The sequence below is a fragment of the Streptomyces sp. NPDC030838 genome, from assembly GCF_055572035.1.
Map to the genome: position 1 here is coordinate 367,586 of NZ_JBVIED010000004.1, position 110,464 is coordinate 478,049.

The following is a 110,464-nucleotide window of genomic DNA, read 5'->3' on the forward strand; positions in this document are numbered from 1 at the left end:
CGCAGGTCACCGGCGGATAACAGCCCCACGACGGTCTCAGGACCCCCCATGGGCCCCGCCTGCCCCGTCCCGCAGGATGGGGCCGTGACCCCGACTGCTCCCGAGGATTCCAAGATGCGTACGTCGAAGCGTGCGGCCGTAGCCTTCGGCGTCGTGTGCGCGCTGGTGGCGGCCTGGCTGCTGCTCGTCCCCATGCGGGGCGCGCTCGACGACGAACGCGCCTTCCGCGCGGCGGTCGCCTGCGCCGGCCGGGGCGATGACGACTGCCTGCGCACGGTCCCGGCGCGGATCGAGCGCACGCACGACGTGCGGGGCCGTAAGTCGCGGTCGTACTGGCTGGAACTCCGCGAGGCGGACGGCACGTCCAGCCGGACCCGCCTGCGGGGCAGCGCCGGCGAGAACCCGGCCGCCCGCGCGGGACAACGCGTCGAGGTCACCTACTGGCGGGGCCAGATCCGGTACGTCGACTTCCCGGCCGAGCGCCGCCACACGACCGCCGATCCGCGTGGCGACTACCGGACGTCCCTCGCCTGGGGACTCGGCGTCGGCCTGTACGGACTGGGCATCGCGGCGGTCATGACCTGGTGGTCCCGGCGCTACCACCGCACGCTTCGGGCGGCCTCCTGGCAACTCGGCTCGCCCATGCTCGGCGCCTGCGCCCTCGCCGGGGTCGGCGCGGTCGCGGCCCTGGTGACGGACGGCCCCGGAGAGGCCTTTCTGGCCGTGGCGGCGGCCACGCCCGTGGTCGTGGCCGCCTCCTGGGCGGGCGTCCGGATCGCCGCGCGGCGGGAGCGCGGGGACGGCGAGGTCGACGTGACACCGTCCGTGCCCACCGAGGAGCGGGTCCTCCTGGGCGTGATCCTGGGCGAGGTGCCGTACGCCCGCGGCGGCGGACACCTCGTCGCCGGCCCCGGCGTCCTGGCGTCGACGCCCGACCCGACCGGCAGCTTCCGCCGCCGCGAGGCCCCGCCCACCCTCACCCCGCTCCGCGTCCGCCCGCCGTACCGCACCGACCCGGCCCACCCCGGCTTCGGCGGCCGGGCCCTGGTCCTGGAGTGCGAGGACGACGGCGTGCCCGTCCTGGTCGTCACCCACCGCAAGGACATGCGGTGGGTGCTGGGCGCCCTGGACGGGCGGCGCGCTACGGCGTGACCTGGTTGCCGCCGAACGTCACCACCAGACGGCCGTCGGAGGCGTACGACCACCCCAGGGCGCCGGAGTAGGAGGCGCAGCGGGAGCCGTTGGTGCCGGACCAGAACTGGTTGGTGGAGTCGGCGTTGCCGATGATGCGGTCGTTCGTGCCGCTGCTGCTGCGGCAGGAGGTGTTGTTGCGGAACACCGACGTGCCGGCGTCGAAGTTGAAGTTGCGTTCGGTGTTGTCGACGCTGACGTTGTCCGAGATCGTCATCGTGCCCGGGTTGCTGTTGTAGGTGAACCCGTGCTTGCCGTTGTCGACGGCGAAGCTGCGCCGGACGACGTGGTTGACCGGCACGTTCTCGCCGCCGAGCTTGTAGCCGTTGCGGTCGCCGTTGCCGGCCTGCGAGCCGTCGCTGAGGGTGCCGTTCTCGTAGGAGAGGGAGTCCTCGATGGTCACCGGGCCGATGGGGTCGTAGTCGGAGTAGGTGTAGAGGTCCCAGCCGTCGTCGATGTTGTTGTGCGCGACGGTGTGGCGGAAGACGTTCCCGGGGCCGGTGGTGAGCTTCGCGGCGAAGCCGTCGGCGTCCTCGCCGTCGGAGTCGGCGTTGTCGTGCGACTCGGCGCTCAGGATGAGGTTGTTGGACGGCCACTGGCTGGTCGGCGTGGTGGAGGAGATCCGCCCGAGCTGCAGCCCCGTGTCGCGGTTGAAGCGCGTGACGGTGCGCTCGATGACGTTGTTGCTGCCGCCGACGAAGATGCCGTTGTCGCCCGCTCGTTCGACGGTGATGCCGTAGACATGCCAGTAGTTGGCCATCACCTGCAGCCCGCGGTTCGACGAACTCTCGCTCTGCGCCGAGAAGTTGAGCACCGGCCGCTCGCCCGGGTAGGCGGTCAGCTTCGTACGGGCGGTGGCGGTGCCGTTGTTGCCCACCGGGATGGTGACCGTCGAGGAGTGGTTGTACGTCCCTCCGCGCAGGTAGATCGTGCCGCCGGAGGCGATCCGGCTGATCGCGGAGGTGAGTGTCGTGGGCGCCGTCTCCGTGCCGGCCGCGCCGTCGGTGCCGTTCGGGGCGACGTACAGCGTCGGGCCCGTCGGTGCGGGGGTGCTGCCGCTGGTCTCGACGTCCAGGTAGTCGACGTTGGGCAGACCGGCCGAGGTCGTCGGGTTGAAGCGGATGGTGTTGCTGCCCGCGTTCAGGGAGACGGTCACGGTCTTCGTCACCCAGGTCGACCAGGCGCCCGTGCCCTCGAAGGACGGTGTTTGCACGGTGGTCCCGTTGACGATCAGGGAGGCCGGGCGCGCGGTGGTGGTGCCGTTGGCGAAGCGGATGTTCAGGGTCGCGGTGCCCGCCGCGGGGGCGTTCACGGTGAACTGGGAGTATGCGCCCGTCGCGTTGGTGCCGTTGCAGAACCCGGCGCCGGAGTAGCCCGTCCAGTCGGAGTCGATGGTGCCGGTGCAGACCGCCGGGGAGGTCTCCGCCTCGTAGCGCGCGGTCGCCGCCTGTGCCGTGGTGCCGGAGAGTGCGAGGAGGGCGCCGGCCAGGAGGCCTGCGGACGCCGCGGACGCGATGACTGGTCTCAGGTACATCGGTTCGTCTCCAGTGGGGTTGTGTGGCAACCTACGGCGGAGCGGTTCGAGTGTGTGAACGTGTCGTGCGTGCGGGTGCCGCCGCGGAGGCCTGAAGATGGCTTTCGACGGGACGGTAAGGGCTTGCTATGGACGCGTCAATAGTGTGTGTATGTGATCAGTGTTCAGCTGCTTGAACCTCCTGGGGTGTCCTGCGGCTGAAAAAGGCGCCCGGGGCGGTCCCCGTCGAAGGGATGCCCCGGGCGCCGCCGGCTTTCCGGTGACCTACTTGGTGAGGTGCTCCTCGAGGTCCGCCAGGACCTCGTCCGCCGCCGTCACGCCGAGGCCCAGGTACCAGGTCTCGTCCGGCACGTCGTAGGCGTGACCGGCCTTCACCGCGTCCAGGTTCTTCCACAGCGGGTTGCCCTGGGCCTTGGACTTGTCGGTGGCCTTCGGGTCGCCGTAGACGCCGGTGAAGATGTAGTCGGCGTCGGCCTGGTCGATGTTCTCGGCGCTGATCTCGGCGGCGAGGTCGTTGATCTGCTGGTTCTTCGGCCGGGGGATGCCGACGTCCTCGAGGATCGTGCCGATGAACGAGGCCTTGGCGTACAGGCGGATGACGCCGTCGGGGAGGTAACGGACCATCGAGACGGTCGGCTTCTTGTCGCCCAGCTTGTCACCGAGCGCCTTCGCCTTCTTCTCGTACGCGTCGAGCTTGGCCTTCGCCTCGGCCGTCTTGTCGAGCGCGGCCGCGTTGAGGAGGTAGTTCTCCTTCCACGTGAAGCCGGGGCGCAGGGAGAAGACGGTCGGCGCGATCTGCGACAGCTCGTCGTACTTGTCGGCGGCGCGCAGCTGGCTGCCCAGGATCAGGTCGGGCTTGAGTGCGGCGATCGCCTCGAGGTTGAGGTTGTTGATCGTGCCGACGTTCTTCGGGGCGCCCGCGTCCTTCTTCAGGTACGACGGCAGCTCGGGGGAGCCCTCGGTGGGGGCGAGGCCGACCGGCTTGATGCCGAGCGACACCACGTTGTCCAGCTCGCCGACGTCGAGTACGACCACGCGCTTGGGCTGGGACTTGAGCTCGGTCTCGCCCATGGCGTGCTCGATGGTCCGCGGCCACTCGCCGGGCTTGGCGTCCGTGCCCATCTCGGCGGTCTTCTTCGCCGCCTCCGCGAAGTCCTCGCCGCCCTGGGCGACCGAGTTCTTGCCGCCGGCGCCGGCCCCGGCGGACGGCTTGGTCTCCGTGCCCTCCGCGCCGTCGGACGAACCGCCGCCGCAGGCGGTCAGGGACAGCGCGGCGGCGAGAGCGAGGGCGGCGGCTGCGGTGCCGCGGCGGCTGACAGGCATGGGGAGACTCCCGTCGTACAAGGTGATTTCGAGCGGATTTAGGTGAGGCTTACCTTATGGGATAGCTGTGAATCGGCCACATCGGGAAGGTGTGGTTCCGGTCACTTTCCATTACCTCGCGGTCACTTACGGCCGTCTCCGGTCTGTCGCGGCGTCACTTGCCGTCGTCCCCGGTCTGCCGAGCCGTCACTTTCCGTCGCCTCCGGCCTGTCGCGGCGGCCCGGGGACGACCATCGGACCACCCGTCACCGGGTCCGGCACGACGACCGACGCGAGCCCGAACACCTCCTGGACCAGCTCCGCGGTGACGACGTCCGCGGGCGCGCCCTGTGCCACGATCCGGCCGCCCCGCATCGCGATGAGGTGGTCCGCGTACCGCGCCGCCTGGTTCAGGTCGTGCAGCACCGCCACCACCGTCCGGCCCCGCTCCTGGTTCAACTGGCGGACCAGGTCCAGGACTTCCACCTGGTGGGCGATGTCCAGATACGTCGTCGGCTCGTCCAGCAGCAGCAGATCCGTCTCCTGCGCCAGCGCCATCGCGATCCACACCCGCTGCCGCTGACCGCCCGACAGCTCGTCCACCTGGCGCTGCGCCAGCTCGGCGGTCGAGGTGCGGTCCATCGCCTCCGTGACCGACCGCTCGTCCTCCTCCGACCACTGCTGCCACCACTTCTGGTGCGGCTGCCGGCCCCGGGAGACCAGGTCCGCCACCGTGATGCCCTCCGGCGGCGTCGGGGTCTGCGGCAGCAGCCCGATGACCTGGGCGATCCGCCGGGTCGGCAGCTTGGCCAGTTCGGTGCCGTCGAGCAGCACCGCACCGCGCCGGGGCTTCAGCAGCCGGCCGAGGGCGCGCAACAGGGTCGACTTGCCGCAGGCGTTGGGGCCGACGATGACGGTGACCTTGCCGTCCGGTATCTCCAGGTCCAGGTCCTCGACGACCACGCGGTCGTCGTAGGCGAGGCCCAGGCCCCGCGCGGTGAGCCGGTTGCCGGTCACGGCGGCGGTCTCTGCGACGGGGGCGTCGGCGGTGGGGCGGGTGCCGGTCACGCGGTTCCTCCGGAACGGCTGCTACGGGTACGGACGATCAGCCACATCAGATACGGGGCGCCCACCAGCGCGGTGAACACGCCGACCGGCAGCTCCAGCGGGGAGAGCAGCCGGCGGGCCAGCAGATCGGCGACGACCACGATCAGCGCGCCCGTCAACGCCGAGCACAGCAGCGGGATGTGCGGGGTGCGGGCGAGCCGCCGGGCGATCTGCGGGGCGAGCAGCGCCACGAAGTCGACGGGACCTGCGGCACCGGTCGCCACGGAGGCGAGGACCACACCGAGGACGCTGAGGCCGAGCCGGTCGCGGCCCAGCCGCACGCCGAGCGCGGTCGCGGTGTCGTCGTCGAGGGCGGAGCCGCGCTGCGCCCGCGCCGCCCACAGCACGAACGGCAGGCACACCAGCAGGACCGTCGCGAGCGGAGCGGCCTGGTCGTAGCCGCGGCCGTTGAGCGAGCCGGTGAGCCAGGTCTTGGCCTGCTGGGCGACGAGATAGTCGCCCTTGGTCACCAGCAGCCGGGTCAGCGAGCCGAGGGCGACGGAGATGCCGATGCCGATGAGCACGAACCGGGAGGCGGACAGGCCGCCTCGCCAGGCGAGCACATAGACGAGCAGCGCGGCGAGCAGTCCGCCCACGACCGAGACGTACGGCAGGAGGGTGTACGAGGTGAGGCCGAAGGTCATCGCCGCGACCGTCGCCGCGCCCGCGCCGTGCGTGACACCGATGACGTCGGGGCTGGCGAGCGGATTGCGGGCCACGGTCTGGATCAGCGCGCCGGAGACACCGAAGGCGAGCCCGACCAGCAGGCCGGTGACCAGCCGCGGCAACCGCAGCGTGCCGACGACGAGTTCGTCGGGGCTCGGCAGACCCAGCACCACGCGGACGACCTCGCCCGGCGGGACGAACGACTCGCCCACGCACAGGGACGCCACCACGGCCGCCGCCAGCAGCACCGCGAGGAGCGCGGCCACCAGCAGGCTGCGCCGGTGCACGAGGAAGCTGCCGCCGCGCCCGGCGCGCAGGAGGGAGTGCCCGGCGGGCCGTACGGACGCCTTGGTCACGGGGGAGGCGGTCATGCCGCGGCCACCGCCTTCCGCCGCACCAGGAAGACCAGGAACGGCACTCCGGCCAGCGCGGTCATCACGGCCACGGGTACCTCCGAGGGGCGGACGACGATCCGGCCGAGGACGTCCGCGAGCAGCAGCATCACCGGGCCGAGCACCGCTGCCATGGGCAGCAGCCAGCGGTGGCCGGGGCCGACGAGCGCGCGGGCGATGTGCGGGACGGCGAGGCCGGTGAAGGCGATGGGGCCGGCGGCGGCGACCGCGGCCCCGGTCAGCACGGTCGCGCCGAGCGCCCCGGTCGCGCGCAGCAGGGCGACGTTGCGGCCGAGGCCGCGCGCGAGGTCGTCGCCGAGGGCGAGGGCGTCCAGGCCGCGGGCCATGGCCAGGACGAGCAGCAGCCCGGCGAGCAGGAACGGCCAGACCTGCCCGGCGATCGTGAGGTCCCGGCCGCTGATCGAGCCGACGTCCCAGAACCGGAACTCGTCCAGGGCGTGCGCGTCGGTGGTGAGGACGGCGGAGATGACGGAGGCGAGGAACGCGTTCATCGCGGCGCCGGCGAGGGCGAGTTTCACCGGGGAGGCGCCGCCGCGTCCGCCGCTGGCGACGGCGTAGATGGCGACCGCGGCGAGTCCGGCGCCGGCGAAGGCGTACCAGACGTAGCCGGTGAGGGTGTGCACGCCGAAGAAGGCGATGGCGCAGACGACGCCGAGGGAGGCGCCCTGGCTGATGCCGAGGATGCCGGGCTCGGCGATGGGGTTGCGGGTGATCCCCTGAAGAACCGTTCCGGCCACGGCGAGCGCGGCGCCGACCAGCAACCCGATCACCGTCCGCGGCACCCGCAGCGCCCGTACCACCTGGGCGTCGTCACTGGTGCCGCCGTGCAGCAGGGCGTCCCAGACCGCCGAGGGGGCGATGGAACGGCTGCCGACCGCGAGGCTCAGCGTCACGGCCAGCAGCAACAGGAGAAGGGCGACGGCCATCCATCCGGCGCGGCGGCTTGCGGCTCCTGACATTCACCCTCTCCGAACACTCTTAGCTAAGGCTGGCCTAAGAGTACGTGGTGCGGGAAACGATCCTTCCCGGCCGTGGGGTGGTCCTTCCCGGCCGTGGGGCGATGGGATCCGGTCAGCGCCGGGCCGGCAGCCAACCCTGCTGGACCGCGCGCACGCCCGCCTCGAAACGGCTGCGGGCGCCGAGCCGGTCCATCAGCTCGGAGGCGATCCGCCGGGCCGTGCGGTGCGAGACGCCGAGCCGCTTGGCGATCGCCTCGTCGGTGTGGCCCTCGGCCAGCAGCCGCAGCGCGGTGGTCTGCTGGGCGGTGAGCCCGTGCCGGTCGACGGGGACGACCTCGCCGAGCGGCTGGGCGGACTCCCACGTCGTCTCGAAGAGCGCGTGCAGCAGGGTGAGCGTGCCCTGGCCGGTCAGCAGGACCGCGCCCGCCGCGGTGTCGTCGCTGTTCACCGAGATCATCGCGATCCGCCGGTCCATGAGGATCATCCGGGTCGGCAGGGACGGCACCGTGCGCACCTGACCGCCCAGCCCGGCCAGCCAGGTGGCGTGCTCGACGGTCGGGCGGTGGCTGCGGACGCTGTCGAGGTAGAGGGTGCGCATCCGCACGCCGCGGCCGAGCAGGTCCTGGTTGAGCGGCCGGGAGGCCGCCATGTTCTCCGCGGTCTGCGGCCCGCCCGGCGCGAACGCCAGGAACTCCTCGGTGACCTCACGGGTGAGCATGGTCAGCCGGTCGCGGATCTGGTCCAGCCCGACCAGCTGCTCCACCCCGGGGTGGCTGGTCGCCGGGCGCAGTTCGGCGTACTCCGAGATGAGCTGCGCCGCGGCGGCCCGCGAGGCCTCCAGGCGCTGCTGCTGGGCCGCGAGCCGGGCCTGCTGGCGGGCCATCAGGATCTCCATGCCGATGTCGGGGGAGACGGCGCGCAGCCGGCCCGCGTCCCCGGCGGCCGGGCGCACCAGCGCCAGCTCGCTCAGGGTGTCGAGGGCGTCGCGTACGTCCTCCTCGGACGTCCCCACGGCGGCGGCGAGGTCGGCGACGCCCGCCGCCGGGTGTCTCAGCATGGCGCGGTACACGGTCTCCGCGGCGGAGTCGAGGCCGAGTGCGGTCAGCATGTGTGGTCCCCCCTGGATCCTGCACAGAACATCCCCTGGTTCGCGATGATCTTGGCAGAGAGGTGAAGGATCGTCACCGGCTGAGGACGGAAAGGGCCTCGGCCCCAACCGTCCAGTCGCAAACCCGCCGGAGCGGCGAGTGCCGTTGAGACGCTGGAGTGCATGTATCTCGTGCACGCCCATCTTGAACTGCCGCCCGGCCATGAACTCCCGTATGACATCCGGTCGGTGGTCCGCTCGGCGATCGTCCCCGGCGACCGGGTCGAGCATGTCGCCGTGCACCCGCGCTCCCTGTCCCGGCTCACGCTGGGCTTCTATCTGCTGGCCGCCACGCTGGAGGAGGCCGAGGCGCGGGCCGTACGCGTCTGCGAGCGGCTGCTGCGGGAGGTGCCCCCACTGGGTGCGGCACGGCTGACCGGGGCGGGCGTACCGCTGATGCCGCTGGCGTTCGCACAGCAGCCGGTGGACTGAACCGGCCTGCGGGGGTGGCGGGACCGGGCTGTCCGGACGCGGACCGGCTGTCTCGGGCGCCGAACCGGCTGGCCACGGCCGCTGAACGGGCTGGCGTGGACGCCGAACCGGCTTGCGCGGGCAGCGAACCGACTGGCCACGGCTGCTGAACCGGCTGGCTTGGGCGGCGAGCCGGCTGGCCACGGCCGCTGAACCGGCTTGCCTCGGACACTGAACCGTCTGGCGTGGACGCCGAACTAGCCGGCTCAGACGCCGAACCGGCTGGCGCGGATGCCGAACGGGTCGGCCCGGACGCCGAACCGGCTGGCCCGGACGCCGAATCGGCTGGCCCGGACACGGAATCGGCTGGCCCGGACGCCGAGACCAGCCCGCCATGTACACCGGACCGGCCGGTCGCCGTGGACGCATCGGTCCAAGGCCCTTTCCGTCCATTCGACAGCTCTTCCAACCCGTCTGAGCTGCGGGGAATCTAGTGATCACCGGCCGGACCGAAGCGCCACCGCGGGGCGCGAGAACAGGCCGGATTCCCACAGCCCTTACGGAAGGACGGATTCGCCATGCTCCGCACCCGCATCGCCCAGGCCGCCGCGGTCGCCTCTCTCGCCCTCGCCGCGGTGCTCGCCGGCCAGCTCGACGACGCGGACACGGCTGCTCCGTCCTCCTCCTACTCCGCCCTCAAGGACGCCGGCTGGCAGGTCGCCCCGGCGGACGCCGGCTGGCAGTAGACCGCGCCGCTCCCTTTCCAGCCTCGCCCTTTCCCAGCCTCTCCGCTCACCACCGCCCCAGGGGGACCGAAAAGTGAAGAACATCCGTAGAACCGGCCGCGGCATCGCGGGACTGCTCACCGCCGGCGCACTCGGCGCCGGACTGCTCACGGTGACCACGGGCACCGCCGAGGCGGCCACCACCTGCACGGGCGGGGTGAACATCTACGGCGTACTCGACGACGGCAGGCTGACGTTCAGCGCCATCAACCCGGCCACCGGCGACCTCGCCAAGGTGCTCGTCGGTCCCGACCTCGGCTTCGAGCCGAAGGCGATGGCGACCCTCAACTTCAACACCGTGCTGGTCACGTCGACCACCGGCGCCCTCTACCGCGTCGACGTGAAGACCAACAACACGAGCCTCGCCCTCATGACCGCGCCGGTGAGGATCGCCGACAGCGGCTGGACCCACGACAAGCTCACCTACGACGGGCACGGCCACCTCTACGGCACCACGGCCGCCGGCCTGCTGCTGCGCTACAACGTCACCGAGGACAAGCCGGCCGGCTCCCAGCACATCGGCGCGCGCACCGAGATCGACACCGGGTTCGTCCTGAAGACCCTCACCGCCACCGGCGACGACCGGCTGAGCGCCACCACCTCCGACGGACGCCTCCTCGACTACACCATCTCCGGTGCGAACGCCTGGAAGTCCAACACCCTGAAGGCGGACGGCTGGTCCGGCTTCGACCAGCTCGTCTCACCCGGCGGCGGCCTGTACTACGGCCGGCTCGGCACCGGCGCCATGTACTGGTACAAGGACGCCAACCCCACCGACGGCTCCGGCGCGGACATCACGTACCACCTCGACGACCCGGTCAACACCAGCGGCTGGACGCAGAAGCTGCTGTCCGCGCAGCCCGGCACCTACACCTGCACCACCTCCGTGACCACGGTCGACCGGAACAACATCACCGAGGTCAAGGCCGCGGGCCGGCAGCTGATGAACGAGAAGGACGCCGCCTGGGCCAACACCACCCAGTGGTCCTGCCTGGAGACGCTGTGGGAGCACGAGTCCAACTGGCGCTGGAACGCGACCAACCCGTCCTCCGGCGCGTACGGCATCCCGCAGTCGTTGCCCGCTTCCAAGATGGACAGCGCGGGTGACGACTGGAAGGACAACCCGCTCACCCAGATCCGCTGGGGCCTGAGCTACATCGACGGCCGCTACGGCTCCCCGTGCAACGCGTGGAACTTCTGGCAGGCCAACCACTGGTACTAGACCGCACACCGAACAAGGGTGACGCCCCCTCTCCGGAGGGGGCGTCACCCTTTTTGTGTTGTACGACGCCGGGCTCCCGGGAGAGTGCCGGCATGCGACGGCAAGTGGCGCGGACGCGGGCTGCAAGGCGGGTTGTGACGCGGGCTCTGACGGCCGTGACGACGCCGGTGGCGGCCGAGGAGCGTGGTCTACGACCACCAGTACGTCCCCTGCCTGGCCGCCCGCTGGAAGGGCACCGGCGGGCGGCCAGGCAGGGGATGGGCGGTCACCGTCGGCGTCGCTGGGCCCGACGGTGACCGCCCTCCGGGTTCCGCCCCGTCCCTCCAGGCCCCCGGGCCAGGCCCTGGAACGCCGAAAAGGCCCCGCCGGGTGGCGGGGCCTTGCGAGTCGGGGAGGTCCGGGCAGGTCAGTCGACCGGCGAGATGAACCCGGAGATGTCACCGGCGTTGACCGGGTTGTTGTTGGTCTTCCAGTTGAAGGTGGTCCGCTTGACCATGTCGCTCTCGTTGCCGCCGACGGTGGTGATGTAGTCGCCGTCGACGGCAACGACGAGGTTGACGTGGTTGGCGTTGCCCCCGCCCGAGTAGCCGTAGACGACCGCGTCGCCGACCTTGGGGGCGGTGGTGTGCAGGGTGCCGTTGTTCTGGCCGTAGGTGTAGAAGCTGCCCGAGGCGGCGGTCAGGCCGGTGGTCTTGGCGCCGGCGTTCCACCACACGTACTCGCCGAACTCGGCGCACCACTGCCCCGGGTGGTTGAAGTCGAAGTCGTAGAAGTCCTTGCCGACCTGCGCGTTGGCGAACTTGGCGATCTTCTCGCCGGTGGTGGCCACGGGCGCCGGAGGAACGTACGCGCAGTTGTTGCCGTACGCGGACAGCAGCGTCTGGGTCCATCCGCTCGCGTCCACCGGGTCGTTCGGGTGGTAGGCGATGTCCGAGCCGTCGCCGTCGGTGGGGTCGACGTCGTGGTACCAGTACATGCCGCCGTTGGTGCGGCCGTAGTAGAGGCCGCCGCCGGGGGAGACCAGCGAGTCCACGGCGGACCAGCCGTCGCTCTTCAGCGTGGAGCGCTTCCAGTTGCCCACCCCGGCGATCTTGTAGCTGTACAGCTGGCCGCCCTCGGTGGAGGCGAGGATCTGGTCGTCGCCCGCCGCGGCCAGCGTCTTGAGCACGAAGCCGGTGTCGATCACGACGTGCTGGCCGATGTGCGCGGAGCCGGACGGCTTGTCCTGGGAGACCACGTACTGGTGGAGCTGCCCGGCGACCGTGCCGTAGAGGTGGCCGTAGCCGTCGTAGACCATCTTGTCGAAGGTCCAGCCGCCGTCCCAGATCTTCACCGGCGCGCTCGCCAGGGCGAGGCTGGTGTTGTTGGTCTGGACGTCGACCCGGTAGAGGTCGCCGGCGGTCGAGGTGACCAGGACCGTGTTGAAGTTGAGGGTCGCCATCGCCTTGGGCGTGAAGCCGAGGTTGGGGCCGATCAGGGTCTTCACGCGGTCGCCGGTGTTCGGCTCGATCTGCGTGTACGTCAGCCGTCCGTCGGACAGCGTGCCGTAGATCGACACGTCCCCGGTGCACTGCGCGGCGGCCTGGGCGGCCCCTCCGGTGACGGTGACGAGCCCGAGGGACATGGCCCCGACGGCGAGGGCGGCGGACGTACGGCGGACGGCGTTGCTCAGCTTCACGAGTTCTCTCCTGCGGCATGGGAAGTCGAGCGGGCGAAGGCACGTCCCTGGCCCGGACAGCTGCCCTGCAGGTGCAGCTGTGAGGGTTGAGGCGGGTGTGTCGCCCGGTGGCGAGGACTACTTTCGCCGCAGCTCAGGGCGGTGAGAAGAGAGATCGAATGGACGCAAGGGGCCCAGGCCCAATGCGTCCGATATACGGGTGGGGGGTATCTGTCGCCAAACGCTTGCCAGGTACCCCCTGGGGGTATACGTTGAGAGTCGTGGGGCCGAGAAGGAACTCAGTAACGCCCCTGCCGGACGGGAATGGGGAGAACGTCATGGACCACACCGCTCATCACGCCGCGCACGAGCACCAGGGCGCCCACCACGCGGAACACGGACACGCCGGGCACGCGCAGGCGCACGGTCCGGCCTCCTGGAGCATGGCCGTCAAGGCCACCCTGCACTGCCTCACCGGCTGTGCCATCGGCGAGATCCTGGGCATGGTGATCGGCACCGCGCTGATGTGGGGCAACGCGCCGACCATGGCCCTGGCGATCGGGCTGGCGTTCCTCTTCGGCTACTCGTTCACCCTGTTCGCGGTCCTGCGGGCCGGACTGGACTTCAAGAGCGCGGTGAAGGTGGCGCTCGCCGCCGACACCGTCTCGATCGCGGTGATGGAGCTGGTCGACAACGCGATCATCGCCCTCACCCCGGGCGCGATGGACGCCCACCTGACCGAGGGCCTGTTCTGGTACGCCCTGCTGGGCGGCTTCGTCGTCGCCTTCCTCCTCACCACCCCGGTCAACAAGTGGATGATCGGCCGCGGCAAGGGCCACGCGGTGGTGCACGCGTATCACTGACCGATGTCCACCGACTCGCCCCCGGACCGTCCTCCCCGCGACGGACCCGGGGGCCTTCGCGTACTGCGATCTCAGTAGCGGGGATTGTCGGCAGGCGCACGACGACACGGTGGCCCGGTGCCGGAGAGCCTGGGGGCAGAGTCGGCACCCAGATGCGGAGACCTCCTGTCGTGGCAACTTTCCTGTACCGAACAGGCCGTCTGGCCTTCCGGCGACGCTGGTACGTCGCCCTGATCTGGGCGGCGGTCCTGGCCGCCGTCGGGCTGGGCGCCATGAAGTCCCCGGGCGCCTCCGAGGAGGAGTTCGCCATGCCGGGGATCGAGTCCCAGCAGGCGTTCGACCTGATGGAGGAGCGCTTCCCCGGCGCCACCGCGGACGGGGCGACCGCCAGGGTCGTCTTCGTCGCGCCCGGTGGGGAGAAGGTCACCGCCGAGGAGAACCGCGAGGCCGTCCAGCGGGCCGTGGCCGAGTTGGGGGACGGCTCCCAGGTCGCCGGCGCCGTCGATCCGTTCACGGCGAAGGCCGTCAGCCGGGACGGTACGACGGCGTATACGACCGTCACGTACCGGGTGGGCGTCAACGACCTCACCGACGCCGGCCGGACCCACCTGGAACGCGCCCTGGACGACGCCCGGGACTCCGGGCTCACCGTCGAGGCCGGCGGCACCGCGCTGGCCGCGGAGGGCAAGTCCAACGCCGAGATCGCCGAGGACCTCGTCCTCAGCCCGCTCACCGTCCGCACCCACATCCACCGCGCCATGACCAAGCTCGGCGCCCGCGACCGTGCCCAACTCGTCGTCATCGCCTACCAGTCGGGCCTGGTCCAGCCGACCCCGCCCGCGCCTTGACGCCGGGGGCCGCTGCTGGTCCGCTCGTCTCCTGCACGGCGAGGAGGAGCCATGACACTGGTCCGTAAGGGAGCACGACACATCGTCGTCGGCGGTACGGCCTACCGCTGGCGGCTGCGCCGCCGGCCGACGTACAGCCAGGCGCTGTGCTGGTCGCCGTGCGTCTTCGCCGTCGAGGACGCGGAACACCCGGGGACGACCCTGGTGGTCACCACCGACCGACCCCACACCGGTAACTGGTTCGGCCGCCCCACCGAGCCGGTGTTGCCGTCCCATGTCGCCCGCGCCATCGAGAGCGCCCTGCGCGAGGGCTGGCAGCCCAGGGCGAGCGGCGTGCCGTTCCACCTCGACTGGTCGGCGGGGTACACCTCCTCACCCTGAGCCCTGCGGGGACGGCCACTGCGGGCCGTCCTCCGGCGGCAGGAGGAAGAACCAGCCCGGGGTGACGTGGTAGGAGGCCTCGCAGCCGGTGAGGTCCGCGCCGTCGCGGACCGCCGTGCGATGGGCGATGCCGCTGCCCGCCCAGTCCAGGGCGTCCGCCGTGACGACGAGCCCCAGGCAGACGGCCAGGTGGACCAGCGGGCGGGCCGCCCGGCGCCGGAGCGCGCGCACCGCTCCGCGCACGGCCGCCACCACCGCGGCGACCAGGCACAGCAACGCGCCCAGGGACAGCACCCGCAAGGAGCCCGGGTAGTCGCACAGCACATAGAACTGCGGCGACGGCACCGCCGCCGGCGACCGCTCGTACACCGCGAGCCAGACCGCCCCGAGCCCCGCGGCGGGGACGCAGCACCACAGCCGGGACAGGCGCGTGCGAGGTCCGGCGGTCGGTGCGTCCGGCATACGTCTGCTCCCTGGGCCGGGGCGGTGATCAGGCGGTCAGCGTACGGCTCCTGTCTCCGGGCACCCCGTCTCGGGGACCCGGAGCGCCCGCCGCCTGCGGTTCCGCCGTACGGAGAGCAGCGCCGCGCAGGTCACCAGCAGCGGCCAGAGCAGATAGGCGCCGGAGAGGGCCAGCAGAAGCAGGACGGCGGCCAGGGCCGCCCAGGCGGCGGTCCGGCCGGCGCTGCCGCGGGGGAGGAGGCGGATCGCGGCGGCCACGCCGATCGCGTAGACCACGACGAAGGACCCCGAGGAGAGCATCACGGCGGGCAGCGCGCCCGTGCCCGTCACGGTCACGGCGAGCAGGGCGAGCCCGGCGAGACAGGAGACGAAGCCGAGGCTGCGGCGCGGGGTCTCGCCCGCCGTGCTGCCCTGCGCGAACCAGGCGGGCAGGACGCCGTCGCGGCCCAGGGCGGCCCCGAGCTTGGCGGCGCCCGCGTAGTAGGCGTTCATGGTGCCGAGGGTCAGCAGTACGGCGGCCAGCGCGGCGAGCGGCCGGGCGCCGCCGCCGAGGCCGACCGCCATCAGATCGCCGAGCGGGGCGTCCGAATCGGCGGCGGCCGGGCCGAGGACCGCGACCACGGCGAAGGCCACCGCCAGGTACAGCACTCCCACGATCACCACGGCCGCCCCGGTCGCGCGCGGCAGATCGCGGGCGGGCCGGCGGAACTCGCCCGCGAGATGGGTGACCGCCTCCCACCCGGCGAAACTGAACACCAGCAGCGCCGCCGCCGGCCCGACCGCCGTCCAGCCGTGCGGGGCGAACGGCCGCAGAAACTCCGCGCGGGCGTGCGGCAGGGAGAGCAGGACCGCCGTCGTCAGCAGCCCGAGCAGCAGCAGGAACAGCAGGAACTGGGCGCGCCCGGTCATCCGCAGCCCGACCGCGTTGACCAGCGTCACCGTCACCATGAGCCCGGCCGCGGTGACCGCGGTGGTGGTGTCGCCGCCGCCGAGCGCGGACGAGACGTACGAGCCGCCGAACAGCGCGGCGGCCACCGCGCCCGGCGGGATCGCGAAGTAGAAGCACCAGCCGGCCACCGCGGCGGCCCGCTCGCCGAACGCGAGCCGGGCGTACGTCGACACACCCCCGGCGTCCGGATGGCGCGCCCCCAGCGCGGCGAAGGCCGCGGCGAGCGGCGCGGACAGCACGGCGAGCCCGAGCCAGGCCAGCAGCGAGGCCGGTCCGGCGACCTCGGCGGCGAGCGCGGGCAGGGCGATGACTCCGGTGCCGAGCACGGCACCGACGTACAGGGCGGTGCCGTGGGCGGCGGTGAGCCGCCCCTCGGCGGGGTTTTCCTCAGGCATGCTGGTCAGCCTCGCGGGCGGACCATGGCACCGGCCAGTGGCAGAAACGACCGGGTGCGCTAAATTCCCGCCATGAGGACTCCCGGCGCGGACACGGACCGGCACGTCGTGGCAGTCGCGGTGACCGACGGCGCCCCCACCTTCGAACTCGCGGTGCCCTGCGAGGTGTTCGGCCTCGACCGCAGCGACATCAGCGACCCCTGGTACGAGCTGCGGCTGTGCGCCGCCGAACCGGGCGTCCTGCGCACCACCGCCGGTCTGACCCTGCACACCCCGTACGGCCTGGACGACCTGGCGGAGGCGGACACGGTGGTCGTGGCCGCCTGCGAGCGCCGGGTGCAGACGGACCCGCCGCGGCCGCTGCTCGACGCGCTGCGCACCGCCCACGCCCGGGGGCGCCGGATCGTCTCCCTGTGCAGCGGGGCGTACGTCCTCGCCGCCGCGGGCCTGCTGAACGGCCGCCGGGCCACCACCCACTGGATGAACGCCGCCGACTTCGCCCACCGCTTCCCCGAGGTCACCTACGAACCGACCGCCCTCTACGTCCAGGACGGCCCCGTCCTCACCTCGGCCGGCACCGGCGCCGTCATCGACCTCTGTCTCCACCTGGTCCGCCACGACCACGGCTCCGCCGTCGCCAACGAGGTGGCCCGGCGCATGGTCGTCCCCCCGCACCGGGAGGGCGGCCAGAGCCAGTACGCCAAACCCCTCGCGCGCGAGCCCCGCGACCGCCGTGACACCAGCCTCGCCCCGGTCCTGCAGTGGGCCCGCGAGCGGCTGCACGAGCCGCTGACCGTCACCGCGCTGGCCCGCGAGGCCCACCTGAGCGAACGCACCTTCGCCCGCCGGTTCCGCGACTCGCTCGGAACCACCCCGCTCCAGTGGATCCTCCAGGAGCGGGTCCGGCTGGCCCAGGAACTCCTGGAGACCACCGACGACCCCGTGGAGTCCATCGCCCGCCGCACCGGCTTCGGCACGGCGGCCAACCTCCGCCACCACTTCGCCCGCCTGACCACCGTCTCGCCGCAGTCGTACCGACAGGTCTTCCGCTCAAGCAAATAGTGCACAGAGATGTCTGCTGCGCCGCACTGGTGATCTTCGTGGCGGGAGGAGTGCTGCTGTCGCCTCGGCCTGCGCGGCAAGCGTTTGGATGGGCCGCGGGGACGCAGCCTGGCGCTGCCTCGAAGTCCGTTTGCAGTCGTGAGGAGCCGTGCATGTTGCAGATCACCGACCCGACCCCGGCCGGGGTGTCCGGACGGGCTGGCTGGGTCGAGGCGCTGGTGACCCCCGCACTCCGGGCGGCCGTGGCCTCGCTTCCCGCGGCCGAGGAGCGGGTGGCGGGCTACCACCGCGGCTGGTGCGAGGCGGACGGCACCCCGAGCGCGTCGGCGCACGGCGGCGGGAAGTCCGTACGGCCGATGCTGGCGATGCTCTCGGCGGTGGCGGTCGGCGGCACTCCCGGCGTCGCGGTCCCGGGCGCGGTCGCCGTGGAACTCGTCCACGACTTCACGCTGCTGCACGACGACGTCATCGACGGCGACGCGCTGCGCCGCCACCGCCCGGCCGTCTGGTCGGCGTTCGGCACCCCCGCCGCCGTGCTGACCGGCGACGCGCTGCTGGTGACGGCGATGCGGGTGGTGGCCGACGTGCCCGTGCGGGGCGCGGTCGCGGTCAAGGAGCTGGTCGCCGCCCTGCTCGACCTCGTCGAGGGGCAGAGCGGCGACGTGGCGTTCGAGAGCGCGCCGGAGGTGTCGGTGGCGCAGTACCTGGCGATGGCCGAGGGCAAGACCGGCGCCCTGATGGGCTGCGCGTGCGCGCTGGGCGGGGTGCTCGCCGACGCGGACGCGGAACAGGTGCGGGGACTGCGGGAGTTCGGGCGGCGGCTGGGCGTGGCGTTCCAGTGCGCGGACGACGTGCTGGGCATCTGGGGCCGCACCGCGCGCAGCGGCAAGCCGGTCGGCGCGGACCTCGCGGCACGCAAGAAGTCCCTGCCGGTGGTGGCCGCGCTGGCGGACGGGGGAGCGGCCTCACGTCGGCTGCGCGCCCTGTACGGCTCCCCGCGGCCCTTCGGCGAGGCGGACATCGCGCTCGCCTGCCGGCTGGTGGAGGAGGCCGGCGGACGGCAGGCGGCCGAGGAGGAGGCGCGCCGTCAAGTGGCCGCCGCACTGCGGGCGTTGTCGTGTGCGCAGCCGACCGCCGAGGCCTATCAGCAGCTGCGGGACATCGCCTGGGCCATGACCGGGCGGGAGTCCTGAACCGCGGGGCCGGGAGCGCGGCGTGACTTCGGCCGAGTTGAGCCGTTTGTCTGCGTAGTGGCGATATTTCGTGATGCGTGATTCGTGACTCGCGATGCGTGGTGCCGAGAAGACACAGGGGAGTCGTGCAGCAGACCGAACCCAGCGCGGCGGTTCCGGGTGATCTGCCGGCCGTGGCCGCTTACGGACTCCAGGTGGTCCGCGGCGGCAACGAGGTCCTGCGCAGCCTCACCTTCACCGTGCCGCGCGGCTGCATCGTCGGCGTGCTCGGTCCCAGCGGCTGCGGCAAGACCACGCTGCTGCGCTCCGTGGTCGGCGTCCAGCGGCCCACCGCGGGCCACGTCCAGGTCCTGGGCCACCCGGCGGGCGCACCGCAGCTGCGGACCCGCGTCGGCTACGTCACCCAGGCCCCGTCGGTGTACGGCGACCTGACCGTGCTGGAGAACCTGCGCTACTTCGCCGCCGCCCTCGGTATGCGCGGCTGGCGGCGGGAGGACGCCGTGGTCCGCGTGGTCAAGGAGGTCGACCTCGCGTCGTACGCCGACAAGCTGGTCACCCGGCTCTCCGGCGGCCAGTACTCCCGGGTCTCGCTGGCCGTCGCGCTGCTCAACAAGCCCCATCTGCTGGTGATGGACGAACCCACGGTGGGCCTGGACCCGATGGTGCGCCGCGAGCTGTGGCTGGTGTTCCAGCGCCTCGCCGAGGAGGGCACCACGCTGCTCGTCTCCAGCCACGTCATGGACGAGGCCGACCGCTGCGACCGGCTGCTGCTGATGCGGTCGGGCCGGCTGCTGGCCAGCGCGGACCGCGACACCCTGCTCGGGCACACCGGGTGCGACGACGTGGAAGAGGCGTTCATGCACCTGGTGGAGGCCGCGGCCCGGGCCGAGACCCTCGCCCGGCAGCGGGCCGCGGGACAGGCGCTGGTGCCCGTGCTGCCCGGCCTGCTCGACCAGCCCACCGCGCCCGCCGTGGAGCGGTCCTTCTTCACCACGGACGTCGCCCCGTGAGCGGCGCCGCCCTGGCCGAGCGGCTGCCGTTCTCGCCGGTCATCACCGGCGCGACCGCGGTCCGCGTCCTTCAGCAGATCTCCCGCGACCGGGGCAGCACCGCGCTGCTGCTGGGCATCCCCTGCATGCTGATGGTGCTGCTGAAGCTGATGTTCCACGCCTCGGAGCCGACCTTCGAGCGGGTCGGGCCCCAGGTCTTCGGGATCTTCCCGGTCATCGTCATGTACCTGGTGGCCTCGGTCTCCACCCTGAGGGAACGCACCACCGGCACCGCCGAGCGGCTGCTGACGATGCCCGTCCGCCGCCTCGACATCGTCCTCGGCTACAGCCTCGCCTTCGCCTTCCTCGCCCTGCTCCAGGCCGTGCTGTCCACCCTGCTGGCCGTGGGGCCCCTCGGGCTGGACATCAAGGGCCCCGCCTATCTGCTGATGGTCATCGCCATGCTCGGCGCCCTGCTCGGCCTCGCCCTCGGGCTGCTGGTGAGCGCCTTCGCCCGCAACGAGTTCCAGGCCGTGCAGTTCCTGCCGGCCGGTGTGCTGCCCCAGTTCCTGGTGTGCGGGCTGTTCGTGCCGCGGGAGGACATGCACGGCGCCCTGTCCGGGATCGCCAAGGCCATGCCGATGACGTACGCCGTCCAGGCGGCCGGTGAGGCGGCCGCGCACACCGGGGTCACCGGGCTGTTCGTCCGGGACGCGCTGCTGATCCTCGGGTGCGTGATCCTCGTGCTCGTCGCGAGCGCGGCCACCCTCAAACGCTGAGCGGGCGCCGGACATGGGTGAGGGCCGCCCCGGGGCGGCCCTCACCCAAGCGCGGTCCGGCTAGCGGGCGCCCCACGAGAAGCCGCCGGAGATGGTGCCGTGCCGGGGGAACTCGAACGGGCCGAAGTGCAGCGGACGGTCGTGGCCGCGACCGTTGCCGTTACCGCCGAAGTCCTCCGGACCCGGACCGACCACGGTCGTCGCCTCCTGCGGGGTGGCGGCGACCGCGCCCGTCGCACCCACACCCGTCGTCAGCGCCAGCGCGGCGAGCGACACCACGGCGGTACGGCGAAGCAGCGAAGACATGAAAAACCTCCTGGGAAAGTGCGCGGAATTCCGGGAAAGTGCACCGGAGTCAGCCTATCCATTCCGTCCGCCCACGAGAAAACGGGAAATGCCGGGTTCCCCCGAACGAAGCGGTGGGGTACACGAACGTAAAAACGCATGAATAAGGGCGCGCTACTGTATGGGTCGCATGCGAAATAAAGGGACGCCGGAAAAAGGAGAAATCGCATGACCGGACCGCGGCTGCCCGGCCGTGCCCTGCTCGCCCCCGTCCTGCTCGCCTCCGCCGTACTCGCCCTCCCGTTCCCGGCGTGGGCCGGCCCCTACCCCGTACCGCCCCCGCCGCCTCCGTACCAGGCGCCCGCGTGGCCGGCCCCGGCCCCCGGCCACTGGCAGCCACCGCCCGCGCCCGGCCCCCAGCCCTGGGGCGCGCAGTCCGGCGGCTCGCGCCCCGCCGACACCGTGCGGCGCCTGGTCGCCGTCCTCAACCGGTACCGCGCGGACGCGGGATGCGGATCCGTCCGCCCGCACCCGGCGCTCAACCGGGCCGCCCAGGCCCACAGCGCGCACATGGCCCGCCACCGGCGCCTCAGCCACACCGGGGCGGGCGCCAGCACCCCCGCCGAGCGGATGCGGGCCGCCGGTTACCGCCCCCGCCACACCGCCGAGGCCATCATCGCCGGCACCGCCACCCCGGAGGCGGCCGTGGACGCCTGGCTGGACAGCCCGCCGCACCGCGCGATCCTCCTCACCTGCCGCTACCGCCACGCCGGCGTGGGCTCGGCGGCGGGCGGCGGCGGCCGGTGGTGGACGCTGGACCTGGCGACGAACCGCTAGACAGGCCCCAGCGCCGTCTACAGCCCGTCGTCCCACCACCAGGCGATGGCGGGCGCGCCCTCGATCGGGCCCGTCCGGGTGTCGGACGGTTCGGAGGCGTACGTCAGCGCCCCGTACTCCATGTCGTCCGGCCAGTGCCCCAGGCTCAGATACCGGGGCACGCGCAGCCCCCACTCGTTGTTGCCGCGGATGCCGTACCGCAGCCCTTGCAGATACGTCCGCAGATCGGCACTGGCGGTGGGCCGCACCCGGTCGTACAGCCGCAGGAACCGCTGCAGCACCCGGTCCCGCAGTCCGTTCGCCGCGATCACGGCCTCCTGGAGGGGCAGCGACCGCTCCGCCATGAGCACCGTGTACAGGTTCTGGTCGGTGTGATCCCGGGAGAGTTCCTTCACCAGGGAGTGCCGGTCGTTGTCGAGGGCGGCGACCATGATCGCCATCTCCGTCAGCGCCCGCACCGCCGGGCGGTGCATCTCCCGGTCCGGCACCTCCGCCCCGGTCGCCAGCTCCAGCAGCGCGAAGGTGGGCTCGCCGCCGGAGGAGAGCAGCCGCATCGCCAGGAAGTCGTCCAGCCCCGGCATCCGGCCGGCCGCCTGGTTCCCGACCTGCCAGGCGACCCCGGACAGCCAGGCCCGGTGCGCGACCGCGAACCGGCGCACCTGGGTGGGCGGCGCGAACGACCGGAACCGCCGCACGATGTCCTGCAGGGCCCCGATGTACGGATCCGCCCCCACCGCCGACACCGCCTCACAGGCCCGCTGCACCTGCCCGGCCAGCGCGTTGAACTGCGCGGGCCGACCGCTCAGCGGCCCCGTGTCACAGCGCGCGTCGTCGAAGGCGAACCCCCAGTACACCCACAGCGCCGCCGCCAGCAGCCGGTCGTCGTCCTCGGCGTCCGGGGCGAACCGGGCGAAGAAGTCCCCGCTGTGCGTGGCGATGACCCAGGCCTTTTCCCGCTCGGTGGCGCACATATCACTTTCCTGAATCCACCGCACGGCCCGCTGCTCGATCTGCCGGATACGCGGATGGACGGCGGATTCCAGCGGACAGAAGAGCGGCGGCAATTCCACTTCGCCTACGAGGTGACCCATGCCATGAACAACCTTCCGGAAAAGGGAGTGGTCGGCAGGGTCTCGATCATGGACAAATTCGCGGACCGATCTCGACGAGCCATGCCTCTCGCCCGACGCGGTCACGCAAAAGAGTCATCCCGCCTCTCGGGGTTGACGCCGGTCCGTTACGGAACGCCGAGTTCGAACAGGGCGTACCCCGCGTATGAGCCGGAGGCCAGTGCGGCGAGGCCGAGGAGGGTGAGCTGCAGGGGCAGGCTGAGCCGGCGCAGGGCGGCGGCGAGGGGGAGGAACAGGGGGAACGCGGGGAGCAGATAGCGGGAGACGTTGGCGAAGATCTGCTGGCTGCCGAGGACGAGGGCGAGCGTGAGGAGCGTGTAGACGACCAGGACGGCGGGCGGGCGTCTGCGGATCAGCAGCGGGAGAAGGGCGAGGGCGAGCAGGACGACGCCGACGCCGATGAGGTCCGCGAAGGGATACGCGAAGAGGTAGTCGAAGTGGCCCACCGGGACGGAGGTCAGCACGTCCAGGGTGTGCGCGCCGTAGTCGAAGCTGTGGGCCCAGGCGCCGTCCTGGAGCGCGAAGTAGCCGCCGTAGTCGCCCATTTCGTGGCCCACCCAGGCGAGATAGCCGATCAGACCGAGCGGGGAGATCGCCAGCGCGGCCAGGGGGCGCAGCACCCCGTCCTCCCTCCGGCGCAGCGCGAGCAGCGCGGCCACGGCGAGGGCGGCGATCAGGGCGCCGGCGGTGGGCCGGTTGAGCCCGGCGGCGCAGGTCAGCAGACCGGCGGTGAGCCAGCGGCGGTTCATGACGGTGTGGCAGGCCCAGGCGGCGAGGGCGACGAAGAGGGAGTCGGAGTAGACCGCCCACTCCACGCCGGATCCGGGCCACACCGCCCAGAGCCCGGCGGCGGCCAATCCGGCCCGGTATCCGGCCAGTTGGGTGATGACCGCGTGGATGCCGAACGCCGCGACGAAGGACGCGACGACCGACACCAGCAGCCCGGACCCGAACAGTCCGAGCCCGGTCAGCTCGGAGACCAGCCGCATCGCCGCCGGATAGAGCGGGAAGAACGCCGCCGAGTTCCCCTCCAGGGTGATCAGACCGGTGGCCCCCGGGACCGGGACGAGTGCGGGGTCGTAGCCGTGTGCCGCGATCTGCTGGTACCACCAGCCGTCCCAGGTGGCCAGGACGTCCCAGGGGCGGGCGCCGCCGCCGAAGCGCGGATGCTTGCCGCGGTAGTCGCCCGCGACGTGCAGGAGGGAGAGGAAGACGGCGAAACCCACGAGCTTCAGGCCGCCGTACACGGCCAGGACGGGGCCGTACCGGTCGAGCGCGCGGCGCAGCGGGCGCCGGGGCGGGGCCGTGGCAGCGGGGGCCGGGAGGTCGGTCATGGTGGCCGTGTTCACGAGCCGGTCCCTCCCGCCGTACGACGGGACGCCCGGGCGCCGAAGACCCAGGTCCGCAGCAGCAGGAACCGCAGCAGCGTCGCGGTCAGGTTGGCGGCGACCAGGACGGCGAGTTCGGTGCCGGGCGCGGCCCCGGGCGCCGCGTGGTGCAGGGCGGCGAGCGAGCCCGCGGTGAGCGCGAGGCCCAGCAGGAAGACCACCAGCCCCTTGGCCTGGTGGCGCAGCGCCCCGCCCCGGCCGCGCAGCCCGAAGGTGAGCCGTCGGTTCGCCGCCGTGTTGGCGACCGCGCAGACCAGCAGCGCCAGCGCGTTGGCGGTCTGCGCGCCGATGGCCGGGCGCAGCGCCGCGTACAGCAGCAGATGGCCCAGGGTGCTGACGGCTCCCACGGCGGCGAAGCGCCACAGCTGGGCGGTGAGACCGGCCGGGGGCCGGCGCAGCTCCACCGGCGGGAGGGTGCCGCGGGTCAGCGAGCGGCCGAGCCGGGCGATACCGCGCAGGTCGGCCAGCGCGGTGGCGACGAGATCCACCCGGCTGTCGGGATCGTCCACCCAGTCCACCGGCACCTCGTGGATCCGCAGCCCGGCCCGCTCGGCGATCACCAGCAGCTCGGTGTCGAAGAACCAGGCCGAGTCCTGCACCAGCGGCAGCAGTTGCTCGGCGACCTCGCGCCGTACCGCCTTGAAACCGCACTGCGCGTCGGAGAAACCGACGGCGAGCGTGGAGCGCAGCAGGGCGTTGTAGCAGCGCGAGACGATCTCCCGCCGGGGGCCGCGCACCACGCGCGCGCCCGGGGCCAGGCGGGTGCCGATGGCGATGTCGGAGTGCCCGGAGAGCAGCGGGGCCACGAGGGGGAGCAGGGCCGCGAGTTCGGTGGACAGGTCCACGTCCATGTACGCCAGTACGGGGGCCGACGACCGCGACCAGGCGGCGCGCAGCGCCCGGCCCCGCCCCTTCTCCGCCAGCCGCAGCCACTCCACCTCGGGCAGGTCGGCGGCCAGCCGGGCGGCTATTCGCGGGGTCCGGTCGGTGCTGGCGTTGTCGGCGACAGTGATCCGGAACGGGTACGGGAAGGTCGCCCGCAGGTGCGCGTGGAGCCGCCGGACGCTCGGCTCCAGCTCCGCCTCCTCGTTCAGCACGGGGACCACCACGTCCAGGACGGGCTCCGGGTGGTGGGCCGGAACGGGTGCGCGGCGCGGGAGCCCGACGGGGACCTGGACGGGGGCGGAGCAGTGTTTTCGCATGGTTGGTCCTTGTCTGTTCCCTACGAAAGGGCAGGGCGAGGGCGTGTCGGGCGCGTGTCGGGCGCCGGGGGAGGGGGTCAGCCGGCCGGGTCCTCCGACGACGAGGCACCGGATGCCTCGGACGACGGCTCGTCCCCGGCGACCGCCGACTCCGTGGCGGAGTCCGGCGGGGGCTCCGACACCGGGGACGTCCGGGTCGGGTCGCCGCCCGCGGGCGGGGTCTCGGTGACCTTGACCGACGGTTTGTCGGTGGGGCCCGGATCCGACGCGGTGGGCGTGGTGCCGGGCGTGGCCGAGGTCGTGGCCGTCGTGGGGGGCGCGGTCGTGGCGGGGGAGGACGCGGGCGGGCTGCTCGGGGTCGGGTCGGGGGACGGCGTCGCCTCCGGCGCGGAGGATGTCGGGCCCGGGCTCGACATGGGCTGCGGGTGCGGGGCGCTGGGCTCGTTCCTGGTCGGAGCGTCGGGAAGCAGGAACAGGCCGAGGCCCAGTCCGGCGACCGCGAGCACGGAGCCGACGGCCTTCCGCGCCGCCCGCGCCCGGCGGCGGGCCCGTACGCCCTCGCGCAGACGGTCCCGGTGCCACGGCTCGAAGGGGGTGTGCTCCTCGGCGCCGTGCATCATCCGCGCCAGCTGCCGTTCGAAGTGGTCCATGGCTTCTCCTTCACCCCACCGGCTCGACGACATCGGCCAACAGCTGCCGCAGCCGGGCCACTCCGCGCGCGGTATGGGACCGAGCCGTGCCCAGCGGGCACCCCAGCGCTTCCGCCACCTGGCGCTCGGGAAGGTCCTGGTAGTAGCGCAGCACCACCGCGGCCCGCTGCTTCGCCGACAGGTGCCCCAGCGCGGCCTCCAGGCGCGAGCGCTCCGCCACGGATGCGGACACGTCACCCGCCGCCGCCGTCTCGGGCAGCTGCTCGACCGGGCGCTCGCCCCACCACCGCCGTCTGGCCGAACGCGCCGCGGCCCGCACCATCACCGTGCGGACATACGCCTCCGGCGCCTCGTCGCCGACCTTCGGCCAGACGAACCAGAGCTTGACCAGGGACTCCTGCACCAGGTCCTCGGCCCGATGCCGATCGCCACCGGTGAGCAGCCGGGCGAGATGGAGCAACGCCGACCAGCGGGCCGCCACGAACTCGTCGAACTCACCGGCCCGAGCCTGCTCCATGCGCACTGTCCCCGCTCCTGCCAGTTGCCTACGTCAGGGGGTAAGACGGTGGCGCTCGCGTTGCTATGCACTCGGGGCCTGTGATCCCGGTCACCTGCCAGTTCGCGGCCGTGGACGCCGTTTCGTCGGCCTTGATGCCGAAGTCGATCCGCTGCGACTCAGCTCGGCTCCTGCTCCTGTGCGCCCTCCGTGCCGTACAGCCGTGCCGAGGCGTCGACGTGGGCCAGGCGGCGCAGGGAGCTGAAGACCGCCTCGCCGAGGACGGTGCCGATGACCACGGCCTCGACCATGTCCTCGACGCCCACGCGCCGGTCCACGTATCCGAGGTCGGCGCGGGCCACCTGTTCGGCGGCGTCGGCGTAGGTGTCGAGGACGTCGACGAAGGCTCCGTGGCCCAACCGGGCCATGGCGGCGAGGGCCTTCGAGAGGTCGGCGGCGGCGGGGTTCGACTCGTGGGTGCGCCAGCCGCGCCGGGAGATGAGGTCGGCGACGGCGGCCCGGGCGGCCGCCGCCTCGGTGTCGTCGCGTTCGGGGTGCGCGCCGCCGATCCGGTCCGCGGCGGCGCCGAGCACCTTGTGCAGCGGGCGCCCCGGGTCGTCGAGGGCCGCGAGGACGTCCGCGACCTCGGCCACCTTCATGCCACCCACGTCGAGCAGGGCGCGGATGAGGTGGAGCCGGCGCTCGTGTGCCTCGCCGTAGGTCGCCTGGTTACGGCTCGTCAGCTCACCGGAAGGCAGCAGGCCTTCACGGACGTAGTACTTGATCGTCGGCACCGGCACCCCGGTCTTGCGGCTCAACTCTCCGATGCGCACTGCCGATTCGCTCCTCGTCCTCGCCCCGACCATTCGCCGAGTCGGCCTTGTCGGCCTGCCGCCCATGATAGATAGTGGAGCTACCGGATAGTGGGAAGTGCCAGTATCTATTCTTGGGGGAGTTGTGGTTTCCTTACGCATGTGGCACCGGCCGCTCGTGCTGTTCTCGGCGTTGATGGCGGTGATGGCCGTCGTGTCCGCGGTGGGACTCGTGGTCGACGACCGGGTCCTGGTGGGGGCGCCGATCTGGTTCAAGCCGTTCAAGTTCGCGGTCTCGTTCGTGGCGTACTGCCTCTCCCTCGCCTGGATGCTGTCGCTCCTGCCCAAGGGTCGCCGCGTGGGCTGGTGGGCGGGGACCGTCGTCGCGCTGGCGAGCCTCGTCGAGATGGTGATCATCACCGGGCAGGTCGTACGCGGGAAGCGCAGCCACTTCAACCACGAAACACCGTTCGACGAGGCGCTGTTCAACGCGATGGCTGTCACGGTCGTCATCCTGTGGCTCGGCACGCTCGTCATCGCCGTGCTGCTGCTCCGCGCCCGGATCGCCGACCGGGCCGCCGCCTGGGCGATGCGCTCCGGCATCGTCCTGGCGCTGGCCGGGGCCGCCGTCGGCTTCCTGATGACCCAGCCGGCGCCGGGGCAGCGGCGCGGCGCCTCCGATGTGGTCGGCGCGCACAGCGTGGGTGTACCGGACGGCGGTCCCTCGATGCCGCTGACCGGCTGGTCCACGACCGGCGGCGACCTGCGCATCCCGCACTTCGTCGGCATGCACGCGCTGCAACTCCTGCCGCTGGTGGTCATGCTGCTGACCGCGCTGGCCCCGCGCTTCACCCGGCTCGCCGACGACCGGCTCCGGCTGCGCCTGGTGCTGCTCGCCTCGGGGGCGTACGCCGCCGTCTTCGCGCTGGTCCTCTGGCAGGCGTTGCGCGGCCAGTCGCTGATCCACCCAGACGGAGCGACGCTCGGGGCGGCCGGCCTGATCCTGCTCGCCGTCCTTCTCGGGACGTACGGCTCCCTGCGGGCAGCCCGAACGCGTCCCGCCCCCCGGCCGACGACACCGGCCGACGCCGAAGAAGCCGCCACCCCGAAGGGCCTCGTCTCATGACCGGATTCCTCTTCGAACTCTCCTTCTGGCTGGCCGCACCCGTCTGGCTGCTCATGATCTTCGCGCCGGCCTGGGGCCCGACCGCCCGCATCGCCGGTTCACCGTTGACCGTCGTACCCGTCCTGCTCGTCTACGTCGCGCTCGCGCTCCCGGTGTTTCCCGAGCTGTGGACCGCGGTCCGCAGCCCCGACCTCGACACCTTCCGCGACCTGACGGCCCTCGCGGACGGCGCGGGAGCCGTCTGGGCGCAGGTCATCGCCTGGGATCTGCTGATCGGCCAGTGGATGTACCGGGAGAGCAGGCGGCTGCGGATCTCTCCCCTGCTGATGGGCCCGCTGCTGGTCTTCACGATCCTGCTGTCGCCGTTCGGACTGCTGCTGTTCCTGGGGGTACGGGCTCGCGCTCGCCGTAAGACCCCGTTCAGGAAGCCGGCGCAGCGGGCGTAGTGCGCGGGCGGGGCTCGGAAGGTGGCGCAATCCAGCGGTTGCGCCCCTTCCCCAGGAGGCTCAACTTGTTCAATGTGGGAGCGCTCCCGCAGCTCTCGCACTCCCCGTACCCCCACATTGGAAAGAGGGAGACTGTGTTACCCGGCAAAGTTTGTCATGATCGCGACATCAACCGTCTACGCCTCCGCCCAGCCCTCCTCCTGAGCGTCCTCGCCGCGCTGCTGATCAGCCTGATCCCGGGAGGCGGCACCGCCGCCGCCCACGGCTCGGTCGTCGACCCGGCGTCCCGCAACTACGGCTGCTGGCTGCGCTGGGGCAGCGACTTCCAGAATCCGGACATGGCGCAGGAAGACCCCATGTGCTGGCAGGCGTGGCAGGACAACCCCAACGCCATGTGGAACTGGAACGGCCTGTACCGCAACGGCTCCGCGGGCAACTTCCAGGCGGTCGTCCCCGACGGCCAGCTGTGCAGCGGCGGGCGGACCGAGGGCGGCCGCTACAACTCCCTGGACGCGGTGGGACCGTGGAAGACGACGGATGTGTCGGCCAACTTCACCGTCCGGCTGTACGACCAGGCCAGCCACGGCGCGGACTACTTCCTGGTCTACGTCACCCGCCAGGGCTTCGACCCCACCACCCAGCCGCTGCGCTGGAGCGACCTGCAACTCGTCGCCCGCACCGGGCGGTACGCCCCCAGCCAGAACTACTCGATCGACGTGAGCACGTCGGGCCTGAGCGGCAGGCACGTCGTCTACACGATCTGGCAGGCGTCCCACATGGACCAGACGTACTTCCTGTGCAGTGACGTGAACTTCCGCTGAGCCGCCCGTCCCACCGGGCGCGGGGCGTCCCCACGCGTCGCGTCCGGTGGGAATGTGCGGAGGGTTGTGTGCGGGAAGGCGGAGGAAAGCCGTTCGGCGGCGCGTGGGTCGTTAGCGTGCCTGTTGTGAGGAAGAAGACCCTGATAGCAGGCCTGCTGCTGGCCGTCGTGGGCGCGGGAGCCGGTGCCTCCGCGTACGCCGCCTTCGCCGAGGACCCGTCCGTCTCCGTGCACACGGAACCGGCGAGGAGCCGTGCGGACTACATCGAGATGTGGGAGGCGGACCTGGCGAAGTCCGGCAAGGAACTGCCCGCCGACGTCGACTCGATGACCACGCAGGAGATCCTCGACGCGTGGGGCGCGGAGCTGGGGAAGCACGCTCAGCCGGGGTGATCCCGGGGCCGGGAACGGCGGAGGGGCCCGCGCCGAGCGCGGGCCCCTCAGTGCATCTTGTGCCGGCGGTTCAGCTGATGGCGCTCGCCGTGCTGATCGTGTTCGCGGCCTTCGAGTCGTGCTCGGAGGAGAACAGGTCGTCCGAGTCGCGGTTGCCCGCGTCGTCGGTCATGTGGTGGCTGATCGCGCCGATGATCCGCGGGTCGCTGGAGTTCTTGCCCTCGATCATCGGGCCGCCGGAGGCACCCTTCCCCATGTCGCAGTCCATCGACATGCGGTCGTCGAGCGGGTTCCAGGAGAAGGCGTCCACCGTGTTGCCGTAGCAGTACATCATCCGCTGGGCGTCGAGGTCGGTGCGGTTGTAGCCCTGGCCGGGGTAGCCCGCGGCGTAGACGTCGGAGTGGTCGGTGAGGTTCTCGGTGAAGGTGTAGCCGAACGCGCCCACGTTGTCCTGGAGCTTGCCCCAGACGGGGTGGTCGTCGAGGACCACGGCGGCGTAGTCGGCGTCCTCGAAGTCGCTGGAGCTCATCCACTCGTTGTTGACGACCTTGGACTTGATGGTCCAGGACCCGAGGGGGCCGCTGCCGTCGCGGTAGCCGGGGATGAACTCCAGCATGTTGTTCCAGCCCGCCGCGCCGGAGCCGTCGCCCATGTGGACACAGTGCCCGGCGGTCCACAGCGTGTTCCGGTTGGCGGAGACGATGACCGCGGCCGAACAGGAGTGGTCCGAGCCGTCGGGCTGCTTGTAGAAGAGGCGGCCCACGAGGGAGTACTGCGGTGCCGTGCTGTACGGGACCTCCTGCGAGACGGATATCTCGGCGGTCGCGGCGGTGGCGGCGTACGTGCTGTTCACCGGCTTGACCGAGGGGGCCGAGGCCGGGGCGGCGGCCGGAGCCACGGCGGGTGCGGAGTGCTCGTCCGCCGCCGGTGCGGTGCCCTCGGCCGCGGCGTCGGCGGAGGCCACGGGGCGCTTCTTCAGGGCCGGCATGTCCGCCGGGTTGGCCGCGGCGGCCCGCAGACGGTCCTTGGTCCAGTAGGCGCGGACCTCCCGGTCGGTCTTCTTCTCGGCGGCCACGGTGATGCCCGCCGCCGGAACGTCCTGCTCGGCCCGGGGCGCGGCCTGGGCCGTGAGGGGGGTGAGGGAGAGCGCTGCCGTGGCGGCGACGAGAGGGACGACGGTGTGGCGAAGACGCACGGGTGCCTCGTTTCGGAAAGACCGATGATCTCGAGGCAGGTATGCAACCACTCCGACATGGTCATGACATGCGCGCGCTGTGAACACCCTGTGGTGAGCGGGCAGAGGAGCGTTCACCACCGTGACCGGCGTTCTGACCGCCCAGGAGTTCCGCCGCCTGATGGTGGGTGCGTTCCGCCGCCTGCTGGGCGTCCGCGACGGCGTCGCCGCGTTCGCGCACCAGGTCCTCGTAGATCGGCAGTTGGACGTCGTGGCTGGGACTGTGGGTCGTCACAGTCGATCCTTCCGCTGTCGAACGGGCGGTGACCGGTGTCCCGTCAGGCTCGGTTGAGCCGTGCGGCGATTCCGTGACCGATCAGCAAATAAATGAGGGCCGGAAGACCGTGATTGAGGACGACGCGTAGTCCTTCTGTGTCCATGGTGAAAATATCCTGCGACCACCAGGCGAGCCAGTCCGCGGTTCCCCGCACGAAATCGACGAATACGTTCGCCTGGTTCGCGTCGAGCAGGAACAGCACGATCCACAGACCCAGAAAACCTGCCGCGACATCGGCGATCGTGCAGATGGTCAGGGCCGTCCGACGTGCGGCGACCTGGTCGCGCGCGGTGCGGTCCGGGCCGGGGGCGGGCGGCTGGTCGTGGATCTGGTGGTGTCCGGAGAACCGGTCGTGGTTGCTCACATCGAATCCGATCGGTGCGGTGTCGTATTGACGTGCTTCTTTCTGTTTCTGCGTTCGGTGAGTGCTGCCGTGTTACACCGCATCCGTGATGACCCGAATATGGCTGCCTATTCAGGCACTTCCCTTCACTTCCCCAAATGACGGTGCATCGGGGGCCGTTCCACGCCGGTGGTTTGTGGGTCTTCGCCGCCAGGAAACATGTGGGTGAGGCCGGCTGTGTTCGGGGAAGGAGGAGCCATTCCCCCGTCCGACGACGAGCGACTGGTCGCTCTGGAAGTCCGACTCCTGCGTGAGGATCCCCGCTTCGCCCGTGCGCTGGGCGCGGGCCGCCCCACCCGGCCCCGCGAGTACCGGCGCACCGGCACCTGGTGGATGCTCGCGGCCGCCCTGGCCGTACTGGTCACCGGCATGGTCCTGGCCGAGGGCCTGCTCATCGCCGCCGGTCTGGTCGGCACCGGCATCGTCGTGCAGTTGCTGGACCCGCATCGCGTACGGCGCGGGCGCTGATCACGTCTCCCCGCGTGCCTGACTCATGCCGATACGACAATTACCGTATGATTATCGGCATTTGAGGTGCGCTAGGATCCTTTACCGAGCCCTTACGCTCCGTTGAGCGAGGGCTCGCTCGGTCGTTGGGGTGGGGTCGCCGATTTCGCGACCGACGTGAGGGGGCCTGGCATGGACCGCGTCGTCCGCATGCGCGTCGACGTCCCCGTGCGCGTCGAGAACGCCGCCCGCGACGGCGTTCCCGATACCGATGGCGCCACCGACTTGAGCGGCCTCTCCGCGCGCTGAGGGGCGTACCGCCCGACGTCGCCGAGCGGTCACCGCCACGGCCGGCCACACGTCACCCCGCGGCCCGGCCCGCCCGCCCCGCTTCCCACCGAGCCGAGCCGAGCCCTGCCGGCACACGGCACGACACCGCACCCAGGCCCGGTCCGGAGCCCTGTCCGGGCCGTCGGCACCCGCCCATGGCACAGACGCCGCCGCCGCACCGATCACGGAGGTCAGACGCCCGTGCACGACACCACCGCCATGCTCATCGAACTCGGGGCGATCATCCTCGGTCTCGGGTTGCTGGGACGCCTCGCCGGACGGGTGGGCTTCTCGCCCATACCCCTGTACCTGCTCGCCGGACTGGCCTTCGGGCACGGCGGCATCCTGCCGCTGCGCGCCAGTGAGGAGTTCGTCGCCACCGGCGCCGAGATCGGCGTGATCCTGCTGCTGCTCCTGCTCGGACTGGAGTACAGCGCCTCCGAACTCGTCACCACGCTCAAGACCCAATACCCCTCCGGAGCGGTCGACTTCGTCCTCAACGCCGTCCCCGGTGCCGCCATGGCCCTGCTGCTGGGCTGGGGTCCGGTGGCCGCCGTCGCGCTGGCCGGAGTCACCTGGATCTCCTCGTCCGGCGTCATCGCGAAGGTCCTCGGCGATCTGCGCCGGCTCGGGAACCGGGAGACGCCGATCGTGCTCGGCGTCCTGGTCCTGGAAGACCTGGCCATGGCCGTCTACCTGCCGATCCTCACCGCCGTGCTGGCCGGGGTGAGTCTGGCGGGCGGCGCCGCGACCCTCCTTGTCGCACTGGGTACCGTCGGCGCCGTGCTGTACGTGGCGCTGCGGCACGGGCGTCTGGTCAGCCGGGCGGTCTCCTCCGACAGCGCCGAGATGTTGCTGCTGGTCGTCTTCGGCCTCACGCTGCTCGTCGCGGGCATCGCCCAGCAGCTCCAGGTCTCGGCGGCCGTGGGCGCGTTCCTGGTCGGCATCGCGCTGTCCGGCGAGGTCGCCGAGGGGGCGGGGAACCTGCTCACCCCGCTGCGGGACCTGTTCGCCGCGGTGTTCTTCGTCTTCTTCGGCCTGCACACCGACCCCGCGGCCATCCCGCCCGTCCTGGTGCCCGCGCTCGCGCTGGCCGCCGTCACCACCGCCACGAAGATCGCCACCGGCTACTGGGCCGCCCGCCGTGCCGGGATCTCGGCCAAGGGCCGCTGGCGGGCGGGCGGAACGCTGGTGGCGCGGGGCGAGTTCTCCATCGTCATCGCCGGACTCGCCGTCGGCGCCGAACCCCGCATCGGCCCGCTGGCCACCGCCTACGTTCTCATCCTGGTCGTCCTCGGCCCCCTCGCCGCCCGCTGGACCGAGCCCCTGGCCCTCCGCCTCACCCGCCGCACTCCGCCCGAGTCCCTGGCCAAGGCGGCTCCGGCCGAGCCCGCCGAGACCGCGCACGCGCGTGGCTGAGTACGGCGGTTCCGCGCATGGGCGTGGCTGATCACGGTGGGCCACGCCTGGGCATGGCTGATCACGGCGGGACCGCGCACGCGTACGGCCGAGCCGCCGGGGCCGCGCATGCGCGTGGCTGAACATGGCGGTTTCGCGGATGGGCCTGGCTGATCGCGGCGGTTCCGCGTCTGGGCGTGGCTGATCACGGCGGGACCGCGCACGCGTACGGCCGAGCCGCCGGGGCCGCGCATGCGCGTGGCTGAGTACGGCGGTTCCGCGCATGGGCGTGGCTGATCACGGCGGGACCGCGCACGCGTACGGCCGAACCGTCGGGGCCGCGCGCGCGTGGCTGATCACGGCGGTTCCGGGCCTCGGCGTGGCTGAGCACAGCGGTATCGCGCACGCGTACGGCCGAGACGCCGGGACCGCGCGCGCGTGGCTGAGCACGGCGGTTCCGCGCATGGGCGTGGCTGAACACGGTGGGACCGCGCACCCGCATGCCGGGGGGCGCGGCCGCGGACGACTCGGTTCGCGGAGCAGGCGCGTGGTCAGCGGGAACGGGCCCGGGTGCCGCCGGGGCGGCGGCGCCCGGAGTGCTCGGCGCGGGGGCCGCGTAGGGCTCACTCCCGGCCCAGTACCTCCGCGGCCGCCTCGACGCCCTCCCGTGTGCCGATCACGATCAGCGTGTCGCCGCCGGCCAGCCGGAAGCCCGGGCCGGGGGAGGGGATGGCGTCCGCCCGGCGCAGTACCGCCACGATGGACACGCCGGTCTCGGTCCGCATCCGCGTGTCGCCGAGCAGCCGTCCGTTCCAGTGCGAGGTGGCCGACAGCTCGATCCGCTCCGCGACCAGCCCCAGTTCCGTCGTCGACAGCAGGTTCGGGCTGTGGTGCGCCGGCATGAGGGCGTCGACGAGCGCCTCCGCCTCGCCGGAGGTGAGCCGTACCGACAGCGCGCAGGCGTCCGGGTCGTCCTCCTGGTAAGCGTTCAGCGTCCGCGACCCGTCCCGGTGGGCCACGACCGACAGCCGGCGCCGCTCCCGCGTGGTCAGGTCGTAGCGAACCCCGATGCCCGGCAAGGGCGTACTGCTCACATGTGCGGCACCCACGGTTGTCCCCCTGTCGACTGGCCGGTTCGGGCGTTCCTCCGGAACACCCTCAATGCCACCCTACGAACACCGGAGCCGGCCGCCAGGGCCCGGCAGCGGCCAGTGGGACAATTCCCGGGAGGCCGGCAAGGGAGACCGGAAGGAAGCACCAGCGTGATCGAATGGGTGTCCCTCGGCACCGGAGCCAGGCCCGTCCCCCAGCCCGTGGCGACACCGCTGGTGTGGGCCGCCGCCGGCGGCGGAGCACTGGTGCTGGTGGCGCTCATCAACACCGTGGTGGGCCCCGGCCGCCCCTCGCTCGCCCTGACCGCGCTGTCCTTCCTGGCCGCCTGCCTGGGCCTGTGCGCACGCTTCACGGCCGCGCCCGGCACGGCCGTGCTCTGCTGGCTGTTCCTCAACGGCTTCGCCATCCCGCCCGCGGGCACCCTCACCTGGGCCGCACCGCGCGACATGCGCTGGCTCGCCTGCCTGCTCGCCGCCGCCCTGGTGGGCACGGCACTGGCCCGGCTCGCCCATGCGCGTGCCGCGTACCGGCGTATCGCCACCGGCCCCGGCGGTGACCGGTGATCAGTGGCGCTGTGCGTCCGGCGTCTCGGCCATCGGGTTCCACTCCGTGACGCCGGTGACGTCCGTCTCCCGCAGCGCCCGGAGGTAGGAGGGGATCCGGGCGGTCTTGACGCTGCCGTGGTGACAGGCGAGCGTGCGGGGCCGGACCGCCTGGATCTTGTCCAGCGCGTGGTCGAGGTGGGCCCGGGAGGGGAAGATGCCCACGCTGCGGTACATCTCGATCATGTAGTCGCTGTCGTCGGCGTCGGTCGTCGCGCGCCCGCTGTCCGGCCCGATGAAGACGTCCGAGCAGAAGACGGTGCGCGTGACGGCGTCCCAGGGAAGCATCGACTCCCAGGTGTGGACGTACGGCGTGATCAGGAACCGCAGCCGGTGGGTGCCCAGGTCGAGCTCGCTGCCGTCGTCGACCGCGAGCGGCCGCCGGTCCACGAGGTCACCGTTGACGTCCGCGCCGATGGGGCTGCACACCGGCACCGCGTGGGGCGCGCGCCCGAGGAAGAGATTGAGCGCGCCGGACTCGTCGCCCTCGAAGTGCGGCACCACCAGGTACCGGAGGTCCTCGGGCTCGATCAGCCGGGACACGGCGCGCAGCGTCTCGTCGAACGCCCGCCGGAAGCCCGTCTCGACGAGCGTCGGAGCCTCGTCGCGGATCAGGAAGAAACTGGTGGTGAAGTCCAGTTCCGGAGTGGTCACCACGTTGATGCGGAAGATGTCCGGGGCGATCTCGTCGACGGCAGCCATCACGGCCTCCCTGGCCTGGCCGGTCCTGCTTCTCCCGGCCTCAGGTTCCAGACAACGCCTCCGATCACCCGGGCGCAACCGCCCGTGAGATCGTTGTCTCAGCTCCACGAGCGGATCACGCCTTGCGTCTGCGAAGGCCATAAGCTGTCGTGAGATTCGCGGGGGCGCCGAAAAGGTGTGCGCGTGGGCGGAGTTGTGCCTCGCGGCAGCCTTGGGGTGCGGGTCGGTCGAGACGTGGGGCTCCGTCATGTGAGCCGTGCCATCCATCGTGCTCCCTCGCAGATTGGCCTTGGAGAGGGAACCCGATGTCTTACCCCCCGCCGCCGGGCAGCGGCCATCCATATGGGCAGCCGCCCTCGCAGAGTGGTTGGCAACCGCAACCGCCGGGCCCGCCCCAGGGCCCGCCACAGGGCGGGCCGCACTGGCAGGGGTCGGCCCCGGTCCCGCCGCCCATGCCGAGCGCACCCCCCGGGGCGGCGCCGACCGCCGCCCCGCCCCAGCCGGGGCCGGCTCCTTACGGGCCGTACCACCCGCCCGTGAGTCCCGTGCCCGGCGCACCCGTGCCCCCGTCGGGCGGCGGACGCACCGGCCGCCAGGTCATGGGGACTCTGCTCGGCGTCTTCGGCCTGCTCGGCGTGCTGGGCGGCGGAGCGCTCGCCGCGCACGCGTACGGCAACAGCCAGCAGAAAATCCCCAACTCCGCCTACGGGCCCGTGCTGTGGCGCAACGAGACCGCCGAGTCGCTCTTCCCCGCGACCGTCGGCGAACCGCCCAACCACACCTACGAGGCGTCGGACGAGAAGATCGCGCAGTGGAGCCGGATGGGCATCTCCGAGGACACCTCGTGCGCGCAGGGCCTCAGCGGGGAGACCAAGGAGACCGCGGAGCGGCTCGGCTGCGAGGCCGTACTGCGGGCCACGTACGTCGATCTCACCGGGGAGATGGTCGCCACGGTCGCGATCATCGTGCTGCCCACGGGCAGCCCGGCCCAGGAGATGGGCGCGTATCTCGACGAGCAGTCAACCGCGGACGTCCCCGACGCCGCGGTCGTCCCGCTGAAGGTCCCGGGGACGCCCGCGGCCAAGTGGCAGGAGAACCGGCGCAACGGCATGGGCGGGACCGGCCTGGGCGGCAACCTCCCCTACGCCGTCGCCGTCACCACGGGCGCCGTGGACGGCCGCCTCTCGTCCAACCTGCCCGGCGACTTCGGCGACTACGGCGGGAACGAGGAGGACAGACGGCCCTGGATGGACGCGGCCGAAGCCCTCGGCGACGCGTTCCACACCCACATCCTGAACCTGGAGAGGTGAGACCCGCGGTGAAGTTCCGGACCATACGCGCGACCTGCACCGCGGTCGCCCTCACCGGCGTGCTGGGCGCCCTGGCCGCCACGCCCGCCCACGCGGCCACGCCGGTCGGCTGGGAGGGCAGCGCCCTCGGCCTGTCCGCGGCGCATCAGCGGAGCCAGGGCGAGGGGGTGACGGTCGCCGTGCTCGACAGCGGTGTGGTGGCCGACCATCCGGCCCTGGAGGGCAAGGTGACCACCGGGCCCGACTACCGCCAGGACGGTCTGAAGCCCGGAGACCCGGACTGGGGAGGGCACGGGACCGCCATGGCCTCGGACGTCCTCAAGGTGGCCCCGAAGGCCAGGATTCTCTCGGTGCGCGTCAGTTCCGACCAGGACGACGAGGAAACCACCGAAGAGGAGTTGGAAGAGCTGCGGAAGCGGGGCGAGAGCCCGGTCGCCCAGGGCATCCGCTACGCGGTCGAGCACGGGGCCGACGTGATCTCCATGTCGCTCGGCAGCGCCGACATGTTCGACAGTTACGACGAGGAGGAGGCCGAGGCCCTGGCCCTGGCGCTGCGCGAGGGCGTGACGGTGCTCGCCTCGGCCGGCAACGCGGGCGACGAGCTCAACGAGAACTCGTACCCGGCCGCTTACGCGGGTGTGATCGCGGTGGCCGCCACCCAGCCGGGCGGCGCACGCGCCGAGTTCTCCACCGTGCACACCTACAACGACGTGGCCGCGCCCGGCGTCGGCATCGTCAGCGCGAAGAACACCGGCGGCTACGAGAAGGTCAACGGCACCTCACCGGCCTGCGCGCTGGCCGCCGGCGTCGTGGCCCTCATGGTCGCGGAGAACCCGAAGCTGACCCCGGCCCAGGCGAACGACGTCCTGATCGCCACCGCCCGTCGCCCCGCCGGGGGCGGCAGCGCCCTGCTCGGCTACGGCCCGATCGACGCGGCCGCGGCGGTGAAGGCCGCTGCCACACCTCCCGAGGGCGCCACCGCCCCGGCGGCCTACAAGGGCAAGGCGCACCTGGCGACTCCGGACGGCACACCGAAGACCAAGAACGCCCCGCTGGAGCAGGAGCTGTGGCTGACGGGCCTGATCGCCGCGGGCGCCGGGCTGGCGTTCCTGATCGGCGGCGTACTCCTGCACCGGTCGGGCCGCGCCAGGACGCCGGCCGGGGTGCTCTAACGTCCTTCCGCATGAAGATCGAATCCCTCATCGAGGACCTGGAACACGCGGACGCCGACCGCGCCGCGGCCGCCGCGGCGCGGCTGGCGGAGCGGGCGGACACCGTGGTGCCCGCCCTGCTGCGCGGCGTCGCCGACCGCAAGAGCACCCGCGATCTCGAGCCGGTGATGCGGGTGCTGCGGCACATCGGGCCCCCGGCCTTCGACGCGGTCGTGGCGGCCTGGCGTCGGAAGGAGGTCGCGGAGTGGCAGGTGGGCCGGTTCCTGGGCGTGTTCGACGAGCGCTCGGCGGACCAGTACGCGGCCGCGGCGGCCGATCCCGACCGGCGGCTGGCCGCCAACGGCTTCCTCGGTCTCGTCAGGCTGCGGGTGGCCTCCGACGCCGGGCTGCGGGCCCTCATAAGCGCCTTCTCCCAGGGCTACGCCGCTTTCCACAACCACCACGCCGCGCGGTACGCCCGGCTGCTCGCCGACTCCTTCGGGCCGCGGCTGCGCCGTATCCGCCGTGACCCGGCCGAGTCCCCGAGGGCGCGCCGCGGAGCGATGGCGGCGCTGGTCGCGGGCGGCGGCACCGACGCCCTCGACCGGCGCGACCAGGTGGCGATCGAGCGGCTGATACGGGTGAAGATCCCGCACGAGACCCCGCACCTCCCGTCGCTCGGCCTCAGCGGCTGGTGGCTGGCCGTGCCCGGAGCCTCGTACGAGGGACTCTTCGAGGCGCTGGGCCTGCACGACCGGCGCCCCGTCACCGTCGCCGCCGGTGTGCACGCCACGGAGGGCGACAGCGGCTCGGTCCGCGTGCCCGGGCCCGACGGCACCGACCGCACCGTGGGACGGGCCTTCATCACCCCCGAACTGGACGGCTGGCGGCTCGTCTACGGCCCGCTCCACCTCCTCCTCGGCGAGCCCTGGGACGACCTGATCGAGGCGATCGAGCGGGTCAGCGCCCACTGCGGCCAGGCCCACTTCTTCTTCCTGGACGAGCACGGCGGCTCCGACATCTGGGTGGTGGCCGAGGAGGGCCGGGTCATCCGCCGGTACACCGCCGAAGACGATCCCGAATGGGAGGGCGACCCGCTGCCCTGGGAGACCCTCGCGACCGAGGACCCGGACTACGACCCCGAGTACGACGAGTATCCGCCGAACGCGGGCACGGCCGGCGCCGAGACCGCCTGCGGCCACCTCTCCGTCGATCCCGGCACGGTCGGCCCGGACACCCGCGTCCACGGCCACGGCTGGCTGGCCCTGACCGAACCGGGCGTGGGGCACGGGGCGTTCCCGGGGCTGCTGCGCCTCTGAAGGTCCTTCCGGCGTCCCTTGCGGAACGGGGACGCCGGTGCCGGTGGGCGACGCGCGGGCGTGGTGGGAGGCTGGGCGCATGCAGCAGCCGTACGGGAAGAGCGAGGGTGCCCGGGTTCTCGTCGTCGACGACGATCCCACCGTCGCCGAGGTGGTCTCGGGGTACCTGGACCGCGCCGGATACGTCGTCGACCGGGCCGGGGACGGTCCCGCCGCCCTCGCCCGCGCCGCCGCGCACCGGCCGGACCTGGTGGTGCTGGACCTGATGCTGCCGGGCATGGATGGGCTGGAGGTGTGCCGCCGGCTGCGGGCGCACGGGCCGGTGCCGGTCGTCATGCTCACCGCCCGCGGCGACGAGGACGACCGTATCCTCGGCCTGGAGGTCGGCGCCGACGACTACGTCACCAAGCCGTTCAGCCCACGTGAGCTGGTGCTGCGGGTGGAGTCGGTGCTGCGCCGCACCCGGCCCGCCGCCGGCGCGCGCCCCCTGAGCCTGGCCGGCCTCACCCTCGACCCGGCCGCTCGCCGCGCGGCCAAGAACGGCACCGAACTCGCCCTCACACTCCGTGAGTTCGACCTGCTCGCGTTCCTCCTCCGCAACCCGGGCCGGGCCTACGGCCGCGAGGAGCTCATGCGGGAGGTGTGGGGCTGGGACTTCGGCGATCCGTCCACGGTGACCGTGCACGTACGGCGGCTGCGCAACAAGGTCGAGGACGATCCCGCCCGCCCCCTGCTCATCCAGACCGTGTGGGGCGTCGGCTACCGGTTCGACCCCGCCGGCGGCGAAGGGACCTGACGTGCGTGACACCCTGCTCATCGCCCAGTTCGCCTTCCTCGGCGCCGCCGCGGCCGGGCTGCTGGGCGCCGGTGCGCTGTGGCTGCTGCGCCGCCGCTCGCTCACCGCCTCGCTCACCGTGGTGGCCGCCGTGGCGGTGGGCGCGATGCTGGCCGGCACGCTGGCCGTGGCGCAGGCGATGTTCCTGTCCGCGCACGATCTGACCGTCGTCACCACGGTCGTGGCCATGGCCGCCGTCGTCTCCCTGGCCACCGCGCTGCTGCTCGGCCGGTGGGTCGTCGCCCGCAGCCGGGAACTCCGGCTCGCCGCCCGCTCCTTCGGCGACGGAGGCGCCTTCTCGGCGCCCACCGGACCCGCCACCGCCGAACTCGCCGCACTCAGCAGAGAACTGGAGGCCACCAGCGCCAAGCTCGCCGCCTCCCGGGAGCGAGAGAGGGCTCTGGAGACGTCCCGACGCGAGCTGGTCGCCTGGATCTCCCACGATCTGCGCACCCCGCTCGCCGGGCTCCGCGCGATGGCGGAGGCCCTGGAGGACGGGGTCGCCGCCGATCCCGACCGCTACCTCCGGCAGATCCGCGCCGAGGTGGAACGCCTCGACGTCATGGTCGGCGACCTGTTCGAACTCTCCCGCATCCACGCCGGCACCCTGGCCCTGTCCCCCACCCGGATCTCGCTCTACGACCTCGTGGGCGACGCCCTGGCCGGCGCCGGCCCGCTCGCCCGCGAACGCGGCGTCCGCCTCGTCGGCGACCGGGTCGAGCCGGTGCCGGTCGAGGTGGACGGCAAGGAGATGAGCCGTGTTCTGGGCAACCTCCTGGTGAACGCGATCCGCCGGACCCCGGCCGACGGAACCGTCGCGGTGGCCGCCGAACGCCGCGCCGACAGCGTCGTCGTGTCCGTCAGCGACGGCTGCGGCGGCATCCCCGAGGAGGACCTGCCCCGCGTCTTCGACACCGGCTGGCGCGGTACCCACGCCCGCACGCCTCCGGCCGGGGCGGGCCTGGGGCTGGCCATCGTCCGCGGCATCGTCGAGGCCCACCGGGGGCATGCCGCCGTACGCAACATTCCGGGCGGCTGCCGCTTCGAGGTGACGCTGCCCGCGGCCGGGACGTGAACCGGCCCGCTGCCGGTGCGACGTAAGGCTTTCGTCATCTCTCCACGGCCCTACGACGGCCGCCCACCGCGTTGAATGGGGACGACGACGATGTTCGGAAGGCGAGGCGGGGATGGGGCGCGTGCGGAAGACGCTGAGCAGGCCGCTGGTCATCGGGGCGCTGGTGGTGGCCGTCGCCGGGGCCGGCTTCGGGCTGTACTGGTTCCAGCCGTGGAAACTCTGGCAGGACGAGACCGTGCGCGAGGCGCTGCCCGCGGCCGCGCCCTCCAGGCCCGCGGCATCCGCCTCGGCGCCGGCCGCGCCGACGCCGCGCACGCTGGCGAGCGGCGAGCTGATCAGCCATGAGCACACCACCTCGGGCACGGTGAAGCTCGTCCGGCTCACCGACGGCTCCCACGTCGTACGGCTGGAGAACCTCGACACCAGCAACGGCCCGGACCTGCGCGTGTGGCTGACCGACGCGCCGGTGAAGGAGGGACGGGCGGGCTGGCACCTGTTCGACGACGGCGAGTACGTCAGCCTCGGGAAGCTGAAGGGCAACAAGGGCAGCCAGAACTACGTCGTGCCCGCCGACGTCGACCTGTCGGGCTTCACCAGCGTGAGCATCTGGTGCGACCGCTTCGACGTGTCCTTCGGCGCGGCCGAGCTGGTCCGCGCCTGACGGCGGCTGCGGGGCGGGCCGGGTCGTGGCGTCCGTCAGCCGTTCACCGGCTGTCGTCTTCTTCGCCGGGGCCGCTCTCGGCGAGTGCCAGCAGGCGCGGCGCCGACAGCGCGTTGCCGGGGTCCGCGGCGGCGGACAGCAGCCGCGCGGCCGCCCCGACCGGCTCGTCGGGCGGGATGACCAGCAGTTCCCAGCGGCCCACGGTGCCGCAGTCCAGGGTGATGGCGTGCGCCTCGGCGTCGTCGGTCACCACCTCGATCACATGGTCGGGCGCCAGCACCGTCCGCGGGGCGTCGGGCCACTCCTCGGTGCCCACGGTGACGCGGGTGACGGTGCCGAGGCCGGGGTCCAGCGAGCCCACGAGGGCGGGCAGCTCCAGTTCCAGAGCGGCACAGCGCGGCCACCACGCTCCGTCCAGGGGGCCGTGGCTGACGTCCGGGGTGAGGCTCAGCCGGGGGAGGGGCATCCGGTAGGTGTGCGCGTCGTCCGCGGAGCTGCCTTCGGCGGGGGGAGGAGTGGTGGCGTCCATCGTCGCGGTCCCGTCCCGGGCTGCTTCAGACCAGCCCGCGCTGTGTCACTCGCCGGGAACGGCGCCGCCGCGGTGGCCGGGCGCTCGACATGCCCTCGGTGAGTACCAGGCTACTCCCGGTCAGGAAAACTCGTCCGCTGCTTCGGCAGGGGGGCGTCTTCCGCGGGCACTCCGTGGGGCGACGCGTCCGTGGCCGGGCCGTGGGACGGGGAGGGCTGGAAGCGGTGGCGGGGCATGGCCCGCCGGGGCGGGCGGGTCAGGGTGATCTGACGTACGAGCTGCTGAAAACAGGCCAGAGACGCGAGCCCCGGCAGGACGGCGGCGGCGGTGTCGACGACGGTCCTGGGGGACTGCACGACGCATAAAAGCATCGCAATGGCCGAAAAGAACAGGACCACACACCAGGAGTGCACTGCGCGGCGCTGATGCAACGCGGCACGCAGGACGGAGAGTGTCGCGACCAGCCAGGGCCCGTAGACCAGCAAGGGCCACCAGGAGACGAGGCCGCTCTGCGTGCGGGGCGCGGCGGAAAGGCGCAGGGGTTCGTAGGCGGCCATTCCGCCGAAGATGCTGACGGTGCACGCGATGACGGCCGCCACCGCGGCAAGCAGATAGCTGACCGCACGAACGCTGCTGGACCCACCGCGTTCCCGGACCTTGCGATGACCCTTGGGGGCATTCTTCAGCGGCGGCAGTTCCGCGGTGATTTCCTGAAGGGTCTCCAACGGTGTGCCGGGGGCGGCTTCGGTGACCGGCGGGTCCGCCTCGGAGACCGTCGCGGCCTGGTGCTCCATCGCGTCCTGGAGCATGAAGGCCAGTTCTTCGGCGGGGTCCCAGGCCAAGTCCGGCGGCACCAAGGGCCCCAGGACCGGTTCGGTCGGTCCCCGATGGCGACCCGTTCCCGCCTCGCCGGAGGTGTACGGAGGGGCCGATTGCGCTTGTCGCTCGTTGATTCTTCCGCGGTTCATGGGGCAGTCTGGTCACTCTGCCTGCGCGCGACCGGACGCATCCTGTGCCTTGATCCACCGTCTGGCGAGATCGGCCTCCAACTCCGTCATCACATTCAGAAAATGGCGAAGAATAGGCTCGGTGACCTGTAGTGCGACGGGCAATCCGCCTTTGGTAAGGGTTCCGCTGACAGTCGGCGAGCAGTGGGTCGGGGCGGGAATGTACGTATAAGGGCCGAGCGTCACGGTTACTTCGGTCATATCCCGACTAACGTCGCTCCATTTCACCGGGATGCGCGGCAAACGAGTGAACGATTACAGGGATAAATATTTCGTCTATGGGCCATTCGGGGGCGGCCCACAGCTCTATGAACAGGATAGGCGGCTATATGAAGAGGAAGGAGCGAATCCAGTCCGTCTCCTCGGGGCGGCGGCCGGACGCGCTCAGCCGTCCGTCCGGACGAAGACCGACTTCAGGTGCTTCTCCGGCAGCGCGGCCGGCAGGTCCTCCCAGTCGAACAGCTCGCCGGGGCGGAAGTGGTTGCCCGCCGATTCGCAGATCCCCTCCGGGGCAAGGCACTTGACGGCCAGGCCGAGCTGGTCGACGCGGCCGGTGGCCTCCACGGCGATGTCGTAGCCCTGGGAGAGCGGTTCCAGGGCCTCGGCGGTGGTGGCTCCGAACGTGCGGGCCAGTGCGCGGTGTTCGGGGTCGGGGTCGACGTAGCGCGCCGCTAAATGCGGCCGCCGTCGCGCGTCGCGAGAGCTAGGATCCGGGCCATGGCCCTGACGATGAACGACGTCGACCGGTTCGAGCTCGCCAGGCCCCGCCTGGAGGCCATCGCCTACCGCCTCCTCGGCTCCGCGAGCGAGGCCGAGGACGCCGTGCAGGAAACGTTCCTGCGCTGGCAGGCCGCCGATGTCGACCGCATCGAGGTCCCCGAGGCCTGGCTGACGAAGGTGCTCACCAACCTGTGCCTCAACCAGCTCACCTCGGCCCGCGCGCGGCGCGAGACCTACGTGGGCCAGTGGCTGCCCGAACCGGTGCTCGCCGGGGACCCGATGATGGGCCCGGCGGACACGGCCGAACAGCGCGAATCGGTCTCGTACGCCGTTCTCGTCCTCCTGGAGCGACTGTCCCCCAACGAGCGGGCGGTGTACGTCCTGCGGGAGGCCTTCGACTACCCGCACCGGGAGATCGCCGAGATCCTCGACATCACCGAGGCCGCCAGCCAGCAGATCTTCCACCGCGCCAAGAAGCACGTCGCCGACGGCAGGGCCCGCACCGAGATCGACGAGGCCGCCGCCCGGCGGATCGTCGAGGAGTTCCTCGCGGCCGCCACCAGCGGCCGGACCGAGCCGCTCGTGCGGCTGCTCACCCAGGACGCCATCGCGATCGGCGACGGCGGCGGGAAGGTCCCGGCCCGGGCCAGGGCGTTCGAGGGCGCTCTCGCGGTCGCGAAGTTCATGCGGGGGCTGTTCAAGCCCAGCGAGGCCAAGCGCGCGCTGGTCGGCGGCTCGCCCGAGGTCTACGCCTCGGTCGTCAACGGCGAGCCCGCCATCGTGGTGGTGCTCGACGGCCGGGTCATCGGCGTCACGTGCCTGGAGGTCACCGCCGAGGGGATCGCCGCGGCCCGCAGCCAGGTCAACCCCGACAAGCTGGAGCGGGTGGCCCGTCGCTGGGCGGCCACGGCCGACCACGGTGAACCCCTGCTCCACGCGGCCTTCTGATCGAGATCGTTCAGCTGCTCTGGACGTGATCCGAGGATGCGATCCGCGATGTGAGCTGCTTCACATCGCATTCCTGTCAGGAAACGGCGGGCCGCCCGGTTCAAGGGGCGAAACCGCGCACGGCAAGGCACGGACCGCAAGGCACGGACCCGCCCAGACAGGAGCAGGCACATGCAGCACCGCATCATCGTTCTCGGAGCCGGATACACCGGAGCCATCGCCGCCGGCCGCCTCGCCAAGCGGCTGCACCGCGAAGACGTCGCCATCACCCTCGTCAACGCCGAGCCGGATTTCGTCGAGCGCGTCCGGATGCACCAGCTCGCGGTCGGCCAGGACCTCAAGCCCCGGCCCTTCAGCGAGATGTTCGCGGGCACCGGCGTGGAACTGAAGCTCGGGCAGGTCACCGGCGTCGACGTCGACGGCAGGTCGGTCACCGTCGCCCACGCGAACGGCACCGAGGAACGGGTGCAGTACGACACCCTCGTGTACGCCCTCGGGAGCGGCTGGAAGGACGGGGGCGTCCCCGGCGTCGCCGAGCACGCCCACGACATCGCCGGCCGGCGCGGAGCGCTGCGCCTGCGCGAGCGCCTGGCCCGCCTGGACGCCGGGCAGCCCGTGGTCGTGGTCGGCGGCGGCCTCACCGGTCTGGAGGCCGCGACCGAGATCGCCGAGGCCCGTCCGGACCTCGATGTCGCCCTCGCCGCCCGCGGCGGACTCGGCGACTGGCTCTCGGAGAAGGGCCGCGCGCACCTGCGGAAGGTGGTGGACCAGCTCGGCATCACCGTCCACGAGGACGTCGCGGTCACCGCCGTCGAGGCCGGCCACGTCACGACCGCCGACGGCACGTCCATCCCGGCGGCGGTCACCGTGTGGACCACCGGCTTCGCCGTCCACCCGATCGCCCAGGCCACGGCCCTGGAGGTCGCCGACAACGGCCAGATCGTCGTCGACCGGACCATGCGCTCGGTCTCGCACTCGGACGTGTACGCCATCGGCGACGCGGCCCTGGTGGCGGGCCCCGGCGACAAGCCGCTGCGGATGTCGTGCGCCTCGGGTGTCCCCACCGCCTGGCAGGCCGCCGACGCCATCGCGGCACGCCTGACCGGCGGCAAGCTCCCGAAGGTGCCGCTCCGCTACTTCCAGCAGTGCATCTCGCTGGGCCGCAAGGAAGGCCTGATCCAGTTCGTCACCGCCGACGACCGCGCCGTGAAGAGGGCCCTGACGGGACGGATCGCCGTCGCCTACAAGGAAATCATCTGCAAGGGCGCGGCCTGGGGCGTCGCCCACCCGCTGCCCATGCCGACCCGTCGCCGCCGCGTCCTGCGGCAGCCGACCGCCACGGGCGCGCCGGTCAGGGCAGCGGCCTGACCCACCCACCGGAAGCGGGCGCTCTCGCCGGGGAGCGCCCGCTCTCCTGTCGGACCGGGCGCGGTCACCGCGGCACCGGCGACGGCCTCGCCTAGGCGGGGTCCTGTGCGTCCTCGAGCGGCAAGGTCTCGTCGTCCCCGAAGTCAGGGGCCTGGAAGGGGTTCGTCGCCGGAGGAGGGGATGCCGTGGTGGAGCGGTGGGGTTGCCCTTCCGGGGCGGAGAACAGCGACGTCAGATCGATGAGAGGTCTCTCTTTCGGTACAGGTCCCTGAAGGGGCCTGGTGTGCCGTGACCGGGCACAGCGGTCCTACAGCTTGGTCATCTTGCCGTACGGGCTCAAGATCCGCATTTGCGCGGAGCCGAAATCCACGAGCGCCGCGATGCCGTCCTCGATGCCGATGACCCGGCCGAGGCCGTACGCGTCATGGGTGACCTGGTCCCCCACGGCGAAGTGCTTGGGAGCCGGTGTGACCGGGGCCTTGAAGGGGCTGGTGGGCAGATGACGCTTCGGTGCAGCAGGCTTTGTCATGGCTCAGTATGCGCCCATGTGCATCCCGCTCGCTGTGGCCGTCGGCACAGATCCGCACGAGCCCCACCGCGTCACGCCACTGACCTGCGGATTCGAGACCTGCTGAGGCGAAACTCGACGGCAGGTTTCCTTCGCTGACCGTGGCTGACGTCTGCGTCGGTCTCTGCGTCGGCCACGTGGCGAGTCGCTCCGTGCTCCCCCTGGTGCCACAGCAGCAGGCCGCGCTCAGCCGACCAGCGTGTCCACGAGGTCGAGATCCGGCAGTTCCAGCGAGCAGATCCGCTCGGCCTCGTCGGCGGGGATGCCGAACTGCCGCAGCAGGCCGCGGGCGACCAGGTCCGCGGACGTCGCGTCGTCGCGGTCGGGCTGCGCGTGCAGCAGCGATCCCAGTGCCAGCACGGCGCCCGCCGTCACCGCCAGCGCGAGGTCCAGGTCCTCCACCTCGAACCGCCCCGCGTCCACCGCGGCGCGGATGTCCTGGAGCGCCCGCGGTGCGAGGCCCCGGTCGGAGTGGGCCAGTTCGGGGCCGTGGTTCAGGAGGATCCGGCTCAGCTCGGGGTGGCGGCGGTGCAGACGGCCGGTCATGCGGAAGCTCTGGGCGTACGCGACCGCGGGGTCGTCGATGTCCGTGGTGAGGCGGTCCATCAGGGTGCCCCACCACTCCAGCGCCTCCTCGACGGCGACCCGGAAGAGCTCCTCCTTGCTGTCGAAGTGGTTGTAGAAGGAGCCGACCCCCACATCGGCCAGCTCGGTGATCTCCTGGATGGGGATGTCGGTCCGCCCTTCGGCCAGCACGCGTTGGGCCGCGCACACCAGCGCACTCCGCGTCCGCGCCCTCCGCCGGTCGGCACGCCTGGGCGCGGTCTTCTCGGCCATCGCGTCCTACTCCTCCATCCCGCCCGTACTCGCCTCACCCGCACTCTAGTCGCCCCGCCGTGGTTTCTTGAAGATTTCTTCAGTTCTATTGACTGACGTCAGAATCCGAACTGAATATTTCTTCAGGAGGTGGTGACGATGGGGACCCACAACGACCTGCACTCCGAGCAGGGCGCACTCCCCGGAGAGCATCCGGGCCGGGCGGCGAACCCGGTGATCAAGGTCCACGACGTCGCGTGGCTGGAGTTCTTCAAGCCCGACCTGGACCGCGCCGAAGCCTTCGCCCGGGCCTTCGGCTTCGTCACGTCGTACCGCGACGCCCGCGAGCTGCACCTGCGAGGGACGCGGGCGGGCGCGCCGTGCGTGATCATCCGCAGGGGACGGACGTCGCGGTTCCTGGGCCCGGCCTTCCGGGCCGCCGACACCCGCGACCTGCTGCGGCTGGCCCAGGCCGCCGACACCCGCGTCCACCCGCTGCCCGAGACCCTGGGCGGCTCGGTCGTCGACCTGGTCGACCCCAGTGGCCTGCGGGTCCGCGTCGTCGCCGGTACGGACGAGCTGCCCGCACTCCCCGCGCGGCAGCCGCAGCGCTTCAACGCCGGCGGCGGGATCGACCGGGCCAACGCCACCCAGCGCCCGCCGCGGGAGCCGGCCGGCGTGCGCCGCCTGGGACATGTCGTCCTGCAGACCACCAGCTACCTGCGCACCCTGAACTGGTACCTGGAGCACCTCGGCCTGATCGTCAGCGACTTCCTCTACTACGAGGGCCAGCGCGAGCGGGGCCCCACCATGAGCTTCATCCGCTGCGACCGCGGCAGCACGCTGACCGACCACCACACCCTGGCCCTGACGCTGGGGCCCTCCAACCGGTATGTGCACTCGGCGTACGAGGTGACCGACCTCGACGCGCTGGCCGCCGGCGGCGAGTACCTGCTCGACGAGGGCTACCGCCGCTCCTGGGGAATCGGCCGGCACATCCAGGGCAGCCAGCTCTTCGACTACTGGCGCGACCCCGACGGCTTCCTCGTCGAGCACTTCACCGACAGCGACATGTTCGACGCCTCCCTCGAGCCCGGCTGGGCGCCCATGACGGCCTCCGGGCTGGCGCAGTGGGGACCGCCCGCCAGCAGGGACTTCCTGGGCATGACCCCCGGACGCGAGTCGCTGGCCGAACTCCGCTCGATCATCACCGCCCTCCGCCGCGACGACAACGAGTTCGACCTCGAACGTCTGCGCGGCCTGCTGAAAGTGGCCACCTCATGAGCATCTCCGTCCTGCGCACCGCCGCCGCCTGGTGGGTCGCCGTAGACGAGGACCGCGCCGTCCCGATCGACACCGCCGCGACCACCACCGCAGAACTGCTGGAGGACATCTCCTCCGTCCACGAGGCACGTTCGAACACGTCCTCCGCGGAAGGCCGCCGCATCGCCGACCTCCCGCTGATCTCCCCCGTCACCGCCCCCTGCCGGGTGGTCGCGCAGATGACCAACTACGTCTCCCACGTGCGCGACTCGGGCATGAACCCCGACACCGTCCCGCTGACCTTCTTCCGCAAGACCTCGGGATCCATCAGCGGCCCCCTCGACGACATCGTGAAGCCCGGCCACGTCCGCTTCCTCGACTACGAGATCGAACTCGGCCTGGTCATCGGACGCCCCCTCGACGTCGGCGCCACCGTCACCGCCGCCAACTGGAAGGACCACGTCGCCGGCCTGGTCATCACCAACGACGTCTCCGCCCGCGACGTACAGCTGCCCAAGACCCAGTTCTACGAGGCCAAGTCCTACCCGACCTTCACCCCGGTGGGCCCCGCCCTGGTCCTGCTCGACGCCGGCGAACTCGACCGCCTCGCCGACCTCCGGCTCCTCCTCAAGGTCAACGGCCGGATCCGGCAGAACAGCGACCTGACCGACATGATCTACACCCCGCTGCGGGCCCTCCGGGAACTCTCCCGCTTCCAGGCCCTCGCCACCGGCGACCTCCTCCTCACCGGCACACCCGGCGGTACGGCCCTCAAGGCGCCGCCCAAGCCGGTGGAGCTGATCGGCGCGCTGCTGCCGCCCGCGCTCAAGTGGAAGGCGTTCTTCAACTCCCAGGCGAGGAACGACAAGTACCTCCACGACGGGGACGTCCTGGAGCTGTCCATCCGTACCCCCGACGGGGCCATCGACCTCGGCACCCAGCACAACAAGGTGAGGTACGCGTGACCGCGCCGCGCCGGAGCTGGACGAGGAAGGCCCCGACCGGATCACGGTCGGGGCCTTCCTCGTGCTCTCACGGCGTCGGATCAGAAGAGCGCCTTGTAGCCCTGCCATCCGGTGGCGATCTTCACCCGGCCGGAGAACGAGCCGCTGCCGTTGCCGCTGTTGCGCCACAGGTTGCCTGAGGTGTCCCGGGAGACGAGGTCCGCCTTCCCGTCACGGGTGATGTCCCCGACGCCGATGACGACGTCGTAGGCCGCACCCCAGTCGTCGGACACCTTCACCCGGGACGCGAACTTCCCCGTCCCCGTGCCGTTGTAGCGCCACAGCTCGTTCGAGGAGTCCTGGGCGAGCAGATCGCCGTGGCCGTCGCCGTTCAGATCCCCGGCCCCGACGATCTTCTTGTAGCCCTTCCAGCTGTCGTACAGCTTCACCCGCGTCGCGAGCTTGCCGTCGCTGGTGCCCTTGTGCAGGTAGACCGCACCGGTGGAGGAGTTGCGGGTGACCAGGTCCGCCCGCCCGTCACCGGTGATGTCCCCCGGCGAGGTCAGCACGTTGTACTGGTTCCAGCCCGTGCCCAGCGACACGTACGACGTCGACGGCGTGACCGCCTTGCCGCAGCCCGGCCGGTACGCCCGCAGGGAGCCGTCGGCCATCCGCACCAGCACGTCGTTGCACCGGTCGCCGTTCACGTCCCCGAACGGGATCGCCTTGACCGACGTCGACCAGCCGGAGCCGCTGGTCTTGCCGGCGAAGCCCCCCGTACCGGAACCATGCTGGAAGGTGAGCGAGCCGCCGGCACTCAGGGTCAGCAGATCCCCGACGCCGTCCGGTACCGAACCGGCACCCGCGTGGTCCCTGGGCGCCGCCGTGATGACGCGTGCGGAGGACTCGGCCGTCGTGCTCTGCCAACCGCTCTTGCGGGCGGTGACGGCCACGGTCACCTTCTTGCCGCGCAGCGAGGCGGGCACCAGGTACGTGGAGGCCGTGGCCCCCGAGATCGTCTGGCCGTCGGCCTTCCACTGGTAGGTGTACGAGTCCGGGGTGGGCGTCCAGGATCCGGGCTGGGCGGTGAGCCTGGAGCCGACCCGGGCGGTGCCGGTGATGGTCGGGGCGGCGGTGTTCTTCAGCGGGGCCGGGGTGACCGTGAAGGAGCCGCGCGGGTACTCCCAGCCGTTGTGGGTGATGACGCTGAGGCTCCAGTCGCCCGCGGTGAGTCCGGTCAGGTCCAGAACGGTCGTCAGGGACTTCCGGTCGGCGGCCACCGAGGTGGTGGTGGACTCGACCGTCTTGCCGGACTGGCTGATCCGCACCGTGTCGTCCTCGTGCAGGGCGGTGCCCGTCACGGTCACCGTGGTCTTGCCGCCGGCGGCGCCGCTGGTGGGGGTGACCTTGTCGATGCTGATCTTCTCGGTGCCGCAGAGCGGGAACGTACAGACCAGTTCCGCCTTGTAGGCGGTCTGCGAGGCCTTCTCCGGCAGCCCGATGACCAGGATGCTCGGGCTCACCTCCGCCGTGTACGGCTCGTTCAGGTAGCACTGGTAGCCACTCGGGACGAACCGCGTGCAGTTGTTGTCCAGGCTCGCGTCGTACAGCGCGGGCACGGCCGTCTCGGTGCCGCCCGCGGTGTCGCTGACCTTGACGTCGAAGCGGTCGTCGTACGAGGTGGGCAGCGCCGCGCAGACCGCGGTGTGCTGCTCGTCCAGGGTGCCGGTGACCGGCCCGTATCCGTAGCTGACGTCCGGGGCCTTGGCGCACTCGGCCGCCGGCCCGGCGGACGTCGCGATGCGCAGGGCGTCGAACCGGTAGGACGCGGCGGCCTTCAGGTTCGTCGGGACGGTGACGAGGACCTGGTAGCTGGTGGACCCGGTGACCGCGCACGCCTTGTTGCGGTACGAGCAGACGACGTCGCCCTCCGCGTCGTACGCCAGGACGTTGGCGGTGCCCAGCGGGTCGCGTACGTCGAGGTGCAGCGTGTCCCCGGCGTCGGCGGTGGTCACCTGGCGGCAGAGCAGCAGGCCGGGCGCCGCCGGAGTACCGCCCGTGGACGGACCGCCCACCGAGGTCGCCGGATTCGCCGCGCAGCCCTGTGCGGTGGCGGTGACGTCACGCCGGACGAGGCTGTACTCGGCGGCGGTGTCGCGCCCGGTCACCAGCACCGTGTGCGCGACGCCCGGGGCGAGGGCGCAGGTGGTCCAGGTGGACAGGGAGGGCCAGACGTCGCAGACCTGCTTGCCGTCGGCGTCCAGCACCGAGAACTCGGCGGTGGAGCCACCGGAGACGGCCCGCAGCTGGAGGTTCTCCATCGCGCTGTGGTCGTCCGCCGGGATGGACAGGCAGTGGGAGAAGACTCCGTCGCCGGTGCCGAACCGGGCCGCGGCGCTGTCGGCGGTGAAGTCGCCCGCCGGGACGGCCGGGCACCCGCTCGCCGCGTCCGTGCGGTGCAGGGCGATGCGGTAGGAACCGGTCGCCGTGTTGCTGTCGTCGGTGGACACCAGGGCGCGGAACGGGGCGGAGCCGGTCAGCGCGCAGGTCCCCGCGCCGAGCGTCTCCCCGTTGCACCGCTGGACGCCGTCGGCGTCGACGACCACGACCTCCGGCTGCGGAGCCGGTCCGCTCAGGGGCGTCAGCGCGGCCATCCGGGCGCCCTCGGGCAGTGGCAGCGTCAGGCAGTCGATCTCGCCCGCCGTGGCGAAGGTGCCCTGGTGGGTGCCGAGCTCGACGGGCTCGCAGCCGGCGGTGCCGGCGCGGTCGAGGATGAGGGTGGCGTGGTCGGTGAGGACGGTGTAGTCACCGGCGGGGACGCCGCAGCCGGCACACACGGTCTTCCCCCCGCGGTCGTACACGGGGAGGCTGGAACGGGCTCCGTCGGTCACCTCGTCCACGCTGTACCGTCCCGGCGCCGGGACGGTGAAGATCTTGCAGGCGGCGGCCGGATCCACCGTGGTGGGCGCGGAGTCGTACGCGTTCACGGGGACGCGCGCACAACCCGCGGGGTCGGACAGCCGGCGGATCTTCAGGGTGTACGGGGCGGGAAAGCCGCGCTCGGCCTTCCTGACGTGCCCCAGCACCCGGTACGGCCCGTCGCCGGGGAGCACACACCCGTCGCTGTCGTCCTCGTTGAAGTGCGGGCAGATGTGGGCACCCGTCTCATCGGTGATCCAGTTGAGGCTCTCGCCGTGTGTGTCGGTGTGGAAGTCGACCGTGATCCGCTCGCCGGGCTTCCCCGTGAACGGATGGCACACCAGGCCGAGCGGAGAGGCCGCGGAGCCGGTGACCGGGGGCAGGTCCCAGGACGTGCCGGTCTCCTCCGCACAGCCTTCGGTGGCGGCCAGCGGGGTGACGGTCACGTGGGTCTCGAGGGGCTCGGACCCCCAGCTGGTGTTGACGAGCTTCAGGGTGAAGACACCGGCCCGCGGCAGCGGGCACCAGCCGGCGCCCCACGTGTGGTCGTAGCAGTCCACCTCGGCCTCACCGTCGAAGACCTGGGCGTACGACCCGCCGCGCTCCGTCAGTACGCGGTGCAGACCGGGCTGTTCGGCGGTGAAGGTGAAGCAGGCGCTGCCGTCGGCGGGGACGGCCGCCTCGCCCACCGCGGAACCCGGGTCGCCGAAGGGGGCGAGCGGGAGGGCGGCGCAGTCCTCGGCGGCGGTGGCGGCCGGTGCGGCCGACGCGCTGCTGCCGTCGGACGCCTGTGCCGCGCCGACCGGGAGGAGGGCCGTCAGCAGGACCGACAGTGTGAGTGTGAACAGGAGTGCGGTGTACGCCGCGGATCTCCCGCGTGCGTACAGGCGGTAGGGCATGGCGTTCCCCCCAGGACGGCGTCCAGCGACGCGGATGAGTGCCGGGGCCCTACGTGACCGCGGGTGGTCGAGGGCGGCGCCCGGCGAAATCAGGGAATGATCGCACAGATGTGCCTCTTTGACACTCGCTCGCGGGAAGGCTCCTCGCCATGACTGCCAAGTACGACGTCAAGCGCCGGCTCAGGACGTGCTATTCGCCCAGGAACACCGACTGGGAACTCGTCGACGTCCCCGAACTCCACTTCCTGGCCATCGACGGGCACGGCGACCCGAACACCAGCGCCGCGTACCGCCACGCGGTCGAGGCGCTCTACGCGGTCGCCTACACCGCCAAGTTCGCGAGCAAGGGCGACCTCGGCCGGGACTTCGTCGTGGGCCCACTCGAGGGACTGTGGTGGGCGGACGACATGGACGACTTCCTGGCCAGGCTCAAGGACAACTGGCGATGGAGACTGCTCATCAACGTCCCCGACTGGATCACTGACGACATGATCGAAGACGCCAAGCGCACCGCCCTGGCCAAGAAGAACCTCCCGGCCATTCCGGATGTCCGCTCGGAGACGCTGCACGAGGGCACCAGCGCCCAGGTCCTGCACATCGGCCCGTACGACGACGAGACACCGATCCTGACCAGGCTGCACCAGGAGTACCTCCCCGCCCACAACTTGCGGGAGGCGGGGCTGCACCACGAGATCTACCTCAGCGACCCACGCAGGACCGACCCGGCCAAGCTCAGGACGATCCTGCGGCAACCCGTGGAAGCAAATCCGGTTGAGGGCTGATGAGCTGATGGGCTGATGGTCAATGCGGTCGGCGTAGTCCCGCGATGAGGAGTTCGACCAGTCGACGTGCGTCGTAGCGAGGATCGCTGTCCGCGCCGATGCAGAGGTTCCCGACGCCGCGCATGAGGGCGTACGCATCGATGTCGGAGCGGATCTCGCCGACGGCGGTCGCGGCTTCGAGGAGCTCGGCGCAGACGGGCACGAGGCGGTCGAGGAAGTAGGCGTGCAGCATGTCGAAGCCGGCGCTGTCGGACTGCAGCACAGCGGCGAGTCCGTGTTTGGTGACCAGGAAATCGACGAAGAGGTCGATCCATCGCACCAGTGCGGCGTGTGGAGTCGCGCTGGTCGCCAGCAGGGCCGGCCCGGCCTCGGCGCAGGCGTCGACCTGGTGCCGGTAGACGGCGATGATGAGGTCCGCTCGCGTCGGGAAGTGGCGGTAGATCGTGCCCAGCCCGACGCCGGCCTCGGCCGCGATGTCGCGCACCGGCGCTTCCACGCCTTTCGCGACGAAGACCGCGGCGGCCGCGTCGAGCAGAGCTTCCTTGTTGCGCCGGGCGTCCTTCCGCTGAGACGGGGCCGCGCGCCCCGCGCCCGCATCGCTGTCGTTCACCGCGCCATTCCTTCCACCACCGGCCTTGCCAAACCGGAACACCGTTCCGTATCGTCAAACGGAACAAGGTTCCGCTTGCTCATGATGCCAGAGCAGGGGGCCCGGCAACCAGGGAGGAACACGGTCATGCAGTACCGCACCTTGGGCCGCACAGGTGTGCAGGTCAGCGCCCTCGCGCTCGGCGCGATGAACTTCGGCCGGATCGGGCGTACGACTCAGGAGGAGGCCACCGCCCTCGTCGATGCCGCCCTCGAGGGTGGGATCAACGTCATCGACACGGCCGACATGTACAGCCACGGCGAGTCGGAGGAGATGGTCGGCAAGGCCATCGCGGGCCGCCGCGACGACATCGTGCTGGCCACGAAGGCGACCATGCCGATGGGCGACGAGCGCAACCACCGGGGCAGTTCGCGCCGCTGGCTGGTCACCGCGCTGGAGGGCAGCCTGCGCCGCCTCGGCGTCGACCACGTCGATCTCTACCAGATCCACCGCTGGGACCCGAGCACCAGCGACGAGGAGACGCTGTCGGCCCTGACCGACCTCCAACGCGCGGGAAAGATCCGCTACTTCGGCTCCTCGACCTTCCCCGCCTACCGCATGGTGCAAGCCCAGTGGGCCGCTCGCCGGTACGGCCTGAGCCGATACGTCACCGAACAGCCCAGCTACTCGATCCTCCAGCGCGGCATCGAGGCCGACGTGCTGCCCGTGACCGAGGAGTACGGGCTCGGTGTGCTGGTGTGGAGCCCCTTGGCCTCGGGCTGGCTGTCGGGTGCGATCCGCGAGGGCCGGCCCATCACCACCAGCCGCTCCACGTTCATGCCGGAACGCTTCGACATCACCCTCCCCGCCAACCGGGCCAGGCTCGACGCGGTCGAGCAGCTGGCGAAGGTCGCCGACGAGGCCGGGCTGACCATGATCCAGCTCGCCCTCGGATTCGTGACCGCGCACCCCGCCGTGACCAGCGCGCTCATCGGTCCTCGCACACTGGCCCACCTGCACTCACAACTCGCCGCCGCGGACACCGTGCTCCCCGCCGACGTACTGGACGCCATCGACGCGATCGTCGCCCCCGGCACCGACCTCGCCGCCCACGAGAAGTTCGACACCCCGCCCGCACTCCTCGACCCGTCGCTGCGGCGCCGCTGATCGTCGGAGGCGGCGCCGTTCGCGGCCGGTCACCAGTAGTGGCGTCGTCCGGCGACCGCGTGTCCCATCGCGCCGAGGATCCACAGGATCACCCCGACGGCTACCAGGACGATCCCGATGGTCCACAGGATGGAGATGCCGGTGAGGAAGCCGACGACGAGCAGAATGATGCCCAGGATGATCATGACGCCTCCCTGGGGAGTAGTTCTTGTTCCACTGTGACCTCTGAGGGCTCTGGAGGGAAGAGGGAATCGTGGTGGCCGGCCTCCCGAGTCCTGCGCCCCAGGGCAACTCCGGCTGCATCGGTTGCCCCGGCCCTCTTGCACGCGGTGGGGTTGGGGCGAGCGACGCGCAGCCGGGCCTCGGTGGGCATGGCCTCGGTGGGCATGCGAGGGGAGCCGGTGGACTGGTGGGCGGGGTGCGGCGGCCCCTCGCAGCGGGTGAGGGTGATTGTGGGTGCGTCGGGGGGGGGCAGATCGGCCTGTGATGCGGACGTTCGCCTGCTGGACGCCGGGCAGGGCGCCGGCTTCGGTGGCGATGGCGTCGCTGAGCGCGTGGTCGCGCAGTTCGACGCAGGGCGGCCGGCGGGCGGCGCGAGGTCGTGTCGCCGGTACAGGGCGAGCCCAGCGGCAGTGATCAGCAGGGACGCCGCTGAGCAGTACCAGTCCGGTCAGCGCCGGCAGGGTGCGGGGTCGAGCACGGGTCGCGGCGTCATGGTGCGGGCTCCGGTGCTGGGTGTCGGTCAGGCGGTGCGCTGCCGCACCGCCATCCAGTGAGGCCCGCAGGTGGGGCGGGGCACAGCCGGGAGAGGATCGCAGAGGCAGGAGGCGCCGTAGACCGGGGGTGAGTGCCAGTGTCAGTGCCCGAAGCTATGGTCTCCAACGCGCGGTCGGCTTCCGGGGGTTCCAGCTCTGAAGGGAATGGTTGCATCCCCGGCCTGTCCGGGGGCGGCCCGGAGACTCGTCCGGGACCTAACCGACGGTCGGGCTTCGTCGATGGCCAGGAGGCAACCTGCCAGCGCCGGCCGCGCACGTACCACCAACTTGCGCGGGCCGAGGGCAGGGTGGACTGGTCCTTCGGGCGGACCGGCGGTCGATCCCCGCTGAGACGGTGAGGCGGGACGGCCTGCTTCACTCCTGCCCAGGTGGGATGAGGCGATCGGCGCTCTCTGCGTCGTCGACGTGCCCGTGTGCGTCGACGGTGATCGGGGCGGCTCGTCCCTTGGACGTGACCAGCCATGCGAGCACCTGCTCGGTCAGGGGTCCGTTGTCGGGGCCCTCGTCCTTCCAGAACGCACGCCAGCCGCCGCCCGGGATGGCAGCCACCACCTGGTCGGCTCGCTCCAAGTGGGAGAAGTCCGAGTAGTCCGTGACCGGCCGCCGCGTGCCGCGCTGGGGATCGACGACGAGGGCCACGCCCGTCGCCGCGTCCCAGGCGTCTACGTCTACGGTTCGCCCGATCAACGTCTCCGTACCGGTGAAGATCGCGAGCCATCCCGTCCTGTTGAAGTAACGCATGCGGTCATCGTCCATGACGGTGGCCAGCTTCGTCGTGGGAGCGACTACTTCGGCGCTCTGATGAGACCCAAGCTCGGGAAGCTCAGAGCATCAAGGGCTTCCGCCAGGGATGACCTTCGGCGAAGCGGTGTTGACGCCTGGTGAGCGGCTCGGCCCACACGGTACCGGCCACCCGAATGTAGGCCCTGACGAGCACGATGGCCACTGTTACTAGCTGGGTGACTGAGTGGATCACCACAACAGGACGTCACAATGGGCGGCGCCCGCACCGAAGCACCGCCTCATGCCTGAGCGGTTGGGTCAGAAGATCGGAGTCTGCGCTTGGACTTCGGCGAGACCTTCTTCCATGGTCAGCGACGGCAGCACGCGGACGCGATTCCAGTGGGGGAGGCGAGCCTCCATCAGGAAGCGGTCGACATTCTCGGCCTTGTCGGACTGTACGACCGTGACGATCGTGTGCTCACGGTTGACGAAGGGACCGGCCACGATATCGACGCCTGCCTTCTGGGCGAGGTTCGGCATGTCGGGAGCGGTCTTGAGCATCAGGTCGCGCGTCGTCGCGTTGGCGGTCGGACAGACGTCCGGATCGTGGGTCGCGAGCAGGACGAAATGCATCTCAAGGCTCTCTTTCGCTCGAGGCCCCTTGATCTCAGGCTAAGTCGTCTGGAAGTGCTCCGCGAGTGCAGCAAAGTATCGGCAGGCGCGGTGCGGGGCCCGCCGTTCCGCCCGTCGGCGATTGAGTGACGCTTGGGCGGTCCCAAGGCTTGACCTGCACGGACGCCTTCGCCCTGGACGATCGTGGGGGGCGAGTCACGCCGCTGTTGACCGTGGTTGTGCGCTCTTACGGGCACGCGATGGGCACGGCCCGCGGGCAGTGCGCCTTTCGGAGGGCACAGAGATATTGCGAGTGCGGCCCCCCCACGTCCATGGCTCCGACGGCACGCGCTTCAGCGGATCCACATTCTCCGTGCCGCCGGACGCCACGGCATCGAGTCTCTACGACCCGGCAGTTCCCATCAGGCAGCGGTGGCGGTGGCGTTGACGATGACCGGGATGTTGCCGCGCGTGGCCTTGGAGTACGGGCAGATCCGATGGGCGGCGGCGCCCAGTTCCGTGGCGGTCTCCTGGTCGACGCCGCCGAGTTCGACGTTGAGAACGGCAGCCAGGCCGAACTCACCGTCGTCACCGTGGTTGAGGGTGACCTCGGCGGTGATGGCGGTGCTCGTCAGCCTGACCTTGCGCTCGGCGGCGGCGCGGCGCACGGCACCCAGGAAACAGGCCGCCCAGCCCGCCGCGAACAACTGCTCGGGATTGGTGGCGTTGCCGGCGCCTCCCAGCGCCTTCGGGATGGCCAGCGTGGTCTGCAGCAGTCCGTCCTCGGACCGGACACGGCCGCCGTTACGGCCCTCTCCGTCGACGTTCACGACGGCGGTGTAACTGACTGTCATAACCGCTCTCCGTTTCCTGTATCGGACCTTCTGACGGGACGCTTCTGTGCGTCACCGGTTCAGGCGGTGACTGGATGGTGACACTGTCGAGCGTCACCAGTCAAGGTGGTGATGAATGCTGGAGGTCTGACCGGCGTCATGGCTGCGCGCAAGCCTGGTGGCGGCATGGCGACCGCAGGGCTGGGCGTTGGCCGAATGAGGATTACCTAGGAAGTTACCTGCTTGACCGGTGACGCTTCTTGTGTGACAGTCAGTCATCGCACCAACCGGTGCACGTCAACGCACGGAGGGACGCACATGATCAACCGACGTGGCTTCGGCAAGGCCCTGGGGGTGGGGTCGGGTGCGGCCGCCGTTTCCCTGGTCGGTCTGCAGGGCTTGCAGACCGCGTCCGCCGCCACCCGGAGCGCATCCCCGGCGCCGACCGCTCCCGCGGTCGGCGCCGGCGCGCACACCGCCTTTTCGCAGCCGAAGCAGATCCGGGCCGGCCTGCTGAACGTCGGCTACGCCGAACTGGGCCCCGCTCATGGTCCCGCGGTCATCTGCCTGCACGGTTGGCCGTACGACATCCACAGCTACGTCGACGTCGCCCCACTGCTGGCCGAGGAGGGCTACCGGGTGATCGTCCCGTATCTGCGCGGCCACGGCACGACGCGGTTCCTCTCCGACCGGACGTTCCGGAATGCCCAGCAGTCGGCCATCGCCCTCGACATCATCGCCCTGATGGACGCCCTGAAGATCGAGAAGGCGGTGCTGGCCGGCTTCGACTGGGGCTCGCGCACCGCCGACATCATCGCCGCGCTCTGGCCCGAACGCTGCAAGGCCCTGGTATCGGTGAGCGGATACCTCATCACCAACCTCGCGGCCAACCTGAAGCCACTCGCGCCCAAGGCCGAACACACCTGGTGGTACCAGTACTACTTCTCCACCGAGCGGGGCCGGCTCGCCATGGAGGACAAGACCCTGCGCCACGACCTGACCAGGCTCGTCTGGGACACCGTCTCCCCGACGTGGGACTTCGATGACACCACGTTCGAGCGCACCGCGGCAGCCTTCGACAACCCCGACTACGCGGCCGTCGTCATCCACAACTACCGCTGGCGGCTGAGCCTCGCCGACGGGGAGCGCCGCTACGACGGACTTGAGAAGCGGCTCGCCACGCGGCCGGTCATCGAGGTGCCCACCATCACTCTCGACCCCGATCGGGATCCCTTCACCGCTCCGGGCAACGGCGCCTCGTACCGGGACAGGTTCACGGGAGAGTACGAGCACCGCACCCTGCCGGGGATCGGCCACAACGTGCCCCAGGAGGCACCCACGGCCTTCGCTCGGGCGGTCCTTGACGTGAATCACTTCTGATCACCTATTTGACAGGTGATCCATGGCAGGCCGGCAGGCCATGAGGACTGATCCAGCAGACCGAATGGAGTTCGATCATGGAAACCCGGAACGCCGCGGACGGTGCGGAGGCGGCACGCAGAGCAAGGTTCGGCAGGTTGCCCGAGCGTGTCCGCTACGAGGACTTGGTCGAGGAACGGGCGGCCACGCCGGACGACTCGACGCGGTACGCCCACGACCCCGAGGGGTCGTGGAGGTCCTTCTCCTGCCTCGCCGCCGACCTGGGCTTCTGAGTGTGACGAGGAATCTTGCCCGACGCTCACGTCACCTGTCAGAATGGTGATGTGAATCTCGACCATGTTTTCGTGTGCGGAAACCCGGCACTGGACTTCGCCGCAACACTCCGAGCACGCCGTTCGGTGCGCTTCGAGATGTTCGCGACGCCGGACCGGCTGACCGCATGGTACGTGGAGTCCGGCCTCGTCGACGCGGTTTCCCCTGGTCAGCAGGCCGACGTCGAGCAGGCGACGACCGTACGGGAAGCCATCTACCAGCTGGTCACCGCCCGTCGGCTCGGGGAGGAGTACGACGGGGCGGCGCTGACCGTGGTGAACAACGCGGCACGTAAGTCGCCCGCCATGCCGCAGCTCACTCCGGCGGGGCGATGGACGCAGGCAACGCCGGAAGAGGCTCTCTCCATGGTGGCTCGCCACGCCATCGAGCTGCTGAGCGGGCCGGATGTGCCCTTGCTCAAGGAGTGCGGCAACCCGGAGTGCACCCGCACCTACATCGACCGCTCGCGGGGCATGCGCCGGCAGTGGTGCGGGATGGAGTCCTGCGGCAACAAGATCAAGGCAGCCGCGTACCGGGCCCGCAGGAAGGGCACGCCTGCAACGGCAACCTGACCTCGCCCACTCCGGCTACCTGGCCTCGCCCGCCGTCGTGCGGAGGTGTTCGATTCCGGTGTCGAGCGCCGCCTTGAGGTGGGTCGCGTCGCCGGTGGACATCATGATGGCCACGCCTCCCTGGATGCCCACCAGCAGTGCGGCGGCTGCTTGCCGGCGGGTCCGATCGCCGGTGGGTTACTTGGTTTCGATCTCGGAAGCCGCCCCAATTGGCCCGACAGCAAACAAACCCCAGGCCGATGATGTCCGAGCTGCTGACGAGCACACCGAGGCCCGCCCGGCACCGCGCGGCCACGCTGGCGGGCGCGACGGCGATCACGCTGGCCTCGGCCTTCGCGCTCCTCGTCCTCGTGGGCGCGGTCCAGGTGCTCGCCGACACCGAGTACACGCACCTCGGGTGGCTGCCGATCTCGCTGGTGGGGGCACTCTTCCTCGTCGCGGGTGCCATGCTGGGCATGGGGGCCGGGCGAGCCCTGCCGTCCGTGCTCGGACGGAGACGACCACGGCGACGGGGGTCCCGAGCACGGAGCCGAACCAGCTCTCCCTGCTGTCACCATCGGTGGAAGAGGTACGGGATGTGCTCGTCACGCTCTCCGCCTCCGCGCACGTCGGACAGACCATCTGGCTGCTCGGCATGGCCGCGACCGGCTTCGCGCTGCTGGTCGCCGCCACCCCGCGCGCCCGGCTGATCGCCCTGACACCCGTCCTGGTGGGCGCGACGCTCGCCCTGCTCGTCCTCCCCTCCGACCCGCACCGGATCTACGTCGTCGACGAGGCCGCCGCGGAACTCGTGTGCGACGGCCCGGTGTGCGTAGCCAAGACACACCAGGCGCGACTCACCGACCTGGCTGTTCCCGGTAAAGAGGCGCTGCGCCTGATGCACGGCGCCAGCTCGCCCGGTGCCTTCCTGAGTGATCTCACACCCGCTGGACGCCGGGCCCGGATCGCCGGTTTTCCCCTCGGCGTGGTCCCTGTCACACGCGCGGCCACGGGCACATCGGCCCGGCTGTCGCGCGGCGCGCCGAGTGCCTCTCCAGCACCTGGGGCAGATCTGAGCGGCACGGGCCTGATGCGCAACGATGCCGATGAGGGGCGATGCGCACCCCTCCTGGTGCTGCGGCACCAGCCGGCGGGGGCGAGTACGTCGGCAGGGATGGCGTCGAGCATGAGCTTGGCGCGGCGCAACATCGTGACGGTGCCCGACTCGTCGACCGTGCCCCATGACAGGTGGATGAACCGTCGGCTCGGACGGTCCCGCACGTAAGGGTTTTGACCTCGGTGCCGTTCGGCGAGGTGCTCGCGGTGCACTCCCAGGGTCCCTGTCGCGGACGGCGGTCGCAATGCCCCTGCTGATCACGACCTCGCGTTGGAGCCCTTCTTGGCTGCCGTGTCCAGGTCGGCCTCGGTGCACCCGGTGCCGCCCTGACCGCCTTCACCCACGCCCGTCCTCCCTTCAGGCCGCCGCCGCGGCACACCGTGACACAGCAACGCATCGGCTGTGGACGGCGGTTCGACGGGCGCCGCCTTGCGTCGCACGGGTGCGCGGGCGGCACATGCCTCGTCTCCACGCGGCTCGCCACTGGGACACGGCGCTCGTCACACATGCCCGCACGGGGCGCGGACCGGCGCGTGAACACTCGCGAGAGCGATCGCGGCGGCGGCTCGTACCGCTGCTGAACGCGGTTGTCCGCACGAACGAAGGGCACGTCGTGGGCAGGCGTCGTCGGACCGGCGAGGGGGTCGGGGTGGTGGCCGGTACGGCCCGCGTAGGCACGCTTCCGCGTTGTCACGGGCTTCGGTGGTCGTCCCTGTGCCGGACCTGGGGAAGCCTGATCGTGAACACACACCCCTTGCCGAGCTCGCTGTCGACGGTGACCGTTCCCCCGTGTGCCTCGACGAACTGGCGGACGATGGACAGGCCCAGGCCGCTGCCGCCGGTACGTCGGCTGCGGGACTTCTCGGCTCGCCAGAAACGCTCGAAGACGTGCGGGAGGTCCTCGGCAGCGATACCGCTGCCCGTGTCCTGGACGGACAGGACGGTCACGTCTCCGGCTCGACGGGCGGTGAGGGTGACCGTGCCGCCCCCCGGGGTGTGCCGGAGCGCGTTGGATGTCAGGTTGCCCAGGACCTGACGCATCCTCACCGGGTCGGCGTCCAGGACGATCCCGGGGTCGGCGCGGGCGCACAGCCGGACGCCCGAGGACTCGGCCCGGGTGCGGTGGGCCGACACCGTCCGGTTCACCAGGTCTTCCGCGTGTACGGGTTCGCGGTGGAGTGTCAGGGTGCCCGCGTCGGCGGCGGCGAGGTCCTGCAGATCGTCCACGATGTGCTGCAGGAGCAGCGCCTCGTCGTGCAGGGAGGCGATGAGGTCCGGATCCGGTTCGAGCAGCCCGTCGCGGGTGACCTCCAGCCAGCCGCGGATGTTGGTCAGCGGGGTCCGCAGCTCGTGGGCGATGTCGCTGACCATGGCCTTGCGCTGCGCCTCCATCTGTTCGCGGCGTGCGGTGAGTTCGTTGAAGGCGGCCGCCAGGTAGCCGGTCTCGTCCTTGGTGGTGACCGCGACGCGTGTGTGACGCTGCGGTGGCTGTCGGGCCGCGGCCGTCAGGGCCTGCAGGGGACGGACGAGGCGGACCGCGACGACCGTGGTCATGGCGACGGTGATCACGAGGACCACCCCCGCGACGCCGAGGATCTTGGCCTTGTTGGCGGGGGAGAGGTCGAAACCCACCGGCTGTTGGCCGAGGGCGCCCAGATAAAGGCTCGCTCTGGGGGCGACGTAGGGGTCGAGTTGGGTGCGGAGCGCGTCGTCGACACAACGCTGCGTCTGCCGACTGTCAGCGAGCCGGCGCGCGGGGTCCTGGGCTGCGGCGGTGAATCCGGGTGTGAAATCGACTCCCACTCCGGCGAACGGGTGGGCCGTCCGTCTCTTCTCGTCATCGAGGACCAGACAAGGAGCGGTCAGAGCGGTGAGTTCGTCCAGTGCCTTCTGCTCGGTGCGGGTGGGGGTGTTGAGCGCTCCGTCCGCGCACTGCAGGGGCACGGACGCCTCTCCGCCCTCGACGATGACCATGGTGCGGCCGCTGGGAAGCTGCCGGACGCTGCCGTCGCCCAGATGGGTGCGTACGCACGTCAGACGCTTCTCGGCGAGAGCTTTCACCTGTGCCCGTTCTGCCGCAGGGAGCCGATACGGCCCCACCGCCCGGGGGTCGATTCCGGCGAGCTGGGCCCCCGGCTCGGTGTAGGTGTCGGTGTTCAGCGGGTCGATGGTGGCCGAGGCGCGGGCGGGTAGGGGGGTGCCGGGGGTGGCGGAGTCGGCGATGACGTGTCCGGCCTCCGTCGTCAGGGCGATGCGCCGTCCCATGGCGCGGGAAAGGTCACGCACCGTTGACCGCACGCCGTTCCAGTCGGGATGGGACGCGGCGAAGCCACTGAGCTGCCGCAGGATGTCGGTGTCGTCGGAGAGCACCTGACCGTGCTCCTCCTGGATGGCCCGCTTGGTGGTCTGCACGGCCAGCCACGCGGTGGCGCCCACGGAAACAACGGCGATGGCGATGGAAGTGAGAAGCAGCCGCACCAGCAGGCTCTTGCGCCAGGGTATGCGGGGACCAGGCGTCACGGCTGCTGCCTGCTGAGCTTGTAGCCGACGCCGAAGACGGTCAGCAGCCGGACGGGCCTGCGAGGGTCGGCCTCGATCTTCTTGCGTAGGTTCATGATGTGCACGTCGATGGCACGCTCGGTGGAGGCGCGATCGTGGCCCCGGGTGTGCTGCAGCAGTTGACGGCGTGAGAAGACCCGGTCAGGTGCCGCGGTCATGGCGTGGAGGATGGCGAACTCACCGGGAGTGCACGGTACGGGGACGCCGTCACAGGTGATCTCGTGCCGTTCGGGATCGACGGTGATGCCACCGGCGTGCAGCACGGGCGAGTCGTCCGCAGGACGCTGGGTGCGGCGCAGCACCGTGCGGATACGGGCGAGGAACTCCCGTGGGCTGTACGGCTTGGTCATGTAGTCGTCCGCGCCGGTCTCAAGGCCCAGCAGTACGTCGTCCTCGGTGGAGCGGGCGGTGAGCATCAGGACGGGTATGTCCCCGTTCTGCCGCAGCACACGGCACACGCCGAGACCGTCGATCCTGGGCAGCATCAGGTCCAGGACGACGAGATCGGGCCGACGGCTCGCGGCCTCGTCGATTGCGGCCCGCCCGTCGGCGACCACAACGGGGGTGTGGCCCTCCCGAAGCAGCAGCCGCCGTATGAGCTCGGCCTGCAGGGGGTCGTCTTCAGCGACCAGAATATGTGCGCCCACGCACCCGACTCTAAGCGCGTGTGATCAGTGTCCAGGACCCGTTGCGGGGCTTCCCACACCCTCACGACTTCCTGACAAGCGTGCTGCCGGCCGACGTCCCGAGTCCTCAGTCCGAGGCTGACGAGTTCCTCACACCTCTCGGTCAGCCTGACGATCATGGCTTCATCAACGCGTCGTCTCGGAATACCGGCAGCCGGCCTCGGCCTGGCCCTGCTCCTCATGCTCGTCGGATGTGGCGGAGCGGGGACGGGTGGCAGGACGGCTCACGACGACCGGTCGGCGGTCGTCAGTACGCAGGACGGACCGGCCAGCGGGTCCGCCGCCTCCGGCACGACCCGAGCCAGGCCCGGGCAGGCATCCTCGAACAGGGCCGGCCCCGCGCGGCTGCCGGGCCTCGGGCCCCGGACGCTGGACGAGATCCCCGACAACGCACGCCAGGTCGTCCTGGTCACCGGCCGGGGCAAGAACTCCTCGTCCTCGCAGGTGGTGCTGTACCGGCGCACCGACGCGGGCTGGGAGCCGGGAGCGACCTGGCCCGCCCACAACGGCCTCAAAGGCTGGACGGACGACCACCGTGTCGGTGACCTACGCTCGCCGATCGGCGTGTTCGCCCTCACCGACGCCGGCGGGCTGCTGGCCGATCCCGGGACCATGCTGCCGTACGACCAAGGGCGCGGATTCACCATCAACGGCACCGGCTTCGAAGGCGAGCCGCTCGCGGGCTCCTTCGACTATGTCGTGGCGATCAACTACAACCGCCGGCCCGGTACCTCGCCCCTCGACTGGACCCGCCCGCTCGGCGCGGACAAGGGCGGCGGCATCTGGCTGCACGTCGACCACGGTGGGCCCACGCAAGCCTGCGTGACCGTGGCGAGGCAGCACATGAAGGAGCTGCTGCGCACCCTCGATCCCGCCCTGCACCCGGTGGTCGTCATGGGGGATGCCGCGTCTCTCGCACGCTGAAGCGGACGCCGAGGGACGACGTAGAAGGGCGCCCGGAAACACCGAGGCGCTCGTCAAGTGCCAAGTGGGAGTGGAACGTTGAGACGTACCGGGCGAATAACGCTTGCCGCCGTGACGGTGCTCGGGACAGCGGTGGCACTGCCCTGGCCGACCGCCGCTCAGCAGACTGCCGGTCCCCGACCGCCCGCCTCGCAGGCCGGCCGCGACGGACAGCTCCCCTCCGACTGGTGGATCACCGGTGACAACTCCGGGAAACGGCAGCTGGTCTGGCGCTCGGCGAAACCGGTACCCCTGACCGACGCCGGAGTCGAGTTCTACGCCAGGGACACGTTCCTCGGCCGGCCGGTGGCCGCGAAGGACCGGCGTACGTTCCGGCTCGACCTCCAGGGCGTGCGGCTGGGGCAGGCCACGGACCTCCAGGCGCGGGCGGGGGGACGCCGTCTGGACGCGGCCGGAGTCGCCGCCGGCGAGGGGAGCCGACGCACCGCACCGGCGGCGAGGCAACTGCCCGCGCTGCCGGCGGGCTCGGTCGACCCCGGCAACGCGGGCCGGTACGGGACGGTCACCGGCGAGTACGCCTTGCCGTCAGTCCGGTTGCCGGGCCTTTCCGCCCCCGTGGAGATGCGCGCGGTCGTGGTGGCGCCGACCGGGGCCACGGGCCGTCGGCCGTTGGCTCTGTTCCTGCACGGCCGCCACGACACCTGCTACACGGCGGACGGCGACCGCTCGGGCGTATGGCCCTGCCCGGCCGGTTCGAAGCCGGTGCCGAGCCACCGGGGCTATCTGCGAGTCCAGAAGCTCCTGGCGTCCCAGGGGTACGTGACCGTGTCCGTCTCCGCCAACGGCATCAACGCGCAGGACGCCCTGGAGGACGGCGGAGCTCAGGCCCGCTCCTCCCTGGTGCGGCGGCACCTCGCCCGCTGGGCGGACTGGGCGGCCGACCGGACGACGGCACCCGCGATCGTGCGCACCGCACCGACGGCCGACCTGTCCCGGGTCCTGCTGGTCGGACACTCGCGTGGCGGGGAGGGAGTCAACCGGGCCGCCACGGACAGCGTCACCCCGCCGCCCGCCGATCAGGACGGTTACCGGGGCGCGGTGCGCTGGCGCATCCGCGGGACCGCGCTCATCGCCCCCACCGCCTTCGGGCAGAACCCGGCCCCCGACGTGCCGTCGATGACCATCCTGCCGGGCTGCGACGGCGACGTCGCCGACCTGCAGGGCGAGACGTACGTGGACGGCACACGCGGAGTCAGCCGAGGCGCCGCCCTGCACAGCGCGGTCTACATGGTCGGCGCCAACCACAACTTCTTCAACAGCGAGTGGACACCAGGTCAGGCGACGGCTCCGGCCGAGGACGACTTCGTGGACGACGACCGATCGGACCCGGTGTGTTCGCCCGGGCGGGCGACCCGGCTGACGGCGGTTCAGCAACAGGCCGCGGGCGCCACGTACGTCGCCGCGGCGGCCCGGCTGTTCGTCGCGGGCGACGACCGTGTACGACCGCTGCTGGACGGCTCGAACCTGCGGGCGCCCTCCGCGGATCCCGCGCGGGTGCTCACGCACGCGGTCGGCGCGCACCGCACCGCCGCCTTCGTACCGACCACGTCGGTCACCGTGAGTGGGGGACGGCTGTGTTCGGCGGTGGACGCCGACCCGGCCGTCGCCTGCCTGGCTCCCGATGGGACCGGGACGTCGCCGCACTTCGTGGAATGGGAGCCGGGGCCCGAACCGGGCCGCCACGCGGTGGCCCTGAGCTGGTCGGCGCCGGGCTCCGCGGTGCGTGTGCGCCCCGCGAAGCCGGTTTCCCTCGTCGGCGCGAAGGCGCTAACCCTGCGAGTGATCGTGCCGCCGGGCAGCACGGGAACCCGGCTGGACGTGTCGGTCGCCGACGCTTCCGGCCGCCGGGCCTCGCTCGGCGAGGTCCGTGTCGACGGGTTGCCGGGGAGCGACCGGACCGCCTCGTACTGGGGACGGGAGGTCCGCGTTCCGCTGACCGCAGCGGTCCGGGCAGGGCTGGACCTGAAGAGGGTGGCCAGCCTGCGACTGGCCCCGCGCGGCGGCTCCGGCCGGGCGTGGCTGATGGATGCCTGGGGCTGGCGGCCCGGCACCCCCGCCGCCCGACCGGCCGCACTGCCCCGCGTCGACATCGGCCGGCTGAAGGTCGGGGAAGGGGACTCCGGTACTCGGACCTACCAGGTCCCGGTGCGGGTCTCCGGCCAGGGCAGCGGTCAGGTCCGGCTGTTCGTCATGGACAACGCCACCGGACGCGCCACGGCTCGTCTGGTGACCGTGCGGCCCGGCAGTCACGTCGTCGACCTGCCGGTGAGAGTGGAGGGCAACACGCGCTACTCCTACGACGTCGCGCACGACGTCCTCGTGAAGGCGGTACGGGGCGCGGTGGTCGGTTCCCATCACGGTGGCGTGACCGTGCGGAACGACGACCTCATGCCCGAAGTGACCGTGACCCCGGTCACGGACCGGGTCACCGAGGGGCGGAGCCTGACCTGGCGGGTGTCCCTGTCCGAGGCGGCCGACACCGAGGTGTTCGCCCCCTTCAGCGTCCTGCCGGCGACCGACGGCACCGAGCTGTCCAGCACGGACGTGGACCCGCAGTGGCTGGCGGAGAACTACGGCGAATCGCCGCTCCCCGAGCGGCCCCTGTCCAGGGTGGCGGGGATGTCCCTGCTGCCCGCCGTCCCCGCTGGTCAGCTCAGCACCGAAGTAGTCATACCCACCATCGCCGACGGGACCGCCGAACAGGACGAAACGGTACGGATCCAGCTCTTCGGCTTCGAAGAGCCGCCAGTCGGCCCGATCTTCACCGGCAGGATCGAGGACGGCTCCTGAGGCGCAACGGCTTCCGCCCACACTCGCCCGGTGCCGGCAGGCCGGCGCCGCAAGGGCGATCGGCACAGCCGTCGGTGCTCGCCCCGTACGCTGTCAGCACCACGTCGCGGATACGGCCGCCCGTCACACCGGAGCCAGCGTGACCGCTGTCGCGATGACGTACCTGCTGGAGTGGACGCACAAAACCCGCGTGCTGGTCCCGCCGCACACTTACACCAGCGTCGGCAACATCCCCAAGCCGCCCATGGGCGAGAAGTGGTCCGCCGGCCACTACGGCCTGATCACCGCCTCCGGCCGCCGCGACGACGTCATGAACTGCCCCTTCCCGTCCGGCACCCAGCTCAGGGAGTGCATGGACCGGCACGGGTATGTCGCCCGCTTCTACGAGGCCAACCCGGCCGGCGACTACTGGACCTTCCAGTGGACCGACACCGCCATCTTCGGCGGCCTCGCCCTCCTGCTCACGGCCGTCACGGTGCTGGTGCTGCGCCGCCGCGTCTGACCGCGCGACACCACCACACCTGTCATCCCCTTCACTCCTCTCTTCTTTGTCCGATCCCCTTGTCCGGGTCCTGGTCCCCTCATGTACGGAGGTCGCTTCACCATGCCCGCCGACGCCAAGTCGACCGAGAAGCTGCGTAACAACCGAGCCGCCCTCACCCACAAGGTGCGCTACGCCCTGACCCATCCCGGCCGTGTCACCCCGTACCTCCGCCGCGCCGGCCGGGACGCCTGGCTGCGCCTGAAGCACCCCGACCACGTCGGCTACTACCGGGCCGTGATGGCCTCCGACACCCGCCGCAACCCCGAGGCCGCGGTCGGCAGCCAGACCCACGAACGCTGGCTGGCGCTCGGACAGATGCAGTTCGACTACCTCATCGAGCACGGGCTGCGCCCCGAACACCGCATGCTCGACATCGGCTGCGGCAACCTGCGCGGTGGCTGGCGCTTCATCAGCCACCTCGACACCGGCAACTACTACGGCATCGACATCTCGCCCGACATCCTGATGGCCGCCAAGAAGACCCTCGCCGAGCGTCGTCTCCAGGACAAGCTGCCGCACCTGGCCATCACCGGCGATCTCACGCTGGACTTCCTGCCCAGCGACCACTTCGACGTCATCCACGCGCACAGCGTCTTCTCCCACTCGCCGCTGGACGTCATCGACGAATGCCTCGCCCTCGTCGGCCGCGTGCTGACCGACACCGGGTTCTTCGACTTCACCTTCGACCGCACCGAGGGCACCGAACACCAGGTGCTGCGCGAGGACTTCTACTACCGCACCGAGACCCTCCTCGCCCTGGCGCGCAAGCACGGCCTGCACGCGCGCTTCATGGACGACTGGGAGGAGCGCCCGCACGGCCAGTCGAAGATACGCGTCAGCCGCACACCCCAGGCGGGCGCGGCGCTGTAACGCAGGCCATAGGAACTCGGTCCGGCCTGCGGAGAGTAACGAGTGTGAGGCAAACGGAACGAGAAGAGTCAGTGCGTGCACGCATACGGGCAGGGGACCGTGCGGCGTTCGCCGACCTGTACGACCAGTACGCGCGGGCGGTCTACAACCATGCCCTGCGGCTGACCGGCAACTGGTCGGAGGCCGAGGAGGCCATGTCCGAGACCTTCCTCGCGGTCTGGCGCACCCGGGAGACGGTGGAGCCGGAGGGCGGTTCGCTCAAGCCCTGGCTGCTCGGCATCGCCACGCACAAGGCGCACAACATCAACCGGGGTCTGCGCCGGCGGCTCGCGTTCCTGGCGCGCAGCCCGCAGCCGCGGCCCGTCGAGGACTTCGCGGACGAGACGGCCGGCCGGATCGATGACGCCCGCCGTCTCGCGGTGGTCCACGCGGCGCTGGGCCAGTTGCGCCGCCAGGACCGGGAGGTGTTCGCCCTGTGCGTGTCGGCCGGGCTGGACTACCAGCAGGCCGCCGAGGCGCTCGGCATCCCGGTCGGCACCGTGCGGTCGCGGCTGTCGCGGGCCCGGGCGAGGCTGGCCCGGCTCAGCTCCGGTCAACTCGACGGCGTGAAGCCGGAACCGCGGGGCCCTCGCGGAGAGAAGGAGAGTGAGGCCGCATTCGCGGCCATGTTTCTGCAGGAGGAATCCGGATGAACACCAACAATCCGCTGAGCGCCGGTTCCGCCCGGAGTGAGGCCGAGGAGTTGCTGTCGGCTCCGGCCGAATGGGACCTCCCGCCGAGCAGCCACCTCCACTACAAGGATGTTCTGATGCAGCAGATCGACCGCGACCGCACCACCCCCTCCACGCAGGCGTCCCCGGCACCGCGCCGCCGACTGCCGCGTCGCATGGTGCTGTTGCCCGTCGCGACGATGACACTGGCCGGGGCGCTGGTCGTCACGTACTCCGCCGGTGACCGCACGTCCGCCCCGACGACCGCAGCCGCCCCCGAGGCCGCCAGGCCCAACAGCGCCTCCGCCACGCTCGACCGGATCGCCCTCGCAGCCGCGGAAGCCGACGCGACGCCGGTGAAGGACGGGCAGTTCGTGTACGTCAGGAGCCTGGTGCGCGGTAACGACGGCACCTTCGACGGTCCCGTACAACTCGGTCCCGTGCACGAGCGGGAGCGCTGGACGGCGCAGGAGCCCAGCCCGATCACCACCACCGGCTGGCTGCGCGAATCCGGAAAGGGCGCCATCATGCCCGGTCAGGTGATCCCCATCGAGTCCACCGCCCCTGTTCCGGCGGGCATCGACCACCCCACGTACAAGTGGCTGGCCTCACTGCCCACCGACCCTGACATGCTGCTCGAACTGCTCTACGCCCGGACCAGGGTGGACGAGCGCGAGACGAAGGAGCAGGCCGTCTTCTCCAAGATCGGCGAGCTGGTGAGTGAAACGATCATGCCGCCGGAGAACGCCGCCGCCCTCTACAAGGCAGCCGCGAAGATCCCCGGCGTCAAGGAGATCCCCACCGCCGTCGACGCCGCCGGCCGTCACGGCATCGCCATCACACGCGAAGACACCTCGTTCGGGACACGTGACGAATGGATCTTCGACAAGAAGACTCTCACCTTCCTCGGCTCGCGCACGTACATCACCAAGGACGAGGCCAAGGGCATCACTTCCGAAACCCTGAACGGGACCAGTGCCATCATGCAGCGCACTGTCGTCGACCAGTACGGCAAGGCACCCACCACGGCCGACAACTGACCTGCGCCGCGCCCGGTCAGTGGGCGGTACCGATCTCCTGACCGTCGTTCTCGCTCTTCGTCCCGGGCAGGGCGCCCTTGTCGCCCACGGTCGGCACCGCGATCCCCGCCGCGACCGTGATGACGGTGAGGATGACGATCGACACCAGCGGCGCCGGGGTGACGGTGGTGACCTTTGGGAAGAACACCATCAGTGCCGGTCCGGCGGCGATCAGCGGGTAGACGGGCCAGGGTACGTCCGTCATCTCCGGTCCTGCGCCAGGAAGATGAGGACGGCGAGGGAGTTGACGAAGCCGACCATCACGCTGCGCGGCACGAACCGCATCGGCTTTGCCACCCCGAGCGCGCCGAGGACGATCTGGAAGACACCGGCGAGGACGACCGCGGCGACCAGGCAGCCGAAGCCGTGCTCCGGTTGAGCGGGGCGATGACCAGGGCGACGGCGCCGGTGGCCGCGGAGATCATGGCTCGCCGGCCGCTGACGACCCCGATGGTCACGGCCATGGTGAACGAGGCGAACAGACCGACCGGCGGGTCGACGCCGGCGATGATCGAGAACGAGATCGCCTCGGGGATCAGCGCGAGGGCGACCACGAGTCCGGCCGGCACCTCGGTGCGCAGCACCTTCGGATGCGAGCCCGGCCAGCACCTTGCTGCGCAGCACCTTCGGACCAGGTGGGACGTCGGGAGCCGCGCAGCCAGACGGCCGGGGACAGTGCGGAGGAAGGCAAGAGATGAGGAACCTGTCGTGCTCGGGCAGACCCGGCATCACGGCAGGCGCGCGCAGAAAGGCGTGGAAGACCAAGGCGGGCAGGCGGCGGCGCCGGGCATCATGGGCATGCGCACGCTCTCTTGCTCTGCGAGCGCGATTTCTCCGGCATCCCTCCGCTTGGTGCGCCGGGGCAGGGCGATCGAGGCACACAGAGGGCACGCACCCCAGAACAAGCCACCAGGCCGCTGACCTGGGGTTTCATCATGGAGCGGGTGACGAGAATCGAACTCGCGCTCTCAGCTTGGGAAGCGACGGCACTCGCGGGGGCCATGGTGTCCGACCTGCGCCTACGCGGTTTGAAGCCCCATGCCTTCAGTCCGGAACGCACCGGGGTTGACCGTGGTTCTCCGTTCTTATGGGCACGCGAAGGGCACGACATCCCGCAGAGGTGTTTCCGGGCCGCGGGGAACTGTTCCTCTTCGCTCGCGCGCCGACAACGTACGAGCCGACCGCGTGTGTCTTCGCTCATGCGTACCCGGAGAATCGTCCAGTAGGAGCTGTCGGCGGGCGTGGTCGGGTGAGTGCCGATGACCGGGCCTTACCGACGTGCGTAGGCGGGACAGGCCACCGTGACGGTCATGCCGCCGCAGACCCGTGGTCTGGACGCGTCCATGTCGTCGACCCGGTCAATGGGGGCAGGATCCGCCTGATGCTCCGGCCGGAGTCACCGGTCCCCCCGCCGGCGGCCGTCCCCAGTGGTCGGGCCGGTCGGGCGGTCTCATCCGTGCCGGTGTCTATCAGGATCTGCTGGGCCTGCTTGGGGTTGCCGGTACGGACTGCTTCGGTCATCGCGGCCCGCGCCGCTTCGGGGGGCGTGTCCGGTGGGACCACGAGCAGGGAGAAATGATCCTGGTCCCCTCGGGTCACGAGAGCGGTGTCGTCGCCCACGGAGAAGACATCGATGTGCACCACACGGTCGTCGACGGTCATCCGCGTCGGAATTTCGTCCCAGGCCGCGGAGTCCAGGGCGATCCGTGTGATCGGCCCGAGGCGCTCGGTCAGAGCGCTGATCAGGCCGGGCAGTTCGGCGGTGAGACTCCTGGAACGGGGCCACCACGCACCGTCGAGGACGCCCGCGCGTTCGTGCGTGGTGGTGAGGCGCAGAAGTGCCGTTCCGGGACGTATGGACGCGTGCACACCGTCCGCCAGAAATCCTGCCGGAGGCGGGGAATCGGGATCGGACACGGTGCTCACCTGCCTGTTCGGGCCCCTCCTCGCGTCCACGTACTCCTCGAACGTGTCGGTGAGCGCGGAAGTCCGGTCATCAGGTCGTCGGTGCGGGGCCACCAGGCGCCGCACACGGGACCGGGCGGGAAGGCCGGCGGGCGCAGGGCGAGCCGGACAGGGCGTGGGGAGGCGCGCTCCGGGCGTGCCGGGGGCCGACGGCGATGAGGCGGACCTCCGCGAGTTCGCCCACGGGGGGATCACCGTCCGCGGTCTCGTACGTCGGCGGATCTTCGCCCGCGTCGCGGGTGCCGCCGGTGCCGTGGATGCGGCGGTGTGGGGCATGCAGGGAGGTGACCTCAGTCCTGTTGCGCGGCTTGGCCTCAACGCCCCCCGGCGGTCGGCTTCTTGTGCGTGGTCCGGACTCGCCGGCGGCGCGGTCGGAAGCGTCCCCGGCCGCCGTCGCGATGGTCACGACGCTCGTGCTCGGCGGCAGGGACGGAGGGCGGCGGGGGCGGCGCGGTGGTGCCGGCAGCGCGGTCGGCGGCGGCTGGGGGGCCGGGACGGAAGCGGCTGTAGGAACGCGAGGCGATCCTTTCGGCGTGCGCCGAGTTGAGCCGGTGGATCACGTACGCTCCGACGGCGATGAGCACGAGGAACGCGGCGATGGTGAGGGCGGTGCCCATGGCGGTCACGGCCTGACGGTCGGCCGACCGCGAGAAGCGCTCGGGAGAAGTGGGTCTGCAGTCTCACGGGCGTGTGGTGGCGGTGCCGCGGTGGTGCCGGTGGTGAAGAGCAGCAGTACGGCCCTGCGCGGGTCGGGCTCCGGCCGAACGTCGGCGACGGGGGACGTATCGAGGGTGGAGGCCACTGTGCTGACCTGTCTCCGGAAAACCCTGCGTTGCGCGGGGCTTCCGGCGAAGTGTTTCGCCCAGGACGAGACCGGCGCGGGAGCCGGTGTGCGACATGCCCTCGGTACGTCCACCGTACTCCCGCGCGCCCGGTCCGACGGGGACCGGACGGCACCGCCGTACCCGCCTCGGTGTTCTCGGCCGCCGTCGGTCCACAAGGGGGGAGCGGCCCCGGGAGTACGGTTGATGACACCGAGGGCATGTCACGCGCCGACACCGGTGCCGCCCTCGGCGACCGACGACGCCGGGCCGGGCCCGCCCGTGCCCGGGGCAGGGCGTGCCTCATGACCGTCAACGTGCCGGTTCCGCCGACGACCGCAGAGCTGCCGGCGCGGCCCGCCGGCCCGGACCGGCGCGGTACGCGGCAGCCCGGCCCGTCAAGGCCGGAACGAGGCTCCTCGCCCCGGGAGGGGCAACGCGTCCGTCCGCTGACCCGACGGCAGATCGAGGACCATCTGCAGGAACTGGGCGATCTGTACGCGGAGACGTCCGGCGGTGGGCCCTGGGCGTGGAACGAGGCCCGCGAAGCCTTCCTGCGGCGGCTGGCGGCCGACGTACGGCGACCGGGATTCGAGTTGCTGATCGCGGAGACCACCGCGCTGACCGGATGCGCCTACGGCTTCCCCGTGCGTGGCGACGGTCCCTGGTGGGAGGGCTTCGACGGCTACCTTCCGGGGCGGCTGCTCCGTCTCGCTGCCTCCGGACGCCTCTTGGTGATCTCCGGGATCCACGTTCCGTCCCGTGTACGCAGGCAGAACCAGGACCGTGCCTGGAACCTCGCCCGGCGCCTGCAGCAACGGCTGCTCACCGACCATGGTGCCGTCGTCGGCGTCACGCTGGTGAACCGCTCCGATCATGTGACCGTCGAGGCGCTGCGCTCCTGGGGGTGGCGGTACATCGAAGGCGACACTCCTCGGACGGCCCCGCTCGGTCCGTTCCGCGTCCTGGTCCTCGAGACGTGAGCGTCAAGCACCACGTCCCGCGCCGACGCCGTCACGGCTCACGGCGTCGGGAGCCGCAGGGCGAGGAGGGCGACGTCGTCGGTGCTGCCGGGCGGCATGCCGGCGAGCAGTTGGTCGCACAGCGTGTCCAGCGGTTCGGGGGCGAGCGCGACGGCGCGGCGGCGCAGACGGGCGAGGCCGGTCTCGAGGTCGCTGCCGGGGATCTCGATCAGGCCGTCGGTGTAGAGCAGCAGGGTGGAACCCGGCGGCAGTGACTGTGCGGCGTTCGGCCGGCTGCCGCCGGTGCCCGGACCGGTGCCGAGGAGAAGTCCCTGCCCGGCTTCGAGGTACTGCGTCTGTCCGTCCTGGGTCAGCAGGAGGGGCGGTGGATGCCCGGCGCTGGTCCACCGCAGCGTCCACGGGCCGGTGTGCGGGCTGCCTTCGAGCAGGGCGAGGACGAGGGTGGCCATGGGGACAGTGGTGATGGCGGGCATGGCGTCGTCGAGGCGGTCGACGACGGCACCGGGCGGGCCGGTGTGGTCCCAGGCCAGTGACCGCAGGATGCCGTGCAGCTGTGCCATGCCGGCCGCGGCGGTGAGGTCGTGGCCCACGACGTCGCCGATGACCAGCGCGAGCGTGCCGTCCTTCAGTTCGAACGCGTCGTACCAGTCGCCGCCGACCTGCGAGCCGGCCGGTGCGGGCTGGTAGCGGGCGGCCAGCCGTAGGCGGCCCGGCTGGGGCAGCGGGGCGAGCAGGTTGCGCTGCATGGCCTCGGCGACGGCCCGCTGGCGGCCGAACCGGCGGGCGTTGTCGATGACCAGGCCGACCCGGCGGCCGATGTCGCCCACCACTTTCAGGTCGTCGGTGTCGAAAGGGAACGCCGGGTCGGTGCGCACCAGAGTCAGTGCGCCGGCGACCTGACGCCTGGAGCCCAGCGGCACCGTGATGGCGGACGTCGCGCCCACGGCCCGCAGGAAGCCGCTGTGGGCGGCGGCCAGGGCGGAGCCGGTCGGTGCGGCCACGTCCGCCTCGCTCTGCACGACGGGATCACCACCGTGCAGCACCTGGACCAGAGATGAGCGGGCCGCCCCGCCTGCCTCGGGAAGGCGCTCGCGCCAGTCCTCCAGTGCGGCGTTCCGGCCCCCGGGACCCGTCACCGCCACACGGTGGACCTGTCCGGAGCCGACCCGCAGGTCGACCGCCGCCCAGTCGGCGAGGCGGGGGACCAGCAGGCGGCCCAGCCGGGCGAGGGCCTCATCGCTCTCCAGCGTCTGACCGAGCACGTCGGTGATCTCCGCGACCAGCGTCAGCCGCTCGGTGAGGTCCTCCAGAGCACGCGTATAGGCCGCACGTTCCCGACGCGCGCTGCGGTCGCCGGCGGCGTCGGTGAACAGCACGGTCATGCCCGTGAAGGCGCCGTCGTCCGTCAAGGGAGAAGCGGACCAGGAGATCCCGATCAGGCGACCGTCACCGCGCAGACAGATGTCGCCCTCCCCCCGCGCCTCGGCCCTCTCGGCCAGGGCCCGCAGCAGCGGGCACTGCTCCCGGGGGATCCGGCCGCCGGCCGCGTCCCGGTGCAGCAGGTCGTGTGCGTCCTCCCCGCGCATCGCGGCGGCGGCACGGCCCAGCAGGCGTTCGGCGGCCGGGTTGACCGCGAGAATCCGTCCGGCGTGGTCCACCACGATCAGGGCCGTGCCCAGCTGCCCGACGACCCGCCGCCAGAAACCCGGCTCGGCCGCCGACCGCCACCGCCCCTCATCTCCCACGTCCTCCACCATGCCGCCTCTCCAGTCATGCAAACCCTCGCCGAAGACCGCCGGCGCGTCGGCAGGGCGACATACCAGTGGATCGATGATCCCCCGACTTGACACCGATGCGGAGTACGACCTGCTCCGGCGTGTGCCCGAGCGGCGGGCCCGGGCATTCTCCGCGCTGCGGATGTCGGGGACGTCGCCGGTCGCCTCCTCGTCGGGCCAACCGGTCGGTCGTGCGCGCCGGCGGTCACCCGGTGTGGCAGGCCCTCCCGCGGCGGGCTGTCGGTCCGCTGCCGTCACCGGCGGCGCCGGGCACGGTTCGGCCTGCCCGTACCGCGCTGGTAGACGTCGGGGATGCCATCGGCGTCCTCGTCGAGGTTCTCCGCCTCCCACAGCCTGCGGTAGATGTTGTTACGGCGTTTGACCAGCAGCGCGGCGATGCCGGCGGCGAGCAGTGAGCCGACCAGTACGGCGGCCTTGATCCGCTCGGTGTCAGCCGGGTCGGCGAAGGCCACCTCGCCGATGAGCAGGGCGACCGTGAACCCGATTCCGGCGAGAACCGCGAGCGCGAGGACATCGGCCCAGGCCAGGTCGGGGTTGAGCCGGGCCCGGGTGTACCGGGCGGCGAGGTAGGTCCCTCCGAAGATCCCCACGGCCTTGCCGACGACCAGGCCGAGCACCACGCCCAGCGGCTCGGGACGGGTGAACACCTGGCCCAGCACGGGGCCGGAGATGCTCACCCCGGCGGCGAACAGGGCGAAGAGGGGGACGGCGACGCCGGCCGACACTGGACGCAGCAGGTACTCGGTGCGCTCCCCGGGCGAGGCGTCCTCCCCCGCATCCTGGTCGCGGGCGCAGCGAACGATCAGCCCCATCGCCACCCCGGCCACGGTGGCGTGCACCCCGCCGTTGTACATCAGCGCCCAGATGACCACCGCCAAGGGCACGTACCACCACCATCCGCGCACCCTGAGCCGTTGCAGCAGGTAGAAGACGACCAGCCCGCCGACGGCCCCTGCGAGAGCTGCCGGGTTCAGGCGGCTGGTGAAGAACAACGCGATGACCAGGATCGCGCCCAGGTCGTCGACGACCGCCAGGGTGAGCAGGAAGGCCCGCAGTGCGGTCGGCATGTGGGTGCTGAGCACGGCGAGGACCGCGAGTGCGAAAGCGATGTCGGTCGCCATGGGCACCGCCCAGCCGCCGGCACGGCCGCCACCGGCGGCGGCCGTGGCCAGATAGATCGCCGCAGGGACCACCATGCCGCACACCGCGGCGACCACCGGCAGGATCGCGGTGGCCGGGGTACGCAGCTGGCCGGCCACGAGTTCGCGTTTGAGCTCGATCCCCGCGACCAGGAAGAAGAGGGTGAGCAGCCCGTCGGCGGTCCAGTGCTGCACCGACAGATCCAGTCCGAGTGCCGTTATCCCGAAGTGGACGTCGCGCAGCGCCTCGTAGCTGCCGCGCCACGGGGTGTTCGCCCACACCAGCGCTACCAGGGCGGCGACCAGCAGCACGAGGCCACCGACCGTCTCCGTGCGCAGGGCCCGGGCCACCTGTACGCGTTCCGGCCAGGGCAGCAGTCCGAGGAAGACAGACGGCCCGCGCGGGGCAGCAGACATCGGGAGGACCTCCGGGCCGCGGGCACAGGCACGAACCCCCTCCGGCGCCGAGCGGGCGTTCCGGCGCGATCGTGCCCTATTGGCGCATTCTCCACATCCCACCCACCGTAGCCCGCACGCCGTCTGTCGGCGAAAGTGCGTGGGCGCCGACTCGGCGAGGTGGCAGCAGTGCGGCGGGCCCCGCGGATTCAGTGTGGAGTTGATGTTGCGCGGACCTGATCGCACGGCTGTTGACCGTGATGGTTCGCTCCTACGGGCGCGGATCGAGCACGAATGGTCTCGCGAGCGCGTCCCTTGATCGTCTCCCCGTACTTCACGACCGCGGTAGACGCTCATCTCCGGCCGGCCAATCGACCCTGGCGGCTACGAGCTTGCTGTGCATGAGGCGCAGTCGGTCCACGCCATCGGACAGCCTCGCGATGAACTCGGCCAACTCCGCCGGCCCGAGCGGGCTGCTCCAGACGCCCTCCACGACCTCGATGTTGATGTGCGGCACGTGGTATCCCTCAGAGCTGGTCGACCCCGGGATCACGGCCAGCTGGGGTTCCAGTACTCGCCAAGGCTCTGGCGGTTCATTGTGTCGGTCAGGAGGACCTCCACACCCACGGCGTGGTCTTGGTGCCAGATGTCCTCGGTATACGTGGGCGTCAGGATGTCCCTGCTGTGGTCGTTCCGGCAGAACACAGGGCAGGTGACCGTGCGCTGAGTGCCGTCATGGCGGTCGATGTAGGTCCATGTCTGCTGTCTCGCTCTCTCGGCTCGCACCCGCTCCGCCTCGGCGGCAGCCTCGCGCTCAGCCCGGTTGGCGTGATGACGGCACCCTCGGCCGATCTCCTGGGGGAGCCTGCACGGCGTGCCCTTCTTGGTGGGGCGCCCGCAGCGCGGTGCTGGTCGGCGCCTTCTGGAGCGGCCGTACCTGGTGGGCATGTGAAGGACCGGGCGGCACAGCCGTGGCCGAACGGCTGAATCGCCCCTTTGCTTAGGCGACTTGGCGGCCATTTGCGCGCTCTATGGCGCAGGTCACCTGAAGTGCGTCTCGTGATTTGAGGCGGGTGACGGTCGATCTCCCTCTTGGGCGCCTCGACCCCCCTCGCCAGGCCGCTTCCCCGGCACTTAGGGCACGCGGAGGGCCCGCCATCCACTGATTGGACTAGACAACAAAGAACCCCCGGGCCTCTGGCCTGGGGGTTTCACATGGAGCGGGTGACGAGAATCGAACTCGCGCTCTCAGCTTGGGAAGCTGATGTTCTACCATTAAACTACACCCGCGTAAGACGCCGACCGTTGGGTCGGTGTCGGAACGCTCGCCCACTGTACCAAACCGCAGGCCCCCGGTGTTCAAGCCGAGGGGCCTGAGTCCGTTTCAGGGGTGTGAGGCGGCTGCGGGGAGCGGGAGTTGGGGCGTACGGTGGAGGGGTCGCAGAGGGTCTGGGCGGGACCGGAGTGCCGCCTGGAGGGCCGTCCCTTTGATCCCGTAGTGTGGCTTTTGTCGTCAGGCAAGCAGCAGCCAGACGCGGCTCTTGGGGAAGGGACTAAAGGGACTTGATGGAGCGCACCGTCGTCCGCTGTGCCGATGGGCACGTGTTCACCACCGCTTCGTTCCCGATGCAGCAGGCCGAGCGCCTCGGTCCGGGGCGGCTCGTCCGCTGTCCGCGCTGTGCGCGGCTGCGGAGCGTCGTGCCGGTGGCGCTGGAGAAGCACTAGCCGCCGAGAGTGGCCGGTAGCCGGCAGTAGTCGGTCGTACGTATAAGGGTTACGGCATGGGCGCGCGGGGTCCTCACGATTACGGGGGCTCCGCGCGCCTTGCGTATCCTCGGGGCGTGCTTCTCTCAGACAAGGACATCCGGGCCGAGATCGACGCCGGGCGGGTACGGATCGATCCCTATGACGAATCCATGGTGCAGCCGTCGAGTGTCGACGTGCGGCTGGACCGTTTCTTCCGGGTGTTCGAGAACCACCGGTACCCGCACATCGACCCCTCCATCGAGCAGGCGGATCTGACCCGGCTCGTGGAGCCGGAGGGGGACGAGCCGTTCATCCTGCACCCCGGTGAGTTCGTGCTCGCCAGCACGTATGAGGTGATCACGCTTCCCGATGATCTTGCCTCGCGGCTGGAAGGGAAGAGTTCGCTCGGGCGGCTGGGACTGGTCACCCACTCCACCGCCGGGTTTATCGATCCCGGGTTCTCCGGGCATGTGACGCTCGAGCTGTCGAATCTCGCCACCCTGCCGATCAAGCTGTGGCCCGGCATGAAGATCGGCCAGCTGTGCATGTTCCGGCTCAGCTCGCCGGCCGAGTTCCCGTACGGGAGCGAGCGGTACGGCTCCAGGTATCAGGGGCAGCGCGGTCCCACCGCCTCGCGCTCCTTCCTCAATTTCCACAGGACGCAGGTGTGAGCGGCGTGAGCGACGTACGGGAGAATCTGACCTACGAGCGGTTCGGCACCGCCATCCGCGAGCTCGCGCAGACCATCGCCGACGACGGCTACGAGCCGGACGTCGTGCTCAGCATCGCGCGGGGTGGTGTGTTCGTCGCGGGCGGACTCGCTTATGCGCTCGACTGCAAGAACATTCATCTGGTCAACGTCGAGTTCTACACCGGTGTCGGGACCACACTTCCCATGCCCGTCATGCTCGCCCCGGTGCCCAACGCCATCGACTTCACCGACAAGAAGGTGCTGATCGCCGACGACGTCGCCGACACCGGCAAGACGCTGAAGCTGGTGCACGACTTCTGCCTCGAGCATGTCGCCGAGGTGCGGTCGGCGGTCATCTACGAGAAGTCGCACTCCCTCGTGAAGTGCGAGTACGTGTGGAAGCGCACCGACGACTGGATCAACTTCCCGTGGTCCGTCGAGCCGCCCGTGGTGAAGCGGGCCGGGCAGATTCTCGACGCCTGAGCCGACGCCGCCGGCCGGACCGGGCTCACGCGTCCGCCGATGCCGTCGCCAGGATCGAGCCCGTGCTGTCGCGGACGTTCGCGTCCGCGTGGCTGACCGGGCCCTCGATGGTCCAGGTGTGCTCCCAGGCCTCGCCCGGGGGGATCTCGTCGATCGGGCGGATGAACTCGATGTGTTTCTCGTCCTGGGTGTCCACGGTGAGGACGAGGGCGACGGCGTCGTCCTCGGTCACGGTGCCGGACGCGGCCGTGTTGCGGACGCGGGCGGTGACGAACGACTGGTCTGTTTCGGCGTGACCCGTCAGCCGGAGGGAGGCCTGGAGGAGTTCTGAGATGGCCATGTCATTCTCCCTTCTCCCTTCTCCTTCTTCTCCTTCTTCTCCTTCACCTGTTCCTTCGCCTTCCGTCTTCAGAGTGCATGCGAAGGGCCCCTGGCGCAGTGCCAGGGGCCCTTCGGTCGTCTGTGTGCCTCGCCCCCTAGAAGGTGCCCAGCTTCACGATCGACAGCAGTGCGATCAGCTGGATCGCCGACGCGCCGAGCGCCTTCGGCCAGGGCAGGTCGTGGGAGCGGGAGACCATCAGGGTGAGCAGGGCGCCGCCCGCGACCCAGGTGACCCAGCCGAGGACCTGGACGAAGGGCGCGTCGCCGCCGAGGAACATCGCGACGACCAGCCGGGGCGCGTCCGTGATGGACATGATCAGCATGGAGAGGCCGACCGTCGGCTGCCAGGCGCCGTCGCCGCCCAGCTGGCGGGCCAGGGTGTGGGTGACCACGCCCAGGATGAAGGCGCTCAGCACCAGGGCGATCGCGGTCGTGAGGACGATCGGGACCGCGTTCGAGAGCGTGGCGTTGATCGCGTCCTCGCGGGCGCCGTCGAAGCCGAAGACGGCGAGCAGGCCGTAGAGGAACGTGACGATGAGGGCGGGGGCCCACATCGTGTAGTCCCGCATCTGGAGGAACGTCTGGCCGGGGGCGAGGACGATGCCCTTCAGCAGGTCCTTCCAGTGCAGCCGGGGGCCGATCGGGGCGGCCGGGGCCACGGAGCCCGCCTGGTAGGTCCCGCCCTGCTGGTAGGGGTCCTCGCCGATGGAGAAGGCCTGAGTGTGACCGGGGTTGTTGGCCGCGTACGGGTCCGGGGTGCCGGGGTGGGGGTACGAGGAGCCGTCGTCGCCGAAGTACTCCGGCTCCCCGCCGCCGTGGCCTCCATGGCCGCCGTGGCCTCCGTAGCCGCCGCGGCCGCCGTTCGCCGGGGGCCACGGCCCGCCGCCCCCGCCGTAGCTCTGCTGCCCCGGGTAGGGGTGCGGCTGCGGCGCGGGGGAATGGCCGTACGACGGGCCCTGCGGCGTCTGCTGTCCGTACGGGGGGTGTTGCGGTCGCGTGTGAGGAGCGCGGTCGTCCCGGCCGCCGCGTCCGATCCTGAATCCAGCCACGTCAACGAACGTACCTGGTCCCGGAGAGGGACGTGCCGGGGCCGGGGTCCGGGGCCCGGCTTTGCTGCCGAGCTGTGACATCCCTTACGGAAGTCCCCTGACGGAAGCCCACGTTCCCCTTACGGGAGCCGACGCCGCGGCCCCTAAGGGCTACTCCGCTAAGGGCTACTCCGCGATCTCCCAGCCGAAGCCCGCGCTGCCGGTCAGGGAGACGTCGCGGGCGGAGATGGACTTCGCGCCCGTGGTGGTCAGGCCGGAGACCGTGCCGCGCAGGGTGGTGATCGCGCCGTAGCCGTTCTCGTGGCCGGAGCCGATCACCAGGTCGGCCTTGCCGTTGCGGTCGAAGTCGACCAGGCGGAGCGAGAAGCCGAAGCCGTCGTTGGCCTCGGAGGAGCCGGGTATGCCCGCGGTCTCCTGGGTGTAGCTCTTGGCGCCCTTGGTGGTCAGACCGGAGGCCGAGCCGAACAGGACGGTCACCGCGCCCGCGTCGTTCTTGACCTCCGTGGTGCCCGTGTCCTCGCCGGGCGCGCCGATGGCCACGTCGGCGTACCTGTCGCCGTTGATGTCGCCGACGGCGACGGCCTGGCCGAAGACGTCGTCGTCCTCGGCCGTGCCGGGTACGCCCGGGGTGTCCTGGTGGATGACGGTCGGCTGCTGCGCCGGGTCGGGGCCGTTCGGGCCGCCGTACCAGACGGCGATCCGGCCGCCCTTGTGGCCGCCGGGCACGCCGTGCAGCGGGGACTCGGAGTCGTCGAGGACCAGGTCGCCGTAGCCGTCGCCGTTGATGTCGCCGATCGCGCCGTCCGCGCCGTCGGCGTTCGGCAGGTCGGTGTAGGCGTAGTCGGAGCCGGGGTGGGCCGGGTTGCCGGGGTCGTGGTCGACGTAGCCGATCCGGCCGCGCATGTCGGCCTGGTCGCTGACGGGGTAGACGCGTTCGGCGGCGCGGTCGCCGTCGATGTTGCCCGCGAACGCCTCCCAGGCGTTGCTCACCCCGGGGACGGCCTCGTGGCTCAGCGGGGTGCCGGTGCGGGTGAAGGTGCCGCGGTAGAGGTGCGCACGGTCGCGTGCGGTGACCGTGACGTCCGTCCTGCCGTCGCCGTCGAAGTCGCCGGTCGCGACGGCGGAGCCGTAGAGGCTGTACGCGGGCAGGTCCGCGGGCTGGGGCAGGGAAGCGCCGCCGGACAGACCGGCGGAGCCGCCCCACAGGATGGTGGCCGTGCCGACGTTCTTGCGGTCGCCGAGGCTCTCGTGGCTCGCGCCGACGACCAGGTCGGCGTAGCCGTCGGCGTTCAGGTCGCCGGCGGCGAGGCTCCTGCCGAAGTGGTCGTCGGTCTCGGCGGTGCCCGGGACGCCTGCGGAGTTCTGTGTGATCACGGTCTTCCGGGCGGCTGACAGTCCGGAGGACGAGCCGTACAGGACGACGACCGCGCCCGCTCTGCGTACGGCGCCGACGTCGGCGTCGGATGCCCCGAGCGCCACGTCCCGGTAGCCGTCGCCGTTGAAGTCCCCGGCCAGTTTGGAGGGCGCGGCCACGGCCGGGGAGGCGGGCAGGGCGGTCAGCAGGCCGGTGGAGAGGGCCGCGGCCAGGAGGAGGGTGCGCTTGCGCAAGGCGACTCCAGGGTGAGGCGGGCGCCGGGCCCGCGGATGGCGGGCCCGGCGGTGTGCGGATACGGCGGCTCAGTCGGCGATGTTGATGCCGAAGCGCGGGTAGCCGGTGGTCGAGACGCCGGTCGCGCTCGGCGAGACGGTGCGGGCGCCGGAGGTGGTGATCTTCGTGCCGTTGGACGGCAGGTAGAGGATCGCGCCGTTGCCGTCGTTCTCGTACGAGCCGGCGATCAGGTCGGCGCGGCCGTCGCCGGTGACGTCGTCGAGCTTGACGTCGGCGCCGAGGGCGTCGTTCGTCTCGTCCTCGCCGGGGACGCCGGCCGTGCTCTGGGCGAAGGACTGCGCGCCGGAGGAGGTGTTCAGGCCGGAGGCCGAGCCGTACAGGACGGTGACCATGCCGGCGTCGGTGATGTTGCCCATGTTCTCGCCGGCCACGCCGACCACCAGGTCCTGGTAGCCGTCGCCGTTGACGTCGCCGAGGTCCAGCTCGTAGCCGAAGTAGTCGTTCTTCTCGGACGTGCCCGGGACGTTGCCGGTGTTCTGGCTGACGGCGGTCGTGGAGCCGGGGCCGCTCGCGCTGCCGTACGTGATCCAGACCTTGCCGCCGTCGGAGGCCTCCGGGAAGGTGATGTCGCCGTCGGTCCGGTTCCAGTACATGCCGGTGACGATGTCGCCGTAGCCGTCGGCGTTGATGTCGCCGATCGCGGTGATCACGCCCGCCTTGAGCTGCTGCGCGGAGCCGGAGGACAGCCCGCTCGCGGTGCCGGTGAGCAGGTAGTTGGCGTTCCAGCCGTTGCCGGTCTGGGTCTCGAAGCCGTCCACGACGAGGTCGGTGCGCTTGTCGCCGTTGATGTCGCCGGCGGTCAGGTTGAGCGGGCCGCCGCCCGTGCCGCCCGACTGGATCGGCGGCTTGACGGTGTAGCGGCCGCCGAGCGGCTTGCCGGTGGAGCCGATGCCGCCCTTGAAGATGTGGATGGTGCTGGAGGTGTTGGCGACCGCCAGGTCGGCCTTGCCGTCGCCGTCGAAGTCGCCGGCGGCCAGCGACTTGCCCCAGCGGTCGTGGGCGGAGGGGGCCGGGTCGGCGATGGTGACGCCGGCGCCGGTGAGGCCCTTCGCGGAGCCCCAGAGCACGGCGACACCGCCGCCGTCCTTGTCGCTGCCGACGTCCTCCAGCGCGGCGGAGACGGCGACGTCGTCGTAGCCGTCGCCGTTGAAGTCGGCGTAGGCGTGCTCGGCGCCGAAGATGTCGCCGGCCTCGGCGGTGCCCGGGGTGCCGGTGGTGTTCTGGCTGATCACGTGACGCTTGGCGGAGGACACGCCGGTGGCGGTGCCGTACAGGGCGACCAGCTGGCCGGCGCTGTCCTTGCCGCTCACATAGGCGCCGTCGGCGGAGAAGGCGATGTCACCGATGCCGTCGCCGTTGAAGTCGGCCTGGGGGACGTGCGTGGAGTCCGCGGCCGTCGCCGTCGCGGCCGTGAACGTCAGCAGCCCGCCCGTCAGCGCGGCCGCGGTGGCCGTCGCGAGGGCGAGTCGCAGGGTGTGCTGCATGCGGGTCTCCTGCTGCATGCGGGGATGCCCGGTGGGCGTCCCGAGTCGATGGGGGTGCGACGGACGGCGTGCGCCGGGACTCCTCGGCCTGCGTTGCCGGGAGTTGGCCTGGCGTTCACGATCCGGTCGGCGAAGAGGAGACCACTGGAGTGACGGGAGGGTTGTACGGGAGTTCGATCAGGTGGGCAGGTGGGCAGGTGGGCAGGGGGACGGGAATCAGGTGGCCAGGAACTCGGAGGTCGAGAAGGTGACCGCCGGTTCGCGGGCGACCAGGCCCGTCTTCCGCCCCGGGTACACGGCGACGGTGTCCTCCGTCTCCCCCCGGTGCGTCCGCACCGCGAGGTCGTCCCGCCCGTCCCCGTCGAAGTCGCCGACCGCGAGGACCCGGGTGGTGCCGGTGGCGGGCGGCGGGACGGTCACCGGCTCGGCCGCGGAGAGTCCCCTCGTACGGCCGTGGAAGACCCGGAGCGCCGAGCCGCCGGCGACGAGTTCGCTGAGGCCGTCGCCGTCGAGGTCGGCCGCGTCGAGCAGGGCGCCGGGGGAGGGGAGGGTGGCACGGGTGGGGGCCGGGAGGTCGTACCGCAGGGACGTCTCCCTCGCCGCCCCCACCGCCGCGTCCAGCGCCGCGCCCTTGCCGAAGCGGCCGAGGGCGACGTCGGTGCCGGAGGGCAGGGTGACGCCTGTGCGGGCAGGGCCGGCCGGGCCGCCGAGGACGATCGCCGAGGGGCCCGCGCTGCGCGCCGTACGGACCACCAGGTCGTCGTACCCGTCCCGGTCGACGTCGGCGGACGGGCCGACGGGGACGTTCCCGGGCGCGGCGAGCGGGGCACCCGCGGCCTTCGGGGCGCCCTTGCGGCTGAACGGGCCGCGCAGATGGCTGAGTTGCTCCCCGGAGGCGTGCACGACCAGGTCCTGCGCGCCGTCGCCGTCGAAGTCGCCGCACACCGGCTGGTCGGGCCAGTCGTTGCCGGCCCGGGCGCGGGCGGGGACGACCAGCTGCACGGCGCGGCCGGTGAGTCCGTCCGGGGAGCCGAAGAGGAGCTGGAGGGGGACCGGGGGCTGCCCTTGTCCGTCGTACGGCGGATCCGTCGACACGACGAGGTCGGTGAACCCGTCTCCGTCGAGGTCGCAGCTCGCCTCGGCGTCGAAGACGGCGGGCAACTGCCCGGCCGTACGGGCCCCGTGCCGGCTCGGCGTGATCAACTGCCGGGCGCCGGGAGTGAGTCCGTGCGGCCCGCCGCCGTAGACGATCCCGATCCCCGCGTCGTCGGCGTGACTCTGCTGCTTCACCAGATCGTTGAGGACGAGGTCGCGACGGCCGTCGCCGTTGAAGTCGTCCGGGACGTCGCTGCCCTTGCCACGGGGGATGGGGAGCGGGGGCGGGGCTTCGGCGGCCTTCTTCACGGGGGTCCGGTCGTCGGCCGGTGCGCCGGGTCCGCAGGCGGTGAGGAGGAGAACGCCGGTCACCAGAACCCCGGTAACCCCGGCAGCTCGTATGCGCATCGCTCACCTCGTCCGCCACATGGACAACGACTGAGTAATGATGCACACGTTCGAGGAATGCGAACAGTGCGGGGCCGCTGTTGACCGGAATGGCACGCGCGGGGGCGAGCGGTTCTAGGCTGGCCGTCGTGGACGACGACCGGCGCATTCTCGACCTGCTGTATGCCCTGGACCGCCTCCCCGGGCCGGAGCACCTGGAATTCCCCGACGGATTCGACTACGCCCGGGCCCGGATGCGGGCCATCCAGCTCAGGAAACTTCTGAACGACGAGTTCGGTGACCGGCACGACCAGCCCTGCCGTCTGGACGACCGTATCCAGGACGCCTCCTACTACTTCGCCCTGCGCATCCCCCCGCGGGTGACGGAGGCCGGCGAGTGGATCTGCGTACGGCTGAGCAACTACGGCGACCTCGCCGTCGTGACCACCCCCCGCCCGGACAGCCACTCGGACCTGGACGCGGCGGTGGCGGCCGGCGCCCTGTCCGAACGGGACCGCGGCCGGGTCGAGACCGCACTGACCGACATGGAGTACCAGCTGGTGCCTCCGCGGCTGCTCCACCGTGTGTACGACGGGGTGACCTGGCTCGCGAACGACGTACCCGGCGCGGCGGTGGCGAGCTATCCGCCGGATCAGGGGGAGGCGACGTGGTGGACGCGGTTCTTCGAATACCTGTGAGGTGCCGGTGATGGCGGCTCGCCATTTCGTGGCGGATACACTCGCCGGGTGAACACCTACTGGCACGTCGTGCTGCCGCCCCTCAGCGCCTGACGGGCGCTGACACCGGCGGTTCGATCATCCTCCGGCCCCGGCCGGCCCGCAGGGCGGTCAGGGGGTGTTGTCGTGCGCCCGTTCGCGGATCGATTCCCGACGCTGACGCATTCGACGACGGAAGTTCACGACTGTGCCGATGTACACCGATTCCCCGGCTGCCGCGCGCCCGCGCCCGCTGCGCGCGCGTCTCCTCGGCGGCCCCGCCCCCATCCTCATCTCGGCCGTCCTGTGGGGCACGACCGGAACCGCCGGTTCCATGGCCCCGCCCGGCGCACCCGCTGCGGCCATCGGCTGCGCGGGACTGACCCTCGGCGGCCTGCTGCTGTACGCCACCTCCCGCGCCGCCCGCGCGCTGCCCGCCGCCTGCACCCGCCGCGAACGGTGGCTGCTGGTGCTCGGGGCGCTGGCGGTGGCCGGCTATCCGATCACCTTCTACCCGGCGGTGGCCCGCACCGGCGTGGCCGTGGCCACCGTGATCGCGCTGGGCAGCGCGCCGGTCTTCACGGGCCTGCTGTCCTGGGCGACCGGCCGCTCCCGCCCGACCGCCCGCTGGACCGCCGCCACCGCGACGGCCGTCCTGGGCTGCACCCTGCTGGTGCTGGGTCCGGAGTTCACCGGGGACTCCGAGCCCGTCGACATGACGGGCGTGCTCCTCGCGGCCTGCGCGGGACTCTCGTACGCCGTCTACTCGCTGATCGGCGGTCGGCTGATCAGCGGCGGGCATCCGTCCGACGCGGTGATGGGGGTGCTGTTCGGGGCGGCGGGTGTCCTGGTGCTGCCGCTGGTGGCGGGGACGGACCCGCGGTGGCTGAGCGAGCCGCGCGGCGCGGCGGTGGCCCTGTACTTGGCCGTGTTCACCGTCTACCTGGCGTACCACCTCTTCGGCCACGGCCTGCGCGGCACGCCCGCGTCCGTGGCGACGACACTGACCCTCGCGGAGCCCGCCGTGGCCGCGGTACTGGGCGTGGCCGTACTCGGCGAGCGCCTGCCGGGTGTCTCGTGGGCCGGACTGGCGGTGCTGGCGCTGGGGCTCGCCCTGCTGACGGTGCCCACCGGTGAGGGGGCGCCGTCCGGCAGGATGGACCCATGAGCGTAGTCAAGATCAACGTGCTGACCGTTCCCGCCGAGCAGCGGGAAGTCCTGGAGAAGCGGTTCGCGTCCCGCGCCCACGCGGTCGAGTCCTCCGACGGCTTCGAGTGGTTCGAACTGCTCCGCCCCGTCGAGGGCACCGACAACTACCTGGTGTACACGCGGTGGCGGGACGAGGAGTCCTTCCAGGCGTGGATGGAGGGGCCGATGAAGGCGGCCCACCAGGGCGGCGGGGAGGGCGCGGAGCGTCCCAAGCCGGCTGCCTCCGGGTCCACGCTGTGGTCGTTCGAGGTGGTGCAGCAGGCGGCGCCGAAGGGCGAGTAGAGCCGGGGGCCGGGGTGGTGCCTGCCGGTCACCCCCCGGCCTCATCGCCACGGATCCGACCGTCTGTGTTCTGGGACAGCAAGTCGACGATCTTGGCTACGCGCAGGGTATTGGGGTGCGCCTCACCCAGTACTCGCAGCGCTCGGACAAGCGTGTCCTCGGCCAGGGCGCGGGCTTCCCCGAGTTCCCCCAATGCCGTGAGGTCGGCGGTGAGGTTGTAAGCGGTACCCAGGGTGTCCGGGTGGTCCTCGCCCAGTACGTGTCGCATTTGGGTGAGGGTGTCCTTGCCCAGAGCGCGGGCTTCCTCCAGTTCCCCGAGTGCCGCCAGGTCGACTGCGAGGTTGGTGGCGGTGTTCAGGGTGTCGGGGTGGTCTTCGCCAAGGGCCTGTCGCTGCCGGGTGAGTGTGTCCTCGCCTTGGGTGCGGGCTTTCTCCAGTTCCCCGAGTGCACTGAGCCGGACAGCCAGGTTGGAAGCGGTGGCCAGGGTATCCGGGTGGTTCTCGCCGAGGACCTGGCGGCGGCGCCGCAGCGTGTCCTCGGCCAGGGCGCGGGCTTTCTCCAGTTCCCCGAGTGCGCCGAGCCGGACAGCCAGGTTGGAAGCGGTGGCCAAGGTGTCCGGGTGGTCCTCGCCCAGGACGTGGCGGCGGCGCCGCAGAGTGTCCTCGTCGAGGGCCCGGGCGCGCTCGTGCTCCCGGAGGTCGTTGTAGGCGCGGGCGAGATAGTGGGCGGTCCACAGGGTGCCCTCGTGGTCGGGGCCCAGTTGCCGGGACCAGGTGTCGTACAACAGCAGGAGCCGGTCTCGGGCGGTGTCGGCGTGGCCGCGGTCCATGAGGTACCAGCAGACGTCGCGGACCACGTCGCGCCCTGACTCCGTGGTGATGAGGCCAGGGTCGATGGCGAGGCAGTGGGGCAGGAGCGCCCGCCAGCGGGGCCACGTCGCAGGGTCCTTGGTCTGTTCGGAAGCTGCTGCGATCAGGAGGGTTTCGGCGTCGTGGCCCGCCTGCGCACGTTCCTCAGGCGTGAGCTGATCGCGTAGCACGTTCTGGGTGAGGCGGTGGAGCTGGATGGTGCCGTCCTGTACCCGGGCGAGGCTGTGCCGGGTGATGGACTGCAGGGCCGCACTGGTGGTCAGCCGGGTGCTCAGTGCCTCGGCCACGGGGCCCGACCGGCCATCGCTGAGGCGGCCGGCGCAGGCGACGACCGGGAATGGTTCCGGCGCCAGCAGGGCCAGCGCGAACAGCAGGGCAGTCGCGCTGGGATGGTCGGCACTCAGGCGGGAGATGGTCAGACGGACCTGCGCGGCCAGCGGGACGGGGTAGTTGGCGGGGCGCCCCTCGGCCAGGACGGCGGCGGTGCTGCGGCTCAACTCGTCTGCCAGGTCGTCGGCGGACAGGCCGCCGCCCAGAAGCGCGGCCGCCTGTGCGACGGCGAGCGGCAGGTCGTCGAGGGTGTCGGCGAGGTGGTCGGCGTCCGCCTCGTCCAGAGAGGAGACGTGGGCGTTGAGCAGCGCACGCGACTCCGCCCGGGTGAAGACGTCGATACCCACCGGGGTGGCGTGGGTGTGCCAGTGGGGGTTGCGGGAGGTGAGGAGGACGTGGCCGCCGCCACCCGGCAGATACGGGGTGAGGGCCTCGGGCGCCTCGATGTTGTCGAAGACCAGCAGCCAGCGCGAACGGGTGCGCAGCTCGCCCAGCAGCGCGTCCACGGCGTCGGTGGACGCCGCGTCGGCGGGCGCGGCGCCGATGCGGGTGGCAAGCGCGGCGAGCTGGTCCGGGATGAGCGACGGATCCTCGGACGGCACCCACCAGGCCAGCTCGTACTCCCCGGCGAAGCGGTACGCGTACTCGATGGCGAGCTGCGTCTTGCCGACGCCGCCGCGCCCGTGCAGGGCCTGGACGGCGACCCGGCTGTCGGCGGCGAGGGCTTGGCGGAGGCGGACGAGGAGGGTGTCCCGGCCGGTGAAGGACGCGTTGCGCGCGGGCACGTTCCACACGCGCGGCAGCGAGCCGGGCAGGCGAGGCCCGCTGGCGTCCAACTGCCGTAAAGCGCCGCCAGGATAGGCGGGCCGGGCGGTGGGGCGGCTCGGGCCGTCCACGGCCTCGAGCAGGGCGCGGCGGGCGGCGTCCTCGTCGAGACCGAACAGATCGCGGGCGATGAGCGGACGCAGGATCGGCGGGGCCACCACCTCGGCGATCCGGACCGGAGTGATCCTCTCCTTCATCGCCATGACGGAGGTCCACTCGGGAGTGGTGAACCGGTCAGGTTCGAAGTACGCGGGAGATAACAGCGCCAGGAACCGCCCGCGCTCCAGCGCGACGTTCATCTTGAGCACGAAGTTGTCCCCCGCGCCCCAGTCCCAATAATCCAACTCAACCTGATGCCCGGCGTCGACGAGTTGCCAGGCCACCCACTCGGCCCACGCTCGATCTGCCCCCGCGTGACTGACGAACCACGGCCCGTCGGCCACCTCACCGCTGGTCATCCCGCCCCCGAGTCCCGCCACCGCACTGGACCTACGAGGTTAGAACTCACCGTCCCCGGCCGCGCCCCGTTCCCCGACGCTCATCCGGGGCTCCGGGGCGGTGAGGAGCCAGGGCGTGCCGTAGATCATCGCGCTGCGGCAGTTGACGCCGTGCCCGAAGACCGACCTCGCGAGGACCAGGCCGTCCACGTGCGTGACGGTCTCGCACACCGTGGCGCCCGGCGCGACGACCAGGCTACGGCCGGCCACCGAACCGTGGACGTACAGGTTGCGGCCGTCGGTGCCGTAGACGGTCGGCACCGTGCGGCGTGGACGGCGAATGAGCTCTGGTGACGGCCGTCAACGAGTCGTCTGACGCTTCCCTCCGCAGGGCAATCACCCCGGCCTCCCCCAGCCGTTGAGCCGATCATGACCGAGAACACCCCGTCCGGCGCCGCGCCGACACCACTGCACCGCCCTTACCTGACATGGGCCGCATCCGCGGGCACAGTGCACCTGACCGTCGACGCGGCGGACCTCCACCCGCGCAAGGGCAACTGGTACGGCTGGATGCGCGCATCCGCCCTCGCCCACATCGCGGCGAAGCCGGACTCGGCGACCACCCTGAACAGCATGCGCGGGTTCCTCCACGACAGTCCGCAGAACCAGCGCCTGGCCGAGATGCTGCGCCACCGCCCCGAGGACTTCGGAGCGGCAGGCGAACCCATCGTCCTCTGGGCCGGTGACATCACGGTCTCCAGGCACCCAGGTGACCGGATCACCCTGCACCTGCACGGGCCGGAATGCGTCAACGGACTGCAGTCGCTCACCACCATCGCCCACTGCGCCCGTGAACTGGAGCCGGGGCAACTGGACCGGGCGTTCGCGAGGGTGGACGTTGTCACCGGTTCCGAAGAAGACCTGGCCCGCCTGCGCCGCCTCCATTACGAATCCCACCTGTACTCCAACGCGGTCCGTCCGCAGGACAACCTGTCACGTTGTGCCCACCTCGCCCGTGTCCGCGACCAATACCGTGACGACGACATCGACTTCGACTGGCGCCGGGGAGTCATCGCCGGCCCCCACACCGGCGGCTACGACATCGGCATGGTGTTCCGCGCCCTCGCCTGCTTCCATCCCGCTCCCACCCCGGAGCTCATCCACAGGGTGGGGACGGGCGAGGGCCTTGAGGAGACGTGGTCCGACCTGACCAGCCGTACGTACCGAGCACTCATGAACGACGGTGTGCAGGCGCTGGGCGTACAAAGGGCTCTCGAGACCTACTCCGTGGCACAGAGGGAGATCACCCGCCTGAACAACTGGTCCGTGTCCGGCCACCGGCACCTGATCAAGTACGCGTCCGACCTCGTCATCTGGACAGCCGCCCGCCGCCTGCCGCTGGACGAACTCCACCGTGGCGGAGGCGACTTCGGATGGGGAACCGACGAGGGCAACGAGGCGTTCCGCAGCAGCGTCAGGGTCGCGGCCGATGACCTCGTCGCCGCCTACGAGGTGGTCTGCCCCAAGCCGTCCGGCCCGGGCCGCAAGAACTACAAGGGAGAGGCCGACCGCCTGGACGTCTGGCTGAAGCTCGTCGACCGCCTTCGCCGCCTCGGAATGGTGTAAGGGCAACCCTCGCGGAAACAGGCGACGCCCCCGTAACCCGCAAGGGTCACAGGGGCGTCAGCCACACCGAAACGGCTATGACCGGTTACTTCACCGGCTCCGGCTCCGGCTCGTTCTCCGATTCCGTGGAGCCCTCAGGGTCCTCCGGCTCCACCGGCGTCTTGACGGAGTCCAGCAGGAGCTGGGCCACGTCGACGACCTGGATGGACTCCTTGGCCTTGCCGTCGTTCTTCTTGCCGTTGACCGAGTCGGTCAGCATGACGAGGCAGAAGGGGCAGGCCGTCGAGACGATGTCGGGGTTCAACGACAGCGCCTCGTCGACGCGCTCGTTGTTGATGCGCTTGCCGATGCGCTCTTCCATCCACATCCGCGCGCCGCCGGCGCCGCAGCAGAAGCCGCGCTCCTTGTGGCGGTGCATCTCCTCGTTGCGCAGGCCGGGGACCTTGCCGATGATCTCGCGCGGGGGCGTGTAGATCTTGTTGTGGCGGCCCAGGTAGCACGGGTCGTGGTAGGTGATGATGCCCTCGACCGGGGTCACCGGGATCAGCTTGCCCTCGTCCACCAGGTGCTGGAGCAGCTGGGTGTGGTGGATGACCTCGTAGTCGCCGCCGAGCTGCGGGTACTCGTTGCCCAGGGTGTTCAGGCAGTGCGGGCACGTCGCGACGATCTTCTTCGCCGACTTCGGCTTCGCGGACTCCGGGACCACCTTGCCCTCGTCGTCCAGCTCCTCGCCGAACGCCGTGTTCAGGGCCATGACGTTCTCCATGCCGAGTTCCTGGAACAACGGCTCGTTGCCCAGGCGGCGGGCGGAGTCACCCGTGCACTTCTCGTCGCCGCCCATGATCGCGAACTTGACGCCCGCGATGTGGAGCAGTTCGGCGAAGGCCTTCGTCGTCTTCTTGGCCCTGTCCTCCAGCGCGCCGGCGCAGCCGACCCAGTAGAGGTACTCGACCTCGGACAGGTCCTCGATGTCCTTGCCGACCACCGGGACCTCGAAGTCGACCTCCTTCGTCCACTCCAGGCGCTGCTTCTTCGCCAGGCCCCAGGGGTTGCCCTTCTTCTCCAGGTTCTTGAGCATCGTGCCCGCCTCGGAGGGGAAGGCCGACTCGATCATCACCTGGTAGCGGCGCATGTCGACGATGTGGTCGATGTGCTCGATGTCGACCGGGCACTGCTCGACGCAGGCGCCGCAGGTGGTGCAGGACCACAGGACGTCCGGGTCGATGACGCCGTTCTCCTCGGCCGTGCCGATCAGGGGGCGCTCGGCCTCGGCGAGCGCGGCCGCCGGGACGTTCTTCAGCTGCTCCTCGGACGCCTTCTCCTCGCCCTCCATCGTCTTGCCGCCGCCCGCCAGCAGGTACGGCGCCTTGGCGTGGGCGTGGTCCCGGAGGGACATGATCAGGAGCTTGGGGGAGAGCGGCTTGCCGGTGTTCCACGCGGGGCACTGCGACTGGCAGCGGCCGCACTCGGTGCAGGTGGAGAAGTCCAGCAGGCCCTTCCAGGAGAACTGCTCGACCTGGGAGACACCGAAGACGTCGTCCTCGCCGGGGTCGGAGAAGTCGATCGGCTTGCCGCCCGACGTCATCGGGAGCAGCGCGCCCAGCGAGGTCTCGCCGTTGGCGTTGCGCTTGAACCAGATGTTCGGGAACCCGAGGAAGCGGTGCCAGGCCACACCCATGTCGGTCTTCAGGGAGACCGTGATCATCCAGATGAAGGACGCCGCGATCTTCAGGCCCGCGAAGAAGTAGGTGAGGTTCTGGAGGGTGGAGAGCTCCATGCCCTCCAGCCACGACACCACCGGGTAGGAGATGAAGAACGAGGCCTCGTAGCCGTCCACGTGGTGCTGCGCGCCCTCGAGCGCGTGCAGCATGAAGATGCAGACGCCGACGATGAGGATGATCGTCTCGACGAAGTACGCCTGGCCGGTGTTGGAGCCCGCGAAGCGGGACTTGCGGCCCGGTCGGTCCGGCCGGGAGAGCTGACGGATCGCGATCAGCACCAGGATGCCGACGACCGTCATCGTGCCGATGAACTCGACGAAGACGTTGTACGGCGCCCAGTCACCGATGATCGGCAGGATCCAGTCGGCCTGGAAGAGCTGGCCGATCGCGTTCACGATGGTCAGCAGCAGCGTGTAGAAGCCGATCGCCACGAACCAGTGCGCGATGCCGACGATGCCCCAGCGGTTCATCCGGGTGTGGCCGAGGAACTCCTTGGCCACCGTGATGGTGCGCAGGACGGGGTCGTTGGTCCGGGCACCGGCCGGAAGGGGCTGGCCGAGCATCACGAAGCGGAAGATCTGAAGGACGGCGCGGCCGAACAGGGCGACGCCGACTGCCATCAGGACCATCGACACGATGATCGCGGCGAGTTGCATTTCGGGGCTCCTCGGGCCTGCGAGGGTTCTTCGGTGAGATTACTAAGCGGTAACTTATGCAGTCCTCTGAGACTACCCGTATCCCTTTCCGCACTGTAGTCAGGCGGCCGGTGATCTGCGTCGCTGAGGGTTGCCTCAGAGGGGCGGCAGGCGTTGCGAGGGGTGCGGGAAACGTCTCGCCCGGTGCCAGTGTTGCGGGTGCTGGTGTCATTCGTATCAAAATGGTGCATACGTGCCCAGTCTGAGAGGTGTGCGCCGCCGCGGGTGGCGGCGCCCCTGTGTGGCCGCGCCGATCGGGGGTTACTTGCGCGTAAGGGATGGATAAGAGTTGAGTCGGCTTGGCTCAGCTCTGTTGACCCGGCGGATGCCGTCGTGCACACTTGAGCCTGTTCCACTCAAGTCAGCTGGAGGAATCAACCATGGCACGTGCGGTCGGCATCGACCTGGGCACGACTAACTCCGTCGTCAGCGTTCTGGAGGGCGGCGAGCCCACCGTCATCACCAACGCCGAGGGCGCCAGGACCACGCCGTCCGTCGTCGCCTTCGCCAAGAACGGCGAGGTGCTGGTCGGTGAGGTGGCCAAGCGCCAGGCCGTCACCAACGTCGACAGGACCATCCGGTCGGTCAAGCGCCACATGGGCACCGACTGGAAGATCAACCTGGACGGCAAGGACTTCAACCCGCAGCAGATCAGCGCCTTCGTGCTGCAGAAGCTGAAGCGGGACGCCGAGGCGTACCTGGGCGAGAAGGTGACCGACGCGGTCATCACCGTCCCGGCGTACTTCAACGACGCCGAGCGCCAGGCCACCAAGGAGGCCGGCGAGATCGCCGGTCTGAACGTGCTCCGCATCGTCAACGAGCCGACGGCCGCCGCCCTGGCGTACGGCCTCGACAAGGACGACCAGACCATCCTGGTCTTCGACCTCGGTGGCGGTACGTTCGACGTCTCGCTGCTGGAGATCGGCGACGGTGTCGTCGAGGTCAAGGCCACCAACGGTGACAACCACCTCGGTGGTGACGACTGGGACCAGCGCGTCGTCGACTACCTGGTCAAGCAGTTCCAGTCCGGGCACGGCGTGGACCTGTCCAAGGACAAGATGGCGCTGCAGCGTCTGCGCGAGGCCGCCGAGAAGGCGAAGATCGAGCTGTCCTCGTCCACCGAGACCTCGATCAACCTCCCCTACATCACCGCCTCCGCCGAGGGCCCCCTGCACCTCGACGAGAAGCTGACCCGCGCCCAGTTCCAGCAGCTGACCGCGGACCTGCTGGAGCGCTGCAAGACCCCGTTCTTCAACGTCATGAAGGACGCCGGCGTCTCCATCAACGAGATCGACCACGTCGTCCTCGTCGGTGGCTCCACCCGTATGCCCGCCGTCGCCGAGCTCGTCAAGGAGCTGACCGGCGGCAAGGAGGCCAACAAGGGTGTGAACCCGGACGAGGTCGTCGCCATCGGCGCCTCGCTCCAGGCCGGTGTCCTCAAGGGTGAGGTCAAGGACGTCCTGCTCCTCGACGTCACCCCGCTGTCCCTCGGTATCGAGACCAAGGGCGGCATCATGACCAAGCTCATCGAGCGGAACACGACGATCCCGACCAAGCGGTCCGAGATCTTCACCACCGCCGAGGACAACCAGCCGTCCGTGCAGATCCAGGTCTACCAGGGCGAGCGCGAGATCGCGGCGTACAACAAGAAGCTCGGCATGTTCGAGCTGACCGGTCTGCCGCCGGCGCCGCGCGGCGTCCCGCAGATCGAGGTCTCCTTCGACATCGACGCCAACGGCATCATGCACGTCACGGCGAAGGACCTCGGCACCGGCAAGGAGCAGAAGATGACCGTCACCGGCGGCTCCTCGCTCCCGAAGGAAGAGGTCGACCGCATGCGCGAGGAGGCCGAGCGCTACGCGGAGGAGGACCACAAGCGCCGCGAGGCCGCCGAGACCCGCAACCAGGGCGAGCAGCTGGTCTACCAGACCGAGAAGTTCCTCAAGGACAACGAGGACAAGGTCCCCGGCGAGATCAAGACCGAGGTCGAGGCCGCCGTCGCCGAGCTGAAGGAGAAGCTCAAGGGCGAGGACACCGCCGAGATCCGCACCGCCACCGAGAAGGTCGCGGCCGTCTCGCAGAAGCTGGGCCAGGCGATGTACGCCGACGCCCAGGCGTCCCAGGCCGCCGCGGGCGGCGCCTCCGAGCAGCCCAAGGCCGACGACGACGTGGTCGACGCCGAGATCGTGGACGACGAGCGCAAGGACGGTGCGGCGTAATGACGGAGGAGACCCCGGGCTTCGAGGAGAAGCCCGACGTCCCCTCCGGCGCCACCCCTGACGACGCCGAGCCGAAGGCCGCCGCCTCCTCTGCGGAGGAGGGGGCGGCCCCGGCCGGGGACGCGAACGAGACAGCGGGTCTGGTGGCCCAGCTGGACCAGGTGCGCACGGCCCTCAGCGAGCGGACCGCGGACCTCCAGCGGCTCCAGGCCGAGTACCAGAACTACCGCCGCCGGGTCGAGCGCGACCGGATCGCGGTCAAGGAGATCGCCATCGCGAACCTCCTGACCGAGCTCCTGCCCGTGCTCGACGACATCGGGCGCGCGCGGGAGCACGGCGAACTCGTCGGCGGTTTCAAGTCGGTGGCGGAGTCGCTGGAGACCGTGGCGGCCAAGATGGGCCTGCAGCAGTTCGGCAAGGAGGGCGAGCCCTTCGACCCGACGATCCACGAGGCCCTGATGCACTCGTACGCGCCGGACGTCACCGAGACGACCTGCGTCGCGATCCTCCAGCCGGGGTATCGCATCGGCGAGCGCACCATCCGCCCCGCGCGGGTCGCCGTCGCGGAGCCCCAGCCGGGCGCGCAGACGGTCAAGGCCGAGGGCGCCGAAGGCGCAGCGGGTGCGGAGAAGGCCGACGACAAGGAGAACGGTGGCCCGGAGGAGGGCTGACGTTATAACGCACGCAGGAGAGGAGGGACGTCGAGGATGAGCACCAAGGACTTCATCGAGAAGGACTACTACAAGGTCCTCGGCGTCCCCAAGGACGCCACCGAGGCCGAGATCAAGAAGGCGTACCGGAAGCTCGCCCGCGAGTTCCACCCGGACGCCAACAAGGGCAACGCCAAGGCCGAGGAACGCTTCAAGGAGATCTCCGAGGCGAACGACATCCTCGGCGACCCCAAGAAGCGCAAGGAGTACGACGAGGCTCGCGCGCTCTTCGGCAACGGCGGCTTCCGGCCCGGACCCGGCGCCGGCGGCGGCTCGTTCAACTTCGACCTGGGCGACCTCTTCGGCGGCGCCCAGGGCGGGGCGGGCGGCTTCGGCGGCGGACTCGGTGACGTCTTCGGGGGCCTGTTCAACCGGGGCGGGGCCGGCGCCACGCGCACCCAGCCCCGCCGTGGCCAGGACATCGAGTCCGAGGTCACCCTGAGCTTCACCGAGGCGATCGAGGGCGCGACCGTCCCGCTGCGGATGTCGTCGCAGGCGCCGTGCAAGGCCTGCTCCGGCACCGGCGACACGAACGGCACACCGCGCGTGTGCCCGACCTGCGTCGGCACCGGCCAGGTGGCGCGCGGCTCCGGCGGCGGCTTCTCGCTCACCGATCCCTGCCCCGACTGCAAGGGCCGCGGCCTGATCGCGGAGAACCCCTGCGAGGTCTGCAAGGGCAGCGGCCGGGCCAAGTCCTCGCGGACCATGCAGGTGCGCATCCCGGCGGGCGTCTCCGACGGGCAGCGCATCCGGCTGCGCGGCAAGGGCGCGCCGGGCGAGCGCGGCGGTCCCGCGGGCGACCTGTACGTCGTCGTGCACGTCGACGCCCACCCGGTCTTCGGCCGCAAGGGCGACAACCTCACCGTCACCGTCCCCGTGACCTTCGCGGAGGCGGCCCTCGGCGGCGAGGTCCGGGTCCCGACCCTGGGCGGCCCGGCCGTCACCCTGAAGCTGCCCCCGGGCACGCCCAACGGGCGCACCATGCGCGCGCGGGGCAAGGGCGCGGTCCGCAAGGACGGCACCCGCGGGGATCTGCTGGTCACCGTGGAGGTGAGTGTCCCGACCGAGCTGTCGGGGAAGGCTCGTGACGCACTCGAGTCGTATCGCGAGGCGACCGCGGGCGAGGACCCGCGGGCGGAGCTGTTCCAGGCCGCGAAGGGAGCATGAGTCAGATGGATGGCCGTCGTCCCCGCCCCCGCGGGGGTTTCTCGCCCTATGAGTTGACCGACGAGACCCCGGTCTACGTCATCTCGGTGGCGGCCCAGCTCTCCGGCCTGCACCCGCAGACGCTGCGCCAGTACGACCGCCTGGGCCTGGTCTCCCCGGACCGCACCGCCGGCCGCGGCCGACGGTACTCGGCCCGCGACATCGAGCTGCTCCGCCAGGTGCAGCAGCTGTCGCAGGACGAGGGCATCAACCTGGCCGGCATCAAGCGGATCATCGAACTGGAGAACCAGGTCGCGGCCCTCCAGTCCCGCGTCGCCGAACTGGAGGCCGCCCTCGACGGCGCGGCGGCGGCCATGCGCCAGCGCGAGGCCGCGGTGCACGCCTCGTACCGGCGCGATCTGGTGCCGTACCAGGAGGTGCAGCAGAGCAGCGCGTTGGTGGTGTGGCGGCCGAGGCGACAGCAGTCGTCCGACTGACACGGACACGGAGAGGGGCGGCACCGGAGGACATCCGGTGCCGCCCCTCTCGCCGTCCGACGCCCCTTTTACGGCGCGGTGATGACGTACCCCTCCCCAGGGGCGGACTCGGTGCCGTCCGCGGCGACGGCGGTCACCCAGTAGAACGTGGTGGTGCCGCGCGGAGCGCTGGTGTCGACGTACGCGGACGACCCGGCCTCGAGGTCGGCGAGCTTCTCGTACGCGGCGCTGTCCCGGTTCCAGCGGTAGACGCGGTAGCCGCCCGCCGCCTCCGGGGCGGACGCGTCGAGCCCGTACCAGGTGAGCCGGTTGGCGGTCTCACCCTCGATGTCGCCCGCCTCCAGGGTCAGCGGCGAGCCCGCGGGCGTCTCGACGCTCGGCCTCATGTCCAGCTCGGTCGTGGTGACGACCTGTGCCTCGTGGGTCCACCAGTAGGTGGAGTTGTCGGCCTGGTCCAGGGCGTCGACGATGAAGCAGGTCTTCTCGCCGTCGGGGAGGACGGTGTACGAGTACGACGTGGTGTCCGCCCCCACCCAGTAGCCGGCGTGGAGGGCGCACATCTGCTCGCCGTCGGACTCGTACAGCTCGCCGCGACGCACGTTGTAGCTCTTCAGGTCGGCGGCCGGGTTGGGGTCCCAGGTGAGTTCGAAGCCGTACTCGGTCGGCGTGACGGTCACTCCGGTGACGGGCGGCGGCGGGGTGATGTCCGCGCGCCGGCCCCGGACCGAGGCGGAGGGCGCGGACTCGTTGCCCGCCGTGTCGAGCGCGGTCACCCGGTAGTAGTGGGTGCTCTCCTCGGCGGCCGAGGTGTCGAGGTACGACGCCTGGTCGCCGCTGCCGACCTCGGTGTAGGTGCCGGTCGCGGTCGCCGCTCGGTACACCCTGTACGACGCCGCTCCGTCCACCGCGCTCCAGGTGAGCCGCAGGCCGTCCTGCTCGGTGTCCGTGCTCAGGCCCGTCGGCACGGCCGGCGGTGTCCTGTCGACGGTGGTGACGAGCTGGTCGGCGCTGCCTCCCGACTCGTTGCCCGCCTTGTCGACGGCCCGGACCTCGTAGTAGTAGGCGGCGCCGGTCTGCGGCAGCGTGTTGTCGGTGTACGACGTGGCGGTGGTCGTCGCGAGCGGCGTGCCGCCGTACGACGAACCCTTCAGCCGCCGGTACACCCGGTAGTTCGCGAGGTCCATCTCCTTGTTGCCGGACCAGGTGAGCCTGGCCGCGCCGGTGGCGGTGTCGTAGGAGACGGCGGTGCCCGTCGGGGTGAGGGGCCTGACCTTGTCGACGTCGGCGGAGGTGCGCGGCGTGTAGGCGAACTTGACGTTGGCGGTGCCGGTCCAGTTCACGAAGTCGACGCGGAGGGTGTGCCTGCCGCTGGGAATCGTCACGTTGACCGTCTTCTTGACGGTGGTGGAGACGTTCTTCCACAGGTCGATCTTGCGGACGCCGTCCAGGTAGACGCGTACGCCGTCCTGGGCGGAGGCGGTGAAGGTGAACGGGCCGCCCGAGCCGAAGTCGCGGGTGACGGTCCAGCGGACACCGAAGTTGTTCGACGGGACGCCTGAAGTGGGCGCGCCGGTGCCCCAGTTCTGGTCGATGGCCGAGTCGCAGTCCGTTTTCTTCGGAGTTCCGGAGAAGGTGGTGTTTGCGAAGAACTCGCGCTTGTAGACCGGGGAGGTGCAGCTGGTGGCCGCCGACGCGGGGGTCGCGGCCGTGGTGAGCACACCGCCCGCCGTGGCCAGTACCAGGGCGGCGGCGGTGGTGCGTCTGGCTGGATTCATTCGGTCCTCTGGTCGGGATCGGGCCTCCGTACGGCGGCCCTCGGGATCACGACTCGTGCCGGACGGGATTGGTTGCACGGAGTGAAGCGGAATGTGGTGTTGTCATCTCGTTAAGTGGTTTTGCTTGACGCTGGGGCCTGCCGCCGCGTTGGCTTTTCAGTCACATGGGTCGCAAGGGTGCGCCCGCATCCGGAAGACACCCCCGGAAGACACCTAGAAGTGAGCTCCTCCATGCGTCGTCGTATCGCCATATCCGTGGCCTCGTGTTCGTTGGCCCTGTCGCTCGCCGGCTGCGGGGCGCTCGGCGCGACAAGTGACGGGGGCGACGCGACGCCGACCAAGGGCAACGACATCACGGTGGGCCTGCTGCTGCCGGAGAAGGCGAACACCCGCTACGAGAAGTTCGACTACCCCATCATCCGGGCGAAGGTCGCCTCCCTGACCGACAACCGCGGCAAGGTCGAGTACGCCAACGCCGAGCAGAACTCCGCCAAGCAGGCGCAGCAGTTGCAGCAGATGATCGACGACGAGGTGGACGTCATCCTGCTCGACGCGGTCGACGCGCACGCCATCGCGGGCGGCGTGAAGAAGGCCAAGGAGGCGGGCATTCCGGTCATCGCGTACGACCGGCTGGCCGAGGGCCCGATCGACGCGTACATCTCCTTCGACAACGAGCTGGTCGGCGAGGTGCAGGGCCGCACCCTGCTGGACGCCATGGGGCCGGACGTCGACACGTCCGACAAGATCGTCATGATGAACGGCTCGCCCACCGACCCGAACGCCAAGCAGTTCAAGTCGGGCGCGCTGTCCGAGCTGAACGGCCGGGTGCAGATCGCCCAGTCCTTCGACACCAAGGACTGGAAGCCGGAGAACGCCCAGGCCAACATGGCCGAGGCGATCAAGGCGATCGGCGCGGGCAACATCGCCGGCGTCTACTCCGCCAACGACGGCATGGCGGCCGGCGTCATCAAGGCGCTGGAGGCCGCCGGGGTGACGAAGCTGCCGCCCATCACCGGCCAGGACGCGGAGCTGGCGGCCGTGCAGCGGATCGTCAGCGGCGAGCAGTACATGAGCGTCTACAAGTCCTACCCGGCCGAGGCCGAGGCCGCCGCCGAGATGGCCGTCGCCAAGGTGCAGGGCAAGGACATCCAGTTCGACGCGCTGACCCGGGACCGGGTCGACAGCCCCACGAACAAGGGCATCCCGGCCCAGCTGGTGTCCGTGGTCGCGCTGACCCAGGACAACATCGAGGAGACGGTCGTCGCCGACGGCATCTACAAGGTCTCCGAGATCTGCACCGCGCCGTACCGGGCGGCCTGTGCGGAGCTGGGTCTGAAGTAGCCCGCGCCTGCGAGCGCAAGGGGAGTTCACGCCGTATGGCCGTGAACTCCCCTTTGGTGTGCGCGGGTATGTGAGCGCTCTCAGCGGATGTCGCGGAGGGACTGCGTGCCGCGGGCAACGAGCGGTTGCCATCTGTTGTCGGAATGTGACGGACCGGCGTGGGGACGAAAGCTTGCATACCGGTGGTTTCCGGCGGTCACAGTGGAGAGAGGCGTGTTGCGGAGCAGGTGCGCTCCGCGCATAGTTGCGCTGCGGAAGACGCGGAAACCGGGGGTGGGATGGGCGATGGCCGGGCACGGGACGGACGAGCATCCACACGGTGCTGACCGACTGTGCGAGGCCGGGGATCGGGTGTATTCCCGGGCCGTACGGCGCGGCCGCGTGCCCCGCCGCGACGCCGAGGCGGTGCCCTGCCTGCTGGAGCTGGCCCTGCTGCACCCCGATCCCGACGACATGGACTGGCTGGTGCCGACCTCCCCGCAGGAGGTCATGACCCGGCTGCTGCGCGGCGTCTACGACGAGATCAGCGCCAGCCAGCGGCGGGTGGGCTCGGCGGTGGCCGCCGTCGAGTGGTACGCGGGCCTGGGCGGCCGTACGACGGCCTCCGCGTCCGGCGGCGAGGGCACGGCGGCGATCCGGGTCCTCGACGGCCCGGCGCGCATCCAGGCGGCGCTGGACGAGGCCACGGCGGCGTGCACGACCGAGGTGCTGACCGTGCAGCCGGGCGGGATCCGGCGCGAGCACGAGCTGTCCGAGGGCCTGCACCGGGCGCTGGCGCTGCGCGGGCGGGGCGTACGGATGCGGGACCTGTACAACCACGTCGCCCGGCACGGGCAGGGCCTGCTCAACTACCTGGAGCTGATGGGCGACGCGGTCGAGGCCCGCACCCTCGACGAGGTGATCGAGCGGCTGATCCTCTTCGACCGCACGGTCGCCTTCATCCCGGCCAACGCCGACCGCACGATGGCCCTGGAACTGCGTCACCCCGGCCTGGTGGCCTACCTGGTGACGGTCTTCGAACGCCTCTGGCGCCTCGCCGTCCCGCTCACCGCCGCCCTGCCCGACACCGGCATCGAGGGCATCTCGCACCGCGAGCAGTCCATCGCGGCCCTGCTCGCCGAGGGCCACCAGGACGCGGTGATCGCGGAGCGGCTCGGCATCAGCGTCCGCACCTGCCGGGCCCACATCGCCCGCCTCTCCGAGCGCCTGGGCGCGGCCAGCCGCACCCAACTCGGTGTCCGTATCGCCCAGGTCGGCCTGGACGGCCCGCCACGAGCGGCGGGCCTCACCGTCCCGGACCGGGGGTCCTCCCCGAGCGTCCGGTGAGGCGGCTCAGCGTTCCGGGCCGAGGATCCCCGAGCGGCCGATGAGGTAGCCGAGCTGGGCGCGGCTCTCGCTGCCGAGGTGGGCGGCGAGTTTGGCGATGTGTTCGCGGGCGGTGCGGATGTTCATGCCGAGCCGTTCGGCGATGACCGCGTCGGTGTGGCCCTCGATGAGCAGGCCCGCGATGGCTCGTTGGCGGGGGGTGATGCCGCCGCGGACGGGTTGCGGGGCGGACTGCGGGTGCATGGGGGTGGCCAGGCGCCAGAGGCGGTCGAAGACCGTCACCAGGTACTCGACGAGGGCCGGGTTGCGGACCTCCAGGGCGTGGGTGCGGTCCTTGCTGGCGGGCACGAAGGCGACGGTGCGGTCGACGACGATGAGCCGCTCGGGGAGTTCGTCGAGGGTGCGCACCTCGATGTCGCCGGCCAGCCGCTCGCAGTAGGCGAGGACGGCGGGGTCGTGCCGGCTGGTGTGCTGGTAGAGGGTGCGCATCCGGCAGCCGCGGGAGAGCACCGCCTGGTCCCGGGGGAGCGCCACCTCCAGCGCGGAGGCGGGGCGTTTGCCGCCGGGCTGGATGGTGAGCAGTTCGCCGGCGGCGGTGGCCATGGCCTCGCCGATGGCGGTGTTGATCCGTTCCACCCCGCCCAGCAGCCGGATGCCGAACGCGGTGGTCGAGGCGCCGTCCGGGGTGTCGAGCAGCAGCAGCGGCGCGAACGCCTCGGCGAGCCAGGCCTCGTGGCGCCGGCGCCGGGCGATGTCGTCCTCGACGGCGCACAGCAGCCGCGGCAGCGCCACCGACGGCGCCGCGGGCCGCAGCCACGCCCCGTCGGCCCCGTCGCCCCCGTCGGCGACGTCCGGCTGGAGCAGGCCCCGGTCGACCGCGCAGGGCGCCAGTTCGGCCTCCGCGGCCGGGATACGGCCGGCCTGGAGCGCCCGGGCGTACAGGGCGAGGCCTGCCTCGCACACCTCCTCCGCCTCGTGGCGGTGCGTCGCGGTCCTCACCCGGGCTCCTTTCCGGTGGCGGCTGGCTCAGCGGTCCCGGTCCAGGATCCCCGACTGGGCGATGAGGTAGCCGAGTTGGGCCCGGCTGCCGCTGCCGAGGGCGGCGGCGAGTTTGGCGATGTGGGCCCGGCAGGTGCGGACGTTCATGCCGAGGCGGCGGGCGATGGCCTCGTCGACATGGCCTTCGATGAGCAGTTTGGCTATGGAGCGCTGGACGCCGGTGATGCCCTCCGGCGTGGACTCGTACGGTACTTCCTCCATCAGCGGCACGGCCCGCTGCCACAGTTGCTCGAAGACCTTGATGAGGTACTGGACCAGTCCCGGGTGCCGTAGTTCGAGGGCCACCTGGCGGTCGTCCTGGGCGGGGATGAAGGCGACCGTGGTGTCGCAGATGATGAGCCGTTCGATCAGCTCCTCCAGCGTGCGGATCTCGACCTTGGCACCGGCCATCTTGTCCATGTACGCGAAGGTGCTCTGGCTGTGCCGCACGGTGTGCTGGTAGAGCGTGCGCACCGATATGCCGCGTTCGATCAGCGGTTTGCTGCGCTTGAGCGCCTGGCTGAGGATGTGCTCCGGCCTGCTGCCCCCGGGCTGTACGGTCAGCACCTCGGTGCGGGCCTCGGCTATCGCCACGTCCAGCGCGGCATGGATCCGGTCGATGCCCTCCAGCACGGTGATGGCGTGGGTGGCCGCCGGCTGCTGGGCGCTGATGGCGAGGAAGGGCTGGAAGGTGTCCGTGAGGTCGACGGTGAGCCGCCGGCGGTCCTGTATCTCCCGTTCCAGGGGCTGGAGTTGCTGGGCGAGCACGATGGACGGGGGCACGGGGCGCAGCCAGTTCGCGTCATCCGGGTCGGGGTGGAGCAGGGCGAACTCAAGCAGGCAGGGAGCGGGCTTGACCTCGTCGCGGGCGATCCGCCCGGAGCTGAGGGCGGCGGCGTACAGCCGTGATCCTTCGGCGCACAGCTCAGTGATGCCGTGAGGATGTGTCGGGTTTGTGCTCTTAGATGACAAATCTCCACCCCCCAGGGTCCTGAACGTGCAGGAACATGATGCATCTCCCCGGTGGCATTGACGTGCCTGAATGAGCCATCGTCTTGTTTCGCGGGGGAGAGGAAGCCATCAAGTGAGGACGAAGCCGACCATGAATAAGAGAATGCTTCGCTCGGTGCTTGCTACTGCCGTCGTTGCTCTGGCGCTGGCCTTCGGTGCGGCCGGTCCTCTCGACGTCGGCTGGCGGACCCCTGCCCAGGTGGAGAGCGCGGCGGAGGTGGCCGGGGACGTCGGCTGGTCCGTCGAGGCCGCACCCGGCGACGTCGGCTGGGGCGTCGCGGCCGGCGGCGAGGACGTCGGCTGGTCGGAGCCGGTGGGCGCGGACGCATGACCACTCCACCCGACGACCGATCCTTCCGGCGTGAAATGGCCACCGCGTACCGTTCCGGCTGGCACTTCATCGACCTGGCCACCGCCATCCCCCACAACGGTGACTCGCTCATGGTGACCGTGTTCGGTGAGCCGGTCGTCGTCACCCGGGACGAGGACGGAGACGTACGGGCGTACCGGTGCCTGCGCCGGCCCCGCGGTGCGCCGCAGCCCGTGCGGTGCGCCATCCGGTACGGAATGATCTTTGTGAATCTTGACCAGCGTGACCACCGGTTGGCGGAGCCGGAGACCCCGGACCCCATGACCATCTCGGCCACCCCCCGCAGTGCCTGACGCGATTCCCCCGTCGTAAAAGATCGCTCAGGTGCTTCCCCCCGCAGCGGGGGGGGGGGGGGGGGGGGGGGGGGGGGGGGGGGGGGGGGGGGGGGGGGGGGGGGGGGGGGGGGGGGGGGGGGGGGGGGGGGGGGGGGGGGG

The 110,464-nt window shown here is 71.2% G+C and carries 108 protein-coding genes, 1 tRNA gene and 4 pseudogenes; 56 read left to right on the forward strand and 57 right to left on the reverse strand.

Features of this window, described 5'->3' with window-relative positions; translation table 11 throughout:
• Positions 1-114: 114 nt before the first annotated feature.
• Positions 115-1,152, forward strand: a complete 1,038-nt coding sequence (locus tag ACZ42A_RS14905) for a hypothetical protein (RefSeq protein WP_468527578.1) — start codon at positions 115-117, stop codon at positions 1,150-1,152.
• Here the strand turns inward: ACZ42A_RS14905 and ACZ42A_RS14910 are convergent.
• From ACZ42A_RS14910 to ACZ42A_RS14935, 6 genes are all read right to left on the reverse strand, one after another.
• A complete protein-coding gene (locus tag ACZ42A_RS14910; RefSeq protein ID WP_468527579.1) occupies positions 1,142-2,725 on the reverse strand; it encodes a CBM35 domain-containing protein in 1,584 nt (527 codons plus the stop codon). The genes ACZ42A_RS14905 and ACZ42A_RS14910 overlap by 11 nt on opposite strands.
• A gap of 264 nt (positions 2,726-2,989) precedes the next feature.
• Positions 2,990-4,048 carry an ABC transporter substrate-binding protein gene (locus ACZ42A_RS14915; RefSeq protein ID WP_468527580.1) on the reverse strand — a complete coding sequence of 353 codons (1,059 nt, stop codon included), beginning with the start codon at positions 4,046-4,048 and terminating at the stop codon, positions 2,990-2,992.
• Positions 4,049-4,234: 186 nt separating this feature from the next.
• Entirely contained in the window at positions 4,235-5,095 is an 861-nt protein-coding gene (locus tag ACZ42A_RS14920; RefSeq protein ID WP_468527581.1) for an ABC transporter ATP-binding protein, read from the reverse strand.
• Positions 5,092-6,171, reverse strand: a complete 1,080-nt coding sequence (locus ACZ42A_RS14925; protein ID WP_468527582.1) for a FecCD family ABC transporter permease — start codon at positions 6,169-6,171, stop codon at positions 5,092-5,094. The genes ACZ42A_RS14920 and ACZ42A_RS14925 overlap by 4 nt, the downstream gene beginning before the upstream one ends.
• Positions 6,168-7,172, reverse strand: coding sequence for a FecCD family ABC transporter permease (locus ACZ42A_RS14930; protein ID WP_468527583.1), 1,005 nt, complete (start codon positions 7,170-7,172; stop codon positions 6,168-6,170). Before ACZ42A_RS14930 ends, ACZ42A_RS14925 begins: the two co-directional genes overlap by 4 nt.
• A gap of 112 nt (positions 7,173-7,284) precedes the next feature.
• Positions 7,285-8,280, reverse strand: coding sequence for a helix-turn-helix transcriptional regulator (locus tag ACZ42A_RS14935; protein ID WP_468527584.1), 996 nt, complete (start codon positions 8,278-8,280; stop codon positions 7,285-7,287).
• A gap of 162 nt (positions 8,281-8,442) precedes the next feature.
• Between ACZ42A_RS14935 and ACZ42A_RS14940 the strand changes: the two genes are divergently transcribed.
• From ACZ42A_RS14940 to ACZ42A_RS14950, 3 genes are all read left to right on the forward strand, one after another.
• Positions 8,443-8,751 carry a hypothetical protein gene (locus ACZ42A_RS14940; protein ID WP_468527585.1) on the forward strand — a complete coding sequence of 103 codons (309 nt, stop codon included), beginning with the start codon at positions 8,443-8,445 and terminating at the stop codon, positions 8,749-8,751.
• A gap of 557 nt (positions 8,752-9,308) precedes the next feature.
• Positions 9,309-9,476: a hypothetical protein gene (locus tag ACZ42A_RS14945; protein ID WP_468527586.1), complete on the forward strand. Its 168-nt coding sequence runs from the start codon at positions 9,309-9,311 to the stop codon at positions 9,474-9,476.
• A gap of 73 nt (positions 9,477-9,549) precedes the next feature.
• Positions 9,550-10,737, forward strand: a complete 1,188-nt coding sequence (locus ACZ42A_RS14950; RefSeq protein ID WP_468527587.1) for an aggregation-promoting factor C-terminal-like domain-containing protein — start codon at positions 9,550-9,552, stop codon at positions 10,735-10,737.
• Between the two features lie 406 nt (positions 10,738-11,143).
• On the opposite strand, the gene ACZ42A_RS14955 is transcribed toward ACZ42A_RS14950, so the two are convergent.
• Entirely contained in the window at positions 11,144-12,415 is a 1,272-nt protein-coding gene (locus ACZ42A_RS14955) for a tachylectin-related carbohydrate-binding protein (protein WP_468527588.1), read from the reverse strand.
• 317 nt (positions 12,416-12,732) lie between these two features.
• Between ACZ42A_RS14955 and ACZ42A_RS14960 the strand changes: the two genes are divergently transcribed.
• From ACZ42A_RS14960 to ACZ42A_RS14970, 3 genes are all read left to right on the forward strand, one after another.
• Positions 12,733-13,257: a DUF4396 domain-containing protein gene (locus ACZ42A_RS14960; protein WP_468527589.1), complete on the forward strand. Its 525-nt coding sequence runs from the start codon at positions 12,733-12,735 to the stop codon at positions 13,255-13,257.
• A 170-nt stretch (positions 13,258-13,427) separates the two neighbouring features.
• The gene (locus ACZ42A_RS14965; RefSeq protein WP_468527590.1) at positions 13,428-14,105 is read left to right on the forward strand and encodes a response regulator transcription factor; all 678 of its coding nucleotides are present in this window, start codon (positions 13,428-13,430) and stop codon (positions 14,103-14,105) included.
• Between the two features lie 51 nt (positions 14,106-14,156).
• Positions 14,157-14,486: a hypothetical protein gene (locus ACZ42A_RS14970; protein WP_468527591.1), complete on the forward strand. Its 330-nt coding sequence runs from the start codon at positions 14,157-14,159 to the stop codon at positions 14,484-14,486.
• Here the strand turns inward: ACZ42A_RS14970 and ACZ42A_RS14975 are convergent.
• Together ACZ42A_RS14975 and ACZ42A_RS14980 are read right to left on the reverse strand one after the other, a co-directional pair.
• Positions 14,478-14,948 carry a hypothetical protein gene (locus ACZ42A_RS14975; protein ID WP_468527592.1) on the reverse strand — a complete coding sequence of 157 codons (471 nt, stop codon included), beginning with the start codon at positions 14,946-14,948 and terminating at the stop codon, positions 14,478-14,480. The genes ACZ42A_RS14970 and ACZ42A_RS14975 overlap by 9 nt on opposite strands.
• A 36-nt stretch (positions 14,949-14,984) precedes the next feature.
• Entirely contained in the window at positions 14,985-16,292 is a 1,308-nt protein-coding gene (locus tag ACZ42A_RS14980) for an APC family permease (RefSeq protein WP_468527593.1), read from the reverse strand.
• Between the two features lie 72 nt (positions 16,293-16,364).
• Between ACZ42A_RS14980 and ACZ42A_RS14985 the strand changes: the two genes are divergently transcribed.
• The 4 genes from ACZ42A_RS14985 to ACZ42A_RS15000 all read left to right on the forward strand — a co-directional run bounded on the left by ACZ42A_RS14985 (position 16,365) and on the right by ACZ42A_RS15000 (position 20,315).
• A complete protein-coding gene (locus ACZ42A_RS14985; RefSeq protein ID WP_468527594.1) occupies positions 16,365-17,354 on the forward strand; it encodes a helix-turn-helix domain-containing protein in 990 nt (329 codons plus the stop codon).
• 152 nt (positions 17,355-17,506) lie between these two features.
• Positions 17,507-18,547 carry a polyprenyl synthetase family protein gene (locus ACZ42A_RS14990; RefSeq protein ID WP_468527595.1) on the forward strand — a complete coding sequence of 347 codons (1,041 nt, stop codon included), beginning with the start codon at positions 17,507-17,509 and terminating at the stop codon, positions 18,545-18,547.
• 125 nt (positions 18,548-18,672) lie between these two features.
• Positions 18,673-19,557, forward strand: a complete 885-nt coding sequence (locus ACZ42A_RS14995) for an ABC transporter ATP-binding protein (RefSeq protein ID WP_468527596.1) — start codon at positions 18,673-18,675, stop codon at positions 19,555-19,557.
• Positions 19,554-20,315, forward strand: a complete 762-nt coding sequence (locus tag ACZ42A_RS15000) for an ABC transporter permease (protein ID WP_468527597.1) — start codon at positions 19,554-19,556, stop codon at positions 20,313-20,315. Before ACZ42A_RS14995 ends, ACZ42A_RS15000 begins: the two co-directional genes overlap by 4 nt.
• Positions 20,316-20,375: 60 nt before the next feature.
• Here ACZ42A_RS15000 and ACZ42A_RS15005 read toward each other — a convergent pair whose 3' ends face one another.
• Complete coding sequence (locus tag ACZ42A_RS15005; RefSeq protein WP_468527598.1) at positions 20,376-20,621, reverse strand: hypothetical protein; 246 nt, start codon at positions 20,619-20,621, stop codon at positions 20,376-20,378.
• 207 nt (positions 20,622-20,828) lie between these two features.
• On the opposite strand from ACZ42A_RS15005, the gene ACZ42A_RS15010 reads away from it, so the two are divergent.
• On the forward strand, positions 20,829-21,437 hold the full coding sequence (locus ACZ42A_RS15010; RefSeq protein ID WP_468527599.1) for a CAP domain-containing protein: 609 nt from the start codon (positions 20,829-20,831) through the stop codon (positions 21,435-21,437).
• Positions 21,438-21,454: 17 nt separating this feature from the next.
• Here ACZ42A_RS15010 and ACZ42A_RS15015 read toward each other — a convergent pair whose 3' ends face one another.
• From ACZ42A_RS15015 to ACZ42A_RS15040, 6 genes are all read right to left on the reverse strand, one after another.
• On the reverse strand, positions 21,455-22,408 hold the full coding sequence (locus ACZ42A_RS15015) for a terpene synthase family protein (protein ID WP_468527600.1): 954 nt from the start codon (positions 22,406-22,408) through the stop codon (positions 21,455-21,457).
• Positions 22,409-22,674: 266 nt separating this feature from the next.
• On the reverse strand, positions 22,675-23,901 hold the full coding sequence (locus ACZ42A_RS15020) for a hypothetical protein (RefSeq protein WP_468527696.1): 1,227 nt from the start codon (positions 23,899-23,901) through the stop codon (positions 22,675-22,677).
• 11 nt (positions 23,902-23,912) lie between these two features.
• On the reverse strand, positions 23,913-25,157 hold the full coding sequence (locus ACZ42A_RS15025; protein ID WP_468527601.1) for a glycosyltransferase: 1,245 nt from the start codon (positions 25,155-25,157) through the stop codon (positions 23,913-23,915).
• Positions 25,158-25,234: 77 nt separating this feature from the next.
• On the reverse strand, positions 25,235-25,807 hold the full coding sequence (locus ACZ42A_RS15030) for a hypothetical protein (RefSeq protein ID WP_468527602.1): 573 nt from the start codon (positions 25,805-25,807) through the stop codon (positions 25,235-25,237).
• Positions 25,808-25,817: 10 nt separating this feature from the next.
• Positions 25,818-26,324 carry a SigE family RNA polymerase sigma factor gene (locus ACZ42A_RS15035; protein WP_468527603.1) on the reverse strand — a complete coding sequence of 169 codons (507 nt, stop codon included), beginning with the start codon at positions 26,322-26,324 and terminating at the stop codon, positions 25,818-25,820.
• Between the two features lie 158 nt (positions 26,325-26,482).
• Positions 26,483-27,136, reverse strand: coding sequence for a MerR family transcriptional regulator (locus tag ACZ42A_RS15040; protein ID WP_468527604.1), 654 nt, complete (start codon positions 27,134-27,136; stop codon positions 26,483-26,485).
• A gap of 175 nt (positions 27,137-27,311) precedes the next feature.
• Here ACZ42A_RS15040 and ACZ42A_RS15045 point away from each other — a divergent pair, with 175 nt between their 5' ends.
• The 4 genes from ACZ42A_RS15045 to ACZ42A_RS15060 all read left to right on the forward strand — a co-directional run bounded on the left by ACZ42A_RS15045 (position 27,312) and on the right by ACZ42A_RS15060 (position 29,900).
• A complete protein-coding gene (locus ACZ42A_RS15045; RefSeq protein ID WP_468527697.1) occupies positions 27,312-28,241 on the forward strand; it encodes a hypothetical protein in 930 nt (309 codons plus the stop codon).
• Positions 28,238-28,687 carry an ABA4-like family protein gene (locus tag ACZ42A_RS15050; RefSeq protein ID WP_468527605.1) on the forward strand — a complete coding sequence of 150 codons (450 nt, stop codon included), beginning with the start codon at positions 28,238-28,240 and terminating at the stop codon, positions 28,685-28,687. The genes ACZ42A_RS15045 and ACZ42A_RS15050 overlap by 4 nt, the downstream gene beginning before the upstream one ends.
• Before the next feature lie 134 nt (positions 28,688-28,821).
• Positions 28,822-29,508 carry a lytic polysaccharide monooxygenase auxiliary activity family 9 protein gene (locus tag ACZ42A_RS15055; protein WP_468527606.1) on the forward strand — a complete coding sequence of 229 codons (687 nt, stop codon included), beginning with the start codon at positions 28,822-28,824 and terminating at the stop codon, positions 29,506-29,508.
• A gap of 125 nt (positions 29,509-29,633) precedes the next feature.
• On the forward strand, positions 29,634-29,900 hold the full coding sequence (locus ACZ42A_RS15060; protein ID WP_468527607.1) for a hypothetical protein: 267 nt from the start codon (positions 29,634-29,636) through the stop codon (positions 29,898-29,900).
• A gap of 70 nt (positions 29,901-29,970) precedes the next feature.
• Here ACZ42A_RS15060 and ACZ42A_RS15065 read toward each other — a convergent pair whose 3' ends face one another.
• The 3 genes from ACZ42A_RS15065 to ACZ42A_RS15075 all read right to left on the reverse strand — a co-directional run bounded on the left by ACZ42A_RS15065 (position 29,971) and on the right by ACZ42A_RS15075 (position 31,739).
• The gene (locus ACZ42A_RS15065) at positions 29,971-31,095 is read right to left on the reverse strand and encodes a trypsin-like serine peptidase (protein ID WP_468527608.1); all 1,125 of its coding nucleotides are present in this window, start codon (positions 31,093-31,095) and stop codon (positions 29,971-29,973) included.
• A gap of 61 nt (positions 31,096-31,156) precedes the next feature.
• A complete protein-coding gene (locus ACZ42A_RS15070; protein WP_468527609.1) occupies positions 31,157-31,369 on the reverse strand; it encodes a hypothetical protein in 213 nt (70 codons plus the stop codon).
• Between the two features lie 43 nt (positions 31,370-31,412).
• A complete protein-coding gene (locus ACZ42A_RS15075) occupies positions 31,413-31,739 on the reverse strand; it encodes a hypothetical protein (protein ID WP_468527698.1) in 327 nt (108 codons plus the stop codon).
• 240 nt (positions 31,740-31,979) lie between these two features.
• Here ACZ42A_RS15075 and ACZ42A_RS15080 point away from each other — a divergent pair, with 240 nt between their 5' ends.
• Both ACZ42A_RS15080 and ACZ42A_RS15085 read left to right on the forward strand, forming a co-directional pair.
• A complete protein-coding gene (locus ACZ42A_RS15080) occupies positions 31,980-32,282 on the forward strand; it encodes a DUF3040 domain-containing protein (RefSeq protein WP_468527610.1) in 303 nt (100 codons plus the stop codon).
• 510 nt (positions 32,283-32,792) lie between these two features.
• Positions 32,793-34,010: a cation:proton antiporter gene (locus tag ACZ42A_RS15085; protein ID WP_468527611.1), complete on the forward strand. Its 1,218-nt coding sequence runs from the start codon at positions 32,793-32,795 to the stop codon at positions 34,008-34,010.
• A gap of 602 nt (positions 34,011-34,612) precedes the next feature.
• On the opposite strand, the gene ACZ42A_RS15090 is transcribed toward ACZ42A_RS15085, so the two are convergent.
• Entirely contained in the window at positions 34,613-35,083 is a 471-nt protein-coding gene (locus tag ACZ42A_RS15090) for a cation:proton antiporter regulatory subunit (protein WP_468527612.1), read from the reverse strand.
• 168 nt (positions 35,084-35,251) lie between these two features.
• Between ACZ42A_RS15090 and ACZ42A_RS15095 the strand changes: the two genes are divergently transcribed.
• Positions 35,252-35,665, forward strand: a complete 414-nt coding sequence (locus ACZ42A_RS15095) for a hypothetical protein (RefSeq protein WP_468527613.1) — start codon at positions 35,252-35,254, stop codon at positions 35,663-35,665.
• Here ACZ42A_RS15095 and ACZ42A_RS15100 read toward each other — a convergent pair whose 3' ends face one another.
• Positions 35,666-36,406: an oxygen-binding di-iron domain-containing protein gene (locus tag ACZ42A_RS15100; protein WP_468527614.1), complete on the reverse strand. Its 741-nt coding sequence runs from the start codon at positions 36,404-36,406 to the stop codon at positions 35,666-35,668.
• Between the two features lie 536 nt (positions 36,407-36,942).
• On the opposite strand from ACZ42A_RS15100, the gene ACZ42A_RS15105 reads away from it, so the two are divergent.
• The 6 genes from ACZ42A_RS15105 to ACZ42A_RS15130 all read left to right on the forward strand — a co-directional run bounded on the left by ACZ42A_RS15105 (position 36,943) and on the right by ACZ42A_RS15130 (position 42,757).
• Positions 36,943-37,716, forward strand: a complete 774-nt coding sequence (locus ACZ42A_RS15105; protein WP_468527615.1) for a hypothetical protein — start codon at positions 36,943-36,945, stop codon at positions 37,714-37,716.
• 8 nt (positions 37,717-37,724) lie between these two features.
• Entirely contained in the window at positions 37,725-38,888 is a 1,164-nt protein-coding gene (locus ACZ42A_RS15110) for a S8 family peptidase (protein ID WP_468527616.1), read from the forward strand.
• Positions 38,889-38,899: 11 nt separating this feature from the next.
• A complete protein-coding gene (locus tag ACZ42A_RS15115) occupies positions 38,900-40,186 on the forward strand; it encodes a hypothetical protein (RefSeq protein ID WP_468527617.1) in 1,287 nt (428 codons plus the stop codon).
• A 79-nt stretch (positions 40,187-40,265) separates the two neighbouring features.
• Entirely contained in the window at positions 40,266-40,982 is a 717-nt protein-coding gene (locus ACZ42A_RS15120; protein ID WP_468527618.1) for a response regulator transcription factor, read from the forward strand.
• Position 40,983: 1 nt separating this feature from the next.
• The gene (locus ACZ42A_RS15125) at positions 40,984-42,096 is read left to right on the forward strand and encodes a sensor histidine kinase (RefSeq protein WP_468527619.1); all 1,113 of its coding nucleotides are present in this window, start codon (positions 40,984-40,986) and stop codon (positions 42,094-42,096) included.
• A 112-nt stretch (positions 42,097-42,208) separates the two neighbouring features.
• On the forward strand, positions 42,209-42,757 hold the full coding sequence (locus tag ACZ42A_RS15130; RefSeq protein WP_468527620.1) for a DM13 domain-containing protein: 549 nt from the start codon (positions 42,209-42,211) through the stop codon (positions 42,755-42,757).
• Between the two features lie 43 nt (positions 42,758-42,800).
• Here ACZ42A_RS15130 and ACZ42A_RS15135 read toward each other — a convergent pair whose 3' ends face one another.
• From ACZ42A_RS15135 to ACZ42A_RS15150, 4 genes and pseudogenes are all read right to left on the reverse strand, one after another.
• Positions 42,801-43,286, reverse strand: a complete 486-nt coding sequence (locus ACZ42A_RS15135) for a DUF5994 family protein (protein WP_468527621.1) — start codon at positions 43,284-43,286, stop codon at positions 42,801-42,803.
• Between the two features lie 110 nt (positions 43,287-43,396).
• Positions 43,397-44,254 carry a hypothetical protein gene (locus ACZ42A_RS15140; RefSeq protein ID WP_468527622.1) on the reverse strand — a complete coding sequence of 286 codons (858 nt, stop codon included), beginning with the start codon at positions 44,252-44,254 and terminating at the stop codon, positions 43,397-43,399.
• A 12-nt stretch (positions 44,255-44,266) separates the two neighbouring features.
• Entirely contained in the window at positions 44,267-44,494 is a 228-nt protein-coding gene (locus tag ACZ42A_RS15145; protein ID WP_468527623.1) for a hypothetical protein, read from the reverse strand.
• Positions 44,495-44,677: 183 nt separating this feature from the next.
• Positions 44,678-44,956 (reverse strand): annotated as a pseudogene (locus ACZ42A_RS15150) (zinc-dependent alcohol dehydrogenase); the annotation flags it as partial.
• A gap of 54 nt (positions 44,957-45,010) precedes the next feature.
• Here ACZ42A_RS15150 and ACZ42A_RS15155 point away from each other — a divergent pair.
• Complete coding sequence (locus ACZ42A_RS15155) at positions 45,011-45,961, forward strand: RNA polymerase sigma-70 factor (RefSeq protein ID WP_468527624.1); 951 nt, start codon at positions 45,011-45,013, stop codon at positions 45,959-45,961.
• A 171-nt stretch (positions 45,962-46,132) separates the two neighbouring features.
• A complete protein-coding gene (locus ACZ42A_RS15160; protein WP_468527625.1) occupies positions 46,133-47,329 on the forward strand; it encodes an NAD(P)/FAD-dependent oxidoreductase in 1,197 nt (398 codons plus the stop codon).
• A 307-nt stretch (positions 47,330-47,636) separates the two neighbouring features.
• Here the strand turns inward: ACZ42A_RS15160 and ACZ42A_RS15165 are convergent, their stop codons facing one another.
• A complete protein-coding gene (locus tag ACZ42A_RS15165; RefSeq protein ID WP_468527626.1) occupies positions 47,637-47,858 on the reverse strand; it encodes a hypothetical protein in 222 nt (73 codons plus the stop codon).
• Between the two features lie 225 nt (positions 47,859-48,083).
• The gene (locus ACZ42A_RS15170; RefSeq protein WP_468527627.1) at positions 48,084-48,734 is read right to left on the reverse strand and encodes a TetR/AcrR family transcriptional regulator; all 651 of its coding nucleotides are present in this window, start codon (positions 48,732-48,734) and stop codon (positions 48,084-48,086) included.
• 138 nt (positions 48,735-48,872) lie between these two features.
• Here ACZ42A_RS15170 and ACZ42A_RS15175 point away from each other — a divergent pair, with 138 nt between their 5' ends.
• Positions 48,873-49,997 (forward strand): VOC family protein, encoded by a 1,125-nt coding sequence (locus ACZ42A_RS15175; RefSeq protein ID WP_468527628.1) that lies wholly within the window; start codon positions 48,873-48,875, stop codon positions 49,995-49,997.
• The gene (locus ACZ42A_RS15180; RefSeq protein ID WP_468527629.1) at positions 49,994-50,941 is read left to right on the forward strand and encodes a fumarylacetoacetate hydrolase family protein; all 948 of its coding nucleotides are present in this window, start codon (positions 49,994-49,996) and stop codon (positions 50,939-50,941) included. Before ACZ42A_RS15175 ends, ACZ42A_RS15180 begins: the two co-directional genes overlap by 4 nt.
• Before the next feature lie 80 nt (positions 50,942-51,021).
• On the opposite strand, the gene ACZ42A_RS15185 is transcribed toward ACZ42A_RS15180, so the two are convergent.
• Positions 51,022-54,738: an FG-GAP-like repeat-containing protein gene (locus ACZ42A_RS15185; protein ID WP_468527630.1), complete on the reverse strand. Its 3,717-nt coding sequence runs from the start codon at positions 54,736-54,738 to the stop codon at positions 51,022-51,024.
• 149 nt (positions 54,739-54,887) lie between these two features.
• Between ACZ42A_RS15185 and ACZ42A_RS15190 the strand changes: the two genes are divergently transcribed.
• Positions 54,888-55,520, forward strand: coding sequence for a GyrI-like domain-containing protein (locus ACZ42A_RS15190; protein ID WP_468527631.1), 633 nt, complete (start codon positions 54,888-54,890; stop codon positions 55,518-55,520).
• Positions 55,521-55,539: 19 nt separating this feature from the next.
• Here the strand turns inward: ACZ42A_RS15190 and ACZ42A_RS15195 are convergent, their stop codons facing one another.
• A complete protein-coding gene (locus tag ACZ42A_RS15195; protein ID WP_468527632.1) occupies positions 55,540-56,130 on the reverse strand; it encodes a TetR/AcrR family transcriptional regulator in 591 nt (196 codons plus the stop codon).
• A gap of 126 nt (positions 56,131-56,256) precedes the next feature.
• Here ACZ42A_RS15195 and ACZ42A_RS15200 point away from each other — a divergent pair, with 126 nt between their 5' ends.
• The gene (locus ACZ42A_RS15200; protein ID WP_468527633.1) at positions 56,257-57,276 is read left to right on the forward strand and encodes an aldo/keto reductase; all 1,020 of its coding nucleotides are present in this window, start codon (positions 56,257-56,259) and stop codon (positions 57,274-57,276) included.
• Positions 57,277-57,305: 29 nt separating this feature from the next.
• On the opposite strand, the gene ACZ42A_RS15205 is transcribed toward ACZ42A_RS15200, so the two are convergent.
• From ACZ42A_RS15205 to ACZ42A_RS15220, 4 genes are all read right to left on the reverse strand, one after another.
• Positions 57,306-57,461, reverse strand: coding sequence for a DUF6131 family protein (locus ACZ42A_RS15205; RefSeq protein ID WP_468527634.1), 156 nt, complete (start codon positions 57,459-57,461; stop codon positions 57,306-57,308).
• Between the two features lie 945 nt (positions 57,462-58,406).
• Positions 58,407-58,808 carry a hypothetical protein gene (locus tag ACZ42A_RS15210; protein ID WP_468527635.1) on the reverse strand — a complete coding sequence of 134 codons (402 nt, stop codon included), beginning with the start codon at positions 58,806-58,808 and terminating at the stop codon, positions 58,407-58,409.
• Positions 58,809-59,093: 285 nt separating this feature from the next.
• Positions 59,094-59,408: a hypothetical protein gene (locus ACZ42A_RS15215; RefSeq protein ID WP_468527636.1), complete on the reverse strand. Its 315-nt coding sequence runs from the start codon at positions 59,406-59,408 to the stop codon at positions 59,094-59,096.
• 401 nt (positions 59,409-59,809) lie between these two features.
• Positions 59,810-60,241: an organic hydroperoxide resistance protein gene (locus ACZ42A_RS15220; RefSeq protein ID WP_468527637.1), complete on the reverse strand. Its 432-nt coding sequence runs from the start codon at positions 60,239-60,241 to the stop codon at positions 59,810-59,812.
• 297 nt (positions 60,242-60,538) lie between these two features.
• Here ACZ42A_RS15220 and ACZ42A_RS15225 point away from each other — a divergent pair, with 297 nt between their 5' ends.
• The 3 genes from ACZ42A_RS15225 (at position 60,539) to ACZ42A_RS15235 (ending at position 62,484) form a co-directional block, all read left to right on the forward strand.
• Positions 60,539-61,600, forward strand: coding sequence for an alpha/beta fold hydrolase (locus ACZ42A_RS15225; RefSeq protein ID WP_468527638.1), 1,062 nt, complete (start codon positions 60,539-60,541; stop codon positions 61,598-61,600).
• Between the two features lie 137 nt (positions 61,601-61,737).
• Complete coding sequence (locus tag ACZ42A_RS15230; RefSeq protein ID WP_468527639.1) at positions 61,738-61,872, forward strand: hypothetical protein; 135 nt, start codon at positions 61,738-61,740, stop codon at positions 61,870-61,872.
• A 51-nt stretch (positions 61,873-61,923) separates the two neighbouring features.
• Positions 61,924-62,484 carry a CGNR zinc finger domain-containing protein gene (locus ACZ42A_RS15235; RefSeq protein ID WP_468527699.1) on the forward strand — a complete coding sequence of 187 codons (561 nt, stop codon included), beginning with the start codon at positions 61,924-61,926 and terminating at the stop codon, positions 62,482-62,484.
• Positions 62,485-62,499: 15 nt separating this feature from the next.
• Here ACZ42A_RS15235 and ACZ42A_RS15240 read toward each other — a convergent pair.
• From ACZ42A_RS15240 to ACZ42A_RS15255, 4 genes and pseudogenes are all read right to left on the reverse strand, one after another.
• Positions 62,500-62,637 (reverse strand): annotated as a pseudogene (locus ACZ42A_RS15240) (TetR/AcrR family transcriptional regulator); the annotation flags it as partial.
• A gap of 606 nt (positions 62,638-63,243) precedes the next feature.
• Positions 63,244-63,792 carry a DUF5990 family protein gene (locus ACZ42A_RS15245; RefSeq protein WP_468527640.1) on the reverse strand — a complete coding sequence of 183 codons (549 nt, stop codon included), beginning with the start codon at positions 63,790-63,792 and terminating at the stop codon, positions 63,244-63,246.
• A 478-nt stretch (positions 63,793-64,270) separates the two neighbouring features.
• Positions 64,271-66,100: a sensor histidine kinase gene (locus ACZ42A_RS15250; RefSeq protein ID WP_468527641.1), complete on the reverse strand. Its 1,830-nt coding sequence runs from the start codon at positions 66,098-66,100 to the stop codon at positions 64,271-64,273.
• Positions 66,097-66,786 carry a response regulator gene (locus ACZ42A_RS15255; protein WP_468527642.1) on the reverse strand — a complete coding sequence of 230 codons (690 nt, stop codon included), beginning with the start codon at positions 66,784-66,786 and terminating at the stop codon, positions 66,097-66,099. Before ACZ42A_RS15255 ends, ACZ42A_RS15250 begins: the two co-directional genes overlap by 4 nt.
• A 156-nt stretch (positions 66,787-66,942) precedes the next feature.
• Here ACZ42A_RS15255 and ACZ42A_RS15260 point away from each other — a divergent pair, with 156 nt between their 5' ends.
• The 6 genes from ACZ42A_RS15260 (at position 66,943) to ACZ42A_RS15285 (ending at position 73,763) form a co-directional block, all read left to right on the forward strand.
• Positions 66,943-67,749, forward strand: coding sequence for a hypothetical protein (locus ACZ42A_RS15260; RefSeq protein WP_468527643.1), 807 nt, complete (start codon positions 66,943-66,945; stop codon positions 67,747-67,749).
• Positions 67,750-67,827: 78 nt separating this feature from the next.
• The gene (locus tag ACZ42A_RS15265; RefSeq protein ID WP_468527644.1) at positions 67,828-70,599 is read left to right on the forward strand and encodes a hypothetical protein; all 2,772 of its coding nucleotides are present in this window, start codon (positions 67,828-67,830) and stop codon (positions 70,597-70,599) included.
• Positions 70,600-70,738: 139 nt separating this feature from the next.
• Positions 70,739-71,101 (forward strand): hypothetical protein, encoded by a 363-nt coding sequence (locus tag ACZ42A_RS15270; RefSeq protein ID WP_468527645.1) that lies wholly within the window; start codon positions 70,739-70,741, stop codon positions 71,099-71,101.
• 102 nt (positions 71,102-71,203) lie between these two features.
• Complete coding sequence (locus ACZ42A_RS15275) at positions 71,204-72,013, forward strand: class I SAM-dependent methyltransferase (RefSeq protein ID WP_468527646.1); 810 nt, start codon at positions 71,204-71,206, stop codon at positions 72,011-72,013.
• Positions 72,014-72,084: 71 nt separating this feature from the next.
• On the forward strand, positions 72,085-72,705 hold the full coding sequence (locus ACZ42A_RS15280; protein ID WP_468527647.1) for an RNA polymerase sigma factor: 621 nt from the start codon (positions 72,085-72,087) through the stop codon (positions 72,703-72,705).
• On the forward strand, positions 72,702-73,763 hold the full coding sequence (locus ACZ42A_RS15285; protein ID WP_468527648.1) for a CU044_5270 family protein: 1,062 nt from the start codon (positions 72,702-72,704) through the stop codon (positions 73,761-73,763). The genes ACZ42A_RS15280 and ACZ42A_RS15285 overlap by 4 nt, the downstream gene beginning before the upstream one ends.
• A gap of 58 nt (positions 73,764-73,821) precedes the next feature.
• Here the strand turns inward: ACZ42A_RS15285 and ACZ42A_RS15290 are convergent.
• From ACZ42A_RS15290 to ACZ42A_RS15305, 4 genes and pseudogenes are all read right to left on the reverse strand, one after another.
• Positions 73,822-74,493 (reverse strand): annotated as a pseudogene (locus ACZ42A_RS15290) (SulP family inorganic anion transporter); the annotation flags it as partial.
• A gap of 617 nt (positions 74,494-75,110) precedes the next feature.
• Positions 75,111-75,758: a DUF5994 family protein gene (locus ACZ42A_RS15295; protein WP_468527649.1), complete on the reverse strand. Its 648-nt coding sequence runs from the start codon at positions 75,756-75,758 to the stop codon at positions 75,111-75,113.
• Positions 75,725-75,835, reverse strand: coding sequence for a hypothetical protein (locus ACZ42A_RS15300; RefSeq protein WP_468527650.1), 111 nt, complete (start codon positions 75,833-75,835; stop codon positions 75,725-75,727). Before ACZ42A_RS15300 ends, ACZ42A_RS15295 begins: the two co-directional genes overlap by 34 nt.
• Before the next feature lie 246 nt (positions 75,836-76,081).
• Positions 76,082-76,384, reverse strand: coding sequence for a hypothetical protein (locus ACZ42A_RS15305; protein WP_468527700.1), 303 nt, complete (start codon positions 76,382-76,384; stop codon positions 76,082-76,084).
• Between the two features lie 425 nt (positions 76,385-76,809).
• On the opposite strand from ACZ42A_RS15305, the gene ACZ42A_RS15310 reads away from it, so the two are divergent.
• The gene (locus ACZ42A_RS15310) at positions 76,810-77,571 is read left to right on the forward strand and encodes a hypothetical protein (RefSeq protein WP_468527651.1); all 762 of its coding nucleotides are present in this window, start codon (positions 76,810-76,812) and stop codon (positions 77,569-77,571) included.
• A 38-nt stretch (positions 77,572-77,609) separates the two neighbouring features.
• Here the strand turns inward: ACZ42A_RS15310 and ACZ42A_RS15315 are convergent, their stop codons facing one another.
• The 5 genes from ACZ42A_RS15315 to ACZ42A_RS15335 form a co-directional block, all read right to left on the reverse strand.
• Positions 77,610-79,328 carry a SpoIIE family protein phosphatase gene (locus ACZ42A_RS15315; protein ID WP_468527652.1) on the reverse strand — a complete coding sequence of 573 codons (1,719 nt, stop codon included), beginning with the start codon at positions 79,326-79,328 and terminating at the stop codon, positions 77,610-77,612.
• A gap of 272 nt (positions 79,329-79,600) precedes the next feature.
• Positions 79,601-80,923, reverse strand: a complete 1,323-nt coding sequence (gene nhaA, locus ACZ42A_RS15320) for a Na+/H+ antiporter NhaA (RefSeq protein WP_468527653.1) — start codon at positions 80,921-80,923, stop codon at positions 79,601-79,603.
• Between the two features lie 313 nt (positions 80,924-81,236).
• Positions 81,237-81,548, reverse strand: coding sequence for a DUF6907 domain-containing protein (locus tag ACZ42A_RS15325; protein WP_468527701.1), 312 nt, complete (start codon positions 81,546-81,548; stop codon positions 81,237-81,239).
• A complete protein-coding gene (locus ACZ42A_RS15330; RefSeq protein WP_468527654.1) occupies positions 81,452-81,922 on the reverse strand; it encodes a DUF6907 domain-containing protein in 471 nt (156 codons plus the stop codon). Before ACZ42A_RS15330 ends, ACZ42A_RS15325 begins: the two co-directional genes overlap by 97 nt.
• Before the next feature lie 196 nt (positions 81,923-82,118).
• Positions 82,119-82,192 (reverse strand) — tRNA-Gly (locus tag ACZ42A_RS15335).
• A gap of 276 nt (positions 82,193-82,468) precedes the next feature.
• On the opposite strand from ACZ42A_RS15335, the gene ACZ42A_RS15340 reads away from it, so the two are divergent.
• The 3 genes from ACZ42A_RS15340 to ACZ42A_RS15350 all read left to right on the forward strand — a co-directional run bounded on the left by ACZ42A_RS15340 (position 82,469) and on the right by ACZ42A_RS15350 (position 83,822).
• Positions 82,469-82,627 (forward strand): hypothetical protein, encoded by a 159-nt coding sequence (locus ACZ42A_RS15340; RefSeq protein WP_451601492.1) that lies wholly within the window; start codon positions 82,469-82,471, stop codon positions 82,625-82,627.
• A 116-nt stretch (positions 82,628-82,743) separates the two neighbouring features.
• Complete coding sequence (gene dcd / locus ACZ42A_RS15345) at positions 82,744-83,319, forward strand: dCTP deaminase (protein ID WP_468527655.1); 576 nt, start codon at positions 82,744-82,746, stop codon at positions 83,317-83,319.
• A gap of 5 nt (positions 83,320-83,324) precedes the next feature.
• The gene (locus tag ACZ42A_RS15350; protein WP_468527656.1) at positions 83,325-83,822 is read left to right on the forward strand and encodes a phosphoribosyltransferase; all 498 of its coding nucleotides are present in this window, start codon (positions 83,325-83,327) and stop codon (positions 83,820-83,822) included.
• A 25-nt stretch (positions 83,823-83,847) separates the two neighbouring features.
• Here the strand turns inward: ACZ42A_RS15350 and ACZ42A_RS15355 are convergent, their stop codons facing one another.
• The 5 genes from ACZ42A_RS15355 to ACZ42A_RS15375 all read right to left on the reverse strand — a co-directional run bounded on the left by ACZ42A_RS15355 (position 83,848) and on the right by ACZ42A_RS15375 (position 89,908).
• A complete protein-coding gene (locus ACZ42A_RS15355) occupies positions 83,848-84,162 on the reverse strand; it encodes a hypothetical protein (protein WP_468527657.1) in 315 nt (104 codons plus the stop codon).
• Between the two features lie 136 nt (positions 84,163-84,298).
• Entirely contained in the window at positions 84,299-85,333 is a 1,035-nt protein-coding gene (locus tag ACZ42A_RS15360; RefSeq protein WP_468527658.1) for a Yip1 family protein, read from the reverse strand.
• An 84-nt stretch (positions 85,334-85,417) separates the two neighbouring features.
• On the reverse strand, positions 85,418-86,860 hold the full coding sequence (locus tag ACZ42A_RS15365; protein ID WP_468527659.1) for an FG-GAP-like repeat-containing protein: 1,443 nt from the start codon (positions 86,858-86,860) through the stop codon (positions 85,418-85,420).
• A gap of 69 nt (positions 86,861-86,929) precedes the next feature.
• Positions 86,930-88,405, reverse strand: a complete 1,476-nt coding sequence (locus ACZ42A_RS15370; protein ID WP_468527660.1) for a VCBS repeat-containing protein — start codon at positions 88,403-88,405, stop codon at positions 86,930-86,932.
• Between the two features lie 216 nt (positions 88,406-88,621).
• The gene (locus ACZ42A_RS15375; protein WP_468527661.1) at positions 88,622-89,908 is read right to left on the reverse strand and encodes an FG-GAP repeat domain-containing protein; all 1,287 of its coding nucleotides are present in this window, start codon (positions 89,906-89,908) and stop codon (positions 88,622-88,624) included.
• Between the two features lie 128 nt (positions 89,909-90,036).
• On the opposite strand from ACZ42A_RS15375, the gene ACZ42A_RS15380 reads away from it, so the two are divergent.
• The 3 genes from ACZ42A_RS15380 to ACZ42A_RS15390 all read left to right on the forward strand — a co-directional run bounded on the left by ACZ42A_RS15380 (position 90,037) and on the right by ACZ42A_RS15390 (position 92,094).
• Positions 90,037-90,585, forward strand: coding sequence for a hypothetical protein (locus ACZ42A_RS15380; protein WP_468527662.1), 549 nt, complete (start codon positions 90,037-90,039; stop codon positions 90,583-90,585).
• A gap of 232 nt (positions 90,586-90,817) precedes the next feature.
• Positions 90,818-91,771 (forward strand): DMT family transporter, encoded by a 954-nt coding sequence (locus tag ACZ42A_RS15385; protein WP_468527663.1) that lies wholly within the window; start codon positions 90,818-90,820, stop codon positions 91,769-91,771.
• Entirely contained in the window at positions 91,768-92,094 is a 327-nt protein-coding gene (locus ACZ42A_RS15390) for an antibiotic biosynthesis monooxygenase family protein (protein WP_365515929.1), read from the forward strand. The genes ACZ42A_RS15385 and ACZ42A_RS15390 overlap by 4 nt, the downstream gene beginning before the upstream one ends.
• A gap of 28 nt (positions 92,095-92,122) precedes the next feature.
• Here ACZ42A_RS15390 and fxsT read toward each other — a convergent pair whose 3' ends face one another.
• Together fxsT and ACZ42A_RS15400 are read right to left on the reverse strand one after the other, a co-directional pair.
• Complete coding sequence (fxsT, locus tag ACZ42A_RS15395; protein ID WP_468527664.1) at positions 92,123-94,597, reverse strand: FxSxx-COOH system tetratricopeptide repeat protein; 2,475 nt, start codon at positions 94,595-94,597, stop codon at positions 92,123-92,125.
• Positions 94,598-94,657: 60 nt separating this feature from the next.
• Positions 94,658-94,876: pseudogene (locus ACZ42A_RS15400) on the reverse strand (pyridoxamine 5'-phosphate oxidase family protein); the annotation flags it as partial.
• 108 nt (positions 94,877-94,984) lie between these two features.
• Here ACZ42A_RS15400 and ACZ42A_RS15405 point away from each other — a divergent pair.
• Positions 94,985-96,181, forward strand: coding sequence for an AIPR family protein (locus ACZ42A_RS15405; protein ID WP_468527665.1), 1,197 nt, complete (start codon positions 94,985-94,987; stop codon positions 96,179-96,181).
• An 85-nt stretch (positions 96,182-96,266) separates the two neighbouring features.
• On the opposite strand, the gene ACZ42A_RS15410 is transcribed toward ACZ42A_RS15405, so the two are convergent.
• The gene (locus ACZ42A_RS15410) at positions 96,267-98,558 is read right to left on the reverse strand and encodes a (Fe-S)-binding protein (RefSeq protein WP_468527666.1); all 2,292 of its coding nucleotides are present in this window, start codon (positions 98,556-98,558) and stop codon (positions 96,267-96,269) included.
• 419 nt (positions 98,559-98,977) lie between these two features.
• Here ACZ42A_RS15410 and dnaK point away from each other — a divergent pair, with 419 nt between their 5' ends.
• From dnaK to ACZ42A_RS15430, 4 genes are read left to right on the forward strand one after another with little or no spacing between them, the layout of a single operon-like run.
• Complete coding sequence (gene dnaK, locus ACZ42A_RS15415; RefSeq protein WP_468527667.1) at positions 98,978-100,816, forward strand: molecular chaperone DnaK; 1,839 nt, start codon at positions 98,978-98,980, stop codon at positions 100,814-100,816.
• On the forward strand, positions 100,816-101,487 hold the full coding sequence (gene grpE / locus ACZ42A_RS15420; protein ID WP_468527668.1) for a nucleotide exchange factor GrpE: 672 nt from the start codon (positions 100,816-100,818) through the stop codon (positions 101,485-101,487). The genes dnaK and grpE overlap by 1 nt, the downstream gene beginning before the upstream one ends.
• 36 nt (positions 101,488-101,523) lie before the next feature.
• Entirely contained in the window at positions 101,524-102,693 is a 1,170-nt protein-coding gene (gene dnaJ, locus ACZ42A_RS15425; protein WP_468527669.1) for a molecular chaperone DnaJ, read from the forward strand.
• A 5-nt stretch (positions 102,694-102,698) separates the two neighbouring features.
• The gene (locus ACZ42A_RS15430; protein ID WP_468527702.1) at positions 102,699-103,169 is read left to right on the forward strand and encodes a heat shock protein transcriptional repressor HspR; all 471 of its coding nucleotides are present in this window, start codon (positions 102,699-102,701) and stop codon (positions 103,167-103,169) included.
• 68 nt (positions 103,170-103,237) lie between these two features.
• Here the strand turns inward: ACZ42A_RS15430 and ACZ42A_RS15435 are convergent, their stop codons facing one another.
• Positions 103,238-104,944, reverse strand: coding sequence for a fibronectin type III domain-containing protein (locus tag ACZ42A_RS15435; protein WP_468527670.1), 1,707 nt, complete (start codon positions 104,942-104,944; stop codon positions 103,238-103,240).
• Between the two features lie 231 nt (positions 104,945-105,175).
• On the opposite strand from ACZ42A_RS15435, the gene ACZ42A_RS15440 reads away from it, so the two are divergent.
• Positions 105,176-106,285: a sugar ABC transporter substrate-binding protein gene (locus tag ACZ42A_RS15440; protein ID WP_468527671.1), complete on the forward strand. Its 1,110-nt coding sequence runs from the start codon at positions 105,176-105,178 to the stop codon at positions 106,283-106,285.
• Between the two features lie 285 nt (positions 106,286-106,570).
• Positions 106,571-107,611, forward strand: coding sequence for a helix-turn-helix transcriptional regulator (locus ACZ42A_RS15445; RefSeq protein WP_468527672.1), 1,041 nt, complete (start codon positions 106,571-106,573; stop codon positions 107,609-107,611).
• Positions 107,612-107,617: 6 nt separating this feature from the next.
• Here the strand turns inward: ACZ42A_RS15445 and ACZ42A_RS15450 are convergent, their stop codons facing one another.
• Positions 107,618-108,610 (reverse strand): helix-turn-helix transcriptional regulator, encoded by a 993-nt coding sequence (locus ACZ42A_RS15450; RefSeq protein ID WP_468527673.1) that lies wholly within the window; start codon positions 108,608-108,610, stop codon positions 107,618-107,620.
• 27 nt (positions 108,611-108,637) lie between these two features.
• On the reverse strand, positions 108,638-109,621 hold the full coding sequence (locus tag ACZ42A_RS15455; protein ID WP_468527674.1) for a helix-turn-helix transcriptional regulator: 984 nt from the start codon (positions 109,619-109,621) through the stop codon (positions 108,638-108,640).
• Positions 109,622-109,775: 154 nt separating this feature from the next.
• Between ACZ42A_RS15455 and ACZ42A_RS15460 the strand changes: the two genes are divergently transcribed.
• Together ACZ42A_RS15460 and ACZ42A_RS15465 are read left to right on the forward strand one after the other, a co-directional pair.
• On the forward strand, positions 109,776-109,991 hold the full coding sequence (locus tag ACZ42A_RS15460; protein ID WP_468527675.1) for a hypothetical protein: 216 nt from the start codon (positions 109,776-109,778) through the stop codon (positions 109,989-109,991).
• The gene (locus ACZ42A_RS15465; protein ID WP_043502721.1) at positions 109,988-110,323 is read left to right on the forward strand and encodes a Rieske (2Fe-2S) protein; all 336 of its coding nucleotides are present in this window, start codon (positions 109,988-109,990) and stop codon (positions 110,321-110,323) included. The genes ACZ42A_RS15460 and ACZ42A_RS15465 overlap by 4 nt, the downstream gene beginning before the upstream one ends.
• Positions 110,324-110,464: the final 141 nt, after the last annotated feature.

What these genes read in the sequence shown, in the direction of transcription:
- ACZ42A_RS15140 (WP_468527622.1), bottom strand. Translation starts at nt 44,254, where the DNA reads ATGAACCGCGGAAGAATCAACGAGCGACAAGCGCAATCGGCCCCTCCG.
- ACZ42A_RS15405 (WP_468527665.1), top strand. Translation starts at nt 94,985, where the DNA reads ATGACCGAGAACACCCCGTCCGGCGCCGCGCCGACACCACTGCACCGC.
- grpE (WP_468527668.1), top strand. Translation starts at nt 100,816, where the DNA reads ATGACGGAGGAGACCCCGGGCTTCGAGGAGAAGCCCGACGTCCCCTCC.
- ACZ42A_RS15225 (WP_468527638.1), top strand. Translation starts at nt 60,539, where the DNA reads ATGATCAACCGACGTGGCTTCGGCAAGGCCCTGGGGGTGGGGTCGGGT.
- ACZ42A_RS15310 (WP_468527651.1), top strand. Translation starts at nt 76,810, where the DNA reads ATGTCACGCGCCGACACCGGTGCCGCCCTCGGCGACCGACGACGCCGG.
- ACZ42A_RS15375 (WP_468527661.1), bottom strand. Translation starts at nt 89,908, where the DNA reads ATGCGCATACGAGCTGCCGGGGTTACCGGGGTTCTGGTGACCGGCGTT.
- ACZ42A_RS15015 (WP_468527600.1), bottom strand. Translation starts at nt 22,408, where the DNA reads ATGTGCGCCACCGAGCGGGAAAAGGCCTGGGTCATCGCCACGCACAGC.
- ACZ42A_RS15045 (WP_468527697.1), top strand. Translation starts at nt 27,312, where the DNA reads ATGGCGGTGATGGCCGTCGTGTCCGCGGTGGGACTCGTGGTCGACGAC.
- ACZ42A_RS15430 (WP_468527702.1), top strand. Translation starts at nt 102,699, where the DNA reads ATGGATGGCCGTCGTCCCCGCCCCCGCGGGGGTTTCTCGCCCTATGAG.
- ACZ42A_RS15465 (WP_043502721.1), top strand. Translation starts at nt 109,988, where the DNA reads ATGACCACTCCACCCGACGACCGATCCTTCCGGCGTGAAATGGCCACC.
- ACZ42A_RS15010 (WP_468527599.1), top strand. Translation starts at nt 20,829, where the DNA reads ATGACCGGACCGCGGCTGCCCGGCCGTGCCCTGCTCGCCCCCGTCCTG.
- ACZ42A_RS14975 (WP_468527592.1), bottom strand. Translation starts at nt 14,948, where the DNA reads ATGCCGGACGCACCGACCGCCGGACCTCGCACGCGCCTGTCCCGGCTG.
- ACZ42A_RS15190 (WP_468527631.1), top strand. Translation starts at nt 54,888, where the DNA reads ATGACTGCCAAGTACGACGTCAAGCGCCGGCTCAGGACGTGCTATTCG.
- ACZ42A_RS14915 (WP_468527580.1), bottom strand. Translation starts at nt 4,048, where the DNA reads ATGCCTGTCAGCCGCCGCGGCACCGCAGCCGCCGCCCTCGCTCTCGCC.
- ACZ42A_RS15145 (WP_468527623.1), bottom strand. Translation starts at nt 44,494, where the DNA reads ATGACCGAAGTAACCGTGACGCTCGGCCCTTATACGTACATTCCCGCC.
- ACZ42A_RS15355 (WP_468527657.1), bottom strand. Translation starts at nt 84,162, where the DNA reads ATGGCCATCTCAGAACTCCTCCAGGCCTCCCTCCGGCTGACGGGTCAC.
- ACZ42A_RS15035 (WP_468527603.1), bottom strand. Translation starts at nt 26,324, where the DNA reads ATGGAGCAGGCTCGGGCCGGTGAGTTCGACGAGTTCGTGGCGGCCCGC.
- ACZ42A_RS14905 (WP_468527578.1), top strand. Translation starts at nt 115, where the DNA reads ATGCGTACGTCGAAGCGTGCGGCCGTAGCCTTCGGCGTCGTGTGCGCG.
- ACZ42A_RS15410 (WP_468527666.1), bottom strand. Translation starts at nt 98,558, where the DNA reads ATGCAACTCGCCGCGATCATCGTGTCGATGGTCCTGATGGCAGTCGGC.
- ACZ42A_RS15360 (WP_468527658.1), bottom strand. Translation starts at nt 85,333, where the DNA reads ATGTCACAGCTCGGCAGCAAAGCCGGGCCCCGGACCCCGGCCCCGGCA.
- ACZ42A_RS15155 (WP_468527624.1), top strand. Translation starts at nt 45,011, where the DNA reads ATGGCCCTGACGATGAACGACGTCGACCGGTTCGAGCTCGCCAGGCCC.
- ACZ42A_RS15210 (WP_468527635.1), bottom strand. Translation starts at nt 58,808, where the DNA reads ATGGACGATGACCGCATGCGTTACTTCAACAGGACGGGATGGCTCGCG.
- ACZ42A_RS14990 (WP_468527595.1), top strand. Translation starts at nt 17,507, where the DNA reads ATGTTGCAGATCACCGACCCGACCCCGGCCGGGGTGTCCGGACGGGCT.
- dnaJ (WP_468527669.1), top strand. Translation starts at nt 101,524, where the DNA reads ATGAGCACCAAGGACTTCATCGAGAAGGACTACTACAAGGTCCTCGGC.
- ACZ42A_RS15260 (WP_468527643.1), top strand. Translation starts at nt 66,943, where the DNA reads ATGGCTTCATCAACGCGTCGTCTCGGAATACCGGCAGCCGGCCTCGGC.
- ACZ42A_RS15220 (WP_468527637.1), bottom strand. Translation starts at nt 60,241, where the DNA reads ATGACAGTCAGTTACACCGCCGTCGTGAACGTCGACGGAGAGGGCCGT.
- ACZ42A_RS15175 (WP_468527628.1), top strand. Translation starts at nt 48,873, where the DNA reads ATGGGGACCCACAACGACCTGCACTCCGAGCAGGGCGCACTCCCCGGA.
- ACZ42A_RS15185 (WP_468527630.1), bottom strand. Translation starts at nt 54,738, where the DNA reads ATGCCCTACCGCCTGTACGCACGCGGGAGATCCGCGGCGTACACCGCA.
- ACZ42A_RS14980 (WP_468527593.1), bottom strand. Translation starts at nt 16,292, where the DNA reads ATGCCTGAGGAAAACCCCGCCGAGGGGCGGCTCACCGCCGCCCACGGC.
- ACZ42A_RS15180 (WP_468527629.1), top strand. Translation starts at nt 49,994, where the DNA reads ATGAGCATCTCCGTCCTGCGCACCGCCGCCGCCTGGTGGGTCGCCGTA.
- ACZ42A_RS15005 (WP_468527598.1), bottom strand. Translation starts at nt 20,621, where the DNA reads ATGTCTTCGCTGCTTCGCCGTACCGCCGTGGTGTCGCTCGCCGCGCTG.
- ACZ42A_RS15390 (WP_365515929.1), top strand. Translation starts at nt 91,768, where the DNA reads ATGAGCGTAGTCAAGATCAACGTGCTGACCGTTCCCGCCGAGCAGCGG.
- ACZ42A_RS15160 (WP_468527625.1), top strand. Translation starts at nt 46,133, where the DNA reads ATGCAGCACCGCATCATCGTTCTCGGAGCCGGATACACCGGAGCCATC.
- ACZ42A_RS15445 (WP_468527672.1), top strand. Translation starts at nt 106,571, where the DNA reads ATGGCCGGGCACGGGACGGACGAGCATCCACACGGTGCTGACCGACTG.
- ACZ42A_RS14935 (WP_468527584.1), bottom strand. Translation starts at nt 8,280, where the DNA reads ATGCTGACCGCACTCGGCCTCGACTCCGCCGCGGAGACCGTGTACCGC.
- ACZ42A_RS15205 (WP_468527634.1), bottom strand. Translation starts at nt 57,461, where the DNA reads ATGATCATCCTGGGCATCATTCTGCTCGTCGTCGGCTTCCTCACCGGC.
- ACZ42A_RS15330 (WP_468527654.1), bottom strand. Translation starts at nt 81,922, where the DNA reads ATGGCCGCCAAGTCGCCTAAGCAAAGGGGCGATTCAGCCGTTCGGCCA.
- ACZ42A_RS15215 (WP_468527636.1), bottom strand. Translation starts at nt 59,408, where the DNA reads ATGCATTTCGTCCTGCTCGCGACCCACGATCCGGACGTCTGTCCGACC.
- ACZ42A_RS15305 (WP_468527700.1), bottom strand. Translation starts at nt 76,384, where the DNA reads ATGGGCACCGCCCTCACCATCGCCGCGTTCCTCGTGCTCATCGCCGTC.
- ACZ42A_RS14970 (WP_468527591.1), top strand. Translation starts at nt 14,157, where the DNA reads ATGACACTGGTCCGTAAGGGAGCACGACACATCGTCGTCGGCGGTACG.
- ACZ42A_RS15370 (WP_468527660.1), bottom strand. Translation starts at nt 88,405, where the DNA reads ATGCAGCACACCCTGCGACTCGCCCTCGCGACGGCCACCGCGGCCGCG.
- ACZ42A_RS15025 (WP_468527601.1), bottom strand. Translation starts at nt 25,157, where the DNA reads ATGCGAAAACACTGCTCCGCCCCCGTCCAGGTCCCCGTCGGGCTCCCG.
- ACZ42A_RS15435 (WP_468527670.1), bottom strand. Translation starts at nt 104,944, where the DNA reads ATGAATCCAGCCAGACGCACCACCGCCGCCGCCCTGGTACTGGCCACG.
- ACZ42A_RS15275 (WP_468527646.1), top strand. Translation starts at nt 71,204, where the DNA reads ATGCCCGCCGACGCCAAGTCGACCGAGAAGCTGCGTAACAACCGAGCC.
- ACZ42A_RS14945 (WP_468527586.1), top strand. Translation starts at nt 9,309, where the DNA reads ATGCTCCGCACCCGCATCGCCCAGGCCGCCGCGGTCGCCTCTCTCGCC.
- ACZ42A_RS14960 (WP_468527589.1), top strand. Translation starts at nt 12,733, where the DNA reads ATGGACCACACCGCTCATCACGCCGCGCACGAGCACCAGGGCGCCCAC.
- ACZ42A_RS15200 (WP_468527633.1), top strand. Translation starts at nt 56,257, where the DNA reads ATGCAGTACCGCACCTTGGGCCGCACAGGTGTGCAGGTCAGCGCCCTC.
- nhaA (WP_468527653.1), bottom strand. Translation starts at nt 80,923, where the DNA reads ATGTCTGCTGCCCCGCGCGGGCCGTCTGTCTTCCTCGGACTGCTGCCC.
- ACZ42A_RS14985 (WP_468527594.1), top strand. Translation starts at nt 16,365, where the DNA reads ATGAGGACTCCCGGCGCGGACACGGACCGGCACGTCGTGGCAGTCGCG.
- ACZ42A_RS15030 (WP_468527602.1), bottom strand. Translation starts at nt 25,807, where the DNA reads ATGGACCACTTCGAACGGCAGCTGGCGCGGATGATGCACGGCGCCGAG.
- ACZ42A_RS15120 (WP_468527618.1), top strand. Translation starts at nt 40,266, where the DNA reads ATGCAGCAGCCGTACGGGAAGAGCGAGGGTGCCCGGGTTCTCGTCGTC.
- ACZ42A_RS15385 (WP_468527663.1), top strand. Translation starts at nt 90,818, where the DNA reads ATGTACACCGATTCCCCGGCTGCCGCGCGCCCGCGCCCGCTGCGCGCG.
- ACZ42A_RS14930 (WP_468527583.1), bottom strand. Translation starts at nt 7,172, where the DNA reads ATGTCAGGAGCCGCAAGCCGCCGCGCCGGATGGATGGCCGTCGCCCTT.
- dnaK (WP_468527667.1), top strand. Translation starts at nt 98,978, where the DNA reads ATGGCACGTGCGGTCGGCATCGACCTGGGCACGACTAACTCCGTCGTC.
- ACZ42A_RS15170 (WP_468527627.1), bottom strand. Translation starts at nt 48,734, where the DNA reads ATGGCCGAGAAGACCGCGCCCAGGCGTGCCGACCGGCGGAGGGCGCGG.
- ACZ42A_RS15115 (WP_468527617.1), top strand. Translation starts at nt 38,900, where the DNA reads ATGAAGATCGAATCCCTCATCGAGGACCTGGAACACGCGGACGCCGAC.
- ACZ42A_RS15130 (WP_468527620.1), top strand. Translation starts at nt 42,209, where the DNA reads ATGGGGCGCGTGCGGAAGACGCTGAGCAGGCCGCTGGTCATCGGGGCG.
- ACZ42A_RS15050 (WP_468527605.1), top strand. Translation starts at nt 28,238, where the DNA reads ATGACCGGATTCCTCTTCGAACTCTCCTTCTGGCTGGCCGCACCCGTC.
- ACZ42A_RS14940 (WP_468527585.1), top strand. Translation starts at nt 8,443, where the DNA reads ATGTATCTCGTGCACGCCCATCTTGAACTGCCGCCCGGCCATGAACTC.
- ACZ42A_RS14925 (WP_468527582.1), bottom strand. Translation starts at nt 6,171, where the DNA reads ATGACCGCCTCCCCCGTGACCAAGGCGTCCGTACGGCCCGCCGGGCAC.
- ACZ42A_RS15285 (WP_468527648.1), top strand. Translation starts at nt 72,702, where the DNA reads ATGAACACCAACAATCCGCTGAGCGCCGGTTCCGCCCGGAGTGAGGCC.
- ACZ42A_RS15315 (WP_468527652.1), bottom strand. Translation starts at nt 79,328, where the DNA reads ATGGTGGAGGACGTGGGAGATGAGGGGCGGTGGCGGTCGGCGGCCGAG.
- ACZ42A_RS15340 (WP_451601492.1), top strand. Translation starts at nt 82,469, where the DNA reads ATGGAGCGCACCGTCGTCCGCTGTGCCGATGGGCACGTGTTCACCACC.
- ACZ42A_RS14910 (WP_468527579.1), bottom strand. Translation starts at nt 2,725, where the DNA reads ATGTACCTGAGACCAGTCATCGCGTCCGCGGCGTCCGCAGGCCTCCTG.
- ACZ42A_RS15020 (WP_468527696.1), bottom strand. Translation starts at nt 23,901, where the DNA reads ATGACCGACCTCCCGGCCCCCGCTGCCACGGCCCCGCCCCGGCGCCCG.
- ACZ42A_RS15440 (WP_468527671.1), top strand. Translation starts at nt 105,176, where the DNA reads ATGCGTCGTCGTATCGCCATATCCGTGGCCTCGTGTTCGTTGGCCCTG.
- ACZ42A_RS15165 (WP_468527626.1), bottom strand. Translation starts at nt 47,858, where the DNA reads ATGACAAAGCCTGCTGCACCGAAGCGTCATCTGCCCACCAGCCCCTTC.
- ACZ42A_RS15135 (WP_468527621.1), bottom strand. Translation starts at nt 43,286, where the DNA reads ATGGACGCCACCACTCCTCCCCCCGCCGAAGGCAGCTCCGCGGACGAC.
- ACZ42A_RS15100 (WP_468527614.1), bottom strand. Translation starts at nt 36,406, where the DNA reads ATGGCTGCCGTCGACGAGATCGCCCCGGACATCTTCCGCATCAACGTG.